We start from the raw sequence: 84,795 nt of genomic DNA on the forward strand, positions 1-84,795 counted from the left end.
GGTGAGAAGCGTCGGGTCGGTCTCGGTCAACGGCCGGCGCCCGCCCCCGGGGCGACGCACCCGATCGGTCACCGGCGCGCCGCCGGTCAGCTCCGCCATCCCAGCGGTCACGGTCTCCGGGTGCAACCCGCTGGCGCGGGCCACCCGGGCGGTGCCGCCCCGGCCCAGCGAACGTGCCTCGGCCCCCGCCAGCAGCCGACGCTGCCGCTCGTTCAGGTGCGGAAACACGCTGGCGAACTTCTCGGCCAGTGCCTCATCGGACACACCGGTGGTCACCTCACCAAGCTTGACCCCCGAAGCCCAATCCTGGAGTTGATCCCTGCCGGGCCCTAAGTGGCGTTGTTGTACACGCCGAAGGTGAGCTGCCCGGAGTCGGTCATGAAGACCTGCCGGTCGTAGTTGCTGGACTGGGCGCCGCTGGCGCCGCTGCCGAAGCCGACCAGCCACCCGCCGCGGGTGGTCGTGGTAGAGAACCAGGCCTGGGTGGAGAACGTCTGCGGGTTGCTCACCAGCTGCGACGTCCACACCGCACCCGCCGCCCCGTCCAACCGCACCGCGGTGTCCCCGCTCAGGCTGCAGTCCGGGCCGGCGACGCCATAGGTCACCCCGGTGCTGGTGTAGGTGCCGTTGCCGGCGGATCCGGACGAGCCGCCGTTGACCGCGGTCGGGCCGGCCGCGTCCTGGAGAGAGAGGTAGGACAGCGCCCCGGCGGAGGTGGCCGCCGAGCCGCAGGTCCAGTTGCCGGCCGCGTACCAGGAGCTGGCCGGGTTGCCCGTCACCGCGGTGAACGTGGCGTACGCGCCGCCGACGGCCGGCAGGGCCAGCAGGACCGCGACCGATGCCGCTGCCGCCCCGCCGAGCCGGCGGGTCCGGGCCCGCGGACGACGGACGATGGCCTGCCCGGCAACCGGGCTCCCGCGGGTGGGTCCGGGGCCGCCCGGCGGCGCGGGAGCGCGGGACGGGACGGCCAGGGCGACAAGGCCGGCGAGCGCCAGCACAGTCAGCACCAACGGTCCGAACCGGTGCTGCGCCGCCCACAGCACCGGCGCCCCGAGCAGCGGCAGGCGCAGCGCGCCGACACCGTGCACGGCTGCCGGCTGCACCAGGGTGCTGTCCGCCTGCGGGTTCGCGTCCCCCCGCAGGCGCAGCCCGCCGGGCTCGATCGCCGCGAGCCGGTGCAGCCGCAGCTGTCCGGGCATGTCCGGGTCGTCGACGAGCAGGATCTGCCCGGGCTCGATGTCCGCGGTGGCGACCGGGCGCACCAGCGTGACATCGCCGGGCTGCACGGTCGGGGCCATGGAGCCGGACATGACCACACTGGTCCGCCAGCCGGCCGCTGCGGGCAGCACGGACACCAGGAGCAGCAGGACCAGCGTGCCGAGCGCCGTCCGGGCCAGGAAGCGGACCGAGCGGGCCGCACGGGGAGCGGCGTTGGTCATGTCGACTGCGCTTCCCAGGTGAAGCCGACCGAGACCGAGCCGCCCGCGGCGCTGACCGGGGCGCTGGACGACAGCGAGAAGGTGATCCGGTAGCTCCGGACCTCACCCGTGGTGGTCCCGGCGGTCTGCCAGGAGTCAACTCCGCCCGAGTAGCTGTTGGGCATGTCGACCACCGTGCCGCTGTAGAGGTCGGCGGACGGCACGAAGGCCCCGCAGCCGCCGGAACCGCCGGAGCCGCCGCCGCTGCCCGCGGAGACGGTCATGAGTAGATAGCTGGCCAGCGACCGGGAGGTGGTCCCGCTGGTCCGGTAGAGCTTGACGAGCGCCGGCGTCGAGCCCGTGGCGGTCACCGCGATGCACCGGGTGCCCATGGCGCCCGGCTTCAGCGCGGAGACCCTGAACATCGCGGTTCCGGCGTCGTCGTCACCGAGCACCACCGTGGCGGTGGAGACGGGGACGGTGACGGCGGACGTGGCGTCGGAGAAGTCGGCGTAGGCGGAGTGCCAGACGAACGTGGTGGCCAGCAGCACGGCGGCCAGCCCCGCCAGGCCCCACTGGGCGAGGGCAGTCGGGCGCCGGCCACGAGGTATGCGTGGGACGAGCAGCCTGCTCACCGGGAAGACTCCTGGGGTGCCATAGGGACGGCCGGCATACGCCGGTCTCCCCCAAGGACGGCAGGAGCCCCCGGTTCCTTGACCCCGGGCCACCCTCGGCCCGCTCGTTCACCCCTCCGGGTGACGTCCGCCGGCCAGCCGCATGGGCAGGTGCAGGATGGCGTCCTCGAGGTAGTCCGGGCCGGAGCGCCGGAAGCCGAACCGCTCGTACCACTGCTCCAGGTAGGCCTGGGCCCCGATGTCGATCGTCCGCCCGCCGCACAGCTCGATGCCGCGCCGCACCAGCGTCGCCGACAAGCCCCGGCCCCGGGCGCCCACCGCGGTGGCGACCCGGCCGATCGCCCGGTCCTCGTCGTTCTCCAGCACCCGGATCGTCGACAGCACCGTGCCGTCGGCCGCCCGCTGCCACAGGTGCACGGTGCCCGGTTCGGCGTCCCGGCCGTCCAGCTCCGGATACGGGCATGCCTGCTCCACGACGAACACGTCGACCCGCAACCGGAGGATGCCGTACAGCTCGGCGGGGGTCAGCTCCGCGAAGCGGGCCTCGTGCAGCGTCGGCTCTCCGGTCACCGCGCCATCTTCCCGCGGTAGTAGCGTCGCCAGCCGACACGGGGTGTCCCGACCGGGACTGAGAGCACACCCGTCGAACCTGCTCCAGCTCGCACTGGCGAAGGGATGTCACGGCGTGGACGCCAGCTCCCTGCGTGCCGCTCGCACGCAGCTCACCGACTCAGCACCCCTGGTGCACTGCCTGACCAACACCGTCGTCCAGGCGTTCACCGCGAACGCGCTGCTGGCCGTGGGCGCAGCCCCGGCGATGGTCGACGCCCCGGAGGAGGCCGCCGAGTTCGCCTCGGTCGCCTCCGCGGTGCTGGTCAACGTGGGCACCGTGCACGCCCGCACCGCAGAGGCGATGCGGCTGGCCGCCCGGGCCGCGAACGCAGCCGGCACCCCATGGGTGCTGGACCCGGTGGCCGTCGGCGGGCTGTCCTTCCGCACCGATCTGGCCGCCGAACTGGTCGCGCTGCGCCCGACCGTGGTGCGCGGCAACGCCTCGGAGGTGCTGGCGCTCGTCGGCGCGGGGGCCGGCGGTCGTGGGGTCGACAGCACCGCCGCGGCGGACGACGCACTCGCGGCGGCCGAGGAGCTGGCCCGGCGCACCGGTGGCGTGGTGGCGGTCAGCGGTGAGGTCGACGCGGTCACCGACGGCAGCACCACGGTGCGGGTCGGCGGCGGGTCGGTGCTGTTGACCCGCACGACGGGGGCCGGCTGCGCGCTGGGCGCCCTGGTCGCCGCCTACGTCGCGGCCACCGGCGACCCGCTGACCGGCACCGTCGCCGCGCACGCCCACGTGGCGCTGGCCGCCGAGATCGCCGCCGACCTCGCCGACGGCCCCGGCACCTTCGCCGCCCAGTGGCTGGACGCGCTCGACGCGCTGGACGGCGACGCGCTGGCCGCCGCCGACGTCCGCACCTCATGAACCGCACGTTCGACCCGCGGCTCTACCTGGTCACCGACACCGCGTTCTGCGCCCCGCGGTCGGTGCCCGACGTGGTGGCCGCCGCGGTCGCCGGCGGGGTGACCGCCGTCCAGGTGCGGGACAAGATGGCCGGCCGCCGCGACCTGCTGGCCCTCACCCGGGCCGTGCAGGCGGTACTGGCCGACCGGCCCGACGTGCGGCTGGTCGTGAACGACGCCGTGGACGTCGCCCTGCTGACCGGTGCCGACGGCGTGCACGTGGGCGCCGACGACCTGCCGGCGGCCGACGTGCGGGCCCTGCTGGGGCCCGGTCCGCTGGTCGGGGTGTCGGTGGGTTCTGCCGACGACCTCCGCGACGTCCTCGCGCTCCCGGCCGGCACCGTCGACCTCGTCGGGCTCAGCCCGGTCTGGGCGACGCCCACCAAGCCCGACGCCGGGCCCGGGCTGGGGCTGGACGGCGTGCGCGAGCTGGCCGCGGTGGCCCACGCCGGGGGCCTGGTCTCGGTGGCGATCGGCGGGATCCATGCCGGCAACGCCGCCGCGGTCGCGGCGACCGGGGTCGACGGGGTCTGCGTGGTCTCCGACATCTGCGCGGCTCCCGACCCCGCGGCCGCGGCGCGCACGCTGCGCGCCGCGTTGCAGGTGCCGGCATGACCGCCGCCGTGGCGCTGACCGTGGCCGGCAGCGACCCCAGCGGCGGAGCAGGGGTCCAGGCGGACCTGAAGACCTTCAGCGCGCTGGGCGCTTACGGCACGGCGGTGCTGACCGCCCTCACCGCGCAGAACACCCGGGGTGTCACCGGGGTGCACGCCGTCCCGGCGGCGTTCGTCGGCGACCAGCTGCGCACCCTGCTGGCCGACGTCACCGTGCACGCCACGAAGCTCGGGATGCTCGGCTCGGCGGCGGTCGTGCGGGAGGTCGCCGCGGTGCTGACCGACCGGCCGGGCGGGCCGGTGGTGTGCGACCCGGTGATGGTGGCGACCAGCGGCGACCGGCTGATCGACGAGGACGCGGTGGACGCCGTCCGCACGGTGCTGCTGCCGGTCACCGACCTGCTGACCCCCAACGTGCCGGAGGCCGCGGCGCTACTGCAGGTGACCCCGGCGACGTCGGTCGCCGAGCTGGCGCCCCAGGCGCTGGCCCTGCTGGCGCTCGGGCCGCGGGCAGTGCTGCTCAAGGGCGGTCACCTCGGCGGGGACGAGAGCGTCGACGTGCTGGTGACGGTGGACGGCGTCCGGGAGACCCGGCGGCCCCGGGTGGACACCACCTCGACGCACGGCACCGGCTGCACGCTGTCCTCGGCGATCGCCGCGCTGGCCGCCCGGGTGCGACTGGCCGAGCCGGGGGCGGCGCTGGACTGGGCGCCGCTGGTGGAGGGTGCCCGGGACTACCTGCAGGTGGCGCTCCTCGAAGGGTCCGCGCTGGGCGTCGGCTCCGGGCACGGCCCGGTGCACCACTTCGCCGGCTGGTGGGCGGCCTGAGCCGTTTCAGTCGGCCCAGTCCGGCGGGTCGCCCGGCCGCAGGTCGGGGTCGTCGGCGGCCAGGGTGCGCACCGGTCCGGGCGTCGTCCGCGGGCCCTCGAAGCGCACCGTGACCCGGTTCAGGCCGCTGCCCCACACCCAGCCCGAGCCGAGCTGGGCGTGGACGACGTCCTGACCGGGGTACCAGGCGACGACCGCCGGCCCGGGCCGCGGGTCGGCCGGCACCGGCTCGGCCGCCAGGCCCTCGGCGGTCGCTGCCTCCACGGCGTCCCCTTCGGCGAACAGGTCGCCCTGCACGAACGTCGCCAGTCCCGAGACGCCCACGCCCAGCAGTCGCAGGCCACCGGAGCGGTCGACCCCGCCGAGCAGCCGGCGGGCCACCTCGGCGATCTGCCGCGGGTCGTCGACGGGCTGCGGAAGGGTCTGCGAGCGCGTCAGCGTGGTGAAGTCGTAGCGGCGCACCTTGAGGGTGACGGTGCGCCCGGACGTGCCCGAGCGCTGCAGCCGGCTGCCCACCCGGGCGGCCAGCGCGTCGATCTCGGCGGTCAGCCTCGCGGCGTCGGTGAGGTCCCGGGCGAACGTCTCCTCCGCCGACACCGACTTCGCCTCCCGGTCGGTGATCACCGGACGGTCGTCGTCCGCCCGGGCCAGCCGGTACAGCCCGGCGCCCTGCGCCTGCCCCACCAGCGAGGTCAGGTCGATCAGCGACAGCCGGTGCAGGTCGCCGATGGTCGTCACCTTTACCTGCGCCAGCCGCTCGGCGGTCGCCGGGCCGACGCCGCCGAGGCTGCGCACCGGCAGCGGGTGCAGCACGGTCAGCTCCTCGCCGGCCGGGACGACGGTCAGCCCGTCCGGCTTGTCCAGCTCCGAGCCGATCTTGGCCAGCGACTTGGACGTGCCCACGCCCACCGAGCCGGTGACCCCGCCGGTGGCCTCGGCGATCGTCGCCTTGAGCTGGGTGGCCATCGCGGTGACCCCGTCGACGCTCAGCTCGTGCCCGCCGGCGGCCAGGTCGACGTAGGCCTCGTCGATGGAGACCGGCTCCACCAGCGGCGAGAGCTCCCGCAGCAGCGACATGACCAGCTCGGAGGTCCTCTTGTAAGCGGGGAAGCGCGGGCTGAGGAACGCCGTCCCGGGTGGGCAGAGGCGCCGGGCCTCGATGGTGGACATCGCGCTGTGGGCACCGAACGCGCGGGCCTCGTAGGAGGCGGTGGAGACGACGCCGCGGCCCCCGGTGCCGCCGACGACCACCGGCCGGCCCCGCAGGGAGGGCTTGTCGCGCTGCTCGACGGCGGCGAAGAAGGCGTCGAGGTCCAGGTGCAGGATGCTCGGGTCCCGCCGCACGCCGCACCTCCTCGTCGTCCCACCGGGTGGGTCCCGGCTCTCCGATGATGCCGCGCGATGATGACCCGATGGTCGAGCAGAGCGCCTGGGCGCAGATGAGTCAGGACGACCCGGACCACTCAGCCGCCTACGTCGAACGATTCCGCACCATGGCAGCACAGGGTGCCGACCTGGCCGGGGAGGCGCGGCTCGTCGACGCGCTGCTGCCCCGTCGTGCCCGGGTGCTCGACGCCGGGTGCGGACCCGGCCGGGTGGGCGCGTTCCTGGCCGACGCCGGCCACCAGGTGGTCGGGGTGGACGCCGACCCGGTGCTGATCGAGGCGGCCGAGGCCGACCACCCGGGACCGCGCTGGTTCGTCGGCGACCTGGCCGAGCTCGACCTGCCCGCACTCGGCATCCCCGAGCGGTTCGACGGGATCGTCTGCGCCGGGAACGTGATGGCGTTCCTGGCGGCGAGCACCCGCCGGGAGGTGTTGCGTCGGCTACGCGGCCACCTCCGGGACGACGGCCGGGCGGCGATCGGCTTCGGCGCCGGCCGCGGCTACCCGTTCGACGAGTTCCTCACCGATGCGGAGGCGGCCGGCCTGGCACCGGACCTGCTGCTGTCCACCTGGGACCTGCGGCCGTTCGGACCGGACGCGGACTTCCTGGTGGCGGTGCTGCGGCCGATCCCCGGGCGGGACCGGTGACGTACCTGCCCGATCCGGCGACGTTCTCCCGCCGGGGCGACCAGCGCTCCGCCGGGCGCACCCGGTTCGTCGCGACCGGCAGCCAGACCCGGGGCGACCTCGGCTTGTTCGAGGTGGCGACGGCGCCGGGCGGCAGCGGCCCCGGGCCGCACCTGCACCGGACGTTCAGCGAGTCCTTCTCCGTGCTGGAGGGCGAGCTGGCGGTGCTCAGCGGCGAGGAGTGGACGACGGCGTCGGCCGGGGATCTGGCCAACGTCCCGCACTCGGGCGTGCCCGGCTTCCGCGCGGCCGGCCCCGACCACTGAGGAGATCGACGCCTTCGCGCTGCGCCAGGACCAACTGAACCTGCGGGACTGAGCTACTCGCAGGCGGTTCCGTCGCCGTCGCCGTCCATGGCGGGGGAGTAGCCGGGTTCCCCGCGGTGCAGCGGGGCGGCGCCGGCGGCCCGGGCTGCGGTGCAGTTCTCGTAGGGGGCGCCGGGAGCCGGCGCGGCTGCGGAGGCCGGAACTGACTCCGGGGCCGGTGCCGGGGTGCCCGCCGTCGGGAGCGGCTCGTGCGGGCAGCCGGCGAGGACAGCGTTGATCGCGTCGTGCTCGGCCGGGGTCACCCAGAGCCCGTAGGCGGCCTTCACCGCGAGCTGCCGCGCGACGTAGGAACAGCGGTAGCCGCGGTTGCTGGGCAGCCAGGTGGCCGCGTCGCCGTCCCCCTTCTGCCGGTTGGCGGAGTAGTCGACGGCGAGCAGGTTGAGCGGGTCGTTGGCCAGCGCGGTGCGCTTCGAAACGTCCCAGGCGAAGGCGCCGGTCTGCCAGGCGTCGCCGAGGGCGACCACGTGGTCGATGTCGACGCTGGTGCCGTCGCCGCGCTCGAAGGAGATCGTGGTCGCGGTGTAGGGGTCGGCCAGCGACCCGCTGAGGACGACGCAGTCCGCCGTCCCGGGCTTGTAGACCTCACCGGTCAGGTCCCGGCGCAGGACGTCGTTGCGGGTGTCGCAGCCGTTTCGGTCGACATCGGCCCAGGCCTGGCCGAACTGGTCGCGGTCGTACCCGGTCTGCGGAGCGCGACCCTTGACCGGCAGCGTGGCCAGGACGGCCAGCGCGGTCTGCCCGCCGGGCGCCGGAGCGGCCGAACTGGTCAGGGGCGACGCCTGACTCTCATCGGCCCCCCCGGTGGACGCCGTCGGCGACAGCGCGGCCGGGCCGCAGGCTGCCGTGCCGAACAGCAGGGCGCCGGCGAGCAGGGCGGTGCGCAGCGCGGTGGTGCGTAGATTCACGTGGATCCCCCGGAGTCGGTCGCGCTCGACGCTAGGCGGCCGGCCAGCGCGCACCGGGCAGGTCCGCCGGACCTGCGCGTCGTGTCGGTCAGGCCGGCCCGCCTCCGGGCTCCTGACGGGGGACAGCACGACGGCCACCCGTCCGTCGCCGGAGGGGTGGCCGTGGTGCGAGCGGTCGGAGGTCAGCCGTCGGAGTGCCCGGACTTCCCGGAGTTCCCGCCGCCCGAGTTCCCGCCGCCCGAGTTCCCGCCGCCCGAGTTCCTGGAGCCAGACTGCTCGGACCCGGAGTCGTCGGAACCCTCGGACTCCTGATGCGCGGCCTCGTCCTCGGTGGCGTCGTCGTCCGAGTCATCGCCCACCCGCTCGGGGTGTTCGTGCGCGGCAGAGGAGACCGCCCCGCCGTGCTCCCGGCCGGACTCGAACGAGGTGTGGGCGGCCGAGGACACGTCGTCCCCGTGGTTGGTCTGCTCGGTGCTCTCGGGGGCCTCCTCCACCGCCGTCGGGGCTTCCGGGGCCTCCGTGGTGACCTCCGGCGCCTCGGTGACCTCCGGCGCCTCCGTCGTGACCTCCGGCGCCTCCGTCGTGGTCGGCAGCACCTGTGTGGTCGTGGGCGCCGTCGTCTCGGTCGCCGGGGTCTCGGTGACGGCGACCGACTCCGAGGACGTCGAGGAGGACGTCGAGGAGGACGTCGGCTCGATCGTCTGGGCGGCTGCGGTGGCGCCGCCACCCACCACGACCAGGGCCGCGGCACCGGCGGCGACCTTGCCGGCGACCCCCGCCGGGACCGCCTTGGCGATGAGAACAGACAACAAACCGGGCACGGAGGACTCCTATGGGACGACGACAGCTGCAGTGCAGTGATCGGCAGGGGACAGGCGGAGCCGTAGCCGTATCGCCGGAATTCACCAGATCAGGTGCTGCGGGGCAGGAGCGCCTACGCGATGTCACCCACTGTGACGGCGGGCCATGTCCTGTGGGTCAGGCGTGGACCCGGATGTGGTCCAACCGACGACCCACGAGGGTGCCGGCCGGGAACCACCGCGCGTACTCGACGACGTCCTCGACCGTCTCGGACACCAGATCGGTGAAGTCGTCGGCACGCAGGAGGTCTGGCCCCAGTCCGCCGCTGGTGTAGTAGCCCGCCACCGCGAGCCCGATGTCGTCGAGAGTGAGGTCGAGCTCCCAGACCATCGCCGTAATCGTGGCCGATGGGAGTTCATCCCCGCGAACGCGCGGCGGCACCCGCACCCCCGCTCGGGGTCCTGTTGGTCACGCGCGCAGACGTAGTCCAGGAACACCAATTCGCCCTCCGTGGCGAAGCAGAAGGTCACTGTCCCGTGCGCCCTGACCCTGGCTGGTCGCGGTCAGCAGTCTCATGCCGGGACGCTCGCACGGGGGTCTGACAACTCCACCCATCCCGAGCATCTCCGCTGGCTGGATGCGGGGCGACACGGACTGCCTCTGGACACCCCGCGTCGCTCGCCTGCCCAGGCAGTGCCTGCTCGTGCAGTGGACGCGTCCTTCCGCAGGCGACACCGTCGTGTCCGACTCCTGCCGCAAGCGCTGAACCCAGGCCGCCAATCCGCCCGGCGTCTCGACGTCGTCCTCGGCGTGTGATCCGAACCCATCTTCGTGGGTTCCGGACCCCAGTCGTCGCGCGCCGCCCGCCACCCGGCGTACCGACGCGTCGTCGGTTCGACCAGTTCCGGCATCGTCGTGTCGCCCTCGAGGTGGTGCGTCAGTTCGCCATGTCCACGAAGCGGCTGTAGTGACCCTGGAAGGCGACCGTCACATTGGCGGTCGGACCATTCCGGTGCTTGACCAGCATGATGTCTGCCTCACCGGCACGAGGGGATTCTTTTTCATACATGTCCTCGCGGTGGATCATCATCACCATATCGGCATCTTGCTCGATCGATCCCGATTCGCGAAGGTCGGAGAGCATCGGCTTCTTGTCCTGCCGTTGTTCTGAACCGCGATTCAGCTGGCTCATCGCAATGACCGGTACTTCCAATTCTTTGGCCAGCAGCTTCAGCGCGCGAGAGAACTCCGACACCTCCTGTTGACGGCTCTCCACCCGCTTTCCCGACGTCATCAGCTGCAGGTAGTCGATGACCACCAGCTTGAGGTCGTTGCGCTGCTTGAGCCGCCGCGCCTTGGCCCGGATCTCCATCATCGTCATGTTGGGGGAGTCGTCGATGTAGAGCGGGGCATCGGCGATCTCGCCCATCCGGCGGGCCAGCTTGGACCAGTCCTCGTCGGACAGCGTGCCGGCGCGCATGTGGTGCAGCGGCACCTTCGCCTCTGCCGACAGCAGGCGCATGGTGATCTCGTGCTTGCTCATCTCCAGGGAGAAGATGGCGGCGGGCTGGTGGTTCTTGATCGACGCCGAGCGGGCGATGTCGAGCCCCAGCGTCGAGTTGTGTGTCGGGATGAAGCTGTGCCCGGCCAGGAACAGGTGATCCGCTGCGTCGACCTGGATGCAGCGGACCGGCACGCTGTCGACGGCCCGGACGTCGCTGATGAACCGCACACCGCGCGCCGTGAAGGTGCGCGCCCCGCGCTCCTTGTGCAGCAGCTTCTTGCGCTCGAGCCGGAACACCTCGTCGTCGGTGCTGAAGGCCAGCGTGAAGCAGGTGGACGAGGCCTCGGAGCGACCGGCGACGCGCTTGCGCGTCATCCGCACCCGGTGGCCCAGGCTGGCGATCAGCTCGCGGGCGTCCTCGGCCAGCCGCTGGCTGGTGACGGCGAACTGCACGACACCGTGTGGCGCAACCGTGCCGTCGGTGTCCAGCAGGCCGGCCAGCAGCGCCCTCCGCTGCCCAACCGACGCCCGCAGGTACGCCGCCGGGACGTGCTTGTCGCCCTGCACGCCCAGGGAGCGCAGCAGGCCCGTCACGGTCCCGTGCTGGGCTCGGCATGCCTGGCACTGGGCCAGCCCGGCGGAGGGGCCACCGCAGTCGGGGCAGGCCGCCGTCCGGCCGGCGTCGCCGGCCGCGCGGAGCCTGCCGCCGCAAGCCTCGCCACAGGTCTGCACCTGCGAGGTCTTGGGCACGGAGAGCTGCCCGCACATCGGGCACGGGTGCGCCGCGACGCCGTCCCGGGCCGGGAGGCGCATCGCGTAGCGGAGGTCGGTGGAGGTGCGTTCGACCACCAGCCCGTCGGCCTCGATGTAGACGGCGATCTCCGGGTCGGCGCTGGTGTAGTGCGCGGAGGCCGACGTGCCGTCGCCGAGCCACACGCCCAGCGCGTACGGCGGCAGCGGGAGCGGGGCCTCGGGCAGCGCAAGAGGCTCCGCGTTGGTGACGGAGTGGTTCAGCCGGGCATCCTTGGTGGGGCAGCGGACCGTGCGGGCGAGCTCCTCGGTGGTGCGCACGGCGGCGAACGTCCGCTGGTTGCGGTAGCCGTTGTAGCCGATCCGGGCCGCCTGGGCGGACTTCCGGCTGGCCCGGTCGTCGGTCAGCCACTGGTGCTGGGCGTCGGCGACGATCGTCGAGCCGTCGGAGAAGTGCACCTCGTAGCAGGGTCGGCCGGTCATGATCTCGGTCGCCGCGACGACCGACGTCGGACGGCCGTCGGCACCGATGACCTGCTCGCCGACCGCGACCTCTCCCATCGTCGTCCAGCCCGTGGGGGTCGCCACCGGGGTGTCCAGCGCCAGGGCCTTCCCGACACCGGGACGCGCAGCGATGACGATCATCTGACCGGCCTGCAGGCCGTTGGTGAGCTCGTCCAGGTCACGGATGCCGGTGGGCACGCCCCGGGCGGTGCCGCCGCGGGAGGCGATGGCGTCCAGCTCGTCCATGGTCGGCTGCAGGATGTCCTCGAGGCGCGAGTAGTCCTCGCTCATCCGCTTCTCGGTGACGTCGTAGATCTCCTGCTGGGCCCGGTCGACGATGTCGTCGACGTCGCCCTTGCCACCGGCCGCGCCGTAGCCGAGCTGGACGACGCGGGTGCCGGCCTCCACCAGCCGCCGCAGCACCGCCTGCTCGGCGACGATCGCGGCGTAGTAGCCGGCGTTGGCCGCGGTGGGCGTGGAGGCGATCAGCGTGTGCAGGTAGACCGCGCCGCCCATCTTGGACAGCTGGTCGGTGCGATTCAGCTCAGCGGCGACGGTGATCGCGTCGGCGGGCTCGCCCCGGCCGTAGAGGTCGAGGACGCAGTCGAAGACGACCTGGTGGGCCGGGCGGTAGAAGTCGGCGCCGTGCAGGACCTCCACCACGTCGGCGATCGCGTCCTTCGACATCAGCATGCCGCCGAGCACCGACTGCTCGGCTGCGACGTCCTGCGGGGGCTGCCGGTCGTACTCCGGAGCTGCCGCCCTCGGTCGGCTGACGTCGTCGAGCACTGCCACGCTGGATCTCCCATCCCGTCGAGCGGACCCGCGATGGGGCATCCCGGCTCGACATCACGCCGTCGAACACTTGTTCGACATATGGCTACCATCGGGCGCTGACAGTTCCCACTCCCGCGGTAGCGCGGACGACGCTATGGAGCCGACGGCCCGTGGTCCAACACCGTCTGTGGGCAGGGTTCTGCACAACATGTGGATATGTCGGTGGACGAGCACGGTGATCGTGTGGACGCACTCGGGAGGAGCGACGGTCGACTCCCGGCCATCCGGGTGCCACCTGCGCAGCGGCCCCGACCAGGGTGTGGACAGCGGGGAGCTGCAAGAAATATCTGCGACACGCCGGACGTCGTCCCACCCGCCCCGCGAGCCCAGCCCCGGAATGCCAGGAGGGGCGCCGGACCGGAGTCCGACGCCCCTCGCGGGCGGCCCCCTGCAGGGTCCCGCCGCGAGCTTGCGAGCGGTGGGGGGCAGGGGGTGTTTTTCAGCCCGAGACGACCTCGAGGGTCACCGCGGTGCTGACCTCCGGGTGCACCCGCACCGTGACGGTGTGGGTGCCCGTGCTCTTGATGCTGCTGGGTAGCTCGATCCGGCGACGGTCGAGCTCCGGGCCACCGGCGGCGGTGACCGCGGCGGCCACGTCGGCGGTGGTGATGCGCCCGAAGAGGCGGCCGCCGTTCCCGGCGCGGGCCGGGAGGGTGACGGTCAGCCCGGACAGCCGGGCCGCGACCGACTGGGCCTCTTCCAGCGTGCGCACGTCGCGGGCAGCGCGCGCCCGGCGCAGGCTCGCGATCTGCTTCTCCGCACCACGGGTCGACAGCAGCGCCAACCCACGCGGGAGGAGGTAGTTGCGGGCGTACCCGCCCTTGACCTCGACGGTGTCACCGGAGGAACCCAGACCGGTGACCTCAGCAGTGAGAATGAGCTTCATCGTGCTCATGATCAGCGCGCCGTGGAGGTGTAGGGGAGCAGGGCCATCTCACGGCTGTTCTTCACGGCCACGGCGACGTCCCGCTGGTGCTGGCTGCAGTTGCCGCTGACGCGCCGTGCTCGGATCTTGCCGCGGTCGGAGATGAACTTCCGCAGCAGGGTGGTGTCCTTGTAGTCGACGTAGGTCGCCTTGTCCTTGCAGAACTGGCAGACCTTCTTCTTCGGCTTGCGGATGGGGGGCTTGGGCACGGGGTTCTCCTGGGAGATGTACAGAGGGGACGGCCCCTTCCAGGGCACCGCCACGAGCTTGCGAGTGGTGGGGAGGAAGGGGTCCTTCTTCAGAAGGGTGGTTCGTCGCTGGACGCCGGCGGGGTCGACCACGGGTCGCTGGACCCGCCGCCGCTGCCGGAGCTGCCACCGGAGCCGCCGCCGAAGCCACCGCCCGAGCCGCCACCGAACCCGCCGCCGCCACCCTCACCGCGCTGGGCCTTGGTGACCTTCGCGGTGGCGTAGCGCAGGGACGGGCCGATCTCGTCGACCTCGAGCTCGATGACGGTGCGCTTCTCGCCTTCCTTCGTGTCGAAGGAACGCTGCTTGAGGCGACCGGAGACGATCACCCGCGAACCGCGGGTGAGGGACTCGGCGACGTTCTCCGCCGCTTGCCGCCACACGTTGCAGCGCAGGAAGAGCGCCTCGCCGTCCTTCCACTCCGAGGACTGACGATCGAACGTCCGCGGGGTGGAGGCGACGGTGAAGTTGGCGACGGCCGCGCCGGACGGCGTGAACCGGAGCTCCGGGTCCGACGTCAGGTTGCCGATGACGGTGATGACCGTCTCGCCAGCCATGGTCAGTGGACCTCGGGCCGCATCAGCTTGGTGCGCAGCACCGACTCGTTGAGGTTCAGCTGCCGGTCCAGCTCCGCCACGGCGGAGGGCTCGGCGTTGATGTCGATGACGGCGTAGATGCCCTCAGGACGCTTGTTGATCTCGTAGGCCAGGCGACGCCGGCCCCAGATGTCGACCTTGCCGATGCTGCCGCCACGGCTGGTGACGACGGACAGGAACCGGTCCAGGCTCGGAGCGATGGTCCGCTCCTCGAGCTCGGGGTCGAGGATGACCATCAGTTCGTAATTGCGCACGGAGAACCCCACCTCCTCTGGTCTCAGCGGCTGCAGAGGATCTGCAGCAGGAGGGCTGTGCATGCGTCGCGCGCCCGAGCAGGCGGGTTGCCAGCTGCGGTCGCGCACCCGACAGGCTACCAGCGAGCCCGGCAGGTCCGCCGGTGAGCTGGGCGGATGCCCCGGCGACCCGGTCAGCGCGAGGCGCGCTGGAGCCGCACGCCGCGGACGAGGGCCGAGGAGACACCGGTCAGCGCGAGGAGGGCCGCCAGCGCCGGCGCGGTCAGCCCGGCGCCCGGACCCGGGCCGGCGGCATCGGGGGAGACCTCGCTGCCGAGGCGCCGTCGTGGTCGCCCAGCACACCGCCGCTGCCGGAGGAGCTGCGGCCCGGACCCTGGCCCGGGACGACGGAGTCGCCCGGCGCGGACACCGAGGACGAGGTGGGCGCCGCGCGGCCTCCGGGGCGGGGGCGGCGGGCGGCGGGGGCACCACCGCCGGGGCTTGCCCGGAGGGCGGGCACGGTGATCGGCGGCGGGGACGGCAGGTTCACCGATGGGCAGCGGCTCGTCGGCACTGACGGCTCCTACCGGTGAGGAGAACCCGGGTCACGTCGGAGAACGATCATGGACCTCGGCGATACGGCCGCACCCCGGGGAAGTGGCGAACTACTGTCCCGGGGATGGCGAACCACGCGGTCGGGGTCCATGTCGGACCTGGCCTGACCGAGGAGAACGAGCTCCTGAACGGCGGGCCGCTCGCCCGGGCCGCCGAGATGGACGCCGACGGAGTGCAGGTGTTCCTGGCCGACCCACAGGGCTGGACGGCGCCCGAGCCCCGCCCGGACGCCGCGGATCTGCTCGCCGGCGACGTGGCCGTGTTCGTGCACGCCCCCTACGTGCTCAACCTCGCCTCGACCAACAACCGGATCCGCATCCCCAGCCGCAAGCTGCTCGGCCAGCACGCGCGGGCCTCGGTGGCGATCGGGGCCCGCGCGATGGTCGTGCACGGTGGCCACGTGCTGGCCAAGGACGACCCGGCGGCCGGGGTCGACAACTGGCGCAAGACCTTCGCCCGGCAGGCGGAGTCCGGCGGTTTCGGGCTGCCGGTGCTGATCGAGAACACCGCCGGCGGCGACAACGCGATGGCCCGCGAGCTGGGCGCGCTGGACCGGTTGTGGGAGGCGGTCGGGGAGTTCGACGCCGGCTTCGTGCTGGACACCTGCCACGCCTGGGCCGCCGGGTGGGACCTGACCCGGGTGGTCGCCGACGTCCGGGCGATCACCGGCCGGATCGACCTGGTGCACCTGAACAACAGCCGGGACCCGGCCGGCTCCGGCCGCGACCGGCACGCCCCGCTGGGTGAGGGCGAGATCCCGCTGGAGCTGCTGCTCGAGGTCGGCCGCGCCGCGGACGCCCCGATCGTGCTGGAGACCCCGGGAGACGCAGCGAGCCACGCCGCCGAGGTGGCGATGCTGCGCAGGGCGCTGAGCTGACCCAGGGTTGAGCCGCCTGCGCGACTGATGGACCGGGTCATGACCCGGTCGGCCGGGCGGCTCAACCCACGGCGCCGACCCTCGATCGTCGCGAGACGACGACCCGATCCGGGGCGTGGTCCAGCACGCCACCAGCCGGGTCGTCGGTGCCGGGCCAGCTCTGCCGCACCCGGTCGTGCTCGGGCTGCCAGACGTCGCGCGCCACCAGCGCCATCAGGACGACGACTGCGACGTCGCGCACCCCGACGGCGAACAGGAACCACTCGACGCCGATGCCCTTGTTGTCCGTGCCCAGGTACCAGAGCAGCCGCGGCACCCACAGCAGCGCCTCGGTGGCCTGCCACAACAGCAGCGACCGCCAGTGCGGGCGGGCCAGTACGGCCAGCGGCAGCAGCCACAGTGAGTACTGCGGGCTCCACACCTTGTTCACCAGCAGGAAACCGGCCACCAGCAGGAACGCCAGCTGGGCCACCCGGGGGCGCCGGGGGGCGAGCAGCGCCAGCGCCGCCACTGCGGCGGCGAGCACGAGCAGTGCGCCGGCGACCACCGCGTTGAGCACCGACGGCGACTGTCCCTCCGCCAGCGGTCCGTCCAGGATCCGGTTGTCGGTGACGGTGAGCGCGATGTTCCACAGCGTGTCCGGGTCGGCCGGCCGGCTGCCGTTGAGGGTGAAGAAGCGGGTCCAGTTCTCCGGCGCCAGGACGGCGATCGGCACGTTCACCACCAGCCACGCCACCGCGGCACCCAGCGCCGCGCCCGCCCACGTGCGGAGCCGCCCGGCCCGCAGGCACAGCACGAACAGCACGCCCAGCAGCAGCACGGGGTACAGCTTCGCGGCCGTGCCCAGCCCGATCAGCACGCCGGCCAGGACCGGGTGCCGCCGGGCCCAGGCCCACATGCCCAGCGACGCGAGCGCGACGGCGAACAGGTCCCAGTTGGTGAAGGCGTGCACGAACAGAAGCGGCGACAGCCCGACCATGGCCGCGTCCCAGGGCCGCCGTCCCGACAGCCCGAGCACCGCGCGCGTGGTCAGTAGGGCGCAGGCCGACAGCAGCAGGCAGGTGACTACGTAGTAGCTCTCGACCGGCACCACCGACGGCAGCGGACCGACCGCTTCGGCCACGGTGTCGTAGCGGTAGGCGAGTTCTGCGGCCACCCCCATGAACGCGCCGGTCAGCACCGGGTACTCCACCTTCGAGTCCAGGTAGGGCACCTGCCCGGTGTCCAGGCCGTGCAATCCGAACAGCGGCACCGTGTCGGAGTAGCAGAAGTGCGTGTACTGCTTGGAGCCGGTCCAGTTGCCGTCGGCGCAGGGCGCCTGCTTGACCCAGGCGACGGCGAGCACCAGCACGGTGAACAGCAGGCACACCCGAAGCGGCGTCCAGAACAGCGCCCGCCCGGTGACCGCGTGCCGGCCCCACGGCCCGCCCACCAGCTCGCTGGCCTGCGCCGCGACCGGGTCGTTCCAGGTCGGGACGACGCGGTCGGGGCCGGGAACGGCGGCGGGCCCGCCGCCCGGCTGGTCGGCCGGGACGGACGGGCCCGTCGTCGTGCTGCTCATGCGCTCAGTCTGCCCGGCCGGGTCAGCCGTTCGGCGCCGTGTTGTTGCCGCCGGGCGGCACCACGGGGGGCACCGCGCCACCGCCACCGCCACCACCACCGCCACCGCCGCCACCACCCCCACCGCGGGGCGGCGTGGTCGTCGGAGAGGTCGACGGCGGAGTGGTGACCACCGACGGCGTCGGCGACTCAGGGGCCTCGCTCGTGGTCTCCGGGGCCGGCCTGGTGGTGCTCGCCGGAGCCCGGGGCCTCGTCTTCGCCGGCGCCTCGGTGGTCGGCTCTGCCACGCTTCTGCCGGTGTCGCCCTTGATGATCGCCTTGCTCGGCAGCTGTTCCTCGGGCGTGCCCGCCAGAGCGGCGTCCATGAACTCCTGCCAGATGGCGCCGGGCAGTCCGGAGCCGTAGATCGGCCTGCCCTGCGCGTTCTCGATGGCTTCGTTGCCGTTCTCACCGCCCATCCACACCGCGGCGGACAGCGATGGGGTGTAGCCGACCATCCAGGCGTCGGTGTCGTCGACCGTGCTGCCCTGCCGGCCCTGCGTACCGGTTTTGCTGGCCACCGGGCGGCCGCCGTCCAGCGCCCGCTTGGAGTGCTTGGCCACGCCCTCCAGGGCGAAGGTGACGTCGTTGGCCACGTCGGCCGGGATGGCCGGTTCGCCGGGGTCGCCGTCGTTCTGCTGCAGCACCGCGCCGGTGCTGTCGGTGACCTTGGTGACGAAGTAGGGGTTCCGCTCCATGCCGTCGGCGGCGAAGGTCGCGAAGCCGTGTGCCTGGTCGATGGGCCGCAGCTCGTACTGCCCGATCCCGATCGAGCCACCGGTCTCACCGGTCTCGGGGTCCGCCAGCGTGCGCTTCCCGTCGAAGTTGGGGTTGCCCGGCGCATCCCAGGTCTCCGGCATGTCCATCGTCTGCAGCGCGACGCTGCGCACCTTCTCCGCCCCTACCTCGTAGGCCAGGCCGTAGAACGTGGTGTTCAGCGACCGGGTGATCGCCTCGGTCAGGGTGCACGAGGCGCACTGCGCCCCCCCGGCGTTGCTCACCGGCAGACCCGGACGGTCCTTGAACTGCTGCGGGGAGGAGCCGTCCCGCTGGGCGTTCACGCTGATGCCCTGTTCCAGCGCGGCGGCCAGCACGTAGGGCTTCATCGACGAGCCCGGCGGCCGGTAGGCGTCGGAGGCGTAGTCGAAGCCGTTGCCGTCCGCGCCTCCGTAGTAGGCGACCACCGCACCGGTGCGCGGGTCCATGGCGACCAGGGCCTGGCGCAGCGTCTCTGGCTCGCCGTCCATCACGTCGGTGACCGCGGCGACCGCGGCGTCCTGGGAAGCCTTGTCCACCGTCGTGGTGATCCGCAGGCCGCCGGACTCGATCTCATCCTGGGTCAGGCCGTAGCGGTCCTTGAGCTCGTCGGTGACCTGACGCACGACCAGGCCGTCCGGGCCGTCGGGGGCGCCGAGGGTGCTGCCGGTCTTGGGCAGCGCCGGCGGGTAGACGGCGGCCGACCGGGCGGCGGGGTCCAGCCAGCCCTGCTCGACCATCGCGTCCAGCACCAGCCCCCAGCGGTCCTGGGCGCCCTCGGGGTTGGTCTCCGGGTCGTAGGCGCTCGGGCTGCGGACCAGCACCGCCAGCACCGCGCCCTGCTCGGCGGTCAGCTGGGCGGCGGGCACACCGAAGTAGGTGTTGGCGGCGGCCTCGATGCCGTAGGCGCCGCGGCCGAAGTAGATGGTGTTCAGGTACTTCTCGAGGATCTCGTCCTTGCTGTACTCGTTGTCGAGCTTGACGGCGAGGAAGAGTTCCTTGAACTTGCGGCTGAAGGTCTGGTCGGAGTTCAGTATCGCGTTCTTCACGTACTGCTGCGTGATCGTCGAGCCACCCTGGGTGGAGCCGCCGGTGAGGTTGTTCCAGGCCGCGCGGGCGATGCCGGTGAAGGAGATGCCGGGGTCGGAGTAGAAGCTCTGGTTCTCCGCGGCGAGCACCGCCTGCCGGGCGGGCTCGGACACCTGGTCCAGGCGCACCTCCGTCCGGTTCTCGGTGCCCAGCCGCGCCATCTCCGTCGTGCCGTCGGCGTAGTAGAAGACGGTGGTCTGGTCGTTGCGGATGGAGTCCGCGCTGGGCACGTCGGTCGAGGCGTAGACCACGCCGACGAAGACGCCCAGCAGGACCAGGGCCCCCACCAGGGTGGCGGCGAGCCAGACGAGCACACGGCGGCGCCGCTGCTTCTTCGAGCGCTTCTTCTTGCCCCCGCTCCCGCTGGCGCCCCGCGCCGGCGGGCGCGAACCGGGCGGGCGACCGCCGCCGCCGCCGGACCGGGAGCCCACCCCGGAACGAGACCCGCCGCCGGGACTCCCCGGCCGGGCGCCGCCCGCGGACCGTGACCCGGCGGCCGAACGCACCGCCGCGGAGGCGCGGGGCGTCTCACCCCGGCCAGCCGTCGTCCCGACACGACCGCTGGCCGCCGCGCGCTTGGCCGGCGGTGGACGGCGGTTGGCCCCGGCGGGGCGTCCGACCGGGGAGGTCTCGTCGTGGGGAGGCACGCAGTGGGCCCTTCCTCGAGTCGTGGAGTGACGCGGCGCGGGTGGCGCGACGGCGCGCTGCACCCCAGGATGACGTGCTCAGCTGTGTGCCGGCCGCAGCGTGCGACCAGCGGCCCGGTGCGGCGCCGGACGGGACGACTACTCGGTCGCCGTCCGGCGGCGGTTCCTGCGCGGTGCGCGGCCCGGGGTGGGCTCGGCACCGAGAACGTATGAGGACACCAGGTGGTTCCAGCCGCAGCCGCGGCACACCTCGACGGTGTAGACGGAGAACTCCTCCTGCATGGCGTCCATCCGGGCGAGTTCCGGCCCGGTCTTGGCCTGCCCGGACACCGGGCCCAGCCCGTCACCGTAGACGTAGCTGACCTGCGTGAGCCGCTCCCGACGGCAGACCGGGCACGGCGCGTCGGTCGCCTCCCCGTGGTACTTCGCCGCTCGGGAAAGGTACGGGCCGGCGTCGCACACCTCGAACAGGCCGGTGCGCCCGGAGTGCACGTCGGCCAGGACAGCGCGCCGCTGCAGCGCGTAGTCGACCACCGACCGTCGTCCGGGCACGGCGCCAATGTACGCAAATCGAGCCCTCCAGTGGCTGCTCCGCTGGACCTGACGCGGGAGGCCGGGGGCTACCAGAGCCGGCTCGGCTTGCGCCACGACAGCTCATCCGATGTATCGTCTCGATACATCGACCGATGGAGAGGCGGAGGTGGTGTGCTCGAGCTCGCCATCCTCGGCCTGCTGCAGCAGTCGCCGATGCACGGTTACGAGCTGCGCAAGCAGCTGGCCGCCGTGCTCGGAGGGCTGCGCAGCATCTCCTACGGCTCGCTGTACCCCGCGCTGAAGCGGATGCACGCTGCCGGGCTCATCGCCACCGAGGAACCCGACCCGCGCGCCCCGCTGCCGGCCGACGCCCCGCCGTTGACCGGCAGGCGCGGGAAGGTGGTCTACACGATCACCGCCGAGGGCAAGGAGCGCTTCCACGACCTGGTCAGCCAGACCGGTCCGGAGGCCTACGACGACGAGGGGCGCTTCGGCGTACACCTCGCCTTCTTCCGGCACACCGCGGCCGACGTCCGACTGCGCATCCTCGAGGGGCGCCGCCGCACCGTCGAACGGCAGCGGGACGGCCTGCGGGCCTCCCTCGGCCGCACCCGCGCCCGGTTGGACCGCTACACCCTCGAGCTGCAGCGGCACGGGATGGACTCGGTGGACCGGGAGGTCCGCTGGCTGTCCGAGCTGATCGACCGCGAGCTGGCCGACCCCGCCGGGGTCGACCGGGACCCCGACCGGAACAGCGCCGTCCCGGGCCAGGACCCGCCGCCCGGGGGAGACCCCGGCGCGGACCGCACCGCGTGACCACCACACAACGACCGGACCCGCACGGGTCCGCCGCAGGAGGAGAGCCCATGGGATCGGTCAAGGTCGCCATCATCGGCGTCGGGAACTGCGCAGCTTCGCTGGTGCAGGGCGTGGAGTACTACCGGGACGCCGACGAGACGCATCCGGTACCGGGTCTGATGCACGTGCGCTTCGGCGACTACCACGTGTCCGACATCGAGTTCGTCGCCGCGTTCGACGTGGACGCCAAGAAGGTCGGCCGCGACCTCTCCGAGGCGATCTTCGCCAGCGAGAACAACACCATCAAGATTGCCGACGTCCCGCCGCTGGGCGTGACCGTGCAGCGGGGCACCACCCTCGACGGCCTGGGCAAGTACTACCGCGAGGTCGTCGAGGAGTCCGACGATTCTCCGGTCGACATGGTCGCCGCGCTGCGCGGGTCCGGTGCCGACGTCCTGGTCTGCTACCTGCCCGTGGGCTCGCAGCAGGCCGCGGAGTTCTACGCCCAGTGCGCCATCGACGCCGGCGTCGCCTTCGTCAACGCCCTCCCGGTGTTCATCGCCGGCACGCCGGCCTGGGCTGCGAAGTTCACCGCCGCCGGGGTGCCGATCGTCGGTGACGACATCAAGAGCCAGGTCGGCGCCACGATCACCCACCGGGTCCTGGCCAAGCTGTTCGAGGACCGCGGCGTGCAGCTCGACCGCACCATGCAGCTCAACGTCGGCGGCAACATGGACTTCAAGAACATGCTCGAGCGCGAGCGCCTGGAGTCAAAGAAGATCTCCAAGACCCAGTCGGTCACCAGCCAGGTCGACCGGGACATGGGCGTAGGAAACGTGCACATCGGCCCGTCGGACCACGTGCCGTGGCTCTCGGACCGGAAGTGGGCCTACGTGCGCCTGGAAGGCCGCGCGTTCGGTGACGTCCCGCTGAACCTCGAGTACAAGCTCGAGGTCTGGGACTCCCCGAACTCGGCCGGCATCATCATCGACGCCGTCCGTGCCGCGAAGATCGCCCTGGACCGCGGCATCGGCGGCCCGATCCTGTCGGCGTCGTCGTACTTCATGAAGAGCCCGCCGGTGCAGTACAGCGACAGCGAGGCCCGCGACGCCGTGGAGGCCTTCATCCGGGGTGACGTCGAGCGCTGAGGAAGCACCCCGCACGCTCGGGGCGGTGCCCTGGAGGGGCCGCACCGCGGACGGCCCGCGACACCTGCTCCGGCAGGTGCCGCGGGCCGTTCCGCGTCCCCGGCGGTCCCCTCAGCTGCGCCTCCTACTGTTGTCCCATGCCGTTCCGCCGCCTCCCGCTGCTGTCGCTGGTATCGCTGCTGCTGGTCGCCCTGCTCGCCGGCTGTGGGAGCGACGCCGCCACCGAGCGGATGCCGGGCGACCCGATCACCGCCGACGAGGCCGAGGTGCTCTCCGGCCTGCTGTACCGGGACTTCAAGGCCGGCGGGGCCGACTTCGTGGTCAGCGCGCCCTACGCCGAGAACGCCGTCGTCACGCTGACCGGCGAGATCGACTTCGCGCAGGGCATCGGCCGGGCCCAGGGCGTGACCAGCTACGGCGACGAGCGCCCGGACGACACCCGCACGCTGTTCTTCACCACCCAGGACCTCTGGTACGGCGACGTCCCCGGCCTGTCGGACGCCCTGGCCGCCGCCGGGCTACCGGACGCGAGCTACGTGCGCCGCCCGATCGCCACCACCAGCGCCACCGGCACGGCCTCGCTGATCGACGTGCTCGTGCAGCTCGTGCCGCGGCTGTCCGCCCGCGCCGCCGACGACCCGCGCTCGTTCCTGGAGCGCGACTACACCTGGCAGGGCACCAAGTCGGTCAACGGGGACCTCGCCTCACTGTTCCGCAGCAGCACCGGGACGACGATCGCGGTCGCCGCCGACTCCCACCTGCTGCTGCAGTACGTGACCCGGCTGCCCGACCAGGACTTCGACGTGACGATCACGCTCACCGACCACGGAGAGCGGGCGATCGAGCTGCCCAGCGACGCCGAGACCGTCACAGCCGCCGACCACCCGGAGATCGCCGACGCCATCGGCGTCTGAGAAAGGACCCCCCTACCCCCCACCGCTCGCGAGCTCGCGGCGGGGCCCTGCAGGGGGGCCACCGTCCTCCTCACCCCTCGCAAGCGCGGGGCGCGCCTCGGGACGGGGCCCAGACAGCACAAGAGGGGGCGGCCTCTTCCCCAGGCCGCCCCCTCTTGTACGAGTCGTTCTTACCAGGAACTCGGACCGACCGGAAGGGCGGGACCGCAAGGGCCGGACCGCACAGGCCGGACCGCAAAGGTCATGCAGGAGCCGGACCGGTCCGTCCCGGCTCAGTTCGCGGAGGGGTCCGCGGGTGCGGTGGACAGCACGCCCAGCCGGCCGGTCTGGCGGCGCAGCACCGAGTGCCACAGCTCCGGCCCCGACGCACCGGCGAGCACGTCGCCCGGCGTGCCGGTGACACAGGCCCACGCTCCCGCGGACAGCTCAGCGGCCAGCTGGCCGTCGGACCATCCCGCGTACCCGGCGAAGACCCGCAGCCCGGTGAGCTCGCCGTGCAGCTCCTCGGGGTCGCAGTCCAGGTCGACCAGGTGCACCTGGCCGGCGACCTGCCGCAGGCCGCTGTCCGGGTCGGCCGGCCCCGCCGGGGCGCGGGCGGCCAGGCACAGCGCCGTGTCGGTCTCGCACGGGCCCCCGACGTGAAAGACGCCCGGCTCCACGGCCAGCTCCGACCAGCCGGGCAGCACGTCGCGGATCCGCACCTCGCTGGGCCGGCCCAGCACGACGCCGAGCGTGCCGGTGTCGGAGTGGTCGAGCACGTAGACCACGGCGCCGGCGAAAGTGGGGTCGGTCAGGGCCGGCAGGGCCACCAGCAGCGACCCGGGCCGGACGTCGTCCAGGCAGCCGACCGAGAGCGCGGGCACCGCGTCGCGACGTCGCTTGCCCGCCGCCGGGCCGGCAACGGGACGGCGGTCGGGGTCGGGTGACGAGGGCACCGGGTTCATCCCGTCCAGTGTGCATCAGCGAATCGCAGCCGGGGCCCTCGACCGCCGCGCTGTCGAGGAGGCCGCGGCATGTCGGTCGATCGGCTGGCAACCTCCTGGCAGCGACGTAGTGTGGTGGGAGTGCAGCAGGCGGCGCCCATCGCGCGTCCGACCGAGCGCCCCACCGTGCGCCATCTCCTCCACCGCGGTGACTTCCTGCGGCTGCTGCTGACCCGGCTGAGCTCCCAGTTCGGTGACGGCGTCTTCCAGGCGGCGCTGGCCGGCACCGTGCTGTTCAACCCGCAGCAGGCCGCCCAGCCGATCGACGTCGCCGCCGGGTTCGCCGTCCTGCTGCTGCCGTACTCGCTGGTCGCGCCGTTCGCCGGGGTGTGGCTGGACCGGTGGAGCCGCCGCCAGGTGCTCATGGTCGCCAACATGGTCCGCGCCCTCCTGGTGGCCGGCGTGGCCGCCCTGATCCTCGCCGGCGTGCAGGGCACCGCGTTCTACGCCGCCGGCCTGGCGGTCTTCTCGGTCAACCGGTTCGTGCTGTCGGCCTTGTCGGCCGGGTTGCCGCACACCACCGACGAGGCCTCCCTGGTGTCGGCCAACGCCCTGTCCACCACCGCGGGGGCGGTCGCCGGCGTCGTCGGGGGCGCGTCGTCCATCGTGGCCACCGAACTGCTGAGCCGGGGCACCAGCGGGTACGCGGCGCTGGCGCTGGCAGCCGCCGTCCCCTACCTGGTGGCCGCGGGCATCGTCTCCGGGTTCGACCGCGGGCACCTCGGGCCGGACCACCTGACCCGTGCGGCGCGGGTGACCGCCCGGGACGTCCTGTCCGGGATGGTCGCCGGCGTCCAGCACACCGTGCAGCACGCGCCCGCGGCCGCGGCACTGGTGGTGATGAGCGTGCACCGGTTCTTCTACGGGCTGCTCACGCTGATGACCCTGCTGCTCTATCGCAACAGCTTCGAGCCCTTCGGACCGTTCTTCCCCGCCGGACTCACCGGGCTGGGCGAGGTGCTGGCCGCCGGTGCGGTGGGCACGCTGCTCGCCGCCTCGATCACCCCGTGGGTGGTCCGCCGGATGGGCAAACCGCGCTGGATCACCCTGATGCTCGCCGCCGGCGGGGTCGGCCAGCTCGCGCTGGGTGCGCCCTTCGTCCCGCCGACCATCGTCGCGGCCGGCTTCGCCCTGGGATTCGTGGCCCAGTCGATCAAGATCTGCGTCGACACGACCCTGCAGGAGACGGTGGACGACGACTTCCGCGGACGGGTGTTCAGCGTCTACGACACGCTGTTCAACGTCACGTTCGTGGTGGCGCTGCTGGCCGGAGCGCTGCTGCTCCCGACGTCCGGGGTGTCCTACCCGATGCTCGTCGTCGTCGGCGTCGGGTACCTGCTCACCGCGCTGGCCTTCGCCCGGTGGAACGCGGCTCAGGAGCGCCGGTCACCCGGCTCGTCGCACACCACCCACCTGCGGCCGGCCAAGAACGCCTCGGACTGACCGGGCCGCTGCTTCAGCTCCGCCCGGCCCACCAGACCAGCAGCGCCACCTCGGCCTCGTCCGGCTCGAGGGGTCCGCGCTCGATGCGCAGGTCCTTGAGGAAGCGCCAGGCCTGCCCCACCTCCGGGCCGGGACCGATCCCCAGCAGCTCCATGATCCGGTTGCCGTCGAGGTCGGGCCGGATCCGGTTGAGGTCCTCCGCCTCCGAGAGGACCTTGATCCGGTCCTCGAGCGCGTCGTAGGTCGCCGACAGGGTGGCGGCTCGGCGGCGGTTGCGGGTGGTGCAGTCCGAACGCACCAGCTTGTGCAGCCGGGGGAGCAGATCACCGCCGTCGGTGACGTAGCGGCGCACGGCCGAGTCCGTCCACTCCCCGCGTCCGTACCCGTGGAAGCGCAGGTGCAGGAAGGTCAGCCGGGAGACGGCCTCGACGACGTCCTTGGAATAGCGGAGCTCGGTCAGCCGCCGGCGCACCAGCTTGGCCCCCACCACCTCGTGGTGGTGGAAGGACACCCCCCCGCGGGCCTCGTGCCGCCGCGTTGCCGGCTTGCCGATGTCGTGGAGCAGCGCCGCCAGCCGCAGCACCAGGTCAGGGGAGGGGAGGCCGGGATCGGCGACCTCCAGCTCGATCGCCTGGTCGAGCACGGTCAGGGAGTGGGCGTAGACGTCCTTGTGCTGATGGTGCTCGTCGATCTCCATCCGCAGCGCGGACAGCTCCGGCAGGACGACGTCGGACAGCCCGGTCCCGACGAACAGCTCCAGCGCGGCCCGCGGCGCGGGGTTCAGCAGCGTCCGGGACAGCTCGTGCTGCACCCGCTCGGGGGTGATCCGGGCGAGCTGGCCGGACATCTCGGTCATCGCGGTGACGACATCGTCGTCCGGGGTGAGCCCCAGCTGGGCGACGAACCGCACCGCCCGCAGCATCCGCAGGGGGTCGTCGGCGAAGGAGTCCACGGCCGCGCCGGGGGTGCGCAGGCGGCGGGCCAGCAGGTCGCCCAGACCGCCGAACGGGTCGGTCACGGTGCGGTCCGGGCCCAGCGAGACCGCCATGGCGTTGACCGTGAAGTCGCGGCGGGCCAGGTCGTCGACCAGCGAGGTGCCCCAGGCGACCTCGGGGTTGCGGGACTCCCGGTCGTAGCGGTCGGCCCGGAAGGTGGTGATCTCCAACCGCTCGCCACGCACCTCGGCCCCGACCGTGCCGAAGGCGATGCCCGTGTTCCACGTGGAACTGGCCCAGCCGCGCAGCAACTCCAGGGTCTGCTCGGGCCGGGCGTCGGTCGTGACGTCCAGGTCGCCCACCGCGCCGGACCCCGGCGACCCGGCCGCCAGCAGGGCGTCGCGGACCGACCCGCCGACCAGATGGGCGGAGAAGCCGGCGGCGGCGAACCGGGCGCCCAGTTCCGACAGCACGGGGGAGAGGTCGACGAGCGCGCGGACGGTCGCCTGCACGGCCGGTGGGACGGGTTCAGGCTCAGGACGACGCGCGGGCTGTACGGGCACGACGATCGAGGGTAGTGGCGTTCCGCGACACGGGTCCTGCTCCGCGCCCCGGTCCGCTCCTCGCTGCGATGCTCCCGGAACTGTCGCCGGACAAGCGCTACCCTCTCGGCATGGCTGGGACGGGCGGGCGGCGGCGCCCCGGCCGACGCCTGCGCCGGGTCGACGAGACCTCCGCGGGCGGCCTGGTCGTCGCCGACGACGAGGTCGCCGGCCTGTGCGCCGCGCTCATCGGCCGTACCGACCGTCGTGGCCGTCTTCTCTGGTCGCTGCCCAAGGGGCACATCGAGGAGGGCGAGACGCCTGAGGACACCGCCGTCCGGGAGGTGGCCGAGGAGACGGGCATCCTCGGTGAGGTCGTCGCCCCCCTCGGCATCATCGACTTCTGGTTCGTGGCGGACGGCCGCCGGGTGCACAAGACCGTCCACCACTTCCTCCTCCGCGCCGTCGGCGGGGTGCTCTCCGACGCCGACGTCGAGGTGACCGAGGTCGCCTGGGTGCCACTTCCCGAACTCGGCAATCGGCTGGCCTACGCCGACGAGCGGGCGCTGGTCGAACGCGCGCCGGCCCTGCTGGCCGACACGGCGTGACCGAGCTCCCGAGGTCCCGAACGGGCGCAGCACGCAGCGGCATGGGAGCGACGAGCACCAGCGAGGAGATGCCGTGACGCGGCGGGCCGCCGGCCGCGCCGACGGCCGCCTCTCCCGCCGCACCGTGCCGCGAGCCGGCGGGCGGCTGGGTGCCGCCGTCGCCACCGGCCTGCTGACGGCGCTGCCGCTCGTCTGCCCTCCGCAGCCGGCCGTCGCCGCACCGGCTGGGACGGCGGACGGCAGCCGTCCGGTCACCATCACGGTCGGCCGGCTGGAGCCGCGCACCGTCACGCCCGGGTCGACGATCACGCTGAGCGGCACGCTGGTCAACGACAGCGAGGACACCTTCACCGACCTGGCGGTGCGGATGCAGCGGGGCGAGCTGTTGACCACCCGCCGCGCGCTGTCGACCGACCTGGCCGACCCCGACGACGCGACCGCCGCCACTGCGCCCTTCCTGCCGGTGCCCGGCGAGCTGGACCCCGGTGACTCGCTGACCTTCACCTACTCCGTGACGCCCGACGAGCTCCGCCTGGCGACCAAGGGCGTCTATCCGGCCCTGGTCAACGTCAACGGCGTCCGGGCCGGCGGGGCGACCGAGCGGGTCGGCGAGCTGTCGACCTACCTGGTCGCCCAGCCGGCGGCGCCGACGAGCCGGACGACGGTCGCCTGGCTGTGGCCGTTCACCGACCGGCCGCACCGCGACGCCACCGGCGCCTTCACCGACGACGACCTCGCCGCCGAGGTCGCTCCCGACGGCCGGCTGGACCGCGTCCTGTCGGTGCTGGAGGAGCTGCCGGTCACTCCGGGCAGCGACCAGCCGGTGCCGGTCACCGTGGCGGTCGACCCCGCACTGCTGGAGGAGGTCGCCACCATGGCGGCCGGCCCGTACACCGTCGACGGCGCGCGGGGCAGCGGAACAGCCGACGCCGCCGACTTCCTCGACCGGCTGCGCCGGGTGGCCGCCGTCCACCCGGTCGTCGCGCTGCCCTACGCCGACGTCGACGCCGACGCGCTGGTCTCCGTCGGTCTGGCCGCCGCGGTCACCCGCACGCTGCCCGGCACGCCCGAGGGGACCGCACGGCAGCCGGTCGACGACGACGGCACGACCACCGCGACCCCCGCCGCGCCCGCCACCACCACTGGGGGCAGCGGCGGTACCAGCACCGGCGGCGGCCGCGCCGACGACGACACCAGCGTCGGCGCGGCCCTGGTCCGCGAGGTCCTGGACGTGGAGCCGCGTACCGACGTGGCCTGGCCGGCCGGTGGCACGGTGCGCTCGGACACCCTCGACGTTCTCGCCGACGGGGGCGCCACGACGGTCGTGCTCGGCGAGGCCGGACTGACCGACAGCGACCGGGCGGTCGGCGCCCTGCGGGGAACGGTCGCCACCGCGCGGGCCGAGGTGTCCACGACCGAGGGCGCCATCACCGCGCTGGTGGCCGACGATGCCCTGGGCGACGTCGTCGCCACGGCCGCCACGCACCCCGGCGGCCCCCGGCTGGCCGAACAGCGGTACCTGGCCGAGCTGGGGGTGCTGACCACCCAGCTGGCCGCCGACGCGCCGGCCTCTCCGCAGAGCGTGCTCGTCGTCCCACCGCGCGCGGTCGACGCGGACCCGGAGACGACCGCGGCGATGATCGGCGACACGGTGACCCAGCCCTGGCTGGGCGCAGCGTCCCTGTCCGACCTGTCCGCGGGACCGGCCACCGACGCCGGCACGCTGAGCACGACCGACGCTCCCGCCGGCGACGCCCTGCCTCGCGACGGCCTGACCCAGATCGCCGAGACCACCGCGGTGCGCGACGACTTCGCCGCCGCCGTGGCCGGCGACGCCGACACCGCGCTGGCCGGCTACGACGCGGCCATCGCCCGGGCCGGCTCCGCCGCCTGGCGGGGCGACCCGGCCGCGTTCGACGCCGCGACCGACGACCTGCGCGCGACCGTGGCCGACCTGCGCGCCCAGGTGGGGCTGCTCGCCCCGGCCGACGGCACCTACAGCCTCGCCTCCAGCGACGCGCCCCTGGTGCTGACGGTGCAGAACGACCTGCCCTTCGCCGTCCAGGTGCGCCTGCAGCTGCGCGCCCGCGGCAACGTCGGGTTCAGCGCCGACGACAGCGGGGTCACGACGCTGGAGCCGCTGTCCCGGACCACCGTGCGGGTGCCCACCAGCGTGCAGCAGTCCGGCAGCTTCGCGGTCACTGCGGTGCTCACCACCCCGGCCGGTGGCCCGCTGGGCGAACCGGTGCAGCTGCAGGTGAAGAGCACCGCCTACGGGACCGTCACGTTGGTCATCACCGTGGGTGCGGCGGTGCTGCTCGGCCTGCTGTTCCTCCGTCGGCTGGTCCGCTTCCTGCGGGGGCGCCGCGGCGGCACCCCGCCGGAGGAGGACGCCACCACCGACCCGCTGACGGTGCCGCCGGTCCGGAGTCCGGTGTGACCGGCGGCTCCTCGGCCGACGCGGCAGCCGACCAGCGCAGCCCCGACGCGCAGCGCCCCCACTCCGCGGGCGGCCCGCGGCCGGACCGCCCACTGCCCGCGTCGCCGTACCAGGCCGCCCCCAGGGCCGGCGCGCCGGCCGGCGGTGCAGCGGGCACCCCGGTCCGTCCGCCCGTGCCCCCACCCGTGCCCCCACCCGTGCCCCACCCCACGGCCCGGCCGGCCGAGCCGTCCCCGTCTCCGCCGGCACGGACGCCGGTGCCCCCGCTGCCCCCTGTGCCCGGCCTGCCGCGGGTTCCGCCGGCGGCCGGTCCGTCGGCCGGTCCGGCGGCGCCGCAGGCCGCTCCCGGGCGGCCGCGCCCGGTGCTCCCCCCGGTACCGCCGCCGCGCCGGCGGTTCGTGCCGGGACCCGACGACACCCAGCTCATCCCGGTGCTGCCCGCCGTCCCGCAGCCCGGGCCGGAGACCGAGGAAGAGCTCGACCAGCGCGAGGGCGCCCCCGGCGGCAGCCGCGGGATCCTGCGCGCGGCCGGCACGATGGCGGTGGCGAGCCTGGTCTCCCGGCTCACCGGGTTCCTGCGCACCGTGGTGCTGACCGCCGCGCTCGGCTTCGGCCTGGTCGGCAACGCCTACACGGTCGCCAACACCCTGCCCAACATCGTCTACGAGCTGCTGCTGGGCGGCGTGCTGACCTCCGTCGTGGTCCCACTACTGGTCAACGCCCAGGAGAAGCACCCCGACGGCGGCGTCCGGTACACCCAGCGGCTGCTCACCCTCGCCACGGTGGGCCTGGCCGCGCTCACCGTCGTGGCCGTGCTCGCGGCGCCGGCGCTGACCTGGCTGATGGGCATCCGGGACGACCCGGGCCAGGTCGAGCTGGCCAACTGGCTGGCCCGGATCCTGCTGGTCGAGATCGTGTTCTACGGGGTGGGCGCGCTGGCCACGGCGGTGCTCAACGCCCGGCAGGTCTTCGGTCCACCGGCCTGGGCCCCGGTGCTCAACAACGTCGTGGTGATCGCCACCGGCATCCTGTTCCTGCTGGCCGCCGGCCCCGGTGAGCTCACGCCGCTGAGCATCACGACCGGCCAGGTCTGGCTGCTGGGCATCGGCACCACCGTCGGCATCGCCGTCCAGGCCGTGGTGCTCCTACCGCTGCTGGGCCGGCACGGCGTCCCCCTGCGCCCGCAGTGGGGGCTTCGCGGCACCGGCCTGGGGGAAGCGGGCACGCTGGGGCTCTGGGTGATCGGCTACGTGCTGGTCAGCCAGGTGGGCGTCGTCGTCGCCAGCATCGTGGCCAACGCGGCGGCCGACGACGGCGGCCTCGGTCCGCTGGCGTTCAGCAATGCCAGCCTGCTGTTCCAGATGCCCTACGGAATCATCGGCGTGGCCCTGCTGACCGCCCTGCTGCCACGGATGAGCCGGGCGGCCAGCCGGCATGACGTGCCCGGGGTGGTCGCCGACCTGTCCCTGGGCATCCGGTTGTCCGCGGTCGGCCTGCTGCCGGTGACGGCACTGCTCGTGGCGCTCGGCCCCGCCGTCGGCATCGTGGCCTTCAGTCGCGGCAACGCCGACGTCGGGGATGCCCGGGGCGTGGGCGTCGCGCTGGCCGTGGGCGCGTTCGGGCTGCTGCCGATGGCGGTCACCCTCCTCCAGCTGCGCGTCTTCTACGCGATGAAGGACGCCCGCACCCCGACCTTGATCCAGGTGGCCATGGTCGCCGTCCGGGTGCCCCTGCTGCTGCTGGTGCCGGTCCTCGTCGGGCCGGACCAGGTCGTCGCAGGGCTGATGGTGGTCACCAGCGTCACGTACGTGGCCGGGTGGGTGGTCGGGAACGTCACGCTGCGCCGGAGGCTGGGCACCGTCGGGAGCGCCCAGGCGATGGGCACCGTGCTGCGGATGACCGCCGTCTCGGCCGTCGCGGCGCTGCTCGGCTCGCTGGTGGTGCACCTCACCTCGGGTGTCCTCGGCACGTCGGTGGCGGGGTCGCTCGGGACCCTCGTCATCGGTACCGTGGTCATCGGCATCGCGGTGGTCGCGGGGGCCGTGGTGGTCAAGGTCCCGGAGCTCTCGGGGCTGGTGGCCGGAGTCCGGGCACGGCTCGGGCGCCCACGGGGCTCGGACGGCCCCGGTGCCTGAACCGGGGACGCCGTCCCCGGCCGGAGTGACCAGCAGACTGAGTGACCAGAAGTACGTGGACAGGGGGTCGGCAGCGTCCGTGACGTCGACGACCACCGGCCTGCCCGACCGCTATCGCCCGATCAGCCAGGTCGCCCCGGACGAGGAGACCACCACCGGGGTCATCCGCTCCTGGCGCGCCCGCGACCGCGTGCTCAACCGCGACGTCGCGCTCCGCGTCCACACCCCCGGCGGCCCGCCGGCCCGGGAGTGGATCACCCGCGCGCTGACCGCTGGTGGGCTGGCCACCCCCGCCCTGTCGATGGTCTACGACGCCGCCGAGGGCACCGGTGGTGACGGCCCGGGCGGAGCCGCCTACGTCGTCAACGAGTGGCTCGAGGGCCAGACCCTGCGCCATCGGCTGGCCGAGAGCGGCCCGCTCCCCGAGCGGGAGGCCCGGGCGCTGGTCCGCCGGCTGGCCGAGGGCGTCGCCGAGGCGCACCGGGTCGGCCTGGCCGTCGGTGGCCTCACCCCCGAGCACGTCGTCCTGCGACCCGGTGGGCTGGCCGGCCTGCTCTCGGTCCCGGCCGCCACGGGCACCGTGCAGGGCGACATCGCCGCGCTGGGCGGGCTGCTGGAGCTGGCCCTCACCGGCCGGACCGGCAACGACGACACCCCGCCGGCCATCGCCTCGCCCGACCTCGCGGCCCTGGTCCGGCGGGCCCGCTCCGGCGACCCGTCGACCGGGCTGTCCAGCGTCGCCACGATGGTCGCCCTGCTGGCCGAACGGCCGCGCACCGGCCCGCAGGACCAGGCCCGGCCCGATGCGGTCGGCGACAGCGGCTGGGTGCGCCGGCTGCGCGACGCCCTGCCCCCCGTGCCGGGCACCTCGGGTCCGCGCCCGGGCGGGGCCGGTCGCTGGCCGGTCGCCGACGACGAGGACGACCTCGACTGGGGCACCACCTTCCCCGACGAGGGCGACGTCGCCGAGGAGGAACCCACCGGCCGCTCGGCGCGGCGCCGGCTGGCGGTGATCGGCCTGCCGCTGCTCGCGCTGCTGATGGTGATCGCCTTCGCGCTCTGGTTCGGCAAGAACGTGTTGTCGGTCGCCGGCTCCGTCGACGAGGTCCAGGGCTCGACCCCCTTGGCCGGAGCCCCGGCGAGCTCCTCGGCGGGGGCACCGCCCCCGTCGGCGGACGCAGCCGGCCCGCTCCCGGTCACCGCGGCGTCGGTCTTCGACCCCTACGGCGACGGCGAGCCGGAGAACGACGACGACGTGCCGCTCTCCTACGACGGCGATCCGGCGACGGCCTGGCAGACGCTGGGCTACCGGGGGTCGGCCGAGTTCGGCAACCTCAAGCCCGGGGTCGGCGTCCTCTACGACCTGGGCAGCGAGCAGTCGGTGGGCGCGGTCACCGTGCTCACGACGCTGCCCGGCACCACCGTCGAGGTGCGCACCGGCGACGACCCGAACGGCGACCTGGACAGCTTCCCGGTGGCGGTCAGCGGCGAGCTCACCGGCACCGACCAGTTCGCCTTCCCCTCACCGGTCGCTACCCGCTACGTGCTGGTGTGGATCACCGGGCTGGTCCAGAGCGACGGGAACTTCACCGGCAGCCTCGCCGAGGTGACCCCGCTCGCCGCCGGTTGATCCGCCCGCCGACGTGCCGCCCCGGCCCCCACGGGAATGCCCGACCTACCCTGTCCGTTGTGCGCCCCGTGACGAACGCCCAGCCCGCGCCCGGGCCCGCGACCTGGACCGAGAGCCCGCCGGCCATCCCCCCGGCCGAACAGGACGGCGTCCGTGACCTGGTGATCATCGGGTCCGGACCGGCCGGGTACACCGCTGCCACCTACGCCGCGCGAGCCAACCTGCACCCGCTGGTGTTCGAGGGCACGCAGTTCGGCGGTGCGCTGATGACCACCACCGAGGTGGAGAACTTCCCCGGGTTCCCGGAGGGCGTGCAGGGTCCGCAGCTGATGGACGACATGCGCACCCAGGCGGAGCGCTTCGGCGCCGAGCTGGTGGCCAAGGACGTCACCGAGGTCGACCTCACCGCCAACCCCAAGGTCATCACGATCGGCGACGAGGTCGTCCGGGCGCACGCGGTGATCGTGGCCACCGGCTCGAAGTACCGCTACCTCGGCCTGGACAACGAGCAGCGACTGTTGGGCCACGGCGTCTCCGCCTGTGCCACCTGTGACGGCTTCTTCTTCCGCGACCAGGACATCGTCGTGGTCGGCGGTGGCGACTCCGCGATGGAGGAGGCCACGTTCCTGACCCGCTTCGCCAAGTCGGTCACCGTCGTCCACCGCCGTCCCGAACTGCGTGCCTCGAAGATCATGGTCCAGCGCGCCCAGGACAACGAGAAGATCCGCTGGGCGCTGGGCAAGCAGGTGACCGAGGTGCACGGCGACAACGCCGTCTCCGCGGTGGAGCTGACCAACGTGACCACCGGCACCACCGAGGAGCTGCCGGTCACCGGCATGTTCGTGGCGATCGGCCACGACCCGCGCACCGAGCTGTTCGTCGGCCAGTTGAAACTGGACGACGAGGGGTATGTGGTCGTCGACCACCCGACCACCCGCACCGACGTGGACGGCGTCTTCGCTTGTGGCGACGTCGTCGACCACATCTACCGACAGGCCATCACCTCCGCGGGCACCGGGGCCTCGGCCGCGATCGACGCCGAGCGGTGGCTCGCCGACACCTTCGGCGAGCGCTGACCAAGTGCCCCGTCCTTCTCACCCCTCGCAAGCTCGGGGCGAGCCTCCGGACGGGGCCGAACGGGCATAGACGGGCTGCCCCACAAGTTCTACCCACCGACCCACCCGCGACCACAGGGAGCATCACCATGGCAGGCAACACCGTGAAGGTTACCGACGACAGCTTCGCCACTGACGTCCTGGGCAGCGACAAGCCCGTACTGGTCGACTTCTGGGCCGAGTGGTGCGGCCCGTGCAAGATGGTCGCCCCGGTGCTGGAGGAGATCGCCGCCGAGCACGGCGACAAGCTCACCATCGCCAAGCTGAACATCGACGAGAACCCGCAGATCGCCCGCGACTACCAGGTCATGTCGATTCCGACGATGACCGTGTTCTCCGGTGGGAAGCCGGTCAAGAGCATCATCGGCGCGAAGCCCAAGGGCGCGATCCTCTCGGACCTCTCCGACTACATCTGATCGGCCGGCGCCGGTCGCGCCGACGCCAGATCGAGCACTCCCGCCAGGCCCGCCCGTCCGCCCCGGACCGGTGGGCCTGGCCCGTTTCCGGTCACCCGCAGCGGTGACGCGTGGGCCCCTTCCCGAGCGCTGGGGCTCCCCCGGTGCGCGCGGGAGGCCCCGGCAGAGACACAATCGACCCGACAGCCCGATGCACCGCCCGTCAGCGCCGACGGCCGACCGACGAGGAGCCACGATCCCCGCATGGAGATCCTGCGTCCCGGCAGCTCCGGCCCCGCTGTGGCCGAGGTGCAGGCGGTGCTGCGCGCCCTGGAGCTGCTGGCCGGGGACGCCGCCGGCGAGAGCGGCTGCGGGGAGTTCGACGAAGCCACCGAGCTTGCCGTCCGGCACTTCCAGCAGGTGCGTGGGCTGTCGGTCGACGGCCGGGTCGGCGAGGAGACCTACCGCGCGCTGAACGAGGCCCGCTGGTCGCTGGGCGACCGGCTGCTGCGCTACGACCCTGAACGCCCGCTGCGCGGCGACGACGTCCGCCGCCTGCAGGAGCTGCTGCTGGAACTCGGCTACGACGCCGGCCGCGCCGACGGCATCCTCGGGGCCGAGACCGAAACCGGCCTGCGCGCCTTCCAACGCGACTACGGGCTTAACGCCGACGGCACCTGCGGCCCGGCCACGCTGCGCGCCCTCAAGCAGCTGGGCCGCCGGGTGACCGGTGGGCGCCCCCAGCTGCTGCGGCAGAGCGCCTCGCTGGTCGAGTCCGGCCCGCACCTGATCGGCCGGGTCATCGTTCTCGACCCCGGGCACGGCGGCGACGACACCGGCTACACCGCGGGGGAGACAACCGAGGCCGACCTGGTCTTCGACCTCGCCTCCCGCGTCGAGGGCCGGCTGGCCGCCGCTGGGGCCAAGGTGTACCTGACCCGGGGGCGCACCGGCGGCCCGACCGCCGAGGAACGCACGGCGTTCGCCAACGACGCCCGGGCCGACCTCTTCCTCTCCCTACACATGGAGGCGCACGGCTCTGCGCACGCCCGCGGGGTGGCCAGCTACTACTACGGCACCGGCTCCGGGGCGAGCTCCACCGTCGGCGAGCAGTTCGCCAACCTGGCCCGCCGGGAGGTCATCGCCCGCACCGGAATGCTCGACTGCGGCTCGCACGCCAAGACCTGGGACATCCTGCGGATGACCCGGATGCCCTCCGTGCGGCTCGACTGCGGCTACCTGTCCCACCCGGTCGACCGTCTGCTGCTGCTGGACGCCCGGCTGCGCAGCACCATCGCCCAGGCGGTCGTCGCGTCCGTGCAGCGGCTCTTCCTGCCGGCCGAGGCCGACCCGCCGACCGGCACGTTCCTGCTCCCCGCGGGCGGCTGACCCCCGGGCATAGGAAGCTTTGCACCAACTTTTCGGGCTGATACCGGGTGGAATGCTTCCTATGCCGGTGTGACCGAGCCGTCACGTCCGGCACGTCGGCCCGGAGCGGGCAGTGTGGGCGGCTTACACTCCGACAGGTGACCCTCCCTGTGTCCGACCCGACGGTCGGTTCCGGTCAGGCCGGGGCGCACTCTGTCGGTGCGTCCCCGCACGTCTCCCCGCGGCACCCGCGGCTGGATCCCCTGGCCGACCGGTACGCAGCACGGACCCACGGGATGAAGAGTTCGGAGATCCGGGCGCTGTTCTCCGTCGTCAGCCGCCCGGAGGTCGTCTCGCTGGCCGGCGGGATGCCCGCGGTCACCGCCCTGCCCCTGGACGTCGTCGGTTCGATGATCGGCGACCTCGTCTCCGACATGGGCGCCCAGACGCTGCAGTACGGCTCCGGGCAGGGCGACCCCCGGCTGCGCGAGCGCATCTGCGACATGATGGCCCTGGAGGGCATCACCGACGCCTCGCCCAGCGAGGTGGTCGTCACCGTCGGCTCCCAGCAGGGCCTGGACCTGGTCACCCGGGTCTTCGTCGACCCCGGTGACGTCATCCTGGCCGAGGCGCCGTCCTACGTCGGTGCCCTGGGCGTCTTCCAGGCCGCGCAGGCCCGCGTCCGGCACGTCGAGATGGACGGCGACGGCCTGGTGCCCGAGGCGCTGGAGCAGGCCCTCGTCGAGGCGAAGGCCGCCGGCGACCGGGTGAAGTTCCTCTACACCGTGCCCAACTTCCACAACCCGGCCGGCGTCACGCTGTCCGAGCCGCGGCGCGAGGCGATCATGGCCGTCGCCGAGCGGCACGACCTGCTCATCATCGAGGACAACCCGTACGGGCTGCTGGGATTCGACCAGGGGCCGATGCGCGCGCTGCGGGCCCGCAACGAGCACCGGGTCATCTACCTGGGCTCGTTCTCCAAGACCTTCTCGCCGGGTCTTCGGGTCGGCTGGGTCCTCGCACCGCTCGCCGTCCGCGAGAAGCTGGTGCTGGCGACCGAGGCCCAGGTGCTCTGCCCGCCGTCGCTGACCCAGTACGCGGTCGCCCGCTACCTGGACACCCAGCCCTGGCGCGAGCAGATCAAGGTGTTCACCGAGCTCTACCGGGAGCGCCGGGACGCCACGCTGGAGTCGCTGGGCGCCCTCATGCCGCCGGGCACGACGTGGACGCGCCCGGACGGCGGCTTCTACGTGTGGCTGAAGCTGCCGCGCGGCCTGGACGCCAAGCTGATGCAGCCCCGCGCGGTGGCCGCCCACGTGGCCTACGTGCCGGGGATCGGTTTCTACGCCGACGGGCAGGGCCGGGAGTACATGCGGCTGTCCTACTGCTATCCCGAGCCGGACCGTATCCGGGAGGGAGTGCGGCGGCTGGCCCGGGTCATCGAGGCGGAGCTGGACCTGCACTCCACCTTCGACTCGGTCGACACCGGCACCTTCCGGGCCGTGTCGCCGGTCAGCAGGCCCGCGCCGCGTCAGGGGAACCGCGACACCGGTGCCGCGGAGTCGCTCACCGGCCCGGCCAACCGGAACCAGACCGAGGACCACCGAGCATGAGCGAGACCGCACGTCTCACCGTGGACGGCCCGGGCCCAGGCAGCGAGGAGCACCCACTGCGCGCCATCGTCCTCGCCGGCGGGCTCACCTTCGAACGCGAGGTCAGCCTCTCCTCCGGCCAGCAGGTGGAGGAGGCGCTGCGCCGCGCCGGCGTCGACGCCGAGCTGCACGATGCCGACTCCGCGCTGCTGCCGGGGCTGTCGGCCGGTCCGGCGGACGCGGTCTTCATCGCCCTGCACGGCGCCATCGGTGAGGACGGCGCCCTGCGTGCGGTGCTCGACCTGGCCGGCGTCCCCTACGTCGGGTCGCCCGCGGCCGCCTGCCGGCTGGCCTGGGACAAGCCCGCGGCGAAGTCGGTGGTCCGCTCGGCCGGGGTGACCACCCCGGACTGGGTGGCGCTGCCGCACAGCACATTCCGGGAGCTGGGGGCCGGTGCCGTGCTCGACCTCATCGTCGCCCGGCTGGGTCTGCCGCTGATGGTGAAGCCCGCCGCCGGTGGCTCGTCGCTGGGCGTGCAGAAGGTCAGCCAGATCGAGGACCTGCCGGCCGCCATGGTCAGCTGCTTCGCCTACGGCGACACGGTCATGGTCGAGCGGTTCGTGGACGGCGTGGAGCTGGCGCTCTCGGTGGTCGACCTGGGCGAGGGCCCGGAGGCACTGCCAGCGGTAGAGATCGCCCCGGAGTCCGGCGTCTTCGACTACACCTCGCGCTACACGCCCGGGATGACCGAGTACCACGCACCGGCCCGCGTCTCCGACGAGGTGGCGGCCCGCGCGGCCGCGGTCGCCCTCCAGGTGCACCGGGCCCTCGGCCTGGCGGACCTGTCCCGCACCGACGCGATCGTCACGCCGGACGGCGAGGTGCACTTCCTCGAGGTGAACGTCTCCCCGGGGCTGACCGAGACGTCGATGTTCCCGATGGCCCTCGAGGCGGCGGGGCACACCCTCGGCGAGGTGCTCGGGCGGCTGCTGGCCCGCGCGGCCAGGCGATAACCTCGTTCTCCCCCGGACGACACCGCGGCCACGTGCCGTCCCTTGATGCGCGGAGCCGCTTCCCGCTCCTCGTCGGCGAGCCTCCGGTCCACCTCGTCCGATCGGAGCAGCTCCGCCGCACCGCCCGTTGCGTCAGTGACACAAGGGGCGGTGCTCCAGCAGCAGCCCCCTCTCCCCTCAGCTTCTTCCGGTGATGTCGGGGGCCATCATCCCGACGATCCGCTGCAGGTCGTCGACCGAGCCGAACTCCACCACGATCCGCCCCTTGGCGCGGCCGATCTGGACCTTCACCTTGGTCTCGAACACGTCGGACAGCCGGCCGGCGAGGTCCTCGACCCCGGGAGCGGTCAGCTTGCGGTTGTTCCGTCGGGCGGCAGAGGGAGTGGCGGCCACCGCGACTGACACGGCCTCCTCAGTGGCCCGCACCGACATGCCCTCGGCCACGATCCGGGTGGCCAGCGCCTCCTGCGCCTCGGCCTCGGGAAGGCCGAGCAGCGCCCGGGCGTGCCCAGCGGAGAGCACCCCCGCAGCGACCCGGCTCTGCACCTTCACCGGCAGCTTCATCAGCCGGATGGTGTTGGTGACCTGCGATCGGCTGCGCCCGATCTTGCTCGCCAGCTCCTCGTGGGTGGCACCGAACTCCTCGAGCAGCTGCTGGTAGGCCGCGGCCTCCTCAAGCGGGTTCAGCTGGACGCGGTGGATGTTCTCCAACAGGGCGTCGCGCAGCATCGCATCGTCCGTGGTGTCCCGGATGATCGCCGGGACGCTCTCCAGCCCGGCGGCGCGGGCGGCCCGCAGCCGGCGCTCGCCCATGATGAGCTCGTAGCCGCCGTCCGGGCCCTCCCGGACCACGATGGGCTGGAGCAGGCCGAACTCGCGCACCGAGTGCGTGAGCTCGTCGAGGGCGTCGTCGTCGAAGACCAGCCGGGGCTGCTTGGGGTTGGGGACGATCTCCTCGACCGGCAACTCCCGCAGCTGCGCGCCGGGGACGCCGACCACTTCGGCGCCCGTCGGGACCGGCAGCGCGGTCACCGGGGCGGCGCGCTCGGCCCAGCCAGGGGACGCCGGTCGCTCTGCCGGCCCGACGCCGCCCGCGGACGCCTCGGCGGCCTCCGCGGCCCGGGCCGCAGGCGTCGCCGTCGGCGCCGGAGCACTGGTGGGGATGAGGGCCGCCAGGCCCCGGCCGAGACCGCCGCGCTTGGTCATTGGTCCTCCTGGCTGGTGCTCGGGGTCCGCAATCGCGGTACGAGCGGGATGTCGGTGGTGCAGAGAGGACGGAGACGAATCGGTACGCGTGAGCTCGCTGGCTCGCTCACGAACCGTGCCTGCCGGTCAGTCCGCGAGTGGTCACCGGCTCGCCGAGCACCAGCGCGGCGACCGGTGGGCCGGCCGGCGGCATGGGTGGCGGCGGCGGAGTCCGCGGCTCGAGCCGCGCCCCGCGCTCGGCGAGTTCCCGGGCGGCTTCCACATAACTGGTCGATCCGCGCGAGCCCGGGTCGTAGGTGAGCACCGACTGCCCGTATCCGGGCGCCTCACTGACCCGCACGTTCCGCGGGATGACGGCCTTGAGAACCAGGTCCCCGAAGTGACTGCGGACCTCGTCGGCCACCTGGTCGGCCAGCTTGGTGCGGCCGTCGTACATGGTGAGCAGGATGGTGGAGACCGAGATGCCCGGGTTGAGGTGGGCCCGGACCAGGTCGATGTTGGAGATGAGCTGGCCCAGTCCCTCCAGTGCGTAGTACTCGCACTGGATCGGGATGAGCACCTCGTCGCCGGCCACCAGCGCGTTGAGGGTCAACAACCCGAGAGACGGCGGGCAGTCGATGAGCACGTAGCCGGGTTTCTGGTCGGCCGGCTGCTCGTGCAGGTACGCCTCAATGGCCCGGCGCAGCCGATGCTCGCGAGCGACGACCGAGACCAGCTCGATCTCCGCGCCGGCAAGGTCGATCGTCGCCGGGACGCACCGCAGGTGCGGGCTGGCGGTCGTCGGGTGCGCGACCTCGGCGAGCGTGGCGTCCCCGATCAGGGCGTCGTAGATCGACGGCGTGCCCACCGTGTGTTCGACCCCGAGGGCGGTGCTGGTGTTCCCCTGCGGGTCGAGGTCGATGACCAGGGTCCGCACGCCGTACATCGCCAGGGCCACCCCGAGGTTCACCGTCGACGTCGTCTTGCCGACGCCGCCCTTCTGATTGGCCACGGTGATGACCCGGATCCGCCCTGGGGCGGGGAACGGTTCCTGGTCGGCCGCGTGCAGCACACGGGTCGCCCGCATCGCCTCGGCCGCTATCGGGCTGTCGAACTCCGCACCGGCGGACTGGTCGGCGGTCAGGCTGGACCGCAGCCGCTCGCCCGGGTCGGTCATCGGCGCATCCACCTCACCACCGTGTTCCACGTGGAACGCGGCCTTCTGGGCGCTGTTCCACGTGGAACGGTCCCCGTCCGGAGCGGAACCATCATCGGCCACCGCGCGTCATGACCACCACGGTAGTGGCTGCAGCACCCAGCTCGACACCGACGGCCCGCGTGTGCACGTCGCGCATGCCGGCCGCCTCGAGCTCGGGCACCAGCTCCGGCACCTCCCCCGCCGCCCGAGCCCCGACCAGGGCGATCAGTTGGGCGCCCGGCCGCAACAGGCCGCGGCACCAGCCCACCAGCCGGGGGAGCGGGGCAACCGCCCGGGCGGTGACCACGTCCACCGGTCCGACCGCCCGGACGACGGACCGCTCCTCGGCCCGACCCCGCACGACCGCCCAAGGAGCGTGCAGCGACGTGACCACGTCGGAGAGGAACTCGACCCGGCGGGCCATCGGTTCCACCAGGGTCATCGTCAGGTCCGGCCGGGCGAGAGCCAGCGGGATCCCGGGCAGCCCGGCACCGCTGCCCACGTCGACGACCCGGGCACCGGCCGGCACCGCCTCGGCGAGCGCCGCACTGTTGAGCACGTGCCGCTCCCACAGCCGCGGGACCTCGCGTGGCCCGATCAGCCCGCGGACGACGCCGTCCCCGGCAAGCATGGTCACGTAGGCGGCAACGTCGTCCAGCGCGTCGCCGAAGACAGCTGCCGCACCTGCAGGTATTTCCGGAACGACTACGTTCGGTGGTCCGCTGGCCGGGTCGTCGTGCCCGGTGTCTCCGCCGATCACGCGTCGGGCAGGACCACGACGCGGCGGTTCGGCTCCTCGCCCTCCGACTCGCTGCGTACACCGGCGGCCGCGGCGACGACGTCGTGCACGACCTTGCGCTCGAACGGGTTCATCGGCGACAGCCGCTCGGGCTGGCGGCTCTGACCGACCCGCTCGGTGGCGGCCGTGGCCAAGCTGGTCAGGTCGGCGCGGCGCTTGGCCCGAAAACCGCCGATGTCGAGCATCAGCCGGCTGCGGACGCCGGTGGACTGGGCCACGGCCAGCCGGGTCAGCTCCTGAAGCGCCTCCAGGGTGGCGCCGTCCGGGCCGATCAGGGTGCGCAACTCCCCCCCGACGACGGCGACCGAGGCGCGGTCGCCCTCGACGTCGAGGTCGATGTCGCCGTCGACGTCGAGGATGTCCAGCAGGCGCTCGAGGTAGTCACCGGCCACGTCGCCCTCGCGGACGAGCAGGGTGTCCGGCGACCCGTCCTCGTCGTCGTCGTCCTCGTCCTCGTCCTCGTCCTCGTCCTCGTCGTCCTCGTCGCGGACGTCGACGGTCTCCACGACGGCGTCGGAGGAGATCTCGTCGGCGTCGGGCAGCGCTGGGTCCCCGCTGCCACCGGTCTGGGGCAGCACCGCGTCGGAGGTCGCCTCGGCGGTGGTGACGGTGTCGTTGTCGGGTGCACTCACGATGGTTCCTCCCAGAGTCGTGCAGGCGGCCGGGCGAGCCCGGTGGTCAAGGGCCGGCGGCGGCCGGCGGGCCGTTGCGGCGGGGCACCGGCCGGCGGGGTCAGCGGCGTCTGCGTTTCCCGCGGTTGGCCGGCGCCGAGCCGGGACCGCCGCCGCGCGGCCGGTTGGCGGCCCCCGCGGGGCGGCCGTTCGCGCCGCCGGAGCCGGCGGCCGTGCTGCCGGTCGGACCCCCGGCCGACGCGGCGGGCGGGGCCCCGGTGTCGGCGGCGTCCGGTGGCGGCGCGTCGGCGGCGGTCACCGACTCGGGGGCGACGGTGGGCTCGGGCGCAGCGGTGGCGGGGCGGCCGGGCTTGGCACGAACCGGCTTGGCGCCGGGCTTGGGCGCGAGCGCCCTGGGGTCGATCGCCGGCTTGTCGGCGGCGGCCTTGGCCAGCGCGGCCGGGGAGCCGGGCGGCGGGAGGGCCTTGAGGATGTAGAACTGCTGGCCCAGCGTCCAGAGGTTGTTGGTGAACCAGTACAGCAGGACGCCGATGGGGAAGAAGAAGCCGGAGACGAGCAGGCTCAACGGCATGCCGTAGAGCAGCAGCTTCTGCACGGTGGCCGCCTGGCCCTCGACCGGACCGGAGCGCTTCTGGATCTGCTTCTGGGTGAAGAAGGTCGTCAGGCACATGATCACGATGAGGACCGCGGCGACGATGCGGATGTTCGTGTAGCTGGAGAACGCCAGGATGGCGTCGGCCTTGTCGCCCTGCATGTTGAACGAGGAGGAGATCGGCGCACCGAACAGCTTGGCCCGGGACGCCTGGTCGGTGAGCTCGTTGTCCCAGCTGTACAGACCGGGCTTGTCCGGGGCGAGCCGGCGCAGCACGTGGAACAGGGAGATGAAAACCGGGATCTGCGGCAGGATCGGCAGGCAGCCGGCGAGCGGGTTGACCCCGCGCTCCTTCTGCAGGGCCATCATCGCGGTGCTGAAGCCCTGCTTGTCACTGCCGTACTGCTTGCGCAGCTTCTGGATCTCCGGCTGGATCTCCTGCATCGCCCGCTGGGATTTGACCTGCTTGACGAACAGGCGGAACAGCAGCACCCGGATGGTCACGACCAGGAAGACGATCGCCAGCGCCCAGGTGATGCCGCTGGCGGGGTCCAGGAAGGTGGAGAACAGGGCGTGCCACTGCTTCATCACCCATGCGATGGCGGTGTAGAGCGGATCAAGCAACGCCAGCCTCCTGGGGCGGGGTCCGGCCGGGGGCCGGCCGGTGAGCACGGTCACGGGGACCCGCTCCGGGGATGAGCGGCGCCCGGGAAGGCGCCGACGTGCACGACGAGTGGGTGGGCTCGGCGGTTCCTGAGGGGCCTACGGTGCGGCGGGCCGGCACCAGGTCGACCCCGCCGGGGTGCCAGGGCGCGCACTTCGCCAGCCGGAGCACGGCCAGCCAGCTACCCCGGGCGGCCCCGTGCAGCTGGATCGCCTCGACGGCGTACGCGCTGCAGCTCGGGGCGAACCGGCACCGCGGTGGGAGCACTGGGCTCACCGCCCGCTGATAGAAGCCGACGACGGCCAGCAGGGTGCGCGCGACCACACCCCGGGGAGCGGTGCCGTGAACTCCGCATGAGCTCGCGAGCTCGCTCATGACCGGGTACCCCGTTCGGCGAGGACGCGGTCGAGGCCGGCCCCCAGGTCGCGGCGCAGCACGGCGACGTCGGCGCCCGCGGCCTCGGGCCGGGCACGGACCACCAGGTCCGCGGTGTCGGGCAGCCGGTCGAGCTGCTCGCGCACCAGGTGCCGTAGTTGACGGGCCACCCGATGCCGGCAGACCGAGTTGCCCACGGCCTTGCCCACCACGAAACCGGCCCGTGGCCCGGCCGGGGTGTCCAGGGGACCCCCGGCCCGGGCTACGGGCCGTACGGAGAGGAAGTGCAGCACCATGGTCGGGCGACCGGCGCGACGACCGGACCGGACGACCACGGTGAACTCCGGCCGCCGGCGCAGGCGTGCCTGCGCTGGCAGCACCTCAGGCGGAGAGCTTGTCGCGACCCTTGCGCCGGCGGCCGGCGAGGATGGCGCGGCCGGCCCGGGTGCGCATGCGCAGCCGGAAGCCGTGGGTCTTGGACCGACGACGGTTGTTCGGCTGGAACGTGCGCTTGCTCACGAGGGACTCCCACTTGCTGACGACGTCGGCGCGGCGGTGCCCGGATCGGGCCTCACACGCGTGCGGGCACAGGAGGTCGCGGGGTCGCGACCGGGACCTGCACCCGAGGCTGGTTCGCCGCGGCCAGGCACGCTGCTCGGGCGATGGGTCTCCCGGGTGCGACGTGCGGTTGTCCACAGACTCCGACCAGCATAGCCGAGTCCCGCCGAGGGGCGGTGTCCGGTCGGGCCGGGGGCTGCGGTCCCGTCCGGGGCACGAGCGACCCACCATGATCGACCGCGGGGGTCGCCGGATGCGGAGCACACGCCGGACGACGCGACCGCATCCTCGGCGGGACGCGCCGGTCGTCGTTGCCGAGCTGTGGACGGGGCTGTTAGCGTCGCCGTCGCTCCATGTGGGACGACACGGTCCCCGAACGGGGCGGGCCCGGTCGGTCTGCCCCTGATGCACCGCTCCACCGCTTGCCCGGACACCGGCCCTGACCAGCACCGACGCGATCTACCGGATCCCCGCGACCCAGCGGTCGACGGCGGAGGCCGTTGCCCGTGCACACTCTGTGGACACCGGTGTGGAACCAGCTGCGCCGGTTCTCCACACCTGGGGACCGGCCTGGGGTCCGCGTGGCTCCCGCAGACGCGGGACGCACCCTCCGCCGAGGGACCGACGGGACAAGCAGAGCCGAAGCACGGGAAGGGACGACAGACGATGGCCGACTCCACGGTCGACCTGGCGACGGTCTGGGACCAGATCCGCGAACGGCTCGCCACCAGCCTGTCCCCGCAGCAGAACGCCATGCTGAACCTGACCCGCCCGCTGGGCCTGGTGGAGGACACCGCCGTCCTGGCCGCGCCCAACGAGTTCACCCAGACGGTGCTCGAGTCGCGCATGCGGCTGGTGCTCGCCGAGGCGCTGTCCCAGCAGTTCGGCCGGGAGATCCGGGTCGCCGTCCAGCTCGAGGACGCCCCGGTGCAGCCGGGTGCCGGCACCGGGACGCCGGACGCGCAGCAGCCGCTGGATCCCCGCTGGGGTGCCGGTGGGCCGGCCGACCGCGCGCCGGAGCGCCCCGCGGAGCGACCTGCCGCGACCCGGCCAGGCGACCGCTTCGAGTCCTACGTCCAGCAGCGCCTGCCCGACGAGCGGTACGCCGGCGACCGCTTCGCCGACGATCGGTTCACCGCCGACAGGTTCACCGCAGGGCGCTCGTCCGAGGAGTCCTTCGGCGACGACCGCTTCGCCGAGGGCTTCGCGGCCGGGCGGTCCGAGGAGGACCGCGCCGCCCGCGAGCGGGCCGCCCAGGATCGCGCCGACGAGGACCGGGCTGCCCGGGACCGCGCCGACGACGGCCGCAGCGCCTTCGGCGTGCGCACCGAGGCGTGGCTGCCCGAGTCCGGGGACGGCCGCGACTGGTCCCAGGGTGCCGACCGGTCGGCCGAGCCCGACGGCGACCCCCGCGGCTCCGGCGGGCCGGCCGGGGACGACGCCCGCCGCGGTGCGGCGCCGTGGGACCTCGACCCGGCCGATCGCGCCGGTGACCGGGCTGCCGAGCGGCGCCCCGGCGAGCGCGGTGGCCAGGGCACCCGGGGTTCCGGCGCCGTCCCGCTGTTCGCCGACCGGCACCGTCCCGCCGGCCTGGACCCGGGGCTGAACCCCAAGTACGTCTTCGACTCCTTCGTCATCGGCAACAGCAACCGGTTCGCCCATGCCGCGGCGGTCGCGGTGGCCGAGGCACCGGCCCGCGCCTACAACCCGCTGTTCATCTACGGCGACTCGGGGCTGGGGAAGACCCACCTGCTGCACGCCATCGGGCACTACGCGGCCCGGATGTTCCCCAACGTGCGGGTGCGTTACGTCAGCACGGAGGAGTTCACCAACGAGTTCATCAACCTGGTGCACTCCGGCCGGGCGGAGGACTTCCGTCGCCGCTACCGGGACATCGACTTCCTGCTGATCGACGACATCCAGTTCCTGGAGCGCGCCGAGCGCACCCAGGAGGAGTTCTTCCACACCTTCAACACGCTGCACAACGCCAGCAAGCAGATCGTCATCACCTCCGACCGGGCGCCGAAGAAGCTGACGACGCTGGAGGACCGGCTCCGCACCCGCTTCGAGTGGGGCCTGATCACCGACGTCCAGGCCCCCGACCTGGAGACCCGCATCGCGATCCTGCGCAAGAAGGCGTGGGGGGAGCGGCTGCAGGCCCCCGACGCGGTGCTGGAGTTCATCGCCAGCAAGGTGCAGACCAACATCCGCGAGCTCGAGGGCGCGCTGATCAGGGTCACCGCCTTCGCCAGCCTGAACAAGCAGCCGGTCGACCTGGCGTTGGCCGAGCTGGTCCTCAAGGACCTGATCAGCGACGAGCAGGGCCCGCAGATCACCGCGGCGATCATCATGGCCGCCACCGCGGAGTACTTCTCCCTGACGATGGAGGAGCTGCAGGGCGCCAACCGAAGCCGCACGCTGGTCAACGCCCGGCAGATCGCCATGTACCTGTGCCGCGAGCTCACCGAGCTGTCCCTGCCGCGGATCGGCGCCTCCTTCGGCGGCAAGGACCACACCACGGTCATGCACGCGGTCAAGAAGATCACCGGCCTGATGAGCGAGCGCCGGGCGACGTACACGCAGGTCACCGAGCTCACCGCACGGATCAAGAGCCGCGCCCGTCAGTGACCTTCCGGTGACCGACCGCCCCTGGACGACGGTCACCGTCCCCGCACATGTCGCCTTGTCCCCAGGGCTGTGCACAGGTTGGGGAGAGCGGTTGCGCACTCCCGACCATCGGGCAACCGCCTGGCCGAGGGCCCGCCGCCGTGGCCGGGCCCCCCGCTGACCTGCGACGTCCACCGTTGCGCCGCCCGCTGTCCACATCCTGCGGACGACGCTGGGGGCCTCCACGGCGCCTGCCGCGGTCGGGGGCAGGGCATGGGGACGACCCTGGGTGCCGCCAGGGGACGGCGGGTGGAGACCGGTCGTGGACGGTGCACAGCGGTCGAGTTGTCCACGTGTCGACACAGGAAGACGGTTCACGGCTCACAGCGCACCAACAGGGCCATTTCGGGGGTGACCTCCACGAAGGGGCTCGATCCCCAGGTTCCACATACGTGATGACGAAGATGAAGTACTTCTCTCCAGGTGTTCTCCAACCACATTCAGGATGGGGACGTGCCGGTCCGGGGCCCGGACGGAACCGCCGAGCGGGCAGGGACGAGGGCAGTGGAGACGCGGGGGGCCTGCGCAGGAGAGGATGGTCGCCGCACACCGCGCCGGACCAGCCAGCGCAGCCGAGCAGTGTGCACCGACAAGGGGTGGGGTACAGCATGAAGTTCCGGGTGGCACGAGAGGTGCTCGCCGAGGCGGTCGCCTGGACGGCGCGCAGCCTGCCGCCGCGTCCCTCGGTGCCGGTGCTGGCCGGGATCATGTTGGAGGTCGAGGGCAACCAACTGTCGGTGTCCGGCTTCGATTACGAGGTCTCGGCGCGGTCGGAGATCGATGTTCAGTCCACCGAGGGCGGCCGTTCCCTGGTCCCCGGCCGGCTGCTCGCCGAGATCACCCGCGCGCTCCCGCCGCACCCGGTGGAGATCGTCGCCGAGGGCGCCCGGTTGTCGATCAGCTGCGGCAACGCGAAATTCAGCCTGCCGACGCTGCCGGTGGAGGACTACCCGTCCCTGCCGTCGATGCCCTCCACCGCAGGGGTCGTCGACAGTGACGCCTTCGCCGAGGCGGTCAGCCAGGTCGCCGTGGCCGCCGGCCGGGACGACACCTTGCCGATGCTGACCGGCGTCCGGCTGGAGATCGAGGACGACCTGGTCACACTGGCCGCCACCGACCGCTACCGGCTCGCGGTGCGCGAGTTCGCCTGGCGCCCGGAGACCCCTGGGTTGTCCGCGGCCGTGCTGGTCCCGGCGCGCACCCTGGCCGACGCGGCGAAGACGCTGACCAGTGGCCCCGAGGTCGTTCTCTCGTTGTCCTCCGGCGGCTCGGGCGAGGGCATCCTGGGCCTGTCGGGCAAGGACCGGCAGACCACGACCCGGCTGCTGGACGCCGAGTTCGTCAAGTACCGGGCGATCATGCCCAGCGAGTCGACCTCCAGCGCGATGCTGCCGGTGGCGCTCTTCACCGACGCGGCCAAGCGCGTCGCCCTGGTCGCCGAGCGGGGCACCCCGCTGCGTTGCGAGTTCACCCCGGGGCAGGTCACGCTGCGCGCCGGTGGCACCGACGACGAGGGTCAGGCGGAGGAGCGCTGCGACGTCGACTTCGACGGGGACGCGCTGACCATCGGCTTCAACCCGACATTTCTGCTCGACGGGCTGGCCGCGGTGCACACCGACCGGGCGCGGCTGGACTTCACCACCGCGCTGAAGCCCGCCGTCCTCTCCGGCGTCGCAGAGCCGGCCGCCGATGACGGTGGCGAGCAGCGCCCGGCCGAGCGCCCGGGCAGCTACCGCTACCTGATCATGCCGGTGCGACTGCCCGGCTGAAGTAGGACCACCCTTCCCCCCACGCCTCGCAAGCTCGGCGCGGGCCCCTGAAGGGTGGCCGTTCCAGGACGTCACCGTGCTCGGCGCGGGGCCCTGGACGGGGCCGCGGGGGGTCCGTCGCGCGGCTGCCGCCGGCGACGAGCACGATGGCGGGGGAACGTCCGCCGAGAAGGAGAGGGACCGAATCGTGCAGCTGGGTCTGATCGGGCTGGGCAAGATGGGCGGCAACATGGCCGAGCGGCTGCGCCGCGCCGACCACGAGGTGATCGGCTACGACCGCGCGCCGAGCAAGCGGGACGTCGACAGCCTGCCCGCCCTGGTCGAGGCGCTGAGCGCGCCGCGCGTGGTCTGGGTGATGGTGCCCTCCGGTGAGCCGACCCGGGCCACCGTCCGCGAGCTCGGCGAGCTGCTCAGCCCCGGTGACGTCGTCGTCGACGGCGGGAACTCGAAGTTCACCGACGACCAGGTGCACGCCGACGAGCTGGCCCCCAAGGGCATCGGCTACGTCGACGCCGGGGTCTCCGGGGGTGTCTGGGGCCTGGAGAACGGCTACGCGCTGATGGTCGGCGGCTCGAAGGAGGACGTGGCCAAGGTCCAGCCGGTCTTCGACGCCCTCAAGCCACCGGCGCCGGAGGACGAGTCCGGTGAGCCGCTGCCGGGTGCCGGTTTCGTGCATGCCGGCCCGGTGGGCGCCGGGCACTTCTCCAAGATGGTCCACAACGGCATCGAGTACGCGATGATGCAGGCCTACGGCGAGGGCTACGAACTGCTGGCCGCCGTCGACCTGGTCGAGGACGTCCCCGGCGTCATCGCCTCCTGGACCCAGGGCACCGTCATCCGCTCCTGGCTGCTGGACCTGCTGGTCCGCGCGCTGCAGGAGGACCCGGACCTGGACCAGATCACCGGCTACGCCGAGGACTCCGGCGAGGGCCGCTGGACCGTCGAGCAGGCGATCGAGCACGCCGTGCCCATGCCGGCGATCTCTGCGTCGCTGTTCGCCCGGTTCGGCTCCCGGCAGGATGACTCGCCGACGATGAAGGCGGTCGCGGCGCTGCGCAACCAGTTCGGTGGTCACGCCGTGCACGCGATCCGGGCCCAGGAGGCCGAGGAGCCCGCGTGACCGAGCCGGCGAGGTCACCCGGATGAACCACATCGCTGGATGGGTGTGACCGTGTACGTCCGGCACCTGCAGGTCGGCCAGTTCCGCAGCTGGGAGTCCGCCGACCTGGCGCTGACCCCCGGCCCGACGGTGCTGGTCGGTCGCAACGGCCAGGGCAAGACCAACCTGGTCGAGGCGGTCGGCTACCTGGCCACGCTGAGCAGTCACCGGGTCTCCTCCGACGCGCCGCTGGTGCGGCACGGCGCCAGCCAGGCCGTCGTCCGCGCCGCGCTGCGCCGCGACGAGCGTGAGCTGCTCGTCGAGGTGGAGATCAACCCCGGGCGGGCCAACCGGGTGCGGGTCAACCGGGCGCCGCTGCCCCGACCGCGTGAGCTGCTCGGGCTGGTCAAGACCGTGCTGTTCGCCCCGGAGGACCTCTCCCTGGTGCGCGGCGACCCGGCCGAGCGGCGCCGATTCCTCGACGACCTCCTGGTGACGCGCACACCGCGGCTGGCCGGGGTGCGCAGCGACTACGAGCGGGTCCTCAAACAGCGCAACGCCCTGCTGAAGACGGCGAAGCTGGCGCGGGGCAACGCGCTGGCCACCCTGGACGTGTGGGACGGCCACCTCACCGATCTCGGCGGTCAGTTGCTCGCCGCCCGGCTGCAGCTGGTCACCGCCCTGGCGCCGCATGTCGCCGCGGCCTACGCCGGGGTGGCCGGTCCGGGCGCGGACGCCGCAGCGCTGGGCTACGCCAGCACCGTCCCGTTGGCCGGCGAAGGCGCTCCACTGGGTCCCGACCGGGCGCTGCCCGGCGCCGCCGAGCTGTCCGCCGCGCTGGCGGCCCGGGTCGCCGAGCGCCGCGGCGAGGAGGTCGACCGGGGAGTCACCCTGGTCGGCCCGCACCGCGACGACCTGGTCCTGCACCTCGGACCGGCGCCGGCCAAGGGGTACGCCAGCCACGGCGAGTCCTGGTCCCTCGCCCTCGCCCTCAAGCTGGCCTGCTTCGCGCTGCTGCGCGCCGAGGGCGAGGACCCGATCCTGGTTCTGGACGACGTCTTCGCCGAGCTGGACGCCGGCCGGCGCACGGCGCTGGCCGCGGTGGCCGCCACCGCCGAGCAGACGCTGATCACTGCGGCCGTGGCCGAGGACGTCCCCGCCGCACTGCGCGGCACCCGGGTGCAGGTGGCCGACGGCCAGGCGGTCGTCCTGCCGTTCTCCGCAGACATGGCCATCCCTGCGGACGTCGGGCCGGTGTCCGGTGGCTGAGGAGCGCCCGGCCCGGCCCTCGGACATCGCCCGCGCCGCGCTGGACGCCGCCCGCGCGGCGTCGGCCGCCCGCCCGCAGCCGACCCGCCGGCGGGTCGCCGGACCGCGGCGCCGGTGGACCGGGCCGCACCCGGGCGCCGACGACCCGCAGCTGCTGGGGTCGCTGGTCGACTCGCTGGTCACCCAGCAGGACTGGACGTCGCGCACCAAGGTCGGCGCGGTCTTCGGCCGTTGGGACACCCTTGTCGGACCCGACATCGCCGAGCACTGCCGGCCGCAGTCGCTGTCGGAGGGTGAGCTGCTGGTCATCGCGGAGTCGACCGCCTGGGCGACCCAGCTGCGGCTGATGGCCCCCTCGATCCTGGCCAAGCTGCACGCGCAGGTGGGCGGGGACGTCGTGACCCGGCTGCGCGTTGTGGGACCGACGGCACCGAACTGGAAGAAGGGCCCGCGCACCGTGCGCGGACGCGGGCCACGCGACACCTACGGCTGAGCGAGGAGCCCCATGGAACGCTTGACAGCACGGCGTAGCCGTTCCCTGCCTGCACCGGAGGTGGGTCGATGAGCAGCCCCCACGACCGCGACGGCTTCGATGACCGCGGACCCGGCGACTGGCAGGAACCCGAACACCTCGCCGAGGGCGGCGGCGAGGGCACCGGGGCCGCCGACCGGCCCGCGGACCCACCGAACGCAGCCCCGGGCCCATCCACCGGGAGCACCGCCTGGCAGCCCCCGGGTTGGGACCTGCCCACCGTGGAGCCCGAGCGCTCGACGATCGAGCCCGCGGTTCCGCAGTCGCAGCCGCCGGCCCCCGACGAACGCCAGGACGACGCCCTCCCACCGGCCGAGCAGGCGCCAAGTGGTCCCCGCGGGCTGTTCGGCCCGCGCCGGCGCCGGGAGCCCGGCGCCGCGGAGCAGGTGTTCCGGCGGGAGACCGACCCGGTCGGCGTCCAGGCCTGGGCGCTGCACCACGGCTGGGTGGCCTCCGACGGCACCGGGCCACAGGACGCACCGCTGGTCGACCTGGTGCGCTCGGCGCCGGTGCGCCCGGCCAAGGAGGACTGCCCGGGCAACGTCGTCCGCGGCCGGGGCATGGGCCTGGACCTGGTCGCCTTCGACGTCGTCTACGAGACGCCCCGCTACGCCGTGCCCCGGTGGGCGGTCACCGCTGCGCCGGTGCTGGGCGACGTCCCGTCCTTCCGGCTGACCCCGGCCCGGTTCTGGAAGCACCGCACCGGCGGGCTGCTGCAGGTTCCCAGCGGCGACCCGGAGTTCGACCTGCGCTGGGTGCTGCTCGCCGCCGTCGACGGCCCGCAGGTGCGCCGGGTGGTCGAGGACCCGGTGGTCCGCCAGCTGCTGCTGGGCACCGACGACGGTGACGAGCTGTGGTCGGCTGCCGGCTTCGTGGCCGCCGTGCGCCCGGACGGGCACCGTCCGCAGCTGATCGAGCACCACGCCCGGCTGCTGGCCGTCGTGGTCGGCGCGCTCGCCGCCGCGGCCTGAGCAGGCCGCCCTGAGCAGCGCCGCAGGCGGGGACGCCGGCGCCCTGCCCACCGCCGGGCTGCGGGAGCTGTTGCCGTTGCTCCGGCCGCACCGCCGTGCGCTGGTCGGGGCCGCGGTGCTCTCGCTGGTCTCCGCCGCCGCGGCGCTGGCCCAGCCGGCGCTGGTCGGCCGGGTCGTCGGCGCGGTCGGCTCCGGCCGCACGGTGCTGCCGGGGATCGGCGCGCTCGTCGTCGTGCTGGTGGCCGCGGCGGTGCTCGGTGCCGGCCAGCAGTACCTCCTGCAGCGGACGGCGGAGGGCATCGTCCTCACCACCCGCCGGACGCTGACCGACCGGCTGCTCCGGCTGCCGGTCGCCGAGTACGACCGGCGCCGGACCGGGGACCTGATGTCCCGCGTCGGCTCGGACACCACCCTGCTGCGGGCCACGGTCACCAGCGGCGTCATCGAGGTCGGCGGCTCGCTGGTGGTCGGCATCGGTGCGCTGGTGGCGATGGCGTTGGTCGACGTCTGGCTCCTGCTGGTGACGGTGGCCTCGGTCAGCGTCGGGGTAACCACGGCGGTGCTGGCCGCGCGGCGGGTTCGCGGGCTCGCGCGGCTGGCCCAGGAGCAGGTCGGCGCGATGAGCGCGGCAGTGGAACGGGCGCTGTCGGCGGTGCGCACCATCCGGGCCAGCGGGGCGACCGGCCGGGAGGTCGCCGTGGTCGGCACCCGCGCGGAGCGGACCTTCGACGCGGGGGTGCAGGTCGCCCGGCTGCAGGCGCTGGTCTCCCCGGCCGGGTCGATTGCCGTCCAGGGCGCCTTTCTGGCCGTGCTCGGCCTGGGCGGCTACCGGGTGGCCACCGGCTCGATCGCCGTGGCCGACCTGGTCTCCTTCATTCTCTACCTGTTCCTGTTGGTCATGCCGCTGGGTCAGGTGATCCGCGCCTACACCGAGCTGCAGACCGGGCTGGGTGCGCTGGCCCGGGTGCAGGAGGTGCTCGCGCTGGAGCCCGAGCGCGACGACGTGCCAGAGGCACCGCACCGCCCCGGGACGACGACTGTCCTGCGGCTGCCCGCCGCCGGGGACCCGACCCCGCTGCTCGAGCTGGACGGCGTCGACTTCGGCTACCCCGACGGCACGCAGGTGCTGCACGGCGTCTCCTTCGCCGTTTCGGCTGGCACCCGCACCGCGCTGGTCGGGCCCTCCGGCGCCGGGAAGTCCACGGTGCTGGCCCTGGTCGAGGGCTTCTACCCGCTGTCCGGCGGCGTACTGCGGTGGGCCGGCACCGACGTCCGCGAGCTGCCCCGGGCGGCGCTGCGCGCGCGGCTGGGCTACGTCGAGCAGGAGGCCCCGGTGCTCGCCGGCACCGTCCGGGACAACTTGCTGCTGGCCGCACCCGACGTCGGGGACGACCGGCTCTGGGCGGCACTGGCCGACGTGGGGCTGACCGAGCTCGTGCAGCGCTCGGCGCGCGGGCTGGACGTGCCGGTGGGGGACGACGGGGTGCTGCTGTCCGGCGGCGAGCGGCAGCGGCTGGCCATCGCCCGCTCTCTCCTGGCCCGGCCGGCGTTGCTGCTGCTGGACGAGCCGACGGCCAGCCTGGACGCCCGCAACGAGGGGTTGCTGCGCCGCACGCTGACCACCGCCGCGGCCGACCGCGCCCTGTTGGTAGTCGCCCACCGGCTGTCCACGGTCCTGGACAGCGACCAGATCGTGGTGCTGGACGGCGGCTGGGTGACCGCCGTCGGTACGCACCCGGAGCTGCTGGAGACAAGCCCGCTGTACCGCGAGCTCGCGACGGCGCAGCTGCTCGTCTGAGCCACCCGCGTTCCACGTGGAACGAGAGCGGCACCAGCGCCCCGAGGACGGTGTGTCGACGTCCGGGCCAACACGGGTGGTGGTCGATGTGTCGGGAGGGGCTCTCGAGCGACGTCAGGGCGTGGATGGCGGCGCCCTGTGGTGCAGACCCGGTAGGCTGGGGGAGTCACACCGCCAGCAGCCCGCTGAGCGCCGTTCTGCGCCTCCGTCGACCCCGTCGTCGGTCCTGCGCGCCCGGCGCCTGGCTGCGCGAGAGAAGGGCCCCACGTGGTCGCTCGACCCAGCACTCCGGCAATGGAGAACGCCTACTCCGGCAGCTCCATCACCGTCCTCGAGGGGCTGGAGGCGGTCCGCAAGCGCCCCGGCATGTACATCGGCTCCACGGGTGAGCGCGGGCTGCACCACATGGTGCAGGAGGTGGTCGACAACTCCGTCGACGAGGCGCTCGCCGGTTGGTGCGACACCGTCCGGGTCACCCTGCTGGCCGACGGCGGCGTGCGGGTGGAGGACAACGGCCGTGGCATCCCGGTCGACATGCACCCGGTCGAGAAGCGGCCGACCCTCGAGGTCATCATGACCACCCTGCACGCGGGTGGGAAGTTCGACGGCAAGAGCTACGGCGTCTCCGGTGGCCTGCACGGCGTCGGCGTCACCGTGGTCAACGCGCTGTCCAGTGAACTGGACGTCGAGATCTGGCGCGACGGTGTCGAGTGGCACCAGCACTACACCGAGAACAAGCCCGGCCCGCTGGAGCGCTTGGGCGAGACGACCAAGCGCGGCACCGCAATCACGTTCTGGGCCGACCCGTCGATCTTCGAGACAACGGTTTACTCCTTCGACACGATCAGCCGCCGGCTGCAGGAGATGGCCTTCCTCAACAAGGGCCTGACCATCATCCTGCGCGACGAGCGGCCCGGTCAGAGCAAGGCTGAGACCGGCCTGGCCGACGAGATCCCGCTGGTCGAGACCGCCGTGGCCCCCGGTCATGAGGAGGAGGCGTTCGAGCCGACCGAGATCACCTACCGGTACGACGGTGGCCTGGTCGACTACGTCGCGCACATCAACCGCCGCAAGACTCCGATCCACCGCTCCGTGATCGGCTTCTCCGCCGACGGGGTCGGCAAGAACGACACGGCGATGTCGCTGGAAGTGGCGATGCAGTGGTCGGACGCCTACTCCGAGTCGGTGCACACCTTCGCCAACATCATCAACACCCACGAGGGCGGCACCCACGAGGAGGGCTTCCGTGCGGCGCTGACCTCGATCGTCAACCGCTACGCGGTGGACAAGAAGATCCTCAAGGAGAAGGACGACAAGCTCACCGGCGACGACATCCGCGAGGGTCTGGCCGCGATCGTCTCGGTGAAGCTCGGCGACCCGCAGTTCGAGGGCCAGACGAAGACCAAGCTGGGCAACACCGAGGTCAAGGGCTTCGTGCAGCGGGTCTGCAACGACCAGATCGGGCACTGGTTCGAGGCCAACCCCGCCGAGGCGAAGGTCATCATCACCAAGGCGGCCTCGGCCGCCCGGGCCCGTCGCGCCGCGCAGGACGCCCGCAAGCTGGCCCGCAAGAGCCTGCTCAGCGTGAGCGGGCTGCCGGGCAAGCTGTCGGACTGCCGCTCGACCGACCCGCGCAACTCCGAGGTCTACATCGTCGAGGGGGACTCGGCCGGCGGCTCGGCCAAGTCCGGTCGTGACTCGATGTTCCAGGCGATCCTGCCCATCCGTGGCAAGATCATCAACGTCGAGAAGGCGCGCATCGACCGGGTGCTGAAGAACACCGAGGTCCAGTCCATGATCACCGCCTTCGGTACCGGCATCCACGACGAGTTCGACCTGTCGAAGCTCCGGTATCACAAGATCGTGCTGATGGCCGACGCCGACGTCGACGGCCAGCACATCCGCACGCTGCTGCTGACCCTGCTGTTCCGCTTCATGCGCCCGCTGGTCGAGGCTGGCCACGTCTACCTGGCCCAGCCCCCGCTGTACAAGATCAAGTGGGGGGCGAAGTTCGGTGACGAGTACGTCTATACCGACAAGGAGAAGGAAGCCGTCCTCAAGGTCGGCGCCGAGGCCGGTCGGAAGATCAAGGACGACGCGATCCAGCGGTTCAAGGGCCTGGGCGAGATGGACGCCACGGAGCTGTGGGAGACCACGATGAACCCCGAGACCCGCATCCTGCTGCAGGTCACGCTGGAGGACGCCGCGGCGGCCGACGAGCTGTTCAGCATCCTGATGGGCGAGGACGTCGAGGCCCGCCGGAGCTTCATCACCCGCAACGCCCGCGACGTCCGGTTCCTGGACGTCTGACACCTCCGGTGTAGGCAAGGAACGGCTTCGCCGTACTGGAAACTTATTGACAGAGCACCGCCTCCGGCGGGAGGTGGATGAATGCACCGGCCACTCGCAAGCTCCCGGCCTGCGGATTCATCCACCTCTGTGCACCGACTTGTGGAGAACCAGACGTGACCGAGACCCCCAGCCGCGACCGCGTCGAGCCGGTCGACCTCCAGCAGGAGATGCAGCGCAGCTACATCGACTACGCGATGTCGGTGATCGTGGGCCGCGCGCTGCCCGAGGTGCGCGACGGCCTGAAGCCGGTGCACCGCCGCGTGCTGTACGCGATGTTCGACCAGGGCTTCCGCCCCGACCGTGCGACGGTGAAGTGCGCCCGCGTCGTCGGCGAGGTGATGGGCAATTACCACCCGCACGGTGACTCGTCGATCTACGACGCCCTGGTGCGGCTGGCCCAGCCCTGGTCGATGCGCTACCCGTTGATCGACGGCCAGGGTAACTTCGGGTCACCGGGCAATGACCCTGCGGCAGCGATGAGATATACTGAGGCTCGCCTGACTCCGCTGGCCATGGAGATGCTGGCCGACATCGACGAGGACACCGTCGACTTCCAGCCGAACTACGACGGTAAGAACCAGGAACCGCTGGTCCTGCCGGGCCGCATTCCGAACCTGCTGGTCAATGGCTCGGCCGGCATCGCCGTCGGCATGGCGACCAACATGCCGCCGCACAACCTGCGCGAGGTGGCGGCCGCCGTCTTCTGGCTGCTCGAGCACCCCGAGGCCGAGGCCGAGGAGGCCCTCACCGCGTGCATGGATCGGATCAAGGGCCCGGACTTCCCGACCCACGGCCTGATCGTCGGCCGGGATGGCATCGAGGATGCCTACCGGACCGGCCGCGGGTCGGTGCGGATGCGCGCGGTGGTCACCGTCGAGGAGGACGCCCGCGGCCGGGTCCAGCTCGTGGTCACCGAGCTGCCCTACCAGGTCAACCCGGACAACCTTGCCGAGGCGATCGCCGACGGCGTCCGCGACGGCCGGCTGCAGGGCATCTCCGAGATCGCCGACGAGTCCAGCGACCGGGTGGGCCGCCGGCTGGTCATCACCCTGCGCCGCGACGCCGTCGCGAAAGTGGTGTTGAACAACCTCTACAAGCACACCCAGCTGCAGACCACCTTCGGCTGCAACATGCTCTCCATCGTCGACGGCGTGCCGCGCACGCTGCGGCTGGACGAGCTCGTGCGGCACTGGGTAGCCCACCAGGTCGAGGTCATCGTCCGGCGCACCCGCTACCGGCTGCGCAAGGCCGAGGAGCGCGCGCACATCCTGCGCGGCTACGGCAAGGCCCTCGACCAGCTCGACGCCGTCATCGCGCTCATCCGGCGCAGCGAGTCCGCCGACGCCGCCCGCAGCGGGCTGATGGAGCTGCTGGACGTCGACGAGATCCAGGCGATCGCCATCCTGGACCTCCAGCTGCGCCGGCTGGCCGCCCTGGAGCGGCAGCGGATCCTGGACGAGCTGGCCGAGATCGAGGCCCGAATCGCCGAGTTGCAGGCGATCCTGGACTCCCCGGAGCGGCAGCGGCAGATCATCCACGACGAGCTGGCCGAGATCGTCGAGAAGTACGGCGACGACCGGCGCACCCAGTTCGTGGCCCACGACGGTGACGTGTCCATGGAGGACCTCATCGCCGAGGAGGAGGTGGTCGTCACGATCACCCGCACCGGCTACGCCAAGCGCACCAAGAGCGACCTTTACCGCAGCCAGCGCCGCGGCGGGAAGGGCGTTCTGGGCGCCGCGCTCAAGCAGGACGACCTGGTACAGCAGTTCTTCGTGGGCTCCACCCACGACTGGATCCTCTTCTTCACGAACAAGGGCCGGGTCTACCGGGCCAAGGCCTACGAGCTGCCTGAGGCGGCGCGCACCGCCCGCGGGGCGCACGTGGCGAACATCCTGGCCTTCCAGCCCGACGAGAAGATCGCCCAGGTCATCCAGATCAAGGACTACACGGTGACGCCGTACCTCGTGCTGGCCACCGCCAAGGGGCAGGCCAAGAAGACCCGGCTGACCGACTTCGACTCCCCCCGCACCGGCGGCGTCATCGCGATGAACCTCCGCGAGGGCGACGAGCTGGTCGGCGCGGCGCTGATCAGCCCCGATCAGAACCTGCTGCTGGTGACCCGCAAGGCGATGTCAATCTGCTTTAAGGCCGACGACGAGCAGCTGCGGCCGATGGGCCGCGCGACCGAGGGCGTGCGCGGCATCTCGCTGGCCGACGACGACACCCTGCTGTCGATGATCGTCGTCACCGAGGGCGTCGACGTCCTGGTCGCCACCGAGGGCGGCTACGCCAAGCGCACCGGCATCGAGCACTACCCGGAGCAGAACCGCGGCGGCAAGGGAGTGCTGACCGCCGACCCCAAGGCCCGCAAGGGCGTGCTGGTCGGTGCGCTTGCGGTGGTGCTCGGCGACGAGCTGTACGCGATCACCTCCGGTGGTGGCGTGATCCGGACGCCGGTGAACGGCGTCCGGCACACCCGGGACCGCGCCACCATGGGCGTCAAGCTCATGAACTTGCCGGAAGACGTCTCGATCGTGGCGATCGCGCGTACGACGGACAACGACGAGCCCGACGCCTAGGGTGGGGCGGATGCCAGACCGGCTGCCGGGGCGACCTCGCCCCGGCGCCGGGCTGCGCGAGGACCACGGCAGTGACCGGTGCGGCGTCGCCTGGACGGCGTGGGCGGCAACGAAGCGGCGCGGGCCGCTGGGGGACAGGAGACAGGCATGAGCGACCGGACGCGAGGTTCGGTGCGCACCGGCTCCCGCGAGGGTGACGGAGCGGCCGGCGGTCTACCGGAGGCTGCCATCCCCGGCGACGGTGACGGCGGTGCGACCACGGCCGGCCCGGCTGCGAAGACGCCGAAGGCTGCTCCCGCCGCAGAAGCGGCGCGCGGAGCCGCCCCGCAGCCCTCGGTCGACGGCACGCAGGTCATCACCCCCGACAGTCCCCCGTCCGGAGTCTTCGCCGGCGCCGCGCCCGCACCGTCGTCTCCTCCGGCGGCCGACGGGAACGCCTCGGCCCGCACCGTCGCGCCGTCGAGTCCACTGGTCCCGCCGCCGGGTGCGCCGGCGGGCCGGGCTTCCGGCTCCGCCGCCGGTGCCGGCTGGTCGCCGGGTGCGCGCGGGCAGGCTCCGGTCCCTCCGGCCGCCCCGGTCGGCCCCGAGGGCACCCAGGCGGTCCCGCTGCCCGCGGCCGGGAGTCGGCCAGCGGGTGCGTCCGGTCGTCCGCCGGGAAGCGGGGCGGGAAGCCCGTCGACGCCGACCGCCACCACTCCCAAGGAGCACGGTCGTGGGCGTGGGGTCAGCCGTGGCCCGCGCCGGGCCCGGCTGCAGCTGCGGCACATCGACACGTGGTCGGCGCTGAAGATCTCCCTGGTGGTCTCCATCGCGCTGTTCTTCGTGTGGATGGTGGCCGTCGGCCTGCTGTTCGGCGTGCTGAACGGCCTGGGGGTCTTCCAGACCCTCAACGACCTGTTCGGCCAGCTGGGCAGCGTCTCCGGCGGCGACGGCGGCAACAGCGAGGTCATCACCGCGGGCGTGGTCTTCGGCGGGGCAGCCGTCCTCGGCGCCATCAACGTCGTGCTGCTGACCGCGCTGTGCACGGTCGGGGCGGTCGTATACAACCTGTGCTCGGACCTCGTCGGTGGCCTGGAGGTCACCCTCGCGGAACGCGAGTGACGAAGTAGAAGGGCCCGCTGCCCCATACCGCTCGCGGGCTCGCGGCGGGCCCCTGCAGGAAGGCCGTCGATCCGGGCAAGGTAAGCTCCCTCTCGGTCCACGGGCCTGTAGCTCAGCTGGTTAGAGCGCATCCCTGATAAGGATGAGGCCGGAGGTTCAAGTCCTCCCAGGCCCACCCGTGCACCGGTGACCGGATTCCGGCGCCGCGACGGACACCGGTTCCCGCGGCCGCGGGGCCGACACCTCATCTGGAGGTCACCCCGCGTGCTGAAGAAGCTGGCGGTCGCAGCCCTGGCTGCCGGCGCCCTGGCGGCCGTCCGCAAGCGCAGCGCCGGCAAGGGCGAGGCCGACCTGTGGGCCGAGGCCACGAGTGGCCCGGGATCGGTCAGCACCCCTCGTTCGTGACTCCGGTGGTGGGCACCCGCCCCACCGCCTTCCCGGGGACGTAGCTCAATTGGCAGAGCACCGCCTTTGCAAGGCGGGGGTTAGGGGTTCGATTCCCCTCGTCTCCACCCTATCGACAGGCCGTCTGACCTGCGCGTTTGCCTCTCGATCTTGTCTGTCGTCGGCCGGCTGAGCGGGCTCAGTCCGCAAAAAGTCCGCAGCTGGTCCGCACGTCGTGGCACGCAGGCGGTCCAGGCGCTCGGCGACGTCATCCAGATCGTCGTCGAAGAGGTCCGCGTACCGGTCGAGGGTCATGGCCGCCGAGGCGTGGCCGAGCATCCGCTGGACGGCCTTGACGTTGGCACCGGCGCTCACCGCCAGCGACGCCGCGGTGTGCCGCAGCTCGTGCGGCGTCAGGCCGGCCAGGCCGGCTGCGCGGGCGGCGTCGTCGAACCAGGCGTACCTGGCGTTCCGGTTCCGGAGGACTGCGCCCTGCGGGGACGGGAAGGCCAGCTCGTCACCGGGCCGGTTCACCACCGACCGCGCCAGTTCGTCGACCAGGAAGCGCGGTAGGGGCACCGAGCGGCGGCCGTGCGTCTTCGGCGTTCCCCAGACGACGGTGGACCCGTTGATCTCGGTGACTGCCTCCTCGACGGTCAGCCGACGGCGGAGCAGGTCGAAGTTCCGCACCCGGAGAGCTGCGAGTTCCGACCAGCGCAGACCGCAGTAGCTGAGGACGAGGACGGTCACCCGCCCGGGCCCAGCAGCGTCGGCGAGGGCCTCGACCTGCGCGGAGCTGAGGTACCGCCGGCGTTTCGTCCCCAGCGGAGGCAGGTTCATCCCGAGCGCGGGGTTGGCCATGAGGCGGCGGTCCCGTACGGCTGCACCGAGGATCCCCGACAGGACGCCCTGGGCCTTGCGCACCGAGGCTCCTGACAGCCCCCTGTCGGAGAGCTCGGCCAGCCAGGCCTGGATGTCGCTCGGGGTGACACGTACCAGCGGGACGTCACCCCACCGCGGTTGGACGTGGGTCCGCAGCACGTCCGCCTAGCGAGCCCGCGACGTCGGCTTGAGGTTGATCTTGCCGGCCAGCCACACGGGGGCGAGTTCACCGACGGTCGCCTTGGCGCGTCGTGGGTCGACGTAGGTGCCGGTGCCCACGGCGGTCGTCACGGAGTCCAACCAGCGTTGCGCGTCGACCTTCCGGTCGAAGTGCCGAGCGTGCTCCCGGCCGGCGGGGTCGCGGTAGCGAGCGCGCCAGCGCCCGTCGGCCCCGTCTTGCGATGCTTGCCATGGCGTCCCCTGAAGAGCGACGGCGGAGGCTGACAGGGTGCACCAAACCCCTGACACCCGCCCAGGCGCTTCCGGCCGGCTTATGGGTGACGTGCTGGTGAATCTCCAGTTCCTCTCCAGTACCCGCGGGGCGCCGCCCGACCACAGTCATCGGCCGCTCCGTAGCCGCCGATCCGTGAGGTGGTCGGCCGGGGGAAGGGTGGACCGAAGGCCCATCCGCAGGGCGCGTCAGCGCCCTTCCGGCGGCCGGCCAGCCCAGAACAATCACGGCGGGGGAGCAGCCGAGGCATGCAGCCCTGAAGGCGGCTTTTGAGACATGCGAGAACCGGACGGCGATACCTTCTCGCAGTGATCTCCGGCCAGCCGCCCGTTGTTCAGCCGTGGATGACGACCGCGGTCGCGGCAGCTTTACGCGACATGGGCTGCCCTCCCGACATTGCGCAGCAACTGTCCAGAAAGTTGCGTGTCGAGCGCCCACGAGGCGGCACGGAGTGGTTCCTCATGTTGGCCAACCACGGAACGGGCTATCCGGCGCGCTGCGATGAGGTCGCGTACGCCGCCGAGCATCTGGCCAGGAACGTGGCCGCCGACAACGCCGAAGCCGCCGACCGCACCGCTCGCGGCGAGCCGAGGGCGACGCCGTACTGGCCCCTTCCCGATCGCACATCGGGTCGACAGTAGGTCGGCACTCGTCGCCGTGGAGGGCCGCTCAGAGCGACGGCCGTGGGCCGCCCAGGGGGAAATTGTCGTGCGCCAGCTACCTGGTCGGCCTCTCCTGGGGGGTGGGCGACCTGACCCGGTGGAGGGACGCGCGGTCACAGGCGCCGAGTGCGGCGTAGTTGGCCCGCGCCTGTGTCAACGAAAGAGACCCGTTGGGACCGGGGCGAACCAGGTCGGCATCGTGGTCGTCCTGGCCCTCGTCCTCTCGGAAGCACACCGGGCACAGCTCGTACTGGCCCCGGGTCGGCAGCGTCAGTGAGGCGCAACATGGGCACGCGAACGGGCCGCCTTCCGGGTCGCGCTGCACGTTGACCAGCGTCGCGACGGCCGCTCGCTTTGCTTCAAGCTCGGCCTCATCCACGTGGAGCACAAGAACGGCCCGGCGACCGGCTCCCAGCAAGGCGAAGCACCTGCGCAGTCGCTCCGCCAGGGTCACAGGCGTGAACGGTAGTTCCGGAGCCGGAGCTGGTCGTACTTGCAAGCCTCGGCTCGCCCTAAAGGGCCGTTTTGGGCAACACGTCCCGACTGTGGACGCCCGTCACTCGGTGCCGGACTCCGTCGCACAGCTGTGCCGCGGCCTGAGGTGTGCGCTCTTCCGATGGCCCTGCCGGCGACGACGAACGCAGCCGGACGACCGGCCCGGCGAGGCGGTCCGTCGCTCTATCGGATCGGTAGCATGCTTGCCGCTTGCCGCTTGCCGCTTGCCGCTTGCCGCTTGCCGCGTGCCGCGTGCCGCGTGCCGCTTGCCGCGTGCCGCTTGCCGCGTGCCGCTTGCCGCTTGCCGCTTGCTTTTGGCGCTTGCCGCTTGCTTTTGGCGCTTGCTTTTGGCGCTTGCTTTTGGGGGTTTCACTCCGGGCTTGTGGACAAGGCTACGGGCAGTTGAGCGGGTGCGAGCGGCGTCAACCGGCAGGTTTGCCGGTAGCCTGTGATCATGACGGCTAGCGCTGCAGGGGGTGAGCCCCTGGCCGGATGGGACCCGCGTCGCCGCGCTGCACTCGAGGCCGTTTGGGAGCAGTTCCAGCAGGCTGCTGGCGATGTGAGCCTGAGCGACGAGATGATCGCCGATCGTCGCCGCGAGGCTGCCGCTGAGGACCCCTCGGCTCGCGGGTGATCGTTCTCGACGCCTCAGCGCTGCTAGCCCTTCTTCACCGCGAGGCCGGCTGGGACGTCGTCGCGCGGGCCGCCGCTGCTGACAGCGCCACGGTCAGCGCGGTCAACTACGCCGAGGTGGTTCAGAAGACCGCTCAGCACGGCCTGGCCGCCGAGGACGTCGACGCCGCCCTGGAGGCGGTCGGGATCACCGTCAGCCCGTTCGGCCGGTTGGACGCGCGTCTCGCCGCCTCGTTCTATCGGCACCGTTCTGGGCTCAGCCTCGGCGACCGGGTCTGCCTGGCGCTGGCCCGAAGCCTGTCGAGCCCTGCCTTCACCGCGGATCGCGTCTGGCAGCGCTGGGCCGAGGACCTGGACGTCGACGTCCGCGTGATCCGCTGAGGCACCCCAATCGTCCGGAGTTCTGGACAGTTGTAGTCCACCAAGTCCGCAGATAGTCCGCAAAACGCCCAGAAACGCCCGTTGTCGATCATCGCCGATCAACGGATGCTCCGGGCGAAAGCGCAGGTCAAACCACCTTATAGGCCGGGTAGAGCCAGTTGCTCAGGCGCCTTAGCACCGCCTTTGCAAGGCGGGGGTTAGGGGTTCGATTCCCCTCGTCTCCACCGCTGGTCCGTACCGCCGGCCGCCCCTGTCCGGACGTCCCACCCCGTCCAGTGGGAGAGTGGTGCCCGTGACTGAACAGACTCCTGCCGCACGGCGTGCGGTGCTGCACACCAACCACGGCGACATCACCGTCGACCTGTTTTCCGACCACGCGCCCAAGACGGTGGCGAACTTCGCCGACCTGGCCGAGGGCACCAAGGAGTGGACGCACCCGAAGACGCGGGCGAAGACCACCGACAAGCTCTACGACGGCACGGTCTTCCACCGCGTCATCGGCGGCTTCATGATCCAGGGCGGCGACCCGCTCGGGCAGGGCACCGGTGGCCCCGGCTACCAGTTCGGCGACGAGTTCCACCCCGACCTGGCCTTCGACCGCCCCTACCTGCTGGCCATGGCCAACGCCGGACCGGGCACCAACGGCTCGCAGTTCTTCATCACGGTCGGCAAGACCCCGCACCTGAACCGCAAGCACACGATCTTCGGCGAGGTGGCCGACGACGCCAGCCGCCAGGTCGTCGACGCGATCGGGAAGGTGCCGACGGCGCGCGGCGACCGCCCGAAGGACGACGTCGTCATCGAGTCGGTCGAGGTGCAGCGCAGCTGAGCACCCCGGACGGACCCGGGGGTGCCGGCGCGGGCGGACCGCAGCCGGCACCCCCGGCCACCACGTGTTACCGGCACCCCGATCGGGCGACCGGTGTCTCCTGCGCGCGCTGCGGCCGGCCCATCTGCCCCGAGTGCATGCAGCCGGCCTCCGTCGGCTTCCAGTGCCCTGAGTGCGTGCGGGCCGGCAACGCCGGGGTCCGGCTGCCCCGGCGGGGCACCACGCTCCGCGTGGCCGGCCGCCGCTTCGGCCCGGTCACCTCCGTCCTCATCGCGCTCAACGTGGCCGTGGCCCTGGCCACCGTCGTCTCCGCGGTGCTGGCCGGCCGCAACCCGCTGCGCAGCTTCGTCTCCCCGTTGCTCAACGACCTGGCGATCAGCCCGGCCGCCGTGGATGCCGGTGAGTGGTGGCGGGTGGTCACCAGCGCCTTCGCGCACATCAGCCCCGTGCACCTGGTGCTCAACATGCTGGCGCTGCTGCTCTTCGGCTCCGAGCTCGAGCGACAGCTGGGCCGCGGCCGTTACCTGACCGTCTACCTGGTCTCGGCGCTGGGAGGTGCGGCCTCCCTGCAGCTGTTCGGCTCCTACTACGGGGGCGTCGTCGGGGCGTCCGGGGCGATCTACGGCCTGCTGGGCGCCTTCGGGGTGGTCCTGGTGTCGCAGAAGCAGGACCTGCGGGGCCTGCTGACGCTGCTGGGCATCAACCTGGTCGTCAGCTTCCTACCCGGCGTCTCGCTGCTTGGCCACCTCGGCGGCCTGGTCGTCGGGGCGGTATCCGCCGGAGTGCTGCTGTTGTTCCGGCGGCGGCGCCCGGCGGCGATTGCCGGGATCGCGGTGCTGGTCGCCGTCCTGCTGGTGCTCGTGTTCGGCGGTCTCCGCTAACCCGTCGGTGGAGGAGTACGCGCGGCTTCGCCGGTGAGCGCGTCGGCGACCACCTGCGGCTCCTCACCGAGGTCCCGCCGCCCCAGGACGACGAGCACGGCGTCGTCGCTACGGTCCTCCAGCTCCAGCGTGCGGCCGCGCATCCCGAGCCGCCGCGTCACCCGGACCCGCACCTGCAGCACCGCCCACGGGATCGTCGTCGTCCCGCCGAGGGCGGCGCGCACCGTCACGCCCTCGGCGCCGGCACGCAGCCGCGGTCGGGTGAGCAGGTCGCGTGCCGCCAACGTCAGCAGCACGAGCGCGGCGGCGCCGACCAGCACGCGGCCGACGGGGTCCACCAGGGCCGCGGCGAGGGCCAGGGCGACGCCGACGGCGGCCGCGGCGACGGTCTCGCCGACCCGGGGTGACCACTGCACGTCCCCAGCTTCCCAGCAACCCGGGCGCGCGGCCGAAAGCGCTGGTCGAGGGGACATATCGGCTGTCCCGCAGGCGTCACCGGCCGCGGCCGTGTCGACTTCTCCACAAGTGTGTGCACAGCTGGGAACGGACTTCCACGCGTGTAGTTACCGATCTGCCGTTTCTGCCCCACGAGTAACACGGCCGGGAAAACCCCTGGTCACCGACCTGTGGGGACAGGTCGCGCACCCACATGTCGTGGACAAGCCTGAGGACGGCGCGGCTGCGCCACTGTGGAAGCCACCGGCGGCCTGTGCACAACCCGGGGACGGTCCTCACCGGCCCCCGGGACGGCGAGAGGCCCCCGTCCCGATCGGGACGAGGGCCTCTGGAACGGGCGGGCGGTCAGCGCCAGCGCATGGACATGACCAGCCCCACCACCATCGCGCCGAACCCGATCAGGAAGTTCAACGCCCCCAGCGACACCATGAACGGGATCCGGTCGCCGGCGACGTAGTAGACGACGATCCACAGCAGCCCGAGGACCATCAGGCCGACCATGACCGCGGCGTACCAGCGGGGGCTCGGCTCAGCGGCACGGGCGCGTGCGGCCCTGGGCAGCACGTTCTCGGGCGGGGTGTACACCGACTTTTTGCGCACCTTGGACTTGGGCACCGTGCCGACTCCCTCCACGGCCGGCGGCATGGTGCGCCGGCGACATCGACGACCAGCCTAAGCTGAGGTCCGGTCATCCCGTCCCGTGCGGGCCGCGAACGGCACGTCGCGACCGAGTCGGTGCCGCCCCCGGGCGCCGGGAGTCAGCTGGAGTCAGGAGGTGCAGGTGTTCCTCCGCCGACCGACCAGCCGCGGCGTATGGACGGTGCTGGTCCCCGTCGTCGCCCTCGTCGCCGGCCTGCTCTTCGCCACTTCGGGCCGGACGGCGCTGGGCACCGACCTGCGGGCCGGGGAGAGCACCCAGCTGTCCAGCCTGGTCGAGCAGCGGAACCGGGTCATCGCCTCGCAGCAGGACGATCTCGGGCGGCTGCAGGCCCAGGTGCAGCACCTCACCGACCAGGCCGCCTCCCGCAACGGTGCCGTCGCCGCTGCCCAGGCCGGCGGGGCCGCGGGCATGGCAGCTGCGGAGCTGACCCCGGTCACCGGCCCGGGCGTGCAGATCACCCTGGACGACGCCCCCCGGGAGAGCGGCGCCGGGCTGCCCACCGGTGCCCGCCCCGACGACCTGGTCATCCACCAGTCCGACGTGCAGGGGGTGGTCAACTCGCTGCTGGCCGCCGGCGCCGAGGGGGTGGCCATCATGGGACAGCGGCTGATCGCCACCAGCGCCGTCCGGTGCGTGGGCAACACGCTGTTGCTGCAGGGGCGCACCTACTCACCGCCCTTCGTGATCACCGCCGTCGGCGACGCGTCGGAGATGCGCAGCCAGCTGGCGGTCTCCTCCGACGTGGCGCTGCTCGAGCAGGCCGTCGAGGACTTCGGCCTCACCTACGACATCCGCGAGCTGCGGTCGGTCGACCTCCCGGCCTACGACGGGGCCCTCGACATGCAGTACGCCGATGTCGGCTGAGACCGACACCGCGCGCTGGGAGACGCGCCCCGAACTTCCGCCGCGGGGGCAGGGTGTGCGCGAACGGGCCCGGCGCCGGCGGGCCGGCGATGTCGGCCGCACCGTCGTTCGCGGCATCGGCCAGGCCCTGGTCACCCTGGGTCTGGTCGTCCTGCTGTTCGTGGTCTACGAGGTGTGGGTGACCGACCTGCTCACCGCGCAGCGCCAGGGGGAGCTGAGCGACGAGCTGCAGGAGGGCTGGGACGCCCCGACGGTCACCGACCCGGGAGGCACTCCGGCGCCGATCGACGTGGCGCTGGGGCAGCCCTTCGCCGTGCTGCACATCCCCCGGCTGGGTGCGGACTGGTCTCGGGTCGTCGTCGAGGGCACCGGGGGTGAACAGCTCGCGCAGGGCCCGGGGCACTACGCGGGTACCGCGATGCCCGGTGAGCAGGGCAACGTCGCGCTGGCCGGGCACCGGGTCGGGCGCGGCTCGCCGTTCCTGGACCTGGACCGGATGCGGCCGGGCGACCCGATCGTGGTCGAGACCGCCGACTTCTGGTTCGTGTACCGGGTCCTCGGGGACGCCGCCACCGGCGACCTGGGCGCCGATCCCAGCGGCATCCCGGGCATGCAGATCGTCCGGCCTTCCCAGGTCGACGTCATCGCCCCCACCCCGGACGGCGCGACCGACGGCGCGGCGACCGGCGCGTACCTGACGGTGACCACCTGCCATCCCAAGTACTCGGCCCGTCAGCGGCTGATCGTGCACGCCGTGCTGGACGGGAGCCCGGTGAGCCGGACCGAGGCTCCGGACGGCCCCGACGCACTACGGGGAGACTGAACGCGTGTACACGTGGATCTGGCGGCAGCTGCCCGGGGGGACGCCCGGCAAGGCCGCGCTGTCGCTGGTGCTGGTGCTGGCCGTCTGTGCCCTGCTGCTGTTCGTCGTCTTCCCCTGGATCGAGCCCTCCTTGCCCTTCTCCGACGTGACGGTGGACCAGTGAAGCCGCGCCCGGTCCTGGTCGTCGACAACTTCGACAGCTTCGTCTACAACCTGGTCCAGTACCTGGGCCAGCTCGGCGTGCTGAGCATCGTGCGGCGCAACGACGCGGTCACCACCGCCGAGCTCGCCGACCTCGACGTCGCCGGCGTGCTGCTGTCCCCCGGCCCCGGGACGCCGACCGATGCCGGCGTGACCGTGCCGATGGTGCGGGCGGCCGCGGAGGCCGGCGTGCCGGTGCTGGGCGTGTGCCTGGGCCACCAGGCGATCGCCGAGGCCTTCGGCGGGGCCGTCGTCCGGGCGCCGGAGCTGCTGCACGGCAAGACCAGCCAGGTCGTGCACGAGGGCGCCGGCGTGCTCGCCGGACTGCCCTCCCCGTTCACCGCCACCCGGTACCACTCGCTGGCCGTGGAGTCGGACTCCGTGCCGGCCGAGCTGGAGGTCACCGGCAGGACGCCGTCGGGGATCGTGATGGCCCTGCGGCACCGCGAGCTGCCCATCGAGGGCGTCCAGTTCCATCCCGAGTCGGTGCTGACCGAGGGCGGCCACCAGCTGCTGGCCACCTGGCTGGGCCGCTGCGGGTTGGCCCCGGACCCGGCGCTGGTCGAGACCGCGGCCGCCACCGCCCGCCGGCTGACGGTCGCCACCGTCTGACGGCCGGCTCAGCCGCTCGGGCCCGGGACCACGGGGGGAACCACGGGAGACTGGTTGGCTGGCGGTGGGGTCGATGTCGTCGGCGAGGTGGACGACGGTGCGGTCTCGGTGCTGGGGATCGGCACCGCGAGCTTCAGCGTGATCTCCTGGCCGGCCAACACCCGGGTGTTGGCGCCGGGCTCGGTGCCCACCGCCTGCCCCGGGGCGACCTCGTCGGACTCGACGTTGGTGCTGGTGATGTCGCTGTCGGGGATGCCCGCCTCGGTGAGCATGGCGCGGGCCGAGGCCTCGTCCCGGCCGGCGACGTCCGGCAGGGTCACCCGGCCGGTGGAGATTCCCAGCGTGAAGGGCGTGGCCAGGGCGGCCTCGGAGCCCTCGCCCGGGTCGATGGAGACCACTCGGCCCTCGGGCTCCAGCGAATCGACCTGGTCGGTGCTGACGGCACCGGTGAAGCCCTGGGACTTGAGGTTGTTCTTGGCGCCGGACTCGGTGAGCCCGATGACCTCGGGGACGGTCAGGCTGTTCGGCCCGGCCCCGATCGTCAGCGCGACCGCCGTCCCCTTCTCGACCCGCGTGCCGGCCGTCGGATCGGTGCGGATGACGGTGCCCTCCTGCTCGGCGGTGCTCACATCGGTGCCGACGGCGCCGGCGACCAGGCCGGCCTCGGCGAGCGCCTGCCGCGCGTCGGCCTCGGACAGGCTCGCCAGATTGGCGGGGACCTGCACCTGGGTCACCGTCGGGGCCGCCGGCTCCCCGCTGCTGTTCAGCACGACGAGCAACGTGATGAGTCCGGCCAGCACGACCACCCCGGCGACGACCGCAGCGATGATCCCGCGACGCTTGCGGCGGTGGGTGTCCTCGTCCTCGTTCCAGTGGTCCTCGTCGTAGCCGTGGTGGCGGCTGTTCGTGATCAGCGTGGTCTTCTCGGCGTCGCTCATCACCGGCGTCGCCTCGACCTGCTGGCCGGCGACGGCACGCATCAGGTCCGACCGCATGTCGGCGGCCGACTGGTACCGGTTGGCCGGGTTCTTGCTCATCGCCTTGAGCAGGATGGCGTCGAGCTCCGGGGGGATAGCCGGATTGATCGTCGACGGCGTCCGCGGGTCCTCCCGCACGTGCTGGTAGGCCACGGCGACCGGGGAGTCCCCGGTGAACGGTGGGGTGCCGGTGCCCAGCTCGTAGAGCAGGCAGCCGGCCGAGTAGACGTCGGAGCGGGCGTCGACGCCCTCGCCGCGGGCCTGCTCGGGGGAGAGGTACTGGGCGGTGCCGATGACCGCGGCCGTGGAGGTCATCGTGGCCGCGGAGTCGGAGACGGCCCGTGCGATGCCGAAGTCCATCACCTTGACGGTGCCCTGCGGCGTGATCATCACGTTCCCGGGCTTCACGTCCCGGTGCACGATGCCGTTGCGGTGGCTGAAGTCCAGGGCGGCGCAGATGTCCGCGGTGAGCGACATGGCCCGCTCGGGGGACAGCCGTCCCTCGCGGCGCAGCACGTCGCGCAGGGTCTCGCCCTCGACGTACTCCATGACGATGTAGGGGGTAGCGCCGGTGGCGGTGCGGTCCTCGCCGGTGTCGTAGACGGCCACGATCGCCGGGTGGTTCAGCGACGCGGCGGCCTGCGCCTCGCGGCGGAAGCGGACCTGGGACGACGGGTCGCGGGCGAGGTCGTTGCGCAGCACCTTCACCGCCACCTCACGGCCCAGTCGCAGGTCGCGGCCACGGTGGACCTCCGCCATGCCGCCGCGTCCGAGCACCCCGCCGATCTCATAGCGCTCACCGAGCACCTGGGGGGTGGTCATCGAAGGTCCTCTCGGGCGGTGCGGGCTAGGGGCCTCGGGAGCCTAACCGCCGGTGGGACGGCCTCCGGGACGACGCGAGCGGGCTGTGACGGATGGGTCACGGGGTGCCGTTCGTGACGCCGTCGCCGGGCGGTGGGGCCGGAGGCTCTGGCGCGGGCGGCGCGGGCGGCGCGGGCGGCGCGGGCGGCGGCGGGGTGCTGCTCGAGGGGGAGGTGCGCGGCGGGCTGGAGGTGGCGGTGGTGGTGGTGGTGGTCGTCGTGGTGGTCGGTGCGGGTGTGGTCGGTCGGGTCGTCGTGGCCGGTGCCCGCGTCGTCGGCGGGGCGGTGGTGACGTCGTTGCCGTTGTCGGGCGCCCACCCGTCCGCGGCGACGTAGAGGATGACGGTCTGCCCCTGGGCCAGGCCGGTCTCGACCGGGTCGGTGGTGACCACGGAGTTCTCGGCCAGGTCGTCGGTGATCTCGGCCAGCTGGTCCGCGGTGGCGTCCTGCTGGTCGACCTCCAGGCCGGCGTTGCGCAGCAATTCCTCCACCGCGCCGGCGTCCCGGCCCACGTAGGCACTGGTGTTGACGTAGACCTCGCTGGCCATCGCGCTGGTGCTCGTGGCGGCGGTCGGCTGGGCCGACGTCGTCGCCGTCGTGGTGCCGCCGGTGCGGGGGTCGTCGCCCTTGCCCGAGAGCAGCACCGCGAGGCCGCCGCCGACGACCAGCAGCAGGGCCAGCCCGGCCAGAACCCACAGCAGCCGGCGTCGCCGGTGGTCGGGCTGGTCATCGTCGAGGCCCAGCTCGTCGTAGACATCCCCGTCGCCCCCAGCGACCGGGTGCCCGGCCAGCGGCGGCATGGTGCGGGGGGCGGTCTGCGGGCCGGTCCGCGGGCCGGCCGTCCCGCCGAGCGCCGGCAGCACGGTGGTGGACTCACCCGCTCCGGGCACCATCCGGGTGGGGGCGGTGAGCGGCGGGAGGGCGCCCCCGCGCGCGACGACGCGGACAGCGGCGGCCACCGCTGCCCCGTCGGCGAAGCGCTCGGCGGGGTCCTTGGCCAGCGCCCGCTCGACCAGCGCACGTACCTGCGGCGGAACGTCGCGGGGCATCGGCGGCGGAGGCCGGTTGATCTGGGCGAGCGCGATGGCGACCTGCGACTCGCCGTCGAACGGCCGCGCGCCGGCCAGGCACTCGTAGGCCAGCACCCCGAGGGAGTAGACGTCGGAGGCAGCGGTGACCGGAAGCCCCTGTGCCTGTTCCGGGGAGAGATACTGGGCCGTGCCGACGACCATGCCGGTGCGGGTCAGGGGGGCGGCGTCCCGGGCGCGGGCGATGCCGAAGTCGGTCAGCTTCACCACGCCGTCCGGGCGGACGATCAGGTTGCCCGGCTTGATGTCCCGGTGCACCATCCCGGCCGCGTGCGCCGCCGACAGCCCATCGCCGGCCTGGCCGACGACGTCCAGGGTCTGCTCGGCGGACAACCGGCCCTGCTCGGCCAGCACGGTGACCAGCGGCTTGCCCTCGACGTACTCCATCACCAAATAGGCGACCCGCTGGCCGTCCTGGGTGCTCTCGCCGTAGTCGTAGACCGAGGCGATGTTCGGGTGGGACAGCGCCGCGGTGTGCCGGGCCTCGTTGCGGAAGCGGATGAGGAAGCTCGGATCGCTGGTGTACTCGGCCCGCAGCACCTTCGCCGCCACGATCCGGCCCAGCGTGCGGTCCCGGGCCTGCCAGACCTCGCCCATCCCACCGCTGGCGATCGGCGCGATGACCTCGTAGCGGCCGGCCAGCACGCTGCCGACGTAGACGCCCATCAGCCGCCGCCGTGCGCGTCGAGGTAGGCCTGGATGACCTTCTTGGCCACCGGGGCGGAGATGTCGCCGCCGGTGCCGGTGCCCTCGGTACCGCTCTGCCCGCCGTTCCTGATGAACACCGCCACGGCGATCTGCGGGTCCTCGGCGGGGGCGAAGCCGGTGAACCAGGTGTGCGGCGGGGCGTCGTCCCCACTGGTGCCGACCTCCGCCGTCCCGGTCTTGCCGGCGACCTGGACCCCGTCGATGCGCGCCTTGCGGCCGGTGCCGTTGGCCACGACGCTGGTCATCATCGTGGTGAGTTCGTCGGCGACGTCGGCGGCGATCGGCTTGCCCAGCTCGTCAGGGTCGGTCTGGTCGATGACCGTGAGGTCGGGCGCCTGGATGGAGTCGACCAGGTAGGGCTTCATCAGGGTGCCCTTGTTGGCGATCGCCGCGGAGATCATGGCCGCCTGCATGGCGGTGAGCTGGACGTCCTTCTGCCCGATCGAGCTCTGGCCCAGGGCGGCGTCGTCGGCGATGTCGCCGATCTTGCTGGGGACGACGTGCAGCGGCATGTCGAAGCCGCCGCCGTCGTCGATGCCGAAGGCCTCGGCCATGTTCCGCACGGTGTCCTCGCCCAGGGTGATGCCCAACTGCGCGAAGGCGGTGTTGCAGGAGATGGTCAGCGCGTCGATCAGCGGCTGGTCGGCGCCGCCGTTGCAGCTCTCGCCGTTGTAGTTGTTCAGCGGGGTGCTGGTGCCCGGCAGAGTGAGCACGTCCGGTGCCGGAACGGCGGTCTCGGGCGTGTAATTGCCGCTCGCCAGCGCCGCCGCGGCGATGATCAGCTTGAACACCGACCCTGGGGCGTAGCGCTCGCTGATCGCCTGGTTGGTCAGTGGGTTCGCCTGGTCGGAGCCATCCGGCGGGATGACCTGGTTGTGGTAGGCGCGGATCTCGGCCGGGTCGTGGGAGGACAGCTTGCCCGGGTCATAGGTTGGCGTGCTGGCCAGACCCAGGATGGCGCCGGTCTTCGGGTCCAGCGCGACGACGGCCCCGGTGACGCCCTGCAGGGCGTTCATCGCCGCCTCCTGCACCGCCGGATCGAGGGTGAGCGACACGTTCCCGCCGGACGGGTCGCGGCCGGTGAACAGGTCGCCCAGCCGCCGCACGACCAGCCGCGGGTCCGAGCCGGACAGCACGTCGTTCCCCGCCTTCTCCAGGGCGCGGTTGCCGTAGATGAGCGAGTAGAAGCCGGTGGCGGGGGCGTACACCGGGCCCTGCGGGTACTGGCGCAGGTAGGTCAGCTGGTCGTCGGTGCGCACCGACAGGGCGACCGGGTTGCCGTCGACGACGATCGAACCGCGCTCCCGGTCGTACTCCTCGTAGAGCAGGCGGGTGTTGCTGGGGTCGTCGCGCAGCTCGCTGGAGCGGATGACCTGGATGTAGTTGACGTTGAGGATCAGCAGGGTGAACAGCGCCAGCACGCTGATCGCCACCCGGCGCAGCGGCGCGTTCACGGCCGGACCACCTCGGTGGGCGCGTCGACCAGTTTGGGTGGCGGTGTCGCCGCCGGCGCCGCCGGGCGGCGGGCGGCGTCGCTGATCCGGACGAGCAACGCCACCAGTCCGAAGTTGGCCACCAGGGAGGAACCGCCGTAGGCGAGGAAGGGCGTGGTCAGCCCGGTCAACGGCAGCAGGCCGGTGACGCCGCCGAGGACGACGAACACCTGCCAGGCGACGGCGAACGCCAGTCCGGCGGCCAGCAGCTTGCCGAAGCCGTCCCGGACGACGAGGGAGGTGCGCAGGCCCCGCTCGACCAGCACCAGGTAGATGACGATCACCGCGACCAGGCCGAACAGGCCCAGCTCCTCACCGATCGCCGAGGCGATGAAGTCGCTCTTGGCCACCGGGGTCTGGTCGGGGCGCCCGCCGCCCAGTCCGGCGCCGAACAGACCGCCGGTGCCCAGCCCGAACAGCGACTGGACGATCTGGTAGCCCCCGGTGTCCTTGTAGGCGAAGGGGTCCAGCCAGGTGTCGACCCGGACCCGGACGTGCCCGAAGAGCTGGTAGGCGACGAACGCCCCGCCGGCGAACAGGATCAGGCCGATGACCAGCCAGCTGGCGCGCTCGGTGGCGACGTAGAGCATCACCACGAAGATGCCGAACAGCAGCAGCGAGCTGCCCAGGTCGCGCTCGAACACCAGCACCAGGATCGACGCGAACCAGGCGAGCACGACCGGCCCCAGGTCGCGGCCGCGCGGCAGCTCCAGGCGGAGCACCCGCCGGCTCGCCAGGGCCAGGACGTCGCGCTTGTCGACCAGGTAGGCGGCGAAGAAGATGATCAGGCAGATCTTGGCGAACTCACCGGGCTGGATGGAGAAGCCGGCCACCCGGATCCACAGCTTGGCGCCGTACACCTCCGAGATCGAGGCCGGCAGCACGGCGGGGATGGCCAGCAGCACCAGGCCGAACAGGGCCAGCGTGTACGCGAAGCGGGACAGCATCCGGTGGTCGCGGACGACGAGCAGCACCGCGATGAACAGCCCGAGCCCGACGGTGGCCCACAGCAGCTGGACCGGGGCGTCCTCGCCGGTGTCACTGCCGCCGACCTGGGTCCCGGCGAGGTCCAGCCGGTGGATCATGACCAGACCCAACCCGACCAGCACCGCGATGCAGGGCAGCAGCAGCGGGTCGGCGTAGGGCGCGAAGCGGCGGACGACGAGGTGCGCGATCGCCCACAGCGCAGCGAACCAGGTACCGAAGGTGGCCAGCTCCGGGCTCAGCGACCCGGTCACGGTGAGGTCGACGATGCACTGGGCGGCCAGCGTGATCAGGACAGCGAAGCCGAGCAGGGCGAGCTCGGTGTTGCGGCGCTTGGGCGTCGGAGTGCCGGCCGGTGGCGTGCGCGGGTCGGTGCTGGGGCCGGTCGTCGGGGAAGCCACTAGTCGGCGTCCCGGCAGCCCACCTCCGACCCGCCCGACCGGGTGGGTGAGGTGGTGGTCGGCTCAGTGGTGGGAGCCGGCGAGGAGGGGAGGGCGGGGTCGGCCGGCGTGGCCGTCGCGTCGCCCGCTGGGGTGAGCGGCGCGGTCGTGTTGGGGGGAGCGGTCGTGGTGCGCTGGGTGGTGCGGCAGACCGGCAGCCGCTGGCCGCGCAGTGCGTCCAGGATCCGCTGGGCGTCGGCCCGGTCGTCGGCGGTGATGCCGGCGGCCACCCGATTGCGCGCGGCCGGGGTGAGGTCGGTGGAGACCAGGGTGGTGGCCGACTCGACCCGGTAGAGGTCCAGACCGACGATCGAGGCGTTCAGGCCCTGGAAGACCGCGACCGGCTCGCCATCGGCGTTCTCCTGGACTCCCACGAACCAGTGGCCCATCACGAAGAGGTACCCGCCGACGGCCACGGCGCCGACCACCACCAGCGTGCCCAGCGCGATCAGCGCCGTGCGCAGCGGCCGGCGACGCCGCGGCGCGGGCGAGCTGCTCGACAGCGCCGAGGCGGCCGGGGGCGGCGGCGGGTCGTGGAGCGCCGCCCGGCCCGCCGCGGAACGGGGGTCGACCTCACGCTGTCCGCGGTTGTCACCCGCGGCCCCGTCGATGACCGGGTCGATGAGCGAAGCGGTGCGACCGTCGTCCTCGACGACGTCGGCGACGATGCAGGTGATGTTGTCCGGGCCGCCGCTGCGCAGCGCCAGTTCGATCAGGCGGTCCGCGGTGGCCTGCGGGTCCGGTTCGACCATCGCCTGCGCCATCGTCTCGTGGCTGACCACGCCGGACAGGCCGTCGGAGCACAGCAGGTAGCGGTCGCCGGCACGGGCGTCGCGCATGGACAGGTCCGGCTCGACGTCCTGGCCGTTGAGGGCCCGCAGCAGCAGCGAGCGCTGCGGGTGGCTGGTGGCCTCCTCCTCGGTGATCCGTCCGTCGTCGATCAGCGACTGCACGAACGTGTCGTCGTGGGTGACCTGGGTGAGGACGCCGTCGCGCATCAGGTAGGCACGCGAGTCGCCCACGTGGCACAACCCGAGGCGGCCGCCGGCGAACAGGACGGCGGTGAGCGTCGTCCCCATGCCCTCCAGCTCGGGCGACTCGCGGATGACCTCGCGCAGGTGCTCGCTGCCGTCGAAGACCGCCTGGCGCAGCGCCTGGAGGAGGTCACCGGAGGGCGCGTCGTCGTCCAGGTGCTCGAGGGCTGCGATGACCACCTTGCTCGCCACGTCACCGGCGGCGTGGCCGCCCATGCCGTCGGCAACGGCCAGCAGCCGGGGCCCGGCGTACACCGAGTCCTGGTTGGTACCGCGGATCAGGCCGCGGTCGGAACGCGCGGCGTAGCGCAGGACGAGGGTCATGCGGTCTCCTCGCTGGCGCTCGTCGATCCCATGACCGACGGTGCTGTGTCCATGCGTGACCTCGCAAGCTCGGTCACGACCGCAGCTCCAGCACGGTCTGCCCGATCCGGATCGGTTGGCCGGGGGCGACCAGCAGCGGGCCCTGCACGCGCTGCTGGTCGAGGTAGGTGCCGTTGGTGGACCCGAGGTCCTCGACGTACCACTGGCCGCCGCGGTTGGTCAGCCGCGCGTGCCGTGAGCTGGCGAAGTCGTCGGTCAGGACGAGGGTGGAGTCGTCGGCGCGGCCGATCAGGATCGCCTGCTCTCCCAGGGTGATGCGGGTGCCGGACAGCGGCCCGGCGGTGACGACGAGATGGCGGGGGCCACGGGCCCCCTTCTTGCGGGCCGCCGCGGCGCGCGGCGGCACCGACGCCACCCGGCCGGCCCGGCCGCCGAACAGGTCGGCGCGGACCACCCGGAAGGCGGCGAAGATGAACAGCCAGAGCAGGAGCAGGAAGCCGAAGCGGAAGGCCTGGACGACGATCTCCGCCATCACGGCACCGCGCCGGTGGCGATCGGGTTCACGCGTCCGCCTCGCCGGCGCTCGCCGGCCGCGGTCCCCGGGGCGCTGTGCCTATCCGCGAGCTCGCGAGCTCGCTCACGAGCCGTCCTGCCGGTAGACCAGCACCGAGTGCCCGATCCGGATCACGTCGCCGTCGGCGAGGTCCTGCCGGCCCACCCGGCGGCCGTTGACCAGCGTGCCGTTGGTCGAGCCGAGGTCCTCGACGGTGGCGGTGCCGCCCTCGAGCTGGACGTCGACGTGCTTGCGGCTGACCCCGGTGTCGGGGAGGCGGATGGCGGCGTCGGTGCCGCGGCCCAGCACGTTGCTGCCCTCGTCCAGGACGTGCCGGGTGCCCGGACCGTCGACGACGAGCACGTGGCTGACCCCCGGGTGCCGGCCGGGGCGACCGACGATCGGGGCGCCCTCGCCGGTGTCGGTGGCGTGCGCGGTGGGCGCCCCGCCGCGTAGCGGGGGCAACGGCGGCAGGCCGGGAGGCGCCGGCGGTGCCGGCGGTGCCGCCACGGCTCCGTCGGCGTGGGGCGGGTGTGCGCTGTCGCCGACGTGTGAGGCCACCTCGAAGACGCCCGTGCGCAGGTCGTCGTCGCGCTCGAGCTGGACCTCGACGTCACCGAAGGTCTGGTAGCCCTCGTTCTGGATGTGCTCGGTGACCATGTCGGCCAGTTCACCGGCCAGCTGCTCGGACCACTCGGAGAGGTTGTCGAAGTCGACCGGGCCGAGGGTCACCACGTAGACGTTGGGAGCGAGCACCCGGCCGCCGCCCAGGACCGACCGCTGCTCGGTCGCCTCGCGCTGCAGAGCGTGTGCGATCTCGGCCGGGTGGACTTTGCCCTTGAAGACCCGGGCGAAGGCGAGACCGACCATCCCCTCGAGGCGACGCTCGAAGCGCTGCAGAACACCCACAGTCGCTCCCTTACGCTCGGCTGACCTCCCACTGCCCTGGACGCTGATCGTAACCGGGCCGGCGTCGCCGGACCGGTCGGGAAGCGCGGGACGCCCCGGAGGGTTTCCTTCCAGGGAGCGGCGGGCCCTGTCTACCAGGGTGCGTGCCCCGGTGCGGCACGGCGCGCGGAGGAGCACCCCGGGGCTGTCGCCGGGGGTCGTCCGACGGCTGCTACTGTCCTTCCTCGCCAGGGCAAGTGGCGGAATGGCAGACGCGCACGGTTCAGGTCCGTGTGTCCGAAAGGACGTGGGGGTTCAAGTCCCCCCTTGCCCACACCACCTCAGCACCATCCGCGGAGTCCCTTCAAGGGGCCCGTTCCCCTTGTTGGCCAGATCTCTGCAGCGGGCCCGGTCAGCGCAGCTGGTGACCCCCGGTGGCGGTCCCGGCCGGCCGGGCCGCCCTGCGTCCCGGTGATGCTCTGGACCGGGAGCACCACGCCCCACGGGCCGATCACCCACACCGGCCACGGGTGGAGCCACCCACCGCCGGCCAGGCTGGTGGCTGCCCAGATGGTGAGCACGATGAGCGCCGTGGTCAGCCAGCTGCTCCAGGCGGCGCGCAGTGAGCCGCCGGACCCCCCGTGCGCCCGACCTGCGGCACAGGCACCGACGGCGGGTGGGACGGCTGTCGCGGCGCTTCCGTGCCCGGTGGCCGGCGCAGCGACCGGGGGCACGGTGGCCGTCGGCAAATCGATGGTCAGCTCGCCGTACGTGCGTGCGGCGTAGGTGCGGGCGAGTCGCTCGTCGTACTCGACGACGGTCAGCCGACCGGCGGACATGTGGGTGCCGAGCACCTCGGCGACCCCGGCCCGGTCGGCATCGGAGGCGCGGAGGTGGGGCTCGGGCATGGCTGGCTCCTCGGCTCGGGTGCTGCGGCCAGTCTGTCGGCCCGGAAGCCGCGGGGACCACGGACGTCTGTCACCAGTTGGGGCCGTTCCGGGCCGCTCAGGTGCGCTCCGTCCGGACCACTCCGCGGCCGGGCCGCCACAAGCTGATGACCAGGGTGCTGCGGTCGTCGGAGACGGCGGTGAGCACCACCTGCTCCAGTTCCACGTGGAACAGCTCGAAGGGCTGGCCGGCCGGCACGCCCGTGGCCTGCGTGAAACGGGCCCGGCCGGCCTCGTCGGTCACCTCGGCCGCGCGGCCGGATACCTTGGCGTCGGCGGAGAAGTCGGCCGGCTCGTCGCTGCCGCTGTGCAGCGCCATGCGCGGGTCGCGCCGCAGGTCGGCGAACGTCACCGACCGCGGCAAGCCGGCCAGCCACAGGTCGCCGTCGGTGAAGCGCGCCTCGATGCCGCTGACCCGGGGCGAGCCGTCGGCCCGCAGCGTGGCCAGCACCTTGTGACCGTGGGCGTCGAACGCGGCGCGGACCCGGGTGGCGAGCTCGGGCTCGGCTGCCTCGAGGTCGGCGAAGGAGGCCATGCGGCATCGTGCACCCGGCCACCGACTAAACGGAGCCCTCAGGCTCCAGGTGTGATGAGCTGACGGCATGCCGCTCGACCCCCAGTTCCTGCCGTTCCTGGAAATGGTCAACGAGGGCGGGTGGTCGCCGCTGTCCACCGGCGACCCGGACGCCGACCGGGACCGGTACCGCCGCCTGTCGCTGCTGCGGCGCGGGGCGGGCTTCGTACCGGAGCCGGTCGCCGACGTCGAGGACCGCAGCATCGACGGCCCCGGCGGCGAGTTGCGGCTGCGGGTCTACCGGGTCGGCGGCCGCAACCCGTCCCGTGCGCGGCCGGTGGTGGTGTGGCTGCACGGCGGCGGTTGGATGCTCGGCGACCTGGACACCGTCGACCCGATCTGCCGGCGGGTGGCCAACGCGCTGCGCGCCGTCGTCGTCTCCGTCGACTACCGGCTGGCGCCCGAACACCCGCACCCCGCGGCGCTGGACGACGCGATGGCGGCGCTGCGCTGGGCGGCCGAGCGCTGGCCGGACGCGCCGCTGGTGGTCGGTGGGGACAGCGCCGGGGGCGGCCTCGCGGCGGGGGCGGCGCTGCGGGCCCGCGACGAGGGCGGCCTCCGCCTGGCGGTCCAGGTGCTGGCGTACCCGGCGCTCGACCCGAGTCAGGCACTGCCGTCGGTGGCGGAGAACGGCTCGGGCCTCTTCCTCACCGCCGCGGACATGGCAGACTTCTACGCCGCCCATGTTCCCGGGGGGCTGGCGCACGACCCGCGGGTAGCCGTCCTCGGCGCGGACCTGCACGACCTGCCCCCGGCGGTCGTGGCGACGGCGGAGTTCGACCCGCTGCGCGACGAGGGCGACCGGTACGCCGAGCAGCTGTCGGCGGCCGGCGTCCCGGTCACGCACCTGCCCGGTCCCGGCCTGGTGCACGGGTTCCTCGCGCTGGGCGGGGTGGCCGCCGCGGCCGCCGTCCGCCGGGACGAGGTGCTCGGGGCGGTCGCCGACCTGCTGGACGGGCCGGCGGGCGAGGTCGACGTGGCAGGCACCTGGCCGCGCACCCAGCCGCTGGGGGCGTGGGTGCAGCGCGGCGACGCCCGGCTGGCGGTCGACCTGCGCGGTGGCGGGCTGCGCCGGCTGGTGGTCGGGGGCTGGGACGTGCTGGACGGCTATCCGGCGGGAACGGTGCCGGCCGGCCGTCGGGGCGGGGTGCTGCTGCCGTGGCCGAACCGGCTGCGCGCCGGCCGCTGGCGCTGGGCCGACCGGGACCTCCAGCTGGATGTGGTCAGCCCGGAGTCGCCGAACGCGATCCACGGGCTGGTGTCGGCACAACCCTGGTCGCTGCTGGCCAGCAGCCAGGACGGTGTCACGGTCGGCACGCTCGTCGAGCCGCGGTCGGGCTATCCGTTCCGGCTCGCCGCGGCGGTCGACTACCGGCTCGCCCCCGAGCAGCTGACCGTGACCGTGCGGGTCCGCAACGCCGGCGACGCCGACGCCCCGTTCGGCGTGGGCATGCACCCCTACCTGCACGTGGGTGCGGCGGAGGAGGGCGGTCTGGCCGACGCGGAGCTGACCGTTCCGGCGCGGACCGCGCTGGACGTGGACGGCGGCCTGCCGGTCGGCACCCGCCGGGCCTTCGACGGCGCGGTCGGCCGGATCGGCGACCGGGAGCTGGACGACCCGGTGACCGACCTGGTGCGGGACGACGACGGCTGGGCCCGCGTGCGGCTGCGCGGGCCGGCCGGCGCGCTGGAGCTGGCGGTCGACGGGTCCTGGCCGTGGCTGCAGGTGTACTCCGGCGACACGCTGCCCAGTGGTCAGCGCCGCCGCAGCCTCGCCGTCGAACCGATGACCTGCCCACCCAACGCGCTGGCCAACGAGGTGGACCTCGTCGTCCTGACGCCCGGCGAGACCTGGTCGGGCACCTGGACGCTGCGCTGGACGCCGGCGTGAGCGCACTGCGGGTCGCCGAGCTCTGGCGGTTCCCGGTGAAGTCGCTGCTGGGGGAGCGGCTGGACGCCGCCCAGCTCGGTGCCGAGGGCGTGGCCGGCGACCGCAGCTGGGCGCTGTTCGACCTGGACACCGGCTTCGGGCTCACCGCCCGCCGGGTGCCCTCGCTGTTGTTCGCCACCGGACGGCTGCGGGCGGACGGCGCCGCTGAGGTCGTGCTGCCCGACGGCACCGTCACCCGGGACGACGCCGTGCTGTCGGACGCCAGCACTGACGTGGCGTGAGGTAGCCCATCGTGGCGACCTTGGCGGGCTCAGAAGTGCGGCCGCTACCAACCCGGCCGGGTGAAACCACCCGGCATCTGCGAGGCGCACCAGCGTGGCGCTAGCCCGAATCCGGGCAGCGTCTTACGATAGGTGGGCAGCACAAAGCCTCCTCTTGTCCGAGGGTGTGGATGTGTCGCCGGGGTAGGTGGGACTTGACCCCTGATCGTGGACACGCTGAATCCAGGCCGGGCCTGGAGGAAGCGAGAAGATCAGACGGTGGCAAGGAAGACGTACTCCGACGAGTTCCGCCGGGACGCCGTGGAGCTGTACCGGTCGACGCCGGGGGCGACGGTGGTGGGCATCGCCGGGGACCTGGGGATCATGGACGCGACGCTGTCGACGTGGCTGAAGGCTGCCGGCGTGCCGGTGCGCAGCAGGCACCCCGGAGACGACGACGAGTCCCCTCCGGCAGGTGAAACGCCTGTCCAGGAGCTCGCCCGACTACGGGCCAGAGTCACTGAAC

At 73.0% G+C, this 84,795-nt stretch carries 80 protein-coding genes, 4 tRNA genes, 2 pseudogenes and 1 riboswitch; of the genes and pseudogenes, 46 read left to right on the forward strand and 40 right to left on the reverse strand.

Annotation, left to right across the window (positions count from 1 at the left end):
- The 4 genes and pseudogenes from BLW04_RS13505 to BLW04_RS13520 form a co-directional block, all read right to left on the reverse strand.
- Positions 1-276: pseudogene (locus BLW04_RS13505) on the reverse strand (ISAzo13 family transposase); the annotation flags it as partial.
- Between the two features lie 53 nt (positions 277-329).
- Positions 330-1,439: a S24/S26 family peptidase gene (locus BLW04_RS13510; protein ID WP_091541897.1), complete on the reverse strand. Its 1,110-nt coding sequence runs from the start codon at positions 1,437-1,439 to the stop codon at positions 330-332.
- Complete coding sequence (locus BLW04_RS13515) at positions 1,436-2,053, reverse strand: hypothetical protein (protein WP_091541901.1); 618 nt, start codon at positions 2,051-2,053, stop codon at positions 1,436-1,438. Before BLW04_RS13515 ends, BLW04_RS13510 begins: the two co-directional genes overlap by 4 nt.
- Before the next feature lie 108 nt (positions 2,054-2,161).
- Positions 2,162-2,623 carry a GNAT family N-acetyltransferase gene (locus BLW04_RS13520; protein ID WP_175484045.1) on the reverse strand — a complete coding sequence of 154 codons (462 nt, stop codon included), beginning with the start codon at positions 2,621-2,623 and terminating at the stop codon, positions 2,162-2,164.
- Positions 2,624-2,652: 29 nt separating this feature from the next.
- A riboswitch (TPP riboswitch) is annotated at positions 2,653-2,746 on the forward strand.
- On the opposite strand from BLW04_RS13520, the gene thiM reads away from it, so the two are divergent.
- From thiM to thiD, 3 genes are all read left to right on the forward strand, one after another.
- A complete protein-coding gene (thiM, locus tag BLW04_RS13525) occupies positions 2,739-3,533 on the forward strand; it encodes a hydroxyethylthiazole kinase (RefSeq protein WP_091541905.1) in 795 nt (264 codons plus the stop codon). (Overlaps the previous riboswitch by 8 nt.)
- The gene (gene thiE / locus BLW04_RS13530; protein ID WP_091541908.1) at positions 3,530-4,186 is read left to right on the forward strand and encodes a thiamine phosphate synthase; all 657 of its coding nucleotides are present in this window, start codon (positions 3,530-3,532) and stop codon (positions 4,184-4,186) included. Before thiM ends, thiE begins: the two co-directional genes overlap by 4 nt.
- Positions 4,183-5,013: a bifunctional hydroxymethylpyrimidine kinase/phosphomethylpyrimidine kinase gene (thiD, locus tag BLW04_RS13535; RefSeq protein WP_091541911.1), complete on the forward strand. Its 831-nt coding sequence runs from the start codon at positions 4,183-4,185 to the stop codon at positions 5,011-5,013. Before thiE ends, thiD begins: the two co-directional genes overlap by 4 nt.
- A gap of 6 nt (positions 5,014-5,019) precedes the next feature.
- On the opposite strand, the gene BLW04_RS13540 is transcribed toward thiD, so the two are convergent.
- Positions 5,020-6,357, reverse strand: a complete 1,338-nt coding sequence (locus tag BLW04_RS13540) for a DNA polymerase IV (RefSeq protein ID WP_091541915.1) — start codon at positions 6,355-6,357, stop codon at positions 5,020-5,022.
- A gap of 68 nt (positions 6,358-6,425) precedes the next feature.
- Here BLW04_RS13540 and BLW04_RS13545 point away from each other — a divergent pair, with 68 nt between their 5' ends.
- Positions 6,426-7,046, forward strand: a complete 621-nt coding sequence (locus BLW04_RS13545) for a class I SAM-dependent methyltransferase (protein ID WP_091541919.1) — start codon at positions 6,426-6,428, stop codon at positions 7,044-7,046.
- Positions 7,043-7,351, forward strand: coding sequence for a cupin domain-containing protein (locus BLW04_RS13550; RefSeq protein ID WP_091541923.1), 309 nt, complete (start codon positions 7,043-7,045; stop codon positions 7,349-7,351). The genes BLW04_RS13545 and BLW04_RS13550 overlap by 4 nt, the downstream gene beginning before the upstream one ends.
- Before the next feature lie 53 nt (positions 7,352-7,404).
- Here the strand turns inward: BLW04_RS13550 and BLW04_RS13555 are convergent, their stop codons facing one another.
- The 8 genes from BLW04_RS13555 to rpsF all read right to left on the reverse strand — a co-directional run bounded on the left by BLW04_RS13555 (position 7,405) and on the right by rpsF (position 14,735).
- Complete coding sequence (locus tag BLW04_RS13555; protein ID WP_091541927.1) at positions 7,405-8,316, reverse strand: GmrSD restriction endonuclease domain-containing protein; 912 nt, start codon at positions 8,314-8,316, stop codon at positions 7,405-7,407.
- A gap of 182 nt (positions 8,317-8,498) precedes the next feature.
- Positions 8,499-9,137, reverse strand: a complete 639-nt coding sequence (locus BLW04_RS13560; protein WP_139306841.1) for a hypothetical protein — start codon at positions 9,135-9,137, stop codon at positions 8,499-8,501.
- 157 nt (positions 9,138-9,294) lie between these two features.
- Positions 9,295-9,507 carry a DUF7715 family protein gene (locus BLW04_RS13565; RefSeq protein ID WP_091541934.1) on the reverse strand — a complete coding sequence of 71 codons (213 nt, stop codon included), beginning with the start codon at positions 9,505-9,507 and terminating at the stop codon, positions 9,295-9,297.
- A gap of 547 nt (positions 9,508-10,054) precedes the next feature.
- Positions 10,055-12,670: a replicative DNA helicase gene (gene dnaB / locus BLW04_RS13570; RefSeq protein ID WP_091541938.1), complete on the reverse strand. Its 2,616-nt coding sequence runs from the start codon at positions 12,668-12,670 to the stop codon at positions 10,055-10,057.
- A gap of 481 nt (positions 12,671-13,151) precedes the next feature.
- Positions 13,152-13,598, reverse strand: a complete 447-nt coding sequence (rplI, locus tag BLW04_RS13575; protein ID WP_091542094.1) for a 50S ribosomal protein L9 — start codon at positions 13,596-13,598, stop codon at positions 13,152-13,154.
- 11 nt (positions 13,599-13,609) lie between these two features.
- Positions 13,610-13,846: a 30S ribosomal protein S18 gene (gene rpsR / locus BLW04_RS13580; RefSeq protein WP_055763176.1), complete on the reverse strand. Its 237-nt coding sequence runs from the start codon at positions 13,844-13,846 to the stop codon at positions 13,610-13,612.
- 89 nt (positions 13,847-13,935) lie between these two features.
- Positions 13,936-14,442, reverse strand: a complete 507-nt coding sequence (locus BLW04_RS13585) for a single-stranded DNA-binding protein (protein WP_091541941.1) — start codon at positions 14,440-14,442, stop codon at positions 13,936-13,938.
- 2 nt (positions 14,443-14,444) lie between these two features.
- Positions 14,445-14,735 (reverse strand): 30S ribosomal protein S6, encoded by a 291-nt coding sequence (gene rpsF / locus BLW04_RS13590; RefSeq protein WP_091542098.1) that lies wholly within the window; start codon positions 14,733-14,735, stop codon positions 14,445-14,447.
- 143 nt (positions 14,736-14,878) lie between these two features.
- On the opposite strand from rpsF, the gene BLW04_RS13595 reads away from it, so the two are divergent.
- Together BLW04_RS13595 and BLW04_RS13600 are read left to right on the forward strand one after the other, a co-directional pair.
- Positions 14,879-15,307 (forward strand): hypothetical protein, encoded by a 429-nt coding sequence (locus BLW04_RS13595; RefSeq protein ID WP_091541945.1) that lies wholly within the window; start codon positions 14,879-14,881, stop codon positions 15,305-15,307.
- A gap of 86 nt (positions 15,308-15,393) precedes the next feature.
- Positions 15,394-16,206 carry a deoxyribonuclease IV gene (locus BLW04_RS13600; protein ID WP_091541948.1) on the forward strand — a complete coding sequence of 271 codons (813 nt, stop codon included), beginning with the start codon at positions 15,394-15,396 and terminating at the stop codon, positions 16,204-16,206.
- A 61-nt stretch (positions 16,207-16,267) separates the two neighbouring features.
- Here the strand turns inward: BLW04_RS13600 and BLW04_RS13605 are convergent, their stop codons facing one another.
- The 3 genes from BLW04_RS13605 to BLW04_RS13615 form a co-directional block, all read right to left on the reverse strand.
- Positions 16,268-17,767: a glycosyltransferase family 87 protein gene (locus BLW04_RS13605; protein ID WP_091542101.1), complete on the reverse strand. Its 1,500-nt coding sequence runs from the start codon at positions 17,765-17,767 to the stop codon at positions 16,268-16,270.
- A gap of 22 nt (positions 17,768-17,789) precedes the next feature.
- Positions 17,790-20,081, reverse strand: coding sequence for a transglycosylase domain-containing protein (locus BLW04_RS13610; protein WP_254781515.1), 2,292 nt, complete (start codon positions 20,079-20,081; stop codon positions 17,790-17,792).
- Positions 20,082-20,435: 354 nt separating this feature from the next.
- A complete protein-coding gene (locus BLW04_RS13615) occupies positions 20,436-20,849 on the reverse strand; it encodes a DUF5318 family protein (protein ID WP_254781517.1) in 414 nt (137 codons plus the stop codon).
- A 153-nt stretch (positions 20,850-21,002) separates the two neighbouring features.
- Between BLW04_RS13615 and BLW04_RS13620 the strand changes: the two genes are divergently transcribed.
- From BLW04_RS13620 to BLW04_RS13630, 3 genes are all read left to right on the forward strand, one after another.
- Positions 21,003-21,647, forward strand: coding sequence for a PadR family transcriptional regulator (locus BLW04_RS13620; RefSeq protein ID WP_091541959.1), 645 nt, complete (start codon positions 21,003-21,005; stop codon positions 21,645-21,647).
- A gap of 50 nt (positions 21,648-21,697) precedes the next feature.
- Positions 21,698-22,777 (forward strand): inositol-3-phosphate synthase, encoded by a 1,080-nt coding sequence (locus tag BLW04_RS13625; RefSeq protein ID WP_091541962.1) that lies wholly within the window; start codon positions 21,698-21,700, stop codon positions 22,775-22,777.
- 137 nt (positions 22,778-22,914) lie between these two features.
- Entirely contained in the window at positions 22,915-23,691 is a 777-nt protein-coding gene (locus BLW04_RS13630; protein WP_091541965.1) for a hypothetical protein, read from the forward strand.
- 272 nt (positions 23,692-23,963) lie between these two features.
- Here the strand turns inward: BLW04_RS13630 and BLW04_RS13635 are convergent, their stop codons facing one another.
- A complete protein-coding gene (locus tag BLW04_RS13635; protein ID WP_091541968.1) occupies positions 23,964-24,635 on the reverse strand; it encodes a YqgE/AlgH family protein in 672 nt (223 codons plus the stop codon).
- 69 nt (positions 24,636-24,704) lie between these two features.
- Here BLW04_RS13635 and BLW04_RS13640 point away from each other — a divergent pair, with 69 nt between their 5' ends.
- Entirely contained in the window at positions 24,705-26,117 is a 1,413-nt protein-coding gene (locus BLW04_RS13640) for an MFS transporter (protein WP_139306842.1), read from the forward strand.
- 13 nt (positions 26,118-26,130) lie between these two features.
- Here BLW04_RS13640 and BLW04_RS13645 read toward each other — a convergent pair whose 3' ends face one another.
- Positions 26,131-27,615, reverse strand: coding sequence for a CCA tRNA nucleotidyltransferase (locus BLW04_RS13645; RefSeq protein ID WP_175484046.1), 1,485 nt, complete (start codon positions 27,613-27,615; stop codon positions 26,131-26,133).
- Between the two features lie 110 nt (positions 27,616-27,725).
- Between BLW04_RS13645 and BLW04_RS13650 the strand changes: the two genes are divergently transcribed.
- The 9 genes from BLW04_RS13650 (at position 27,726) to BLW04_RS13690 (ending at position 39,890) form a co-directional block, all read left to right on the forward strand.
- Positions 27,726-28,202: an NUDIX hydrolase gene (locus BLW04_RS13650; RefSeq protein ID WP_091542104.1), complete on the forward strand. Its 477-nt coding sequence runs from the start codon at positions 27,726-27,728 to the stop codon at positions 28,200-28,202.
- Positions 28,203-28,275: 73 nt separating this feature from the next.
- On the forward strand, positions 28,276-30,642 hold the full coding sequence (locus tag BLW04_RS13655) for a DUF6049 family protein (RefSeq protein ID WP_091541976.1): 2,367 nt from the start codon (positions 28,276-28,278) through the stop codon (positions 30,640-30,642).
- A gap of 398 nt (positions 30,643-31,040) precedes the next feature.
- Positions 31,041-32,777: a murein biosynthesis integral membrane protein MurJ gene (murJ, locus tag BLW04_RS13660; RefSeq protein WP_254781519.1), complete on the forward strand. Its 1,737-nt coding sequence runs from the start codon at positions 31,041-31,043 to the stop codon at positions 32,775-32,777.
- Positions 32,778-32,856: 79 nt separating this feature from the next.
- The gene (locus tag BLW04_RS13665; protein ID WP_091541981.1) at positions 32,857-34,407 is read left to right on the forward strand and encodes a protein kinase family protein; all 1,551 of its coding nucleotides are present in this window, start codon (positions 32,857-32,859) and stop codon (positions 34,405-34,407) included.
- A gap of 125 nt (positions 34,408-34,532) precedes the next feature.
- Positions 34,533-35,483, forward strand: a complete 951-nt coding sequence (gene trxB, locus BLW04_RS13670; protein ID WP_091542112.1) for a thioredoxin-disulfide reductase — start codon at positions 34,533-34,535, stop codon at positions 35,481-35,483.
- Between the two features lie 128 nt (positions 35,484-35,611).
- Positions 35,612-35,938 carry a thioredoxin gene (gene trxA, locus BLW04_RS13675; protein WP_091541985.1) on the forward strand — a complete coding sequence of 109 codons (327 nt, stop codon included), beginning with the start codon at positions 35,612-35,614 and terminating at the stop codon, positions 35,936-35,938.
- Between the two features lie 243 nt (positions 35,939-36,181).
- Entirely contained in the window at positions 36,182-37,306 is a 1,125-nt protein-coding gene (locus BLW04_RS13680; protein WP_091541988.1) for an N-acetylmuramoyl-L-alanine amidase, read from the forward strand.
- Between the two features lie 137 nt (positions 37,307-37,443).
- Positions 37,444-38,898: an aminotransferase-like domain-containing protein gene (locus tag BLW04_RS13685; RefSeq protein WP_217631033.1), complete on the forward strand. Its 1,455-nt coding sequence runs from the start codon at positions 37,444-37,446 to the stop codon at positions 38,896-38,898.
- On the forward strand, positions 38,895-39,890 hold the full coding sequence (locus tag BLW04_RS13690) for a D-alanine--D-alanine ligase family protein (RefSeq protein ID WP_091541991.1): 996 nt from the start codon (positions 38,895-38,897) through the stop codon (positions 39,888-39,890). Before BLW04_RS13685 ends, BLW04_RS13690 begins: the two co-directional genes overlap by 4 nt.
- Positions 39,891-40,067: 177 nt before the next feature.
- Here BLW04_RS13690 and BLW04_RS13695 read toward each other — a convergent pair whose 3' ends face one another.
- The 8 genes from BLW04_RS13695 to rpmH form a co-directional block, all read right to left on the reverse strand.
- Complete coding sequence (locus BLW04_RS13695; RefSeq protein WP_091541995.1) at positions 40,068-41,096, reverse strand: ParB/RepB/Spo0J family partition protein; 1,029 nt, start codon at positions 41,094-41,096, stop codon at positions 40,068-40,070.
- A gap of 106 nt (positions 41,097-41,202) precedes the next feature.
- Positions 41,203-42,252, reverse strand: a complete 1,050-nt coding sequence (locus tag BLW04_RS13700; RefSeq protein WP_091542117.1) for a ParA family protein — start codon at positions 42,250-42,252, stop codon at positions 41,203-41,205.
- A 91-nt stretch (positions 42,253-42,343) separates the two neighbouring features.
- Positions 42,344-43,033, reverse strand: a complete 690-nt coding sequence (rsmG, locus tag BLW04_RS13705; protein ID WP_254781523.1) for a 16S rRNA (guanine(527)-N(7))-methyltransferase RsmG — start codon at positions 43,031-43,033, stop codon at positions 42,344-42,346.
- On the reverse strand, positions 43,030-43,704 hold the full coding sequence (locus tag BLW04_RS13710; protein WP_091541999.1) for a Jag family protein: 675 nt from the start codon (positions 43,702-43,704) through the stop codon (positions 43,030-43,032). The genes rsmG and BLW04_RS13710 overlap by 4 nt, the downstream gene beginning before the upstream one ends.
- A gap of 100 nt (positions 43,705-43,804) precedes the next feature.
- Positions 43,805-44,920: a membrane protein insertase YidC gene (gene yidC / locus BLW04_RS13715; protein WP_091542003.1), complete on the reverse strand. Its 1,116-nt coding sequence runs from the start codon at positions 44,918-44,920 to the stop codon at positions 43,805-43,807.
- The gene (gene yidD / locus BLW04_RS13720) at positions 44,913-45,335 is read right to left on the reverse strand and encodes a membrane protein insertion efficiency factor YidD (RefSeq protein ID WP_091542007.1); all 423 of its coding nucleotides are present in this window, start codon (positions 45,333-45,335) and stop codon (positions 44,913-44,915) included. The genes yidC and yidD overlap by 8 nt, the downstream gene beginning before the upstream one ends.
- Complete coding sequence (gene rnpA / locus BLW04_RS13725; RefSeq protein ID WP_091542010.1) at positions 45,332-45,715, reverse strand: ribonuclease P protein component; 384 nt, start codon at positions 45,713-45,715, stop codon at positions 45,332-45,334. The genes yidD and rnpA overlap by 4 nt, the downstream gene beginning before the upstream one ends.
- Position 45,716: 1 nt before the next feature.
- Entirely contained in the window at positions 45,717-45,854 is a 138-nt protein-coding gene (gene rpmH, locus BLW04_RS13730) for a 50S ribosomal protein L34 (protein ID WP_056296149.1), read from the reverse strand.
- 705 nt (positions 45,855-46,559) lie between these two features.
- Here rpmH and dnaA point away from each other — a divergent pair.
- The 13 genes from dnaA (at position 46,560) to BLW04_RS13790 (ending at position 62,545) form a co-directional block, all read left to right on the forward strand.
- Positions 46,560-48,521, forward strand: coding sequence for a chromosomal replication initiator protein DnaA (gene dnaA / locus BLW04_RS13735; RefSeq protein WP_091542013.1), 1,962 nt, complete (start codon positions 46,560-46,562; stop codon positions 48,519-48,521).
- 647 nt (positions 48,522-49,168) lie between these two features.
- Positions 49,169-50,329 carry a DNA polymerase III subunit beta gene (dnaN, locus tag BLW04_RS13740; protein WP_091542123.1) on the forward strand — a complete coding sequence of 387 codons (1,161 nt, stop codon included), beginning with the start codon at positions 49,169-49,171 and terminating at the stop codon, positions 50,327-50,329.
- Between the two features lie 187 nt (positions 50,330-50,516).
- Entirely contained in the window at positions 50,517-51,449 is a 933-nt protein-coding gene (gene gnd, locus BLW04_RS13745) for a phosphogluconate dehydrogenase (NAD(+)-dependent, decarboxylating) (protein WP_091542016.1), read from the forward strand.
- Between the two features lie 39 nt (positions 51,450-51,488).
- Positions 51,489-52,697 (forward strand): DNA replication/repair protein RecF, encoded by a 1,209-nt coding sequence (gene recF / locus BLW04_RS13750; RefSeq protein ID WP_254781525.1) that lies wholly within the window; start codon positions 51,489-51,491, stop codon positions 52,695-52,697.
- A complete protein-coding gene (locus BLW04_RS13755; RefSeq protein WP_091542020.1) occupies positions 52,690-53,190 on the forward strand; it encodes a DciA family protein in 501 nt (166 codons plus the stop codon). The genes recF and BLW04_RS13755 overlap by 8 nt, the downstream gene beginning before the upstream one ends.
- A 68-nt stretch (positions 53,191-53,258) precedes the next feature.
- On the forward strand, positions 53,259-54,200 hold the full coding sequence (locus BLW04_RS13760) for a hypothetical protein (RefSeq protein WP_091542024.1): 942 nt from the start codon (positions 53,259-53,261) through the stop codon (positions 54,198-54,200).
- 76 nt (positions 54,201-54,276) lie between these two features.
- On the forward strand, positions 54,277-55,998 hold the full coding sequence (locus tag BLW04_RS13765) for an ABC transporter ATP-binding protein (RefSeq protein ID WP_254781527.1): 1,722 nt from the start codon (positions 54,277-54,279) through the stop codon (positions 55,996-55,998).
- 294 nt (positions 55,999-56,292) lie between these two features.
- Complete coding sequence (gyrB, locus tag BLW04_RS13770) at positions 56,293-58,308, forward strand: DNA topoisomerase (ATP-hydrolyzing) subunit B (protein WP_091542033.1); 2,016 nt, start codon at positions 56,293-56,295, stop codon at positions 58,306-58,308.
- A 155-nt stretch (positions 58,309-58,463) separates the two neighbouring features.
- The gene (gyrA, locus tag BLW04_RS13775; RefSeq protein ID WP_091542036.1) at positions 58,464-60,932 is read left to right on the forward strand and encodes a DNA gyrase subunit A; all 2,469 of its coding nucleotides are present in this window, start codon (positions 58,464-58,466) and stop codon (positions 60,930-60,932) included.
- A gap of 147 nt (positions 60,933-61,079) precedes the next feature.
- Positions 61,080-62,033, forward strand: a complete 954-nt coding sequence (locus BLW04_RS13780; protein ID WP_175484047.1) for a DUF3566 domain-containing protein — start codon at positions 61,080-61,082, stop codon at positions 62,031-62,033.
- Between the two features lie 101 nt (positions 62,034-62,134).
- Positions 62,135-62,208, forward strand: a tRNA-Ile gene (locus BLW04_RS13785).
- Positions 62,209-62,297: 89 nt separating this feature from the next.
- Positions 62,298-62,438, forward strand: a complete 141-nt coding sequence (locus BLW04_RS26750) for a DLW-39 family protein (RefSeq protein ID WP_175484048.1) — start codon at positions 62,298-62,300, stop codon at positions 62,436-62,438.
- 34 nt (positions 62,439-62,472) lie between these two features.
- Positions 62,473-62,545 (forward strand) — tRNA-Ala (locus BLW04_RS13790).
- A 217-nt stretch (positions 62,546-62,762) separates the two neighbouring features.
- Here the strand turns inward: BLW04_RS13790 and BLW04_RS28425 are convergent.
- Together BLW04_RS28425 and BLW04_RS29170 are read right to left on the reverse strand one after the other, a co-directional pair.
- Positions 62,763-63,278 (reverse strand): annotated as a pseudogene (locus BLW04_RS28425) (tyrosine-type recombinase/integrase); the annotation flags it as partial.
- A 186-nt stretch (positions 63,279-63,464) separates the two neighbouring features.
- Positions 63,465-63,590, reverse strand: a complete 126-nt coding sequence (locus BLW04_RS29170; protein WP_256375481.1) for a hypothetical protein — start codon at positions 63,588-63,590, stop codon at positions 63,465-63,467.
- A gap of 468 nt (positions 63,591-64,058) precedes the next feature.
- Here BLW04_RS29170 and BLW04_RS25935 point away from each other — a divergent pair, with 468 nt between their 5' ends.
- Complete coding sequence (locus BLW04_RS25935) at positions 64,059-64,391, forward strand: hypothetical protein (RefSeq protein ID WP_139306843.1); 333 nt, start codon at positions 64,059-64,061, stop codon at positions 64,389-64,391.
- Between the two features lie 76 nt (positions 64,392-64,467).
- On the opposite strand, the gene BLW04_RS29645 is transcribed toward BLW04_RS25935, so the two are convergent.
- Complete coding sequence (locus BLW04_RS29645; protein WP_217631034.1) at positions 64,468-64,866, reverse strand: CPCC family cysteine-rich protein; 399 nt, start codon at positions 64,864-64,866, stop codon at positions 64,468-64,470.
- A gap of 671 nt (positions 64,867-65,537) precedes the next feature.
- Between BLW04_RS29645 and BLW04_RS13815 the strand changes: the two genes are divergently transcribed.
- The 4 genes from BLW04_RS13815 (at position 65,538) to BLW04_RS13830 (ending at position 67,631) form a co-directional block, all read left to right on the forward strand.
- The gene (locus tag BLW04_RS13815; RefSeq protein ID WP_091542043.1) at positions 65,538-65,921 is read left to right on the forward strand and encodes a PIN domain-containing protein; all 384 of its coding nucleotides are present in this window, start codon (positions 65,538-65,540) and stop codon (positions 65,919-65,921) included.
- Positions 65,922-66,078: 157 nt separating this feature from the next.
- Positions 66,079-66,145: transfer RNA gene (locus BLW04_RS13820), tRNA-Ala, on the forward strand.
- Between the two features lie 68 nt (positions 66,146-66,213).
- Positions 66,214-66,750: a peptidylprolyl isomerase gene (locus BLW04_RS13825; RefSeq protein ID WP_091542047.1), complete on the forward strand. Its 537-nt coding sequence runs from the start codon at positions 66,214-66,216 to the stop codon at positions 66,748-66,750.
- 176 nt (positions 66,751-66,926) lie between these two features.
- Positions 66,927-67,631: a rhomboid family intramembrane serine protease gene (locus BLW04_RS13830; RefSeq protein ID WP_254781528.1), complete on the forward strand. Its 705-nt coding sequence runs from the start codon at positions 66,927-66,929 to the stop codon at positions 67,629-67,631.
- Here the strand turns inward: BLW04_RS13830 and BLW04_RS13835 are convergent.
- Both BLW04_RS13835 and crgA read right to left on the reverse strand, forming a co-directional pair.
- Entirely contained in the window at positions 67,628-68,047 is a 420-nt protein-coding gene (locus tag BLW04_RS13835) for a PH domain-containing protein (protein WP_091542053.1), read from the reverse strand. The two genes, BLW04_RS13830 and BLW04_RS13835, sit on opposite strands and share 4 nt — an antisense overlap.
- Before the next feature lie 385 nt (positions 68,048-68,432).
- Complete coding sequence (gene crgA, locus BLW04_RS13840) at positions 68,433-68,720, reverse strand: cell division protein CrgA (protein WP_254781530.1); 288 nt, start codon at positions 68,718-68,720, stop codon at positions 68,433-68,435.
- A gap of 148 nt (positions 68,721-68,868) precedes the next feature.
- Between crgA and BLW04_RS13845 the strand changes: the two genes are divergently transcribed.
- Genes BLW04_RS13845 through BLW04_RS13860 form a run of 4 tightly spaced genes read left to right on the forward strand, consistent with a single transcriptional unit; the run spans position 68,869 to position 71,248 of the window.
- The gene (locus BLW04_RS13845) at positions 68,869-69,612 is read left to right on the forward strand and encodes a DUF881 domain-containing protein (protein WP_091542138.1); all 744 of its coding nucleotides are present in this window, start codon (positions 68,869-68,871) and stop codon (positions 69,610-69,612) included.
- The gene (locus BLW04_RS13850; protein ID WP_091542057.1) at positions 69,602-70,435 is read left to right on the forward strand and encodes a class E sortase; all 834 of its coding nucleotides are present in this window, start codon (positions 69,602-69,604) and stop codon (positions 70,433-70,435) included. Before BLW04_RS13845 ends, BLW04_RS13850 begins: the two co-directional genes overlap by 11 nt.
- Before the next feature lie 4 nt (positions 70,436-70,439).
- Positions 70,440-70,598 (forward strand): hypothetical protein, encoded by a 159-nt coding sequence (locus BLW04_RS26755; RefSeq protein WP_091542060.1) that lies wholly within the window; start codon positions 70,440-70,442, stop codon positions 70,596-70,598.
- A complete protein-coding gene (locus BLW04_RS13860) occupies positions 70,595-71,248 on the forward strand; it encodes an aminodeoxychorismate/anthranilate synthase component II (protein ID WP_091542063.1) in 654 nt (217 codons plus the stop codon). The genes BLW04_RS26755 and BLW04_RS13860 overlap by 4 nt, the downstream gene beginning before the upstream one ends.
- A gap of 8 nt (positions 71,249-71,256) precedes the next feature.
- Here BLW04_RS13860 and pknB read toward each other — a convergent pair whose 3' ends face one another.
- The 7 genes from pknB to BLW04_RS13895 form a co-directional block, all read right to left on the reverse strand.
- Complete coding sequence (gene pknB / locus BLW04_RS13865) at positions 71,257-73,047, reverse strand: Stk1 family PASTA domain-containing Ser/Thr kinase (RefSeq protein WP_091542067.1); 1,791 nt, start codon at positions 73,045-73,047, stop codon at positions 71,257-71,259.
- Between the two features lie 97 nt (positions 73,048-73,144).
- Positions 73,145-74,839, reverse strand: a complete 1,695-nt coding sequence (locus BLW04_RS29315) for a serine/threonine-protein kinase (protein ID WP_091542070.1) — start codon at positions 74,837-74,839, stop codon at positions 73,145-73,147.
- Entirely contained in the window at positions 74,839-76,335 is a 1,497-nt protein-coding gene (locus BLW04_RS13875; RefSeq protein WP_091542072.1) for a peptidoglycan D,D-transpeptidase FtsI family protein, read from the reverse strand. Before BLW04_RS13875 ends, BLW04_RS29315 begins: the two co-directional genes overlap by 1 nt.
- Positions 76,332-77,759 (reverse strand): FtsW/RodA/SpoVE family cell cycle protein, encoded by a 1,428-nt coding sequence (locus BLW04_RS13880; RefSeq protein WP_091542075.1) that lies wholly within the window; start codon positions 77,757-77,759, stop codon positions 76,332-76,334. The genes BLW04_RS13875 and BLW04_RS13880 overlap by 4 nt, the downstream gene beginning before the upstream one ends.
- On the reverse strand, positions 77,759-79,156 hold the full coding sequence (locus BLW04_RS13885) for a PP2C family protein-serine/threonine phosphatase (protein ID WP_091542078.1): 1,398 nt from the start codon (positions 79,154-79,156) through the stop codon (positions 77,759-77,761). The genes BLW04_RS13880 and BLW04_RS13885 overlap by 1 nt, the downstream gene beginning before the upstream one ends.
- Positions 79,157-79,229: 73 nt before the next feature.
- On the reverse strand, positions 79,230-79,688 hold the full coding sequence (locus BLW04_RS13890) for an FHA domain-containing protein FhaB/FipA (protein ID WP_091542142.1): 459 nt from the start codon (positions 79,686-79,688) through the stop codon (positions 79,230-79,232).
- Positions 79,689-79,793: 105 nt separating this feature from the next.
- Entirely contained in the window at positions 79,794-80,618 is an 825-nt protein-coding gene (locus tag BLW04_RS13895; RefSeq protein WP_091542081.1) for an FhaA domain-containing protein, read from the reverse strand.
- 230 nt (positions 80,619-80,848) lie between these two features.
- Here BLW04_RS13895 and BLW04_RS13900 point away from each other — a divergent pair.
- A tRNA-Leu gene (locus BLW04_RS13900) sits at positions 80,849-80,931 on the forward strand.
- 7 nt (positions 80,932-80,938) lie between these two features.
- On the opposite strand, the gene BLW04_RS13905 is transcribed toward BLW04_RS13900, so the two are convergent.
- Positions 80,939-81,505, reverse strand: coding sequence for a DUF1707 SHOCT-like domain-containing protein (locus BLW04_RS13905; protein WP_091542084.1), 567 nt, complete (start codon positions 81,503-81,505; stop codon positions 80,939-80,941).
- A 97-nt stretch (positions 81,506-81,602) separates the two neighbouring features.
- Positions 81,603-82,079 carry a pyridoxamine 5'-phosphate oxidase family protein gene (locus BLW04_RS13910; protein WP_091542086.1) on the reverse strand — a complete coding sequence of 159 codons (477 nt, stop codon included), beginning with the start codon at positions 82,077-82,079 and terminating at the stop codon, positions 81,603-81,605.
- 67 nt (positions 82,080-82,146) lie between these two features.
- Here BLW04_RS13910 and BLW04_RS27575 point away from each other — a divergent pair, with 67 nt between their 5' ends.
- The 3 genes from BLW04_RS27575 to BLW04_RS13930 form a co-directional block, all read left to right on the forward strand.
- Positions 82,147-84,009: an aldose epimerase family protein gene (locus BLW04_RS27575; protein ID WP_217631035.1), complete on the forward strand. Its 1,863-nt coding sequence runs from the start codon at positions 82,147-82,149 to the stop codon at positions 84,007-84,009.
- Positions 84,006-84,290 carry an MOSC N-terminal beta barrel domain-containing protein gene (locus BLW04_RS13925; protein WP_254781532.1) on the forward strand — a complete coding sequence of 95 codons (285 nt, stop codon included), beginning with the start codon at positions 84,006-84,008 and terminating at the stop codon, positions 84,288-84,290. Before BLW04_RS27575 ends, BLW04_RS13925 begins: the two co-directional genes overlap by 4 nt.
- 258 nt (positions 84,291-84,548) lie before the next feature.
- Positions 84,549-84,795 (forward strand): transposase (locus BLW04_RS13930; RefSeq protein ID WP_175484049.1); only part of this gene is annotated, 247 nt, incomplete at its 3' end.

Source organism: Modestobacter sp. DSM 44400, assembly GCF_900107175.1.
GTDB lineage: Bacteria > Actinomycetota > Actinomycetes > Mycobacteriales > Geodermatophilaceae > Modestobacter.

What these genes read in the sequence shown, in the direction of transcription:
- BLW04_RS13510 (WP_091541897.1), bottom strand. Translation starts at nt 1,439, where the DNA reads ATGACCAACGCCGCTCCCCGTGCGGCCCGCTCGGTCCGCTTCCTGGCC.
- thiE (WP_091541908.1), top strand. Translation starts at nt 3,530, where the DNA reads ATGAACCGCACGTTCGACCCGCGGCTCTACCTGGTCACCGACACCGCG.
- thiD (WP_091541911.1), top strand. Translation starts at nt 4,183, where the DNA reads ATGACCGCCGCCGTGGCGCTGACCGTGGCCGGCAGCGACCCCAGCGGC.
- BLW04_RS13545 (WP_091541919.1), top strand. Translation starts at nt 6,426, where the DNA reads ATGGTCGAGCAGAGCGCCTGGGCGCAGATGAGTCAGGACGACCCGGAC.
- BLW04_RS13565 (WP_091541934.1), bottom strand. Translation starts at nt 9,507, where the DNA reads ATGGTCTGGGAGCTCGACCTCACTCTCGACGACATCGGGCTCGCGGTG.
- rplI (WP_091542094.1), bottom strand. Translation starts at nt 13,598, where the DNA reads ATGAAGCTCATTCTCACTGCTGAGGTCACCGGTCTGGGTTCCTCCGGT.
- BLW04_RS13585 (WP_091541941.1), bottom strand. Translation starts at nt 14,442, where the DNA reads ATGGCTGGCGAGACGGTCATCACCGTCATCGGCAACCTGACGTCGGAC.
- BLW04_RS13600 (WP_091541948.1), top strand. Translation starts at nt 15,394, where the DNA reads ATGGCGAACCACGCGGTCGGGGTCCATGTCGGACCTGGCCTGACCGAG.
- BLW04_RS13605 (WP_091542101.1), bottom strand. Translation starts at nt 17,767, where the DNA reads ATGAGCAGCACGACGACGGGCCCGTCCGTCCCGGCCGACCAGCCGGGC.
- BLW04_RS13625 (WP_091541962.1), top strand. Translation starts at nt 21,698, where the DNA reads ATGGGATCGGTCAAGGTCGCCATCATCGGCGTCGGGAACTGCGCAGCT.
- BLW04_RS13630 (WP_091541965.1), top strand. Translation starts at nt 22,915, where the DNA reads ATGCCGTTCCGCCGCCTCCCGCTGCTGTCGCTGGTATCGCTGCTGCTG.
- BLW04_RS13635 (WP_091541968.1), bottom strand. Translation starts at nt 24,635, where the DNA reads ATGAACCCGGTGCCCTCGTCACCCGACCCCGACCGCCGTCCCGTTGCC.
- BLW04_RS13640 (WP_139306842.1), top strand. Translation starts at nt 24,705, where the DNA reads ATGTCGGTCGATCGGCTGGCAACCTCCTGGCAGCGACGTAGTGTGGTG.
- BLW04_RS13650 (WP_091542104.1), top strand. Translation starts at nt 27,726, where the DNA reads ATGGCTGGGACGGGCGGGCGGCGGCGCCCCGGCCGACGCCTGCGCCGG.
- trxA (WP_091541985.1), top strand. Translation starts at nt 35,612, where the DNA reads ATGGCAGGCAACACCGTGAAGGTTACCGACGACAGCTTCGCCACTGAC.
- BLW04_RS13680 (WP_091541988.1), top strand. Translation starts at nt 36,182, where the DNA reads ATGGAGATCCTGCGTCCCGGCAGCTCCGGCCCCGCTGTGGCCGAGGTG.
- BLW04_RS13690 (WP_091541991.1), top strand. Translation starts at nt 38,895, where the DNA reads ATGAGCGAGACCGCACGTCTCACCGTGGACGGCCCGGGCCCAGGCAGC.
- BLW04_RS13695 (WP_091541995.1), bottom strand. Translation starts at nt 41,096, where the DNA reads ATGACCAAGCGCGGCGGTCTCGGCCGGGGCCTGGCGGCCCTCATCCCC.
- BLW04_RS13700 (WP_091542117.1), bottom strand. Translation starts at nt 42,252, where the DNA reads ATGACCGACCCGGGCGAGCGGCTGCGGTCCAGCCTGACCGCCGACCAG.
- yidD (WP_091542007.1), bottom strand. Translation starts at nt 45,335, where the DNA reads ATGAGCGAGCTCGCGAGCTCATGCGGAGTTCACGGCACCGCTCCCCGG.
- dnaA (WP_091542013.1), top strand. Translation starts at nt 46,560, where the DNA reads ATGGCCGACTCCACGGTCGACCTGGCGACGGTCTGGGACCAGATCCGC.
- dnaN (WP_091542123.1), top strand. Translation starts at nt 49,169, where the DNA reads ATGAAGTTCCGGGTGGCACGAGAGGTGCTCGCCGAGGCGGTCGCCTGG.
- recF (WP_254781525.1), top strand. Translation starts at nt 51,489, where the DNA reads ATGGGTGTGACCGTGTACGTCCGGCACCTGCAGGTCGGCCAGTTCCGC.
- BLW04_RS13760 (WP_091542024.1), top strand. Translation starts at nt 53,259, where the DNA reads ATGAGCAGCCCCCACGACCGCGACGGCTTCGATGACCGCGGACCCGGC.
- gyrB (WP_091542033.1), top strand. Translation starts at nt 56,293, where the DNA reads ATGGAGAACGCCTACTCCGGCAGCTCCATCACCGTCCTCGAGGGGCTG.
- BLW04_RS13780 (WP_175484047.1), top strand. Translation starts at nt 61,080, where the DNA reads ATGAGCGACCGGACGCGAGGTTCGGTGCGCACCGGCTCCCGCGAGGGT.
- BLW04_RS13850 (WP_091542057.1), top strand. Translation starts at nt 69,602, where the DNA reads ATGTCGGCTGAGACCGACACCGCGCGCTGGGAGACGCGCCCCGAACTT.
- pknB (WP_091542067.1), bottom strand. Translation starts at nt 73,047, where the DNA reads ATGACCACCCCCCAGGTGCTCGGTGAGCGCTATGAGATCGGCGGGGTG.
- BLW04_RS29315 (WP_091542070.1), bottom strand. Translation starts at nt 74,839, where the DNA reads ATGGGCGTCTACGTCGGCAGCGTGCTGGCCGGCCGCTACGAGGTCATC.
- BLW04_RS13885 (WP_091542078.1), bottom strand. Translation starts at nt 79,156, where the DNA reads ATGACCCTCGTCCTGCGCTACGCCGCGCGTTCCGACCGCGGCCTGATC.
- BLW04_RS13890 (WP_091542142.1), bottom strand. Translation starts at nt 79,688, where the DNA reads ATGGCGGAGATCGTCGTCCAGGCCTTCCGCTTCGGCTTCCTGCTCCTG.
- BLW04_RS13905 (WP_091542084.1), bottom strand. Translation starts at nt 81,505, where the DNA reads ATGCCCGAGCCCCACCTCCGCGCCTCCGATGCCGACCGGGCCGGGGTC.
- BLW04_RS13910 (WP_091542086.1), bottom strand. Translation starts at nt 82,079, where the DNA reads ATGGCCTCCTTCGCCGACCTCGAGGCAGCCGAGCCCGAGCTCGCCACC.
- BLW04_RS27575 (WP_217631035.1), top strand. Translation starts at nt 82,147, where the DNA reads ATGCCGCTCGACCCCCAGTTCCTGCCGTTCCTGGAAATGGTCAACGAG.